Source organism: Rhodococcus sp. IEGM 1379 (assembly GCF_030056815.1).
Classification (GTDB): domain Bacteria; phylum Actinomycetota; class Actinomycetes; order Mycobacteriales; family Mycobacteriaceae; genus Rhodococcus_F.
In genome coordinates, this window is the sequence record NZ_JASHKR010000014.1 from 1 (window position 1) to 111,523 (window position 111,523).

Annotated in this window: 96 protein-coding genes and 1 pseudogene; 52 read left to right on the forward strand and 45 right to left on the reverse strand. The window is 61.8% G+C overall.

What is annotated here, in order from left to right; all coding sequences use genetic code 11:
• The first annotated feature begins 104 nt into the window (after positions 1-104).
• From dapE to QM600_RS10665, 10 genes are all read left to right on the forward strand, one after another.
• On the forward strand, positions 105-1,175 hold the full coding sequence (dapE, locus tag QM600_RS10620) for a succinyl-diaminopimelate desuccinylase (protein WP_283261426.1): 1,071 nt from the start codon (positions 105-107) through the stop codon (positions 1,173-1,175).
• Positions 1,176-1,192: 17 nt separating this feature from the next.
• Positions 1,193-1,996, forward strand: coding sequence for an LOG family protein (locus QM600_RS10625; RefSeq protein ID WP_283261427.1), 804 nt, complete (start codon positions 1,193-1,195; stop codon positions 1,994-1,996).
• Positions 1,990-2,553 (forward strand): LOG family protein, encoded by a 564-nt coding sequence (locus QM600_RS10630; RefSeq protein WP_283261428.1) that lies wholly within the window; start codon positions 1,990-1,992, stop codon positions 2,551-2,553. The genes QM600_RS10625 and QM600_RS10630 overlap by 7 nt, the downstream gene beginning before the upstream one ends.
• A gap of 83 nt (positions 2,554-2,636) precedes the next feature.
• Complete coding sequence (locus QM600_RS10635; protein WP_283261429.1) at positions 2,637-4,409, forward strand: long-chain-acyl-CoA synthetase; 1,773 nt, start codon at positions 2,637-2,639, stop codon at positions 4,407-4,409.
• A gap of 30 nt (positions 4,410-4,439) precedes the next feature.
• Positions 4,440-5,339 (forward strand): dihydropteroate synthase, encoded by a 900-nt coding sequence (folP, locus tag QM600_RS10640; protein WP_283261430.1) that lies wholly within the window; start codon positions 4,440-4,442, stop codon positions 5,337-5,339.
• Positions 5,336-6,289, forward strand: a complete 954-nt coding sequence (locus QM600_RS10645; protein WP_283261431.1) for a glucosyl-3-phosphoglycerate synthase — start codon at positions 5,336-5,338, stop codon at positions 6,287-6,289. Before folP ends, QM600_RS10645 begins: the two co-directional genes overlap by 4 nt.
• A 32-nt stretch (positions 6,290-6,321) precedes the next feature.
• Positions 6,322-6,690, forward strand: coding sequence for a DivIVA domain-containing protein (locus QM600_RS10650; RefSeq protein ID WP_283261432.1), 369 nt, complete (start codon positions 6,322-6,324; stop codon positions 6,688-6,690).
• Positions 6,683-7,258, forward strand: coding sequence for a DNA-3-methyladenine glycosylase I (locus QM600_RS10655; RefSeq protein ID WP_283261433.1), 576 nt, complete (start codon positions 6,683-6,685; stop codon positions 7,256-7,258). The genes QM600_RS10650 and QM600_RS10655 overlap by 8 nt, the downstream gene beginning before the upstream one ends.
• 145 nt (positions 7,259-7,403) lie before the next feature.
• The gene (locus tag QM600_RS10660) at positions 7,404-7,571 is read left to right on the forward strand and encodes a DUF3117 domain-containing protein (protein WP_003945169.1); all 168 of its coding nucleotides are present in this window, start codon (positions 7,404-7,406) and stop codon (positions 7,569-7,571) included.
• Between the two features lie 108 nt (positions 7,572-7,679).
• Entirely contained in the window at positions 7,680-8,531 is an 852-nt protein-coding gene (locus QM600_RS10665; RefSeq protein ID WP_283261434.1) for a putative RNA methyltransferase, read from the forward strand.
• Here the strand turns inward: QM600_RS10665 and glgA are convergent.
• The gene (glgA, locus tag QM600_RS10670) at positions 8,515-9,690 is read right to left on the reverse strand and encodes a glycogen synthase (RefSeq protein ID WP_283261435.1); all 1,176 of its coding nucleotides are present in this window, start codon (positions 9,688-9,690) and stop codon (positions 8,515-8,517) included. The two genes, QM600_RS10665 and glgA, sit on opposite strands and share 17 nt — an antisense overlap.
• A gap of 108 nt (positions 9,691-9,798) precedes the next feature.
• Between glgA and glgC the strand changes: the two genes are divergently transcribed.
• Positions 9,799-11,013: a glucose-1-phosphate adenylyltransferase gene (gene glgC, locus QM600_RS10675; RefSeq protein WP_094274254.1), complete on the forward strand. Its 1,215-nt coding sequence runs from the start codon at positions 9,799-9,801 to the stop codon at positions 11,011-11,013.
• A gap of 17 nt (positions 11,014-11,030) precedes the next feature.
• Here glgC and QM600_RS10680 read toward each other — a convergent pair whose 3' ends face one another.
• Complete coding sequence (locus QM600_RS10680; protein ID WP_283261436.1) at positions 11,031-11,660, reverse strand: O-methyltransferase; 630 nt, start codon at positions 11,658-11,660, stop codon at positions 11,031-11,033.
• Positions 11,661-11,986: 326 nt separating this feature from the next.
• On the opposite strand from QM600_RS10680, the gene sigE reads away from it, so the two are divergent.
• From sigE to tatB, 4 genes are all read left to right on the forward strand, one after another.
• A complete protein-coding gene (sigE, locus tag QM600_RS10685; protein ID WP_094274252.1) occupies positions 11,987-12,583 on the forward strand; it encodes an RNA polymerase sigma factor SigE in 597 nt (198 codons plus the stop codon).
• Between the two features lie 52 nt (positions 12,584-12,635).
• Entirely contained in the window at positions 12,636-12,971 is a 336-nt protein-coding gene (locus QM600_RS10690) for an anti-sigma factor (protein WP_283261437.1), read from the forward strand.
• Positions 12,972-13,074: 103 nt separating this feature from the next.
• Positions 13,075-14,553, forward strand: coding sequence for a S1C family serine protease (locus QM600_RS10695; RefSeq protein ID WP_283261507.1), 1,479 nt, complete (start codon positions 13,075-13,077; stop codon positions 14,551-14,553).
• 73 nt (positions 14,554-14,626) lie between these two features.
• Positions 14,627-15,067: a Sec-independent protein translocase protein TatB gene (gene tatB, locus QM600_RS10700; protein WP_283261438.1), complete on the forward strand. Its 441-nt coding sequence runs from the start codon at positions 14,627-14,629 to the stop codon at positions 15,065-15,067.
• A gap of 67 nt (positions 15,068-15,134) precedes the next feature.
• On the opposite strand, the gene QM600_RS10705 is transcribed toward tatB, so the two are convergent.
• The gene (locus tag QM600_RS10705) at positions 15,135-15,494 is read right to left on the reverse strand and encodes a hypothetical protein (RefSeq protein ID WP_349307256.1); all 360 of its coding nucleotides are present in this window, start codon (positions 15,492-15,494) and stop codon (positions 15,135-15,137) included.
• Between QM600_RS10705 and QM600_RS10710 the strand changes: the two genes are divergently transcribed.
• On the forward strand, positions 15,433-15,906 hold the full coding sequence (locus tag QM600_RS10710) for a hypothetical protein (protein ID WP_283261514.1): 474 nt from the start codon (positions 15,433-15,435) through the stop codon (positions 15,904-15,906). The genes QM600_RS10705 and QM600_RS10710 overlap by 62 nt on opposite strands.
• Positions 15,907-16,171: 265 nt before the next feature.
• On the opposite strand, the gene QM600_RS10715 is transcribed toward QM600_RS10710, so the two are convergent.
• From QM600_RS10715 to QM600_RS10735, 5 genes are all read right to left on the reverse strand, one after another.
• Positions 16,172-17,308, reverse strand: a complete 1,137-nt coding sequence (locus tag QM600_RS10715) for an Mrp/NBP35 family ATP-binding protein (protein ID WP_094274250.1) — start codon at positions 17,306-17,308, stop codon at positions 16,172-16,174.
• A 51-nt stretch (positions 17,309-17,359) separates the two neighbouring features.
• Complete coding sequence (locus QM600_RS10720) at positions 17,360-18,217, reverse strand: lytic transglycosylase domain-containing protein (protein WP_283261439.1); 858 nt, start codon at positions 18,215-18,217, stop codon at positions 17,360-17,362.
• Positions 18,218-18,364: 147 nt separating this feature from the next.
• Positions 18,365-19,762, reverse strand: coding sequence for a lytic transglycosylase domain-containing protein (locus QM600_RS10725; protein WP_502942935.1), 1,398 nt, complete (start codon positions 19,760-19,762; stop codon positions 18,365-18,367).
• A gap of 131 nt (positions 19,763-19,893) precedes the next feature.
• Complete coding sequence (locus tag QM600_RS10730; protein ID WP_283261441.1) at positions 19,894-20,436, reverse strand: DUF1003 domain-containing protein; 543 nt, start codon at positions 20,434-20,436, stop codon at positions 19,894-19,896.
• On the reverse strand, positions 20,433-21,719 hold the full coding sequence (locus tag QM600_RS10735; protein WP_283261442.1) for a magnesium transporter MgtE N-terminal domain-containing protein: 1,287 nt from the start codon (positions 21,717-21,719) through the stop codon (positions 20,433-20,435). The genes QM600_RS10730 and QM600_RS10735 overlap by 4 nt, the downstream gene beginning before the upstream one ends.
• A 97-nt stretch (positions 21,720-21,816) precedes the next feature.
• On the opposite strand from QM600_RS10735, the gene QM600_RS10740 reads away from it, so the two are divergent.
• Both QM600_RS10740 and QM600_RS10745 read left to right on the forward strand, forming a co-directional pair.
• The gene (locus tag QM600_RS10740; protein ID WP_283261443.1) at positions 21,817-22,779 is read left to right on the forward strand and encodes an HpcH/HpaI aldolase/citrate lyase family protein; all 963 of its coding nucleotides are present in this window, start codon (positions 21,817-21,819) and stop codon (positions 22,777-22,779) included.
• A gap of 107 nt (positions 22,780-22,886) precedes the next feature.
• Positions 22,887-23,381, forward strand: a complete 495-nt coding sequence (locus QM600_RS10745; RefSeq protein ID WP_283261444.1) for a YflT domain-containing protein — start codon at positions 22,887-22,889, stop codon at positions 23,379-23,381.
• A 72-nt stretch (positions 23,382-23,453) separates the two neighbouring features.
• Here the strand turns inward: QM600_RS10745 and QM600_RS10750 are convergent, their stop codons facing one another.
• Positions 23,454-23,711, reverse strand: coding sequence for a hypothetical protein (locus tag QM600_RS10750; RefSeq protein WP_283261445.1), 258 nt, complete (start codon positions 23,709-23,711; stop codon positions 23,454-23,456).
• Between the two features lie 98 nt (positions 23,712-23,809).
• On the opposite strand from QM600_RS10750, the gene QM600_RS10755 reads away from it, so the two are divergent.
• Positions 23,810-25,144: a sensor histidine kinase gene (locus tag QM600_RS10755; protein WP_502942933.1), complete on the forward strand. Its 1,335-nt coding sequence runs from the start codon at positions 23,810-23,812 to the stop codon at positions 25,142-25,144.
• A gap of 19 nt (positions 25,145-25,163) precedes the next feature.
• Positions 25,164-26,258: a winged helix DNA-binding domain-containing protein gene (locus tag QM600_RS10760; protein WP_283261510.1), complete on the forward strand. Its 1,095-nt coding sequence runs from the start codon at positions 25,164-25,166 to the stop codon at positions 26,256-26,258.
• Here the strand turns inward: QM600_RS10760 and QM600_RS10765 are convergent.
• A complete protein-coding gene (locus QM600_RS10765) occupies positions 26,251-27,123 on the reverse strand; it encodes a chromosome partitioning protein ParB (protein WP_283261446.1) in 873 nt (290 codons plus the stop codon). The genes QM600_RS10760 and QM600_RS10765 overlap by 8 nt on opposite strands.
• Entirely contained in the window at positions 27,113-27,811 is a 699-nt protein-coding gene (locus QM600_RS10770) for a metallophosphoesterase family protein (RefSeq protein WP_283261447.1), read from the reverse strand. The genes QM600_RS10765 and QM600_RS10770 overlap by 11 nt, the downstream gene beginning before the upstream one ends.
• Positions 27,812-27,909: 98 nt before the next feature.
• Between QM600_RS10770 and QM600_RS10775 the strand changes: the two genes are divergently transcribed.
• Positions 27,910-28,494, forward strand: coding sequence for a suppressor of fused domain protein (locus QM600_RS10775; protein ID WP_169632315.1), 585 nt, complete (start codon positions 27,910-27,912; stop codon positions 28,492-28,494).
• Positions 28,495-28,588: 94 nt separating this feature from the next.
• Here the strand turns inward: QM600_RS10775 and QM600_RS10780 are convergent, their stop codons facing one another.
• Together QM600_RS10780 and QM600_RS10785 are read right to left on the reverse strand one after the other, a co-directional pair.
• Positions 28,589-28,804 carry an SRPBCC family protein gene (locus tag QM600_RS10780; RefSeq protein ID WP_502942934.1) on the reverse strand — a complete coding sequence of 72 codons (216 nt, stop codon included), beginning with the start codon at positions 28,802-28,804 and terminating at the stop codon, positions 28,589-28,591.
• 136 nt (positions 28,805-28,940) lie between these two features.
• Complete coding sequence (locus QM600_RS10785) at positions 28,941-30,011, reverse strand: magnesium and cobalt transport protein CorA (RefSeq protein WP_283261448.1); 1,071 nt, start codon at positions 30,009-30,011, stop codon at positions 28,941-28,943.
• Positions 30,012-30,127: 116 nt separating this feature from the next.
• On the opposite strand from QM600_RS10785, the gene QM600_RS10790 reads away from it, so the two are divergent.
• From QM600_RS10790 to QM600_RS10805, 4 genes are all read left to right on the forward strand, one after another.
• Positions 30,128-30,982: a PHP domain-containing protein gene (locus QM600_RS10790; protein ID WP_283261449.1), complete on the forward strand. Its 855-nt coding sequence runs from the start codon at positions 30,128-30,130 to the stop codon at positions 30,980-30,982.
• Entirely contained in the window at positions 30,979-31,593 is a 615-nt protein-coding gene (locus QM600_RS10795; protein WP_502942936.1) for a MarC family protein, read from the forward strand. Before QM600_RS10790 ends, QM600_RS10795 begins: the two co-directional genes overlap by 4 nt.
• Positions 31,594-31,595: 2 nt before the next feature.
• Positions 31,596-31,979, forward strand: a complete 384-nt coding sequence (locus QM600_RS10800) for a hypothetical protein (protein ID WP_283261451.1) — start codon at positions 31,596-31,598, stop codon at positions 31,977-31,979.
• 344 nt (positions 31,980-32,323) lie between these two features.
• Complete coding sequence (locus QM600_RS10805; protein WP_283261452.1) at positions 32,324-33,517, forward strand: NAD(P)-dependent malic enzyme; 1,194 nt, start codon at positions 32,324-32,326, stop codon at positions 33,515-33,517.
• Positions 33,518-33,606: 89 nt separating this feature from the next.
• Here the strand turns inward: QM600_RS10805 and QM600_RS10810 are convergent, their stop codons facing one another.
• Genes QM600_RS10810 through QM600_RS10825 form a run of 4 tightly spaced genes read right to left on the reverse strand, consistent with a single transcriptional unit; the run spans position 33,607 to position 37,064 of the window.
• The gene (locus tag QM600_RS10810; RefSeq protein WP_283261453.1) at positions 33,607-34,296 is read right to left on the reverse strand and encodes an ABC transporter permease; all 690 of its coding nucleotides are present in this window, start codon (positions 34,294-34,296) and stop codon (positions 33,607-33,609) included.
• Positions 34,293-34,976, reverse strand: a complete 684-nt coding sequence (locus QM600_RS10815; protein WP_283261454.1) for an ABC transporter permease — start codon at positions 34,974-34,976, stop codon at positions 34,293-34,295. Before QM600_RS10815 ends, QM600_RS10810 begins: the two co-directional genes overlap by 4 nt.
• 5 nt (positions 34,977-34,981) lie before the next feature.
• The gene (locus QM600_RS10820; RefSeq protein WP_283261455.1) at positions 34,982-36,127 is read right to left on the reverse strand and encodes an ABC transporter ATP-binding protein; all 1,146 of its coding nucleotides are present in this window, start codon (positions 36,125-36,127) and stop codon (positions 34,982-34,984) included.
• A gap of 4 nt (positions 36,128-36,131) precedes the next feature.
• Positions 36,132-37,064 carry an ABC transporter substrate-binding protein gene (locus QM600_RS10825; RefSeq protein ID WP_283261456.1) on the reverse strand — a complete coding sequence of 311 codons (933 nt, stop codon included), beginning with the start codon at positions 37,062-37,064 and terminating at the stop codon, positions 36,132-36,134.
• 173 nt (positions 37,065-37,237) lie between these two features.
• On the opposite strand from QM600_RS10825, the gene QM600_RS10830 reads away from it, so the two are divergent.
• Complete coding sequence (locus QM600_RS10830) at positions 37,238-38,128, forward strand: ABC transporter substrate-binding protein (protein WP_283261457.1); 891 nt, start codon at positions 37,238-37,240, stop codon at positions 38,126-38,128.
• Here the strand turns inward: QM600_RS10830 and QM600_RS10835 are convergent.
• Genes QM600_RS10835 through QM600_RS10845 form a run of 3 tightly spaced genes read right to left on the reverse strand, consistent with a single transcriptional unit; the run spans position 38,122 to position 41,497 of the window.
• Positions 38,122-39,063, reverse strand: coding sequence for an alpha/beta hydrolase (locus QM600_RS10835; RefSeq protein WP_283261458.1), 942 nt, complete (start codon positions 39,061-39,063; stop codon positions 38,122-38,124). The two genes, QM600_RS10830 and QM600_RS10835, sit on opposite strands and share 7 nt — an antisense overlap.
• A gap of 29 nt (positions 39,064-39,092) precedes the next feature.
• Entirely contained in the window at positions 39,093-39,923 is an 831-nt protein-coding gene (locus tag QM600_RS10840; protein WP_283261459.1) for an SDR family NAD(P)-dependent oxidoreductase, read from the reverse strand.
• Positions 39,920-41,497 carry a flavin-containing monooxygenase gene (locus QM600_RS10845; RefSeq protein WP_283261460.1) on the reverse strand — a complete coding sequence of 526 codons (1,578 nt, stop codon included), beginning with the start codon at positions 41,495-41,497 and terminating at the stop codon, positions 39,920-39,922. Before QM600_RS10845 ends, QM600_RS10840 begins: the two co-directional genes overlap by 4 nt.
• 71 nt (positions 41,498-41,568) lie before the next feature.
• Between QM600_RS10845 and QM600_RS10850 the strand changes: the two genes are divergently transcribed.
• Positions 41,569-42,198, forward strand: coding sequence for a TetR/AcrR family transcriptional regulator (locus QM600_RS10850; protein WP_283261461.1), 630 nt, complete (start codon positions 41,569-41,571; stop codon positions 42,196-42,198).
• A gap of 93 nt (positions 42,199-42,291) precedes the next feature.
• On the opposite strand, the gene QM600_RS10855 is transcribed toward QM600_RS10850, so the two are convergent.
• The 5 genes from QM600_RS10855 to QM600_RS10875 form a co-directional block, all read right to left on the reverse strand.
• Positions 42,292-46,035, reverse strand: coding sequence for a multifunctional oxoglutarate decarboxylase/oxoglutarate dehydrogenase thiamine pyrophosphate-binding subunit/dihydrolipoyllysine-residue succinyltransferase subunit (locus tag QM600_RS10855; RefSeq protein WP_283261462.1), 3,744 nt, complete (start codon positions 46,033-46,035; stop codon positions 42,292-42,294).
• A 176-nt stretch (positions 46,036-46,211) separates the two neighbouring features.
• On the reverse strand, positions 46,212-49,946 hold the full coding sequence (locus QM600_RS10860; protein ID WP_283261463.1) for an ABC transporter ATP-binding protein: 3,735 nt from the start codon (positions 49,944-49,946) through the stop codon (positions 46,212-46,214).
• Between the two features lie 38 nt (positions 49,947-49,984).
• On the reverse strand, positions 49,985-50,758 hold the full coding sequence (locus tag QM600_RS10865) for an ABC transporter permease (RefSeq protein WP_283261464.1): 774 nt from the start codon (positions 50,756-50,758) through the stop codon (positions 49,985-49,987).
• Positions 50,755-51,774: an ATP-binding cassette domain-containing protein gene (locus tag QM600_RS10870; protein ID WP_283261465.1), complete on the reverse strand. Its 1,020-nt coding sequence runs from the start codon at positions 51,772-51,774 to the stop codon at positions 50,755-50,757. Before QM600_RS10870 ends, QM600_RS10865 begins: the two co-directional genes overlap by 4 nt.
• Before the next feature lie 53 nt (positions 51,775-51,827).
• Positions 51,828-52,589, reverse strand: coding sequence for a hypothetical protein (locus QM600_RS10875; RefSeq protein WP_283261466.1), 762 nt, complete (start codon positions 52,587-52,589; stop codon positions 51,828-51,830).
• Between the two features lie 174 nt (positions 52,590-52,763).
• Here QM600_RS10875 and QM600_RS10880 point away from each other — a divergent pair.
• Both QM600_RS10880 and QM600_RS10885 read left to right on the forward strand, forming a co-directional pair.
• A pseudogene (locus tag QM600_RS10880) lies at positions 52,764-52,946 on the forward strand (VOC family protein); the annotation flags it as partial.
• A 54-nt stretch (positions 52,947-53,000) separates the two neighbouring features.
• Positions 53,001-53,456 (forward strand): RNA-guided endonuclease InsQ/TnpB family protein, encoded by a 456-nt coding sequence (locus tag QM600_RS10885; protein WP_283261511.1) that lies wholly within the window; start codon positions 53,001-53,003, stop codon positions 53,454-53,456.
• A gap of 152 nt (positions 53,457-53,608) precedes the next feature.
• On the opposite strand, the gene QM600_RS10890 is transcribed toward QM600_RS10885, so the two are convergent.
• The gene (locus tag QM600_RS10890) at positions 53,609-54,679 is read right to left on the reverse strand and encodes a glutathione S-transferase family protein (protein ID WP_283261467.1); all 1,071 of its coding nucleotides are present in this window, start codon (positions 54,677-54,679) and stop codon (positions 53,609-53,611) included.
• A gap of 40 nt (positions 54,680-54,719) precedes the next feature.
• Positions 54,720-55,415 (reverse strand): GNAT family protein, encoded by a 696-nt coding sequence (locus tag QM600_RS10895; protein WP_283261468.1) that lies wholly within the window; start codon positions 55,413-55,415, stop codon positions 54,720-54,722.
• Positions 55,416-55,525: 110 nt separating this feature from the next.
• Here QM600_RS10895 and QM600_RS10900 point away from each other — a divergent pair, with 110 nt between their 5' ends.
• Entirely contained in the window at positions 55,526-56,149 is a 624-nt protein-coding gene (locus QM600_RS10900) for a PadR family transcriptional regulator (protein ID WP_283261469.1), read from the forward strand.
• Positions 56,150-56,151: 2 nt separating this feature from the next.
• A complete protein-coding gene (locus tag QM600_RS10905) occupies positions 56,152-57,654 on the forward strand; it encodes an MFS transporter (protein ID WP_283261470.1) in 1,503 nt (500 codons plus the stop codon).
• Here QM600_RS10905 and QM600_RS10910 read toward each other — a convergent pair.
• Entirely contained in the window at positions 57,614-58,972 is a 1,359-nt protein-coding gene (locus QM600_RS10910) for an FAD-binding oxidoreductase (protein ID WP_283261471.1), read from the reverse strand. The two genes, QM600_RS10905 and QM600_RS10910, sit on opposite strands and share 41 nt — an antisense overlap.
• Positions 58,973-59,013: 41 nt before the next feature.
• Here QM600_RS10910 and QM600_RS10915 point away from each other — a divergent pair, with 41 nt between their 5' ends.
• The 4 genes from QM600_RS10915 (at position 59,014) to QM600_RS10930 (ending at position 62,871) form a co-directional block, all read left to right on the forward strand.
• The gene (locus QM600_RS10915; RefSeq protein WP_283261472.1) at positions 59,014-59,814 is read left to right on the forward strand and encodes an enoyl-CoA hydratase/isomerase family protein; all 801 of its coding nucleotides are present in this window, start codon (positions 59,014-59,016) and stop codon (positions 59,812-59,814) included.
• Positions 59,815-59,905: 91 nt separating this feature from the next.
• Entirely contained in the window at positions 59,906-61,099 is a 1,194-nt protein-coding gene (locus QM600_RS10920) for a class I adenylate-forming enzyme family protein (RefSeq protein ID WP_283261473.1), read from the forward strand.
• A 38-nt stretch (positions 61,100-61,137) separates the two neighbouring features.
• Positions 61,138-61,899 carry a crotonase/enoyl-CoA hydratase family protein gene (locus QM600_RS10925; RefSeq protein WP_283261474.1) on the forward strand — a complete coding sequence of 254 codons (762 nt, stop codon included), beginning with the start codon at positions 61,138-61,140 and terminating at the stop codon, positions 61,897-61,899.
• Between the two features lie 6 nt (positions 61,900-61,905).
• Complete coding sequence (locus QM600_RS10930; protein WP_094274211.1) at positions 61,906-62,871, forward strand: adenosine deaminase; 966 nt, start codon at positions 61,906-61,908, stop codon at positions 62,869-62,871.
• A gap of 10 nt (positions 62,872-62,881) precedes the next feature.
• On the opposite strand, the gene QM600_RS10935 is transcribed toward QM600_RS10930, so the two are convergent.
• Positions 62,882-64,195 (reverse strand): D-arabinono-1,4-lactone oxidase, encoded by a 1,314-nt coding sequence (locus tag QM600_RS10935; RefSeq protein WP_283261475.1) that lies wholly within the window; start codon positions 64,193-64,195, stop codon positions 62,882-62,884.
• Between the two features lie 78 nt (positions 64,196-64,273).
• On the opposite strand from QM600_RS10935, the gene QM600_RS10940 reads away from it, so the two are divergent.
• Positions 64,274-64,921 carry a TetR/AcrR family transcriptional regulator gene (locus QM600_RS10940; RefSeq protein ID WP_283261476.1) on the forward strand — a complete coding sequence of 216 codons (648 nt, stop codon included), beginning with the start codon at positions 64,274-64,276 and terminating at the stop codon, positions 64,919-64,921.
• 72 nt (positions 64,922-64,993) lie between these two features.
• Entirely contained in the window at positions 64,994-66,169 is a 1,176-nt protein-coding gene (locus QM600_RS10945) for an alanine racemase (RefSeq protein WP_283261477.1), read from the forward strand.
• A gap of 27 nt (positions 66,170-66,196) precedes the next feature.
• On the opposite strand, the gene QM600_RS10950 is transcribed toward QM600_RS10945, so the two are convergent.
• Entirely contained in the window at positions 66,197-69,640 is a 3,444-nt protein-coding gene (locus QM600_RS10950) for a TM0106 family RecB-like putative nuclease (RefSeq protein ID WP_283261478.1), read from the reverse strand.
• A gap of 91 nt (positions 69,641-69,731) precedes the next feature.
• On the opposite strand from QM600_RS10950, the gene QM600_RS10955 reads away from it, so the two are divergent.
• Positions 69,732-70,364, forward strand: coding sequence for an alpha/beta hydrolase (locus QM600_RS10955; RefSeq protein WP_283261479.1), 633 nt, complete (start codon positions 69,732-69,734; stop codon positions 70,362-70,364).
• Between the two features lie 18 nt (positions 70,365-70,382).
• Here the strand turns inward: QM600_RS10955 and QM600_RS10960 are convergent, their stop codons facing one another.
• The gene (locus QM600_RS10960) at positions 70,383-71,000 is read right to left on the reverse strand and encodes a cysteine hydrolase family protein (protein ID WP_283261480.1); all 618 of its coding nucleotides are present in this window, start codon (positions 70,998-71,000) and stop codon (positions 70,383-70,385) included.
• Between the two features lie 123 nt (positions 71,001-71,123).
• Between QM600_RS10960 and QM600_RS10965 the strand changes: the two genes are divergently transcribed.
• Together QM600_RS10965 and QM600_RS10970 are read left to right on the forward strand one after the other, a co-directional pair.
• Positions 71,124-71,825: a FadR/GntR family transcriptional regulator gene (locus QM600_RS10965; protein WP_283261481.1), complete on the forward strand. Its 702-nt coding sequence runs from the start codon at positions 71,124-71,126 to the stop codon at positions 71,823-71,825.
• Positions 71,822-73,192, forward strand: coding sequence for an FAD-binding oxidoreductase (locus tag QM600_RS10970; RefSeq protein ID WP_283261482.1), 1,371 nt, complete (start codon positions 71,822-71,824; stop codon positions 73,190-73,192). Before QM600_RS10965 ends, QM600_RS10970 begins: the two co-directional genes overlap by 4 nt.
• Before the next feature lie 59 nt (positions 73,193-73,251).
• On the opposite strand, the gene QM600_RS10975 is transcribed toward QM600_RS10970, so the two are convergent.
• The 4 genes from QM600_RS10975 to QM600_RS10990 all read right to left on the reverse strand — a co-directional run bounded on the left by QM600_RS10975 (position 73,252) and on the right by QM600_RS10990 (position 77,518).
• The gene (locus QM600_RS10975; protein ID WP_283261483.1) at positions 73,252-75,039 is read right to left on the reverse strand and encodes an AMP-dependent synthetase/ligase; all 1,788 of its coding nucleotides are present in this window, start codon (positions 75,037-75,039) and stop codon (positions 73,252-73,254) included.
• A 138-nt stretch (positions 75,040-75,177) separates the two neighbouring features.
• Positions 75,178-75,876, reverse strand: a complete 699-nt coding sequence (locus QM600_RS10980) for a DUF8548 family protein (RefSeq protein WP_283261484.1) — start codon at positions 75,874-75,876, stop codon at positions 75,178-75,180.
• A 111-nt stretch (positions 75,877-75,987) separates the two neighbouring features.
• The gene (locus QM600_RS10985) at positions 75,988-76,617 is read right to left on the reverse strand and encodes a phosphoribosyltransferase (RefSeq protein ID WP_283261485.1); all 630 of its coding nucleotides are present in this window, start codon (positions 76,615-76,617) and stop codon (positions 75,988-75,990) included.
• Between the two features lie 73 nt (positions 76,618-76,690).
• Positions 76,691-77,518 carry a carbon-nitrogen hydrolase family protein gene (locus QM600_RS10990; RefSeq protein ID WP_283261486.1) on the reverse strand — a complete coding sequence of 276 codons (828 nt, stop codon included), beginning with the start codon at positions 77,516-77,518 and terminating at the stop codon, positions 76,691-76,693.
• A gap of 102 nt (positions 77,519-77,620) precedes the next feature.
• Here QM600_RS10990 and QM600_RS10995 point away from each other — a divergent pair, with 102 nt between their 5' ends.
• Positions 77,621-79,372 carry a DEAD/DEAH box helicase gene (locus QM600_RS10995; RefSeq protein ID WP_283261487.1) on the forward strand — a complete coding sequence of 584 codons (1,752 nt, stop codon included), beginning with the start codon at positions 77,621-77,623 and terminating at the stop codon, positions 79,370-79,372.
• Between the two features lie 83 nt (positions 79,373-79,455).
• Here the strand turns inward: QM600_RS10995 and QM600_RS11000 are convergent, their stop codons facing one another.
• From QM600_RS11000 to QM600_RS11015, 4 genes are all read right to left on the reverse strand, one after another.
• Positions 79,456-81,360, reverse strand: coding sequence for an ABC transporter ATP-binding protein (locus tag QM600_RS11000; protein WP_283261488.1), 1,905 nt, complete (start codon positions 81,358-81,360; stop codon positions 79,456-79,458).
• A gap of 95 nt (positions 81,361-81,455) precedes the next feature.
• Positions 81,456-82,046 carry an AMIN-like domain-containing (lipo)protein gene (locus QM600_RS11005; protein ID WP_283261489.1) on the reverse strand — a complete coding sequence of 197 codons (591 nt, stop codon included), beginning with the start codon at positions 82,044-82,046 and terminating at the stop codon, positions 81,456-81,458.
• A 56-nt stretch (positions 82,047-82,102) separates the two neighbouring features.
• A complete protein-coding gene (locus tag QM600_RS11010; protein ID WP_283261490.1) occupies positions 82,103-82,528 on the reverse strand; it encodes a YchJ family protein in 426 nt (141 codons plus the stop codon).
• Between the two features lie 22 nt (positions 82,529-82,550).
• Positions 82,551-84,113 carry a long-chain-fatty-acid--CoA ligase gene (locus QM600_RS11015; protein WP_283261491.1) on the reverse strand — a complete coding sequence of 521 codons (1,563 nt, stop codon included), beginning with the start codon at positions 84,111-84,113 and terminating at the stop codon, positions 82,551-82,553.
• 247 nt (positions 84,114-84,360) lie between these two features.
• On the opposite strand from QM600_RS11015, the gene QM600_RS11020 reads away from it, so the two are divergent.
• From QM600_RS11020 to QM600_RS11040, 5 genes are all read left to right on the forward strand, one after another.
• The gene (locus tag QM600_RS11020; RefSeq protein ID WP_283261492.1) at positions 84,361-85,134 is read left to right on the forward strand and encodes an ABC transporter ATP-binding protein; all 774 of its coding nucleotides are present in this window, start codon (positions 84,361-84,363) and stop codon (positions 85,132-85,134) included.
• 4 nt (positions 85,135-85,138) lie between these two features.
• A complete protein-coding gene (locus QM600_RS11025; RefSeq protein WP_283261493.1) occupies positions 85,139-87,673 on the forward strand; it encodes an ABC transporter permease in 2,535 nt (844 codons plus the stop codon).
• 91 nt (positions 87,674-87,764) lie between these two features.
• Positions 87,765-88,211, forward strand: coding sequence for a hypothetical protein (locus QM600_RS11030; RefSeq protein ID WP_283261494.1), 447 nt, complete (start codon positions 87,765-87,767; stop codon positions 88,209-88,211).
• Between the two features lie 104 nt (positions 88,212-88,315).
• Complete coding sequence (locus tag QM600_RS11035) at positions 88,316-89,491, forward strand: acyl-CoA dehydrogenase family protein (RefSeq protein ID WP_283261512.1); 1,176 nt, start codon at positions 88,316-88,318, stop codon at positions 89,489-89,491.
• Between the two features lie 8 nt (positions 89,492-89,499).
• The gene (locus QM600_RS11040) at positions 89,500-90,630 is read left to right on the forward strand and encodes an acyl-CoA dehydrogenase family protein (RefSeq protein WP_283261495.1); all 1,131 of its coding nucleotides are present in this window, start codon (positions 89,500-89,502) and stop codon (positions 90,628-90,630) included.
• 61 nt (positions 90,631-90,691) lie between these two features.
• Here the strand turns inward: QM600_RS11040 and QM600_RS11045 are convergent, their stop codons facing one another.
• Positions 90,692-92,002: a DUF5691 domain-containing protein gene (locus QM600_RS11045; protein ID WP_283261496.1), complete on the reverse strand. Its 1,311-nt coding sequence runs from the start codon at positions 92,000-92,002 to the stop codon at positions 90,692-90,694.
• Between the two features lie 100 nt (positions 92,003-92,102).
• Here QM600_RS11045 and QM600_RS11050 point away from each other — a divergent pair, with 100 nt between their 5' ends.
• Both QM600_RS11050 and QM600_RS11055 read left to right on the forward strand, forming a co-directional pair.
• The gene (locus tag QM600_RS11050) at positions 92,103-93,350 is read left to right on the forward strand and encodes a hypothetical protein (RefSeq protein WP_283261497.1); all 1,248 of its coding nucleotides are present in this window, start codon (positions 92,103-92,105) and stop codon (positions 93,348-93,350) included.
• Between the two features lie 150 nt (positions 93,351-93,500).
• A complete protein-coding gene (locus QM600_RS11055) occupies positions 93,501-94,277 on the forward strand; it encodes a hypothetical protein (protein ID WP_283261498.1) in 777 nt (258 codons plus the stop codon).
• 21 nt (positions 94,278-94,298) lie between these two features.
• Here the strand turns inward: QM600_RS11055 and QM600_RS11060 are convergent, their stop codons facing one another.
• Positions 94,299-95,246 carry an aldo/keto reductase gene (locus QM600_RS11060; protein WP_283261499.1) on the reverse strand — a complete coding sequence of 316 codons (948 nt, stop codon included), beginning with the start codon at positions 95,244-95,246 and terminating at the stop codon, positions 94,299-94,301.
• 205 nt (positions 95,247-95,451) lie between these two features.
• Between QM600_RS11060 and QM600_RS11065 the strand changes: the two genes are divergently transcribed.
• The 3 genes from QM600_RS11065 (at position 95,452) to QM600_RS11075 (ending at position 100,142) form a co-directional block, all read left to right on the forward strand.
• Entirely contained in the window at positions 95,452-95,832 is a 381-nt protein-coding gene (locus QM600_RS11065; protein ID WP_283261500.1) for a hypothetical protein, read from the forward strand.
• Positions 95,833-95,848: 16 nt separating this feature from the next.
• Positions 95,849-99,691 carry a cation-translocating P-type ATPase gene (locus QM600_RS11070; protein WP_283261501.1) on the forward strand — a complete coding sequence of 1,281 codons (3,843 nt, stop codon included), beginning with the start codon at positions 95,849-95,851 and terminating at the stop codon, positions 99,689-99,691.
• Positions 99,692-99,869: 178 nt separating this feature from the next.
• Positions 99,870-100,142, forward strand: coding sequence for a hypothetical protein (locus QM600_RS11075; RefSeq protein ID WP_283261502.1), 273 nt, complete (start codon positions 99,870-99,872; stop codon positions 100,140-100,142).
• Between the two features lie 59 nt (positions 100,143-100,201).
• Here QM600_RS11075 and QM600_RS11080 read toward each other — a convergent pair whose 3' ends face one another.
• The 3 genes from QM600_RS11080 to QM600_RS11090 all read right to left on the reverse strand — a co-directional run bounded on the left by QM600_RS11080 (position 100,202) and on the right by QM600_RS11090 (position 109,634).
• Positions 100,202-105,685, reverse strand: a complete 5,484-nt coding sequence (locus tag QM600_RS11080) for an ATP-binding protein (protein WP_283261513.1) — start codon at positions 105,683-105,685, stop codon at positions 100,202-100,204.
• Between the two features lie 556 nt (positions 105,686-106,241).
• Positions 106,242-108,494 (reverse strand): outer membrane protein assembly factor BamB family protein, encoded by a 2,253-nt coding sequence (locus QM600_RS11085; RefSeq protein ID WP_283261503.1) that lies wholly within the window; start codon positions 108,492-108,494, stop codon positions 106,242-106,244.
• 384 nt (positions 108,495-108,878) lie between these two features.
• On the reverse strand, positions 108,879-109,634 hold the full coding sequence (locus QM600_RS11090) for a nucleotidyltransferase family protein (protein WP_283261504.1): 756 nt from the start codon (positions 109,632-109,634) through the stop codon (positions 108,879-108,881).
• A 235-nt stretch (positions 109,635-109,869) separates the two neighbouring features.
• Between QM600_RS11090 and QM600_RS11095 the strand changes: the two genes are divergently transcribed.
• Positions 109,870-110,844, forward strand: coding sequence for a sigma-70 family RNA polymerase sigma factor (locus QM600_RS11095; RefSeq protein WP_283261505.1), 975 nt, complete (start codon positions 109,870-109,872; stop codon positions 110,842-110,844).
• Between the two features lie 58 nt (positions 110,845-110,902).
• Here the strand turns inward: QM600_RS11095 and QM600_RS11100 are convergent, their stop codons facing one another.
• Positions 110,903-111,310, reverse strand: coding sequence for a VOC family protein (locus QM600_RS11100; protein WP_283261506.1), 408 nt, complete (start codon positions 111,308-111,310; stop codon positions 110,903-110,905).
• Positions 111,311-111,523: the final 213 nt, after the last annotated feature.

Genomic DNA, 111,523 nt, shown 5'->3' on the forward strand with positions numbered 1-111,523 from the left:
TTCCGTCCGCGGTCACGTTGGCGATACCTACTGCTGTTGCTCCCTGTGCGCTCACAGAACTAGAGATTACTGGGTGACGTGGCCAGCGGCCTATTCTGGTGCGTGTGAGCATCCTCGATCTTGCCTCGGACCCCATCGACCTGACGGCTGCACTGGTCGACATTCCCAGCGTTTCCCACGACGAATCTGCCATTGCGCAGGCTGTCGAGGATGCGTTGCGTGAGCAGACCACCGGCTTCGAGATCATTCGTAACGGCAATGCGGTGCTGGCTCGGACGTCCCTCGGATTGCCGAGTCGGGTCATGTTGGCGGGGCACCTCGATACGGTTCCGATCGCCGACAACGTTCCTTCGCGTCGGGAGGGCGACATCCTGCACGGCTGCGGCACAGTGGACATGAAGTCCGGCGACGCGGTGTTCCTACACCTAGCCGCCACCATCGAGAACCTGGCACACGACCTGACGTTGGTCTTCTACGACTGCGAAGAAATTGCCGCCACCTTCAACGGACTGGGCCGGATCGAACGTGAGATTCCCGAGTGGCTTGCGGCGGACGTCGCGATCCTGGGCGAGCCGACGGCCGGGTTCATCGAAGCCGGGTGCCAGGGAACCATGCGAGTGCGCTTGAGCGCATCCGGCACCCGGGCGCATTCGGCGAGGTCTTGGCTGGGGGACAACGCCATCCACAAGTTCGGTGCTGCTCTCGAACGCTTGTCCGCGTACCAGCCGCGCTCGGTTGACATCGACGGTTGCGGCTACCGCGAAGGCTTGTCAGCTGTGCGGATCTCGGGGGGCGTCGCCGGAAACGTGGTGCCTGACGAGGCCGAGATGGACGTCAATTTCCGTTTCGCTCCCGACCGTAGTCAGGAACAGGCGGAGGCCCACGTATGGGAAGTATTCGACGGATTGGGTCTCGGTTTCGAGGTCACGGACTCGTCTCCCGGCGCCCTGCCGGGGCTGGCGAACCCGTCGGCTGCTGCACTGATCGAAGCTGCCGGCGGCCAGTTCCGGGCCAAGTACGGCTGGACCGATGTCTCCAGATTCTCGGCACTCGGTATTCCGGCCGTCAACTACGGCCCCGGTGATCCCAACCTCGCGCACAAGCGTGACGAGCACGTCCCGGTCCAGCAGATCACCGACGTCGCGGCCGTATTGAGGAAGTACTTGTCGGCCTAGCCGTTAGCCTTGCGTGCATGGCACCTGAGAAGAGTTCAGCCTCCAAGAAGCAGACCTCGTCGATCAAGCATCGCGGACCGGTTCAGCTGCGTCGTAAACGCAAGGACGAGTCGACCACCACCGACCAGCGGTTGCTGGACTCGCGGGGGCCGACGGACTGGGTGCATACCGATCCGTGGCGGGTTCTGCGCATCCAAAGTGAATTCGTCGAAGGATTCGGTGCGCTCGCCGAGGTGCCTCGTGCGGTGACCGTCTTCGGTTCGGCCCGCACTCCGGTCGACCATCCCGAGTACCTGGCTGGCCGTGAGCTCGGAACTGCCCTGGCAAAGGAGGGCTTTGCGGTTATCACCGGCGGTGGCCCCGGCGTCATGGAAGCTGCCAACCGTGGTTGCAGCGAAGCAGGCGGTTACTCGATCGGACTCGGCATCGAGTTGCCGTTCGAGCAGGGGCTCAACGAGTGGGTCGATCTCGGTATCAACTTCCGGTACTTCTTTGCGCGCAAGACGATGTTCGTGAAGTACTCGCAGGCCTTCATCTGCCTACCGGGCGGGTTCGGAACGCTCGACGAGTTGTTCGAGGCGCTCACTCTGGTCCAGACGCACAAGGTCACGCGCTTTCCGATCATTCTGTTCGGTACCGAGTACTGGTCCGGGCTGGTGGAGTGGATCCAGGGCACCCTCGAGCGTGAAGGAAAGATCTCGGCGGGCGATGCACACTTGCTGCACGTCACCGACAGTGTCGAAGAAGCAGTCCGAATTGTTGTCGACGCGAACAAGGGCGTCGACGAGGCAGCAGATCTGGGGAAAGAAGAAGAATGGTGACCGATAGTCGCGAGGGCAAGAAATTTTCGGTGTGCGTCTACTGCGCGTCGGGTCCGGTGGACGAGTCGTTCCTGGCTCTGGCTACCGAGGTGGGCACCGCGATCGGTCGACGCGGGTGGCAGTTGGTCTCGGGCGGCGGAAACGTCTCGATGATGGGCGCTGTGGCCGAGTCGGCACGGGCGGCGGGGGCGTGGACCATCGGAGTTATTCCGAAGGCCTTGGTGCACAAGGAAGTTGCGGACGTCGATGCCGACGAGCTGATCGTCACCGACACGATGCGTCAACGCAAGCAGTTGATGGAAGATAACGCGGACGCGTTCATCACGTTGCCCGGCGGTATCGGGACATTGGAAGAATTGTTCGAGACGTGGACCGCCGGCTACCTCGGAATGCACAGCAAGCCAGTGGTCCTTCTGGACCCGGTCGGGCATTACACGGGACTGCTCGAGTGGTTGAACAAGTTGGACGGCACGGGCTTTGTCGGCCGTAAGGCTCTGGACACACTGCTGGTCAGGGTCGATGTGGAGGCTGCGCTGGATGCGTGCGTGAGCGCCTGAACAAGTGCGTGACGGGCCACCTTACTGTGAAGTAAGGTGGCCCGAGGCGACGGCGCAGTTGCCGGATACGTGATTGGGGAAACATGAGTTCGGAAGCCCGCACGACTATCGGTTTACTGGATCTCGCGGCAAAACTGCCGGCGATGATCACCGAAGTGCCCATCCTTTTGCAGGGCGCGGCGGGCCTGACCCGCAAGCCCTCCGCCGCAGAATCCATCGGACTGATCTTTCAGAAGAATGCTCAGGCTCATCCGTCGCGGCCATTCATCCGGTTCGAAGGCCGCGCAACCAGTTACGCCGACGCCAACGCAAAGGTCAATCGCTACGCCGACGTCCTGCGCGGCCGGGGAGTCCAGCGCGGTGACGTTGTTGCCATCCTGGGAAAGAACACGCCCGACTCGCTGTTGATCGCTTTGGCTGCAGTCAAACTCGGTGCGGCCGCGGGCATGCTGAATTACAACCAGCGCGATGATGTTCTCGCGCACAGTCTTACGCTGATCGACGCCCGCGTGCTGGTAGTGGCCGACGAGTGTGAAGAGTCGCTCGAAACCCTGCCTGACGGTTATGTCGCGCCGCAGCAACTTCTCTACAGCGAACTCGAAGAACTTGCGAAGACGGCTGATGCGAAAAACCCGGCGGTGACGGCCGAAATCCTCGCGAAGGAAAAGGCGTTCTACATCTTTACCTCCGGCACTACCGGAATGCCCAAGGCCAGCTTGATGACTCACTTCCGCTGGCTCAAGTCGATGTCCGGTCTCGGACTCATGGGCGTTCGTTTGCGCAGTTCGGACACCCTGTACTGCTGCCTGCCGCTCTATCACAACAATGCCTTGACGGTGTCGCTGTCGTCGGTGCTGGCGTCAGGGGCAACGCTCGCCATCGGACGGCAGTTTTCGGCGTCGCGATTCTGGGACGACATCTCCCTGAACAAGGCAACAGCTTTCGCCTACATCGGCGAACTGTGTCGCTACCTGCTCAATCAGCCCGAGAAGCCCACGGACCGCGACAACGCCGTCCGTCTCATGGTCGGAAACGGGTTGCGACCCGAAATCTGGGCAGAATTCACCGAACGCTTCGGCATCAAGCGAGTAGCCGAGTTCTACGGCGCCAGTGAATGCAACATCGCGTTTGTCAACGCACTCAACGTCGACAAGACCGCCGGAATCTGCCCGCTGCCACACGCCGTCGTCGAATTCGACGAAGAAACCGGGAAGGCTCTGCGCGGTCCGGGCGGGCGGTTGCGCAAGGTGCCGACGGGATCCGTCGGCCTGCTGCTCTCCAAGATCACCGATCGTGCGCCTTTCGACGGATACACCGACGAGGCCGCGAGCAACAGCAAGTTGGTCCGGGACGGTTTCACGGACGGCGACACCTGGTTCGACACCGGTGACCTCGTGCGAAAGCAGGGTTGGGGGCACGTGGCCTTCGTCGACCGACTCGGCGACACCTTCCGGTGGAAGGGTGAGAACGTCGCGACCACCGAGGTCGAGGGCGCACTCAGTTCACATCCCGCGATCGAGGAAGCCGTTGTCTACGGCGTCGAAATCCCGGGGACCGACGGCCGCGCCGGTATGGCAGCAGTGAAGTTGCGTGACGGTCACGCCGTCGACGGCAGCAACATCGCGGCTCACCTGTACGGAAAGCTCCCCGGCTACGCCGTTCCGTTGTTCATTCGCATCGTCGACTCTCTCGAACACACCAGCACGTTCAAGTCGCGCAAGGTGGAACTACGCAACGACGGATACGACGTCGGCGTGGACAGCCTGTACGTTCTCACAGGCCGTGCGAATGGCTACGGGGGTTCGTACGACGGTTACGTCGGCGAGGTCGCAGCCGGTGCGATCCCCAAGGGCTAGACGCCTATCTGTCATGCCAGTATGAACGGCATGTCTTCATTCGCCGGTTCACCCGCGCAGCCAGAGCCGGCGCCCACATTGTGTGGGCGCCTCGTCGCGGTCGATCGTGCGTTGGTCATGGCGATCGTCAACCGAACACCCGACTCGTTCTACGACCAGGGCGCAACGTTCTCGGATTCCGCCGCGATGGCGGCGGTGGACCGCGCTGTGGACGAGGGCGCCGACCTGGTGGACATCGGCGGCGTGAAAGCCGGACCGGGTGATCTGGTGGATACGGACGAGGAAATCCGTCGAGTGGTGCCCTTCGTGGCCGCGATCCGCGCCAAGTACCCGGACATGCTGATCAGCATCGACACCTGGCGAAGTGACGTCGCGCTTCTTGCTCGCCAGGAAGGTGCTGATCTGATCAACGACACCTGGGCCGGCGCCGATCCCGAGTTGGTGATGGTCGCCGCCGAAACCGGGGCGGGAATTGTCTGCTCGCATACCGGGGGAGCCGTTCCGCGCACACGTCCGCACCGCGTCCGTTACGCCGATGTTGTCGCCGATGTCGTGAACGAAGTTGTCTCGGCTGCGCAGCGAGCCGTCGCCCTGGGCGTTCCGCGCGACGCAATTCTGATCGATCCCACCCATGATTTCGGCAAGAACACCTTCCACGGGCTCGAGTTGTTGCGAAAAGTGGACGTTCTTGTAAACACCGGGTGGCCAGTGCTGATGGCACTGAGCAATAAGGACTTCATCGGGGAGACTCTTGGTGTGGAGCTTTCCGAGAGGTTGGAGGGAACATTGGCAGCGACAGCAATGGCCGCGGCGGGCGGCGCCCGAGTGTTCCGGGTCCATGAGGTGGCATCTACTCGCCGGGTGGTCGACATGGTGGCGGCGATTCAGGGTCGACGTGCTCCGGTTCGGACTGTTCGGGGGCTGGCATGAGTATCGTCGGCGCTCGCCCCGCAACCGATCCCACTCGCATCTGGTCCGAAGCCAACAGTTGGGATCACCCGACGTGGACGGTCGAGGAACTCGAACAAGCGAAAGCCGGCCGCACCATTTCGGTGGTGCTGCCCGCACTCAACGAAGAGAAGACCGTCGCATCGGTGGTCGACACTATTCATCCGTTGCTCGGCGGTTTGGTGGATGAACTGATCGTGCTCGATTCCGGATCCACCGATCGCACCGCGAAGCGGGCACGCGCTGCCGGCGCGCGCGTGATCAGTCGCGAGAGCGCTGTCCCGTCGCTCCCACCGGCAGCCGGTAAAGGTGAGGTTCTGTGGAGGTCGATCGCGGCGACGACGGGTGATCTGATCGCCTTCGTGGACTCCGATCTGATCAACCCGGATCCGGCGTTTGTTCCGAAGTTGTTGGGTCCCTTGCTGACCGTGGACGGCATTCACCTCGTGAAGGGGTATTACCGCCGCCCGTTGCGTGTCAGTGGGACCGAGGATGCCAATGGCGGTGGACGGGTTACCGAGTTGGTGGCGCGGCCGATGTTGGCGGCACTGCGACCCGAGCTCACGGCAGTACTGCAGCCGCTGGGCGGTGAGTATGCCGGAACCCGGGAACTGTTGTCCGCCGTGCCCTTCGCGGCCGGATACGGCGTCGAGATCGGCCTGCTCCTCGACACCTACGATTCGTTGGGGCTCGGCGCGATCGGTCAGGTCAATCTCGGGGTGCGTAAGCATCGCAACCGGCCGCTCGGCGAGTTGGGCGTGATGAGCCGTCAGATCATCGGGACGATGCTGCGCAGATGTGGCATCGACGATTCCGGTGCCGGGCTGACGCAGTTTCTTGTCGACGGTGATTCGTTCGTGTCGGAGACCACCGAGGTGTCGCTGCTCGATCGGCCGCCGATGAATTCGATTATTCGCAGCGCGGGGGTCTGACCGGTCGGGCATCGGTATGGGAGTATCGGGGCATGCTGACGATCCTCCTGTACCTGATTGTCATGGCGCTTGTCGGTGGGGCGATCTTCCTCGCTGCGAGTGCTGTTTTCGGGCGCTCGGAAGAACTGCCGCCGCTTCCCTCGGGGACCACCGCGACCGTTCTGCCTGCCGAAGGTGTGACGGGTGCAGACGTCGACGCGCTGCGATTCCAGCAGGTTCTGCGTGGCTACAAGGCCAGTGAAGTTGACTGGGCTCTGCATCGACTCGGAATGGAAATCGATTATCTCCGTGCGCAATTGGAGCAGCGGGATTCAGGGCCGGGCGAAGAGGCCCTGACCGAACCCGAGATGCTTGCCGAATCGGAACCGGCCCCGGTGAGTGAGCGTCCAGCAGGTGACTGACGGACTGATTCGATGCGGCTGGGTGACGTCGAGCGCCGACGACACCCTCTATCGGGACTACCACGACCACGAATGGGGACAGCCCCTTCACGGACGTGACGCACTGTTCGAGCGGCTGGCACTCGAAGCTTTCCAATCCGGGCTCTCGTGGATCACGATTTTGCGTAAACGTGAGGCTTTCCGAGCTGCATTCGACGGTTTCGATCCGGAGAAAATTGCAGAGTACGGCGCTGCCGACGTGGATCGGTTACTCGGGGACGCGTCGATCGTCCGCAACAGGTCAAAAATCGAAGCGACGATTTCCAATGCTCGACTACTCGTGAATTCTCCGGAATTGGACCTCGATTCGTCGCTCTGGTCGTTTGCACCGCCGCGACGCACCGCGCGGCTTACATCAATTGCCGACGTCCCGGCAGTAACCCCGGAATCGACTGCGATGGCCAAGGAACTCAAACGTCTCGGGTTCAAGTTTATCGGTCCTACCACGGCTTATGCGCTCATGCAGGCCACCGGCATGGTGGACGATCATGTTGCCGATTGTTGGGTTCCGATACTGCCCGGAAGGTAGCCGGAACACCCGTAAATGCGACTCAAATTCCCGGTTCCCGAGCCGATAGGGAACAATGGAGGCTACGAGCCTCGCTGATCGTTGGCGGGGCACACCGTTTGTCGACGCGCAGTGCAGTGCAGCGCAGATCTGGAGGGAGCAGAGGATGGCGGCCATGAAGCCCCGGACCGGGGACGGTCCCCTCGAAGCAACCAAAGAGGGACGAGGAATCGTCATGCGGGTCCCACTCGAGGGTGGCGGACGCCTTGTCGTCGAGCTGACCCCGGATGAAGCTGCTGCGCTCGGTGTGGAACTCACGAACGTCACCAGCTAGTCGGGTCCAGGTAGAAGAGTGCACCCAGGCTCCGTAACCGATCTTCGGTGCGGGGCCTGAAGTGTGTGTGCCTGCGGTGTGTGTAACGGATATGTGGGACGAGGACCAATGCTTGCCGAAGTGATCGATCTACTGGCGTGTCCGCAATGCCGCTCCGAACTGGATCTGGTTGACGGCGCTGCGGAATGCGCGCGGGGACACCGATTCGATGTCGCCCGACAGGGCTACGTCTCGCTGATCAGTGGTGGGTCCACCAAATTTACCGGCGACAGCGCGGAGATGATTGCCGCGCGGTCCAGACTGCTCGGTAGCGGGCACTTCAAGCCGCTGATGGACGGCGTAGCGTCAGCGTGCGCCGGTGTAGCCGGCAGTGGTCCTGCTCGAATCGTCGAAATTGGTTCCGGTACAGGACAATATCTCGAACACGTGATCAGGGGACTCCCCGAGTCGCGGGGAATCGCCCTCGACGTATCGAAATTCGCGGCACGTCGAGCTGCCAAAGTTCATGATCGCATCGGTTCGATCGTCGCAGATGTGTGGCAGCCGTTGCCGATACGCGACGGGTCGCTCTCTCACGTGCTCTGCGTGTTCGCTCCACGCAACGGCGGTGAATCCCATCGCATCTTGGCTGATGACGGTTCCCTGGTGGTTCTCACGCCCACGGATCGGCATCTGCGCGAGCTGGTGGAGTTGCTCGGCATGGTTCGGGTCGACGACAAGAAGGTAGAACGGCTCGGGTCCTCGATGGCCGGACTGTTCGAGCGTGAACATTCCGAGGACGTCGAGTACGCGTTGAACCTCACCCATTCCGAGGTTCTCGATCTGGTGGGGATGGGTCCGTCGGCGAGACACCTGTCGACAAGTCAGCTTGCGGCCGCGGTGGAACAACTACCCGAGCGCACCCCGATCACCGCGTCGGCAACAATCTCCACGTACCGAAAGATCAACAGCGGCGCTTGATCGCATCGTCGTAGACATCCAAGGTCCGTTTGGCGATTTCGGCCCACGAGAATTCGTTGATCGCTCGGACGCGGCCCGCCCGGCCCATGGCGTCGGCGCCGATTCGATCAGCGACAACAGCGTTTACCGTGGCGGCCAGCGACTCCTCGAAAGCCTTGGGCTCGTAGGAGTTGTAGTGGACGAGGCGCCCGGTCACTCCGTCGTCGACCACCTCGGGGATACCGCCCACATCTGAAGCGACAACTGCGGTTTCGCAGGCCATGGCTTCGAGATTGACGATTCCCAACGGTTCGTAGACGGAAGGGCAGACAAAAACCGTTGCGGCCGACAGTATTTCCCGGATCTGTTCGGTGGGAAGCATTTCGCGGACCCAGAACACGTTGCCGCGATGAGCGGCGAGGTCCGCTACTGCCTGCGCCGTCTCGGCTGCAATCTCCGGAGTATCGGGAGCCCCTGCACACAGGACGAGTTGGATCGACGGATCAAAATCGTGCGCCGCGGCAATCAGATGCCCGACACCCTTCTGTCTCGTGATGCGCCCGACAAACGCGACGATGGGCTGCTCGGTGTCGACGCCGATGGTAGCCAGGGCAGACCGGGAGGCCGCCGCAGCCGGGCCAGGACGCCATACCGTCGTGTCGATTCCGTTGCGGACCACATGAATACGGCTCGGGTCCAGCGACGGATAGGCGTCGAGCACATCGAGGCGCATGCCGGAACTGACCGCGATGACGGCGTCAGCGTTCTCGATTGCCGTGCGTTCGGACCACGACGAGACGCGATACCCGCCGCCCAACTGCTCGGCCTTCCACGGACGTCGCGGTTCGAGGGAGTGTGCGGTCAAGATATGCGGTACGTCGTAGAGCGCCGACGCCAGGTGCCCGGCCAATCCGGTGTACCAGGTGTGCGAGTGAACGATGTCGACTCCGCTTGCCGCAGCGGCCATCCGAAGCTCGGCGGAGAGCGTCGTCAACGTGGGGTTGGCGCCGGCCAACGCGGGATCGGGGGAGTGGACTATCGCATCGTCGCGGGGAATTCCCATGCAGTGGACGTCGACGTCGACGAGTCGCTTCATCTGAGCGACGAGCTCGGTGACGTGTACTCCTGCGCCGCCGTAGATCTCCGGCGGATATTCCTTGGTCATCATCGCGACTCGCACGGGCTAAACCTAACCGCCCGTGGTCGATCCGGCTACCGATCGGCGTTCTTGCGGGTGTCGCGGGTGCCATCGCTAGCGGGAGTTGTGCAGTGCGGATAGGTTAACGGTGTGAGAAGCCAGCCGCATGTGCTTGGAATCGTGCTCGCCGGAGGCGAGGGCAAACGTCTCTATCCGCTGACGGCGGATAGAGCGAAACCCGCGGTGCCGTTCGGCGGCGCCTATCGACTGATCGACTTCGTGCTGAGCAACTTGGTGAACGCAGGCTATCTGCGTCTCTGTGTGCTCACGCAATACAAGTCGCATTCACTCGACCGACATATATCTCAGACCTGGAGGCTGTCCGGATTCGCGGGCGAATACATCACTCCCGTCCCAGCGCAGCAGCGGCTCGGGCCGCGCTGGTACACCGGTAGCGCCGACGCAATTCTGCAGTCGCTCAACCTGGTTTACGACGAGGACCCCGAGTACATCGTGGTGTTCGGTGCCGACCACGTGTACCGCATGGACCCCGAACAGATGGTGCAGCATCACATCGATTCCGGTGCCGGTGTGACGGTCGCCGGTATTCGGGTGCCGCGTAGCGAGGCATTCGCTTTCGGGTGCATCGACAGTGACGAGTCCGGACGCATCACCCAGTTCCTCGAGAAGCCGGCTCATCCGCCCGGCACCCCGGACGACCCCAATTCCACCTTCGCATCCATGGGTAACTATGTGTTCACCACCAAGGTGCTCGTCGACGCTATCCGTGCGGACTCGGAGAACTCCGATTCGGATCACGACATGGGCGGAGACATCATCCCAGCTCTGGTCGCCGCCGGTGAAGCTTCGGTGTACGACTTCAAGGACAACATCGTCCCCGGCGCCACCGACCGTGACCGTGGCTACTGGCGTGACGTCGGTACCCTCGACGCTTTCTACGACGCGCACATGGACCTGGTGTCGGTGCATCCGATCTTCAACCTCTACAACCGGCGCTGGCCTATCCGCGGCGCCACCGAGAACCTGGCACCGGCCAAGTTCGTCAAGGGCGGACTGGCCCAGGAGTCGATCGTCGGCGCCGGATCGATTCTCTCGGCTGCCACCGTGCGTAACTCGGTTCTCAGTTCCAACGTGATGATCGAGGACGGGGCGACTGTCGAGGGCAGTGTTCTGATGCCGGGTGTGCGCATCGGAAAGGGAGCCGTCGTTCGTCGAGCCATCCTCGACAAGAACGTGGTTGTGGGTCCCGGCGAGATCATCGGTGTCGACCTCGAACGAGATCGGGAACGATTCGCGATCAGTCAGGGTGGCGTCGTCGCCATCGGCAAGGGTGTGTGGATCTAGCTAGATCTTGCGTGCACCTAGATCTTGCTTGCACACAGGAGCCCCTCGCCCAACGGCAAGAGAACACGGATGAGACGTGTGTCGTCCGCAACAGCTTTTGCTGCTTCGCGGACGGCCACGGTGGCTGCGTCGCGGGCCGAAGGGTCCGCGACCCGGCCACCGGCCAAGGCGTTGTGGAGAACGATCACTCCGCCGGGACGAAGCAACCGGACACCTTCGCGAACGTAATGCGGGTGGTCAACGGGCTCGCAGTCGACGAAGACCAGGTCGTAGCCGCCGTCGGCCAGACGCGGCAGCACGTCGAGCGCGTCGCCGTTGATCAGGCGAGTGCGGGCCGGTGCAATGCCGCTTTCGCGGAAGGTTGCCTTGGCTGCGCGCTGGTGTTCGGGTTCGCTGTCGATAGTGGTCAGGACCCCGTCGTCGCGCATGCCGTGCAACAGCCACAAACTGCTCACGCCGGCTCCGGTACCTATCTCGACCGCTGTTTTTGCTCCGAGCATGCGTGCGAACATCGCCAGTGCAGCTCCCACCGCAGGCGCTACCGGCGCTGCGCCGAGATCGTTGGCTCGGTTCCGCGCCGCAGTCAAAATCTCGTCCTCGGAAACAACGTCCTCGACGTGGCGGAGTATCTGTTCGGCGTGGGTCACACCATGAGGTTATCGGGCGCCTTCCCTTGTCTGTGCAAGGCGCGCAACTTGTCCGTGCAGGGCGAACGCCGAGGCAGGATTCTCAGCAATCCCTCAGGCTCCTCATAGGGCATGCACACCGCGGTGCGAGAGGGTAGGGACATCGCCGGAAATGAAGATCACCACCGGCGGTGACAGCACGGCTGATTCGGTGTTCCGGGAACAAAACACCACGGTGTTCGGTTGTCCCAGTCATCACGTGAGCTGACAGCGCCGTCCCGAGCGAGCAGGAGGATCAACCTATTTTCCAGATCAACGACGAGCCTCGCCCTCGAGAGTCGGAAGTAATGACGACGGAATCGGCTGTGGATTCCGAATTGATCGGTACTGCTGTTTTCGACGCGACAGGTGAAAAGTCCGCGATGCCGTCGTGGGATGAACTTGTCCGCCAGCACGGTGATCGCGTGTACCGGCTTGCGTATCGGTTGTCCGGTGACGCTCAGGACGCCGAAGATCTGACGCAGGACACCTTCATCCGTGTGTTCCGCTCGCTCTCCGATTACCAGCCCGGCACCTTCGAAGGTTGGTTGCACCGCATCACGACCAATCTGTTCCTCGATATGGTCCGCCGCCGCAACCGCATCCGGATGGAAGCACTTCCGGAGGACTACGACCGCGTACCGTCGGCCGGCCCGAACCCCGAGCAGATCTATCACGACGCACGTCTCGACGCGGATCTCCAGGCTGCTTTGGACTCCTTGGCGCCGGATTTCCGTGCCGCAGTTGTGCTCTGTGACATCGAAGGTCTGTCGTATGAGGAAATCGGTGCCACACTGGGAGTGAAGCTCGGAACGGTACGTAGCCGTATCCACCGTGGACGCCAGGCGATTCGTGATCATCTGGCCGCGCAACGCGCAGCCGAATCCGAATCCGTCGGCGTCTGACGGCCGGGCAGTGAGACGGCAGGGACAGTTGGTCGATCATCTGGAGGGACGAATGACGGAGACGCGGGCACCCCGCCAGTTCGGCTCGACCGAGCACCTGGCAAGTGAGGCAATTGCCGCCTACGTCGACGGAGAACTCCGGATGCAGGCCTACCTCCGGGCCTCCCATCACATTTCCATCTGTCCCGAATGCGCCGGCGCAGTCGATGCGCAGCAGCAGGCGCGCGGAGCACTCCGACGCAGTGGCGAGATGACTATGCCACTCTCGCTTGTCGGATTGTTGAGCCAGATTCCGTCCTGCACCAGCCACACCGCCGAAAGTGCGCCGGGAGCCGACGCCGGGTTCGGTGCTATCGGCAAACGGTTGTCCCGTCGTTGGCGCAAATGAACTCTTCGGGGCGGCTGCATCAGCTTTCAATCGTCGATCAGCGATACTGGACCGCGTGACTGACGGACAGCGTGTGACTGACGGACAGCGGGGGCATTCCGGGGTGGATACCGATTCTTTGGCAAACGGTTCGGTGGATCGCCCGGCAGATGCGCCCGTTCTCGAGCCTCGGCCCGTGTACCGGCCGCAGATCGATCCGGCGTCCCGCCAAGTTTTCGGTCGGCCCAGTGGCGTCGACGGATCATTCTCGCCGACGTCGGTGCGGGGTGTGCCGGCCCCGGATGTGGTGGTCGGATCACCGGACCCAGTCCTTGCCGAGGCCTTCGGACGACCGGACGGCGAGAGCGAATCCATCGGCCGGGATCCCGACGCCGAATCGGCGAGCGAGCCCGAAGACGAACGACCGAGCGACCCGTGGCGTGATCCGGCGTCGTCGGTGGCATTGGGGTCACCCGCAGCTCAGACGCAGCCGGAGATCTTGCCGCCCGCCCCGAAACTCGATGTCAGAGACGTGCTGTTCGGCCGTAAGGTCGCGCCGTCGGCCTTGGCTGCTCTTGCCGGAATGGCGCTGGTGATCGCATTGGTGGGTGGATTGCTGGCGACGGTGATCACCGCTGATCGAGGCGCGTTGACCAGCCAGCGGGTCACCTTGGTGCAATCGGGCAGCGGCGAACAACCTCAGTCACAGGTGGCCAAGGTTGCGGACGCCGTGCTGCCGTCCGTCGTCTCGATTCAAGTTGCCGTGGGCGATCAGGGCAGTACCGGTTCAGGCGTCGTGATTGACGGAGCCGGATACATCGTCACCAACAACCACGTGATTTCGTCAGCTGTCCCCCCGGCCCAGAACGCTCGTATCCGGGTCATCTTCTCGGACGGAACGAAGACCGATGCTCAGATCGTCGGCCGTGACGTGAAAACGGACCTCGCAGTGCTCAAGGTGGCGGCAGACAATCTGACAGTTGCACAACTCGGAAAGTCCGGCGACGTTCAGGTCGGCGACGAGGTCATCGCGGTTGGTTCACCGCTCGGGCTGAGCAAGACGGTAACTTCCGGAATTGTCAGCGCCTTGAACCGTCCGCTCCGCTTGTCAGGGGACGGCACCGACACCAACGCTGTCATCGATGCCGTTCAGACGGACGCGGCCATCAACCACGGCAACTCCGGTGGCGCTCTGGTCGACGACGAGGCTCGGGTGATCGGTATCAACACTGCGATGCTCAGTGAGTCCGGCGGTTCCGTGGGGCTGGGTTTCGCGATTCCCATCGATACCGTCACTACGGTGGCTCAGGCCATCATTCGTGACGGTTCGGTGCATCACCCCGATATCGGCGTCAACGCGCGCACCGCGGTCAACGACGCCACCAGTGGTGCGGCCGTGGCCAACGTTCGTGACGGTAGTCCCGCGCAACGGGCCGGAATTGTCGAAGGCGATGTCATCGTCAAGGTCGGGGATCGCCCGGTGACGAGTGCCGATGAACTGGTGGTGGCGGTCAATGCCACGACCATCGGACAACCCGTCAACGTGCAGTTGATCCGCGAGGGACGCCAGGTAGACATATCGGTCACGCCGGTTTCCGACTGATCGAACCTCCAAGGTCGCTGTGAAGTTGATCCTGACCCGCACGAACCGGGCGAGCACACAGTAGGCTGACCCTGTGTTTGGCAACATCGGTTGGGGCGAGTTCATGATCCTCCTCGTAGCGGCTCTGGTCATCTTGGGACCTGAGCGGCTTCCGGGTGCGGTCTCCTGGGTAACCAAGTCATTGAGGCAGGTGCGTGAATACGCCTCCGGCGCTTCCAACCAACTCAAGGAAGAGTTGGGAACGGACTTCGAGGATCTGCGCAAACCGCTGGCGGATCTGAACAAGCTGCGCGGCATGACACCGCGCGCTGTGATCACCCAGCACCTTCTCGACGGCGACGATTCCATCTTCACCGGAAACTTCGACAAGAAGCCGCACAGCGGGGCACAGGAGCGTATGTCTCAGGGAGCGGACAAGCCGCAAAGCGGGACGCAGCAGCCCCCGATGTCACTCTCCAAGGACAAGCCGCTCACTGCTGGCGAGCGCCCGCCAGTCGACCTCGACGCGACCTAGCGTTTACGTAAATCTCATACTGTCTGCCACTGACGTAGCAACCGTTGGAAATGTACGTACCTCACGGCTACCCGTAACACCGTGCGATGCTGCGGGTTTGACTGTGTCTCACACCGACGCTTGTGGCGCAGGAACAATCTTTTTCTGATTCGCCCCCCGCTGGCGCTGTCGCGGCGGGAACACTACGGCGCACCGGCGCATGCTCGACGGTGCGGATCTCCGGGTTCTGTCCGCGCTTGTGAACAGCTTTGCCGCGCCCCAACAATGCACGTTTCGCCAGGTTCACCCCCGCCACATGATCACGATTACCGCCGACTTTGCAGTGCGTGCACCATGCGTTGTGGTAACCGCCCGGGCAGGAAAGCTTGTCGTTGCAACCCGGACACAACGCCGACGAACCCCGGGTAGGAAGCGACACCACCGTCACACCCGTCCCGGCGGCTGTGTGCGTCAGCGCGTCGACGGCTTTGCGGCGTGCGGACTGCGGCGGCCACGGCAAGCTGCGCCAAGCGCGCGGCTTTGCGGTGCAGGTGTTGGCCTTCGACTTACAGCCGCGCCGGTTTGATGCCGAGGCACCGGTCGTCGTACGTCCACCCGCAGTAGTCCGGACCAATCCGTCCGGGCTTTCGGTTGCGATCGCAGCGGCGCCGAGCGTGGACGGTGCCTTATCCACCCCGCCGTGGTACTTCCCGCAGACCAGAACCGCGATCCGTGTCAACCCGGTACACAGCGGACGGTTGGACTGGCAGGCAACATCTACTCCTCTAGTGGCGAGCGACGATTCCGGGCCTGTCGGACGGAACGTTGTCCGGTGCAGGTCGGCCGAGGTAGGCGCCTGAGGTCTGCGCGCTCGAAGACCCGTTGGCCTGAACTTGTACGCCGAAAGGGATACCGGCCCTCCAACGCAGCTTTCTGGACTCCGGTCACTAAAATGTTCAGGTCTGCCGCGGCCTCACCGATTCGCATGATCCGGAAGTGGCGGGAAGGGTCAGGGAGTACCAGCGTCTACGTCAACAGTGGGGAGCCTCCGACCAGACACCACCGGCTTGTACAGACAAAAGTGCCGCCCACCTTTCGGTGGGCGGCACTTTTGGTACGTTCGTATTACATATTGCGAACGGTGTTGATACCCAGCGACATTCCGGCCAGTCCGCGCTGACGGACGGCCAACTTGTCTGCGATGTCCTTCAGGGCGATTGCCGCTGCACTGTCGGGTGCGCTGAGCACGATCGGTGTTCCGGCGTCACCGGCTTCGCGGACCGCCGGGTCCAACGGGATCTGACCGAGAAGCGGAACCTTGGCGCCGACGGCCTTGGTGAGGCGATCGGAAACCGTCTGGCCTCCGCCCTCGCCGAAGACGTCCATCCGGGTTCCGTCGGGAAGTTCGAGCCAGGACATGTTCTCGACGACGCCGGCGATGCGCTGACGGGTCTGCAGGGCGATGGCGCCGGCGCGCTCGGCGACCTCGGCGGCTGCCTGCTGGGGGGTGGTGACAACCAGGATCTCGGCGCTCGGAATGAGTTGGGCGACAGAGATCGCGATGTCGCCGGTTCCCGGCGGCAGGTCGAGCAGGAGGATGTCGAGGTCGCCCCAGAAGACGTCGGCAAGGAATTGCTGCAGCGCGCGGTGCAGCATCGGTCCACGCCAGACGACGGGGGTGTTGCCCTGCGTGAACTGCGCAATCGAGATCATCTTGATGTCGTGGGCGACGGGCGGCATGATCATGCGCTCGACCTGAGTGGGCTTGGCGTCAGTGCCGAGCATGCGGGGGATGGAGTGCCCGTAGATATCGGCGTCCAAGACTCCGACGGACAGGCCGCGCGCAGCGAGTGCGGCAGCGAGATTGACTGTGACACTGGACTTTCCGACGCCACCCTTGCCGGATGCGACTGCGTACACGCGAGTGAGTGAGCCGGGCTGAGCGAAGGGGATCACCGGTTCGGCGGAGTCGCCGCGAAGGGACTTCCGGAGCTCGGTGCGTTGCGTGTCGTTCATGACGTCGAGTTCGACGCTGATGGCGCCCACACCGGCGACGTCGGCGACAGCCTTGGTGACGCGCTCGGTGATCTCGGTGCGCAGCGGGCAACCGGCCGTCGTGAGGTAGATGTCGACGTGAACACTGTTGGCATCACCGAGTGTGATGCCTTTGACCATCCCCAATTCGGTGATGGGCTTGCGGATTTCCGGATCGAGAACTCGCGCGAGCGCGGAGCGTACGTCGGACTCGGTCAGTACAGACATGGCTCCATGGTAGGTCCAGGACCTCGACGAGGAGGAGGCGAGGGTTGCGGATCAGTGAATGCGAGGCAGGTCTGATGCGGCGGGAACGATGCCAGTGGAGTAGCCCGCGGTCCAGGCCAGGACGTTGGCGACGTATGCCGCGGAGTTGTTGTAGCGGTGGATGGCTTTGGCGGCCTGAGTGATGTCCTGCATGTTCAATCCGCCGTCGCACAGGTATTTTCCGGTGGTCAGCGCGGAGTCGAACAGGTTCTGCGGATCGGAGATGCCGTCACCGTTGCCGTCGCCGGCGTACTGCGTCCAGGTGGACGGGATGAACTGCATGGGGCCCACAGCGCGGTCGTAGACACTGTCGCCGTCGAGTGCGCCGCCGTCGGTATCCATGATCACGGCCTGGCCGGGGAGGCTGCCGTTGAGGGGCAGTCCGATCACGGGGTCGAAGAGATTGCCGTTCGCGTCGGCATCCTTGCCGTCGTGAGCGTGGCCGGATTCGACGCGACCGATACCGGCCATCAATGTCCACTGCATGTTGCAAGTGGGGTTTTCGACAGCGAGGATGCGCTCGGCGTTCTGGTAGGCCGCGACGCTGACGCTCGGGATGCCGAGAGCGCCCTCCGCCATGGATGCAGGCAGTGGCGGAGTTCCCTGGACCGGCGCTAGCGGAGCAGGCTCCGGTGCTGCGACGGGAGTTTCGGCCAAGTCCGCGATCGGGAGGATCTGGGCCTGCGGTTCCTGCGTGGCCGAGGAGGCTGCTTCGGCTGATTTTGCGGCACTGGTGTTGAAGAAGGGGATCTCGGGTGCGGCGCCGGCAGAGTTGGCTGCTGTTACCAATCCGATAGGAATGAGTCCGGTTAGCGCGATGACCGAATTGCGACGGATGTGCGAATCTGTCTTCTTGTTGTGCCGACCCACTGTTTAACGCCTCCTGAACCCCGGATTCGGGGTTTTCCGTTCGTTGACGGAATCGAGGCTACCTGATTTGTTGCAGTTCCGTTACTCAACCGTGATCTTCGAGGTCAGTCCGGTGCCCAATGGTGTGGGTTCGTTACTTTTTGTTACCTAGAAGGCCGGCATGAACGGCAGGCCGGGGAACAGTGGTGCCGGAGGCGCAGGGGGTGCCGGAGGAACCGGTGCGGCTTCGGGAGCGGGCGCGGCGGCCGGAGTCGTGGCGACGGGGGCCTCCGGAGTGGTCGTTTCCGCGGTCCTGCCGGTCGTCTGAGTCAGTCCCGGAGCGTCGGGGGTGGGAACCGCACAGGGAAGCGTGATGCCGACAGGCAAGGCCGCCAGGGCTGCGGGATCCATAATCGTGCACATGTCGTCGGGCCAACGCCAGCCTTCGGCGGTCAGGAAGGGCCAGACGAGGCCGCGTGACGTCATGACCGGGAGCGGGATGACAGGACCTCGGACGGCGGCGTTCGGGACGGTGGTCGGGCCGGGTAGGAGGCCGGGCGGGACGAGTGCCTGAATCTCTGGCGACAGGGCAGGCATGTCCGGAAGTCCAGGAAGAAGAGGCGGCGTCGTCGGCGTCGTAGTGGCGGCCGCGGCTTCCTTCTCTTTGTCCTTGTCTGTTGCGTCCGGTGCGACTGCGGCCGCTGCGGCCAGAATCGCGGAAGTTCCGCCGGCGCTGCCGGTGTTCGCATTACCGGTGTCGTTACCGCCGACGTAGGGAAGGGGTCCGGACGGAACGACGCCACTCTTGTAGGCCGTCGACCACATGATTACGTTCGCGGCGTACGCAGCGGAATTGTTGTATCGAAGAACAGCTTTCGTTTCCTGGTCGAGATTGCGGAGGTCGAGTCCGCCGCTGCAGAGGTACTTCGCTGACGACAATGCAGCGTCGAACACGTTGTTGGGATCAGCTATGCCATCGCCGTTGCCGTCGCTGGCATAGCCCTTCCAGGTCGCTGGAATGAACTGCATCGGACCGACTGCGCGATCGTGCGTCGGGTCGCCGTCGACGGCGCCCTTGTCGGTGTCGGTGATGACCTCGTTGCCGGCGAGACGTCCGTCCAGGACCGGCCCGAGGATCGGGGTCAGGGTTGTGCCGACGGAGTTGGTCCGTCCACCGTTGGCATGGCCGGACTCGATTCGCCCGATGCCGGCGAGGAGGTGCCAGGGGATCCCGCACTTGGGCGCCTCGGTCATCATCACGAGTTCGGCGGAGCGATACGCATTGAGAACGATCTCGGGAATGCCGAGCGATGTCAGCACGATCGCGGCCGCTTCAGGGTTTTGCCCGGGGCTGCCTGTGATCGCTGAACTGGGTGGAGCCGAGCGTTGGGTGCGCACGGTTCGGGGTGTCGGTAGGAAGTCCGGCAGCGGAGCAGGCTTCGTCGATGCAGAGCCGGCCAGGGCGATAGGTATCTGTGAACCTGTTGCGGGCGCGCTACTTGCAGTGAGAGCTGCCGGTCCGGTGACCGCCAACAGTCCCCCTACCAGCGTGGACACTGCAATCATTCCTCGTACGCGCACGATTCCCCTTTGCTGGTTCCCCGGTTCCGGAGTACCCACCGACAAATATATAAACGCCTGTGACTTACGTTACATATCGGTCACGGTGTGCGCACCAAAACTCAGTAAATTCTCAGTTATTGAGACTCGCGTTTCGAGGCACTGGACTCTCGATGCTTCTTCTTGGGTGTCGGTTCGTTATCGGAGCTGAGCAACGACTTGATTTCGTCGAGTTCCCTGCGCAAGTAGTCGCGGGTCGCGACCTCGCCGAGCGCAATACGCAGAGCAGCCAGTTCCCGGGCGAGGAACTCGGTATCGGCCTTGGTCTGTTCGGCGCGCGAGCGGTCCTCCTCCAGTGAAACCTTGTCGCGGTTCTCCTGCCTGTTCTGCGCCAGCAGGATCAACGGTGCCGCGTACGCAGCCTGGGTCGAAAACGCCAGATTGAGAAGGATGAACGGATACGGATCCCATCGCAGGGCCACAGCGAAGATGTTGATCAGAATCCAGACGATCACGATGATGGTCTGAATCGCCAGGTACCGGCCGGTCCCGAGGAATCGCGCAATGCGTTCGCTGACGCGCCCGACCGCTTCGACGTCGAAGTCGAAGTGAAAACGACGGTTCCCGCGAGGGGTTTCCAGGCGTTGGCGGGCCGAGGTGCTCGAGAATCGATCGCTCATCGCAAGAGCCCTTCGTCATCCGAGTAGTCTTCGCGCCAGTCTTCGGGGAGGAGATGATCGAGAACGTCGTCGACGGTTACTGCGCCGATCAGGTGATTCTGGTCGTCCACCACCGGTCCGCAGACAAGGTTGTACGTCGCGAAGTATCGCGTCACCGCAGCCAACGAATCGTCCGCACCGAGTGTGGGCAGGTCGCTGTCCAGAAGTCCGCCGACCAGGCTGGCCGGCGGTTCTCTCAGTAATTTCTGCAGGTGAACACAACCGAGATAGCGTCCGGTGGGTGTTGCGGTCGGCGGCCGCACCACGAAGACCATGCTCGACAGAGCCGGTGTGACGTCATAGTTGCGTGCCCGCGCGAGCGCCTCGGCAACAGTCGTCGACGCCGTCAGCACCACAGGTTCCGGGGTCATCAGACCGCCGGCGGTGTCAGGGGAGTGTTCGAGGAGTCGACGCACCGGTTCCGAATCCTGCGGATCCATCAACTGAAGCAGGGATTCGGCTTCGGTTTCCGGGAGCTCGCCGAGGAGGTCGGCGGCGTCGTCCGGATCCATCGCCTCGAGGACATCCGCTGCCCGCTCCACTTCGAGGTGCATGAGGAGATCGGTCTGATCGTCGGCAGGCAATTCCTGGACGACGTCGGCGAGACGTTCGTCGTCGAGTGCCGCTGCAAGTTCGCGTCGACGCTTCTCCGGGAGTTCGCGCATGGCGTTGGCGACGTCGGCTGGACGCATGCCCTCGTATTGGAGAAGAAGGTGCGCGACTCCCTGGCCGGGCAACGAAAGGTCGCTCTGTGTCAATCCCGCAACGTATTGCCACTCGACGACGTGGATTGCGGCCCGGCGGCCCAGCCGTCCGCGATGGCCACGGACCGCCACTTTCGAGACCACCCAGTCTCGGGTCCGTCTCGATTCGATACCCAGATCGACCACCACCGTGTCGACGCCGTGAAGCTCGGTCAGCTCTGGGTCGTCAACGCGCACATGTGAATCGAGCACCTGGGCGAGCGCCAGCACTTCGCCGGGCCGCTGCGTGAAGCGTCGGATACTGACGTTGCCGGTCGTTAACGTGACCGCGCTCGGCTCGATGGCGGTAACGCGCAGCATCGGTACGAAAATACGTTTGCGCGTGAACATTTCGATCACCAGGCCGAGTACGCGCGGTTGCTGGCGCCCGATGCGAACAGTGATCACGACATCACGCACTCGCCCGATCGACTCACCGTCCGGACCGAGGACAACCAGGCCGGCCAGCCTGGCTGCAAATACCTTGCCTGCTGCTGCCATGATTGCAAGGTTAATTCGTCGAACGTCGAAATCTGCAACAGAGCCGTAGTACACGTCGCCGAAAGCGCGAGACACCGATCACGAAGGGCGCCACGAGATGACTTCACGCAATCGTTCCCGCCGATCAGTCCTGGCCGTGCCGGGCAGCAGTCGCAAGATGATCGACAAGGCGAAAGGACTGCCGGCCGACGAGATCTTCCTCGATCTGGAAGATGCCGTCGCGCCCTTGGCGAAGCAGGCCGCGCGTGAGGCCGTGGGTGACGCGCTGGCCGAAGACGGGTGGGGCAAGCAGGTCAAGGTGGTTCGCGTCAACGACTGGACCACGGAATGGACGTATGCCGACGTCGTGGAGGTTGTCGGACGGGCCGGCGCGCACCTCGACGCGATTCTGCTGCCCAAGGTTCCCGATGCAAGCCATGTGCAGGCACTGGACCTGTTACTGACCCAGGTGGAGAAGGCAAACGGGCTCGAAGTGGGGCGGATCGGCATCGAACCGCAGATCGAGAATGCCATCGGCCTCACCAACATCGATGCGATCGCCTCGGCCAGTCCGCGCGTCGAGGCCTTGGTCTTCGGGCCGGCCGATTTCATGGCGAGCCTGAATATGCGCACCTTGGTGGTCGGCGAGCAGCCCGACGGCTACGACCGCGGTGACGCCTATCACCACATTCTGATGACGATTCTGATGGCTGCACGAGCCCACGGCGTCCAGGCAATCGACGGTCCGTATCTCCAGATTCGTGACGTCGAGGCGTTCACCCGCAGTGCCGCACGCACTGCGGCACTGGGATTCGACGGCAAATGGGTGCTCCACCCGACGCAGATCGAGGCGGCCAACGAGGTGTTCAGTCCGCGTCAATCCGATTACGACAGAGCAGAATTGATCTTGGACGCCTACGCATTTCACACCTCCGCAGCCGGCGGTGGACGAGGCGCGGTCATGCTCGGCGACGAGATGATCGATGAGGCGAGTCGCAAGATGGCACTGGTGATTTCGGCAAAGGGGCGCGCTGCCGGCATGCCACGTACCTCCGAATTCACTTCGCCCGAACACGCCTGAAGGTCGATGTGCCGACCAATTCGAGTCGGCAAAGGGCACAATAGAGACCATAGGTATCGCGTTGTTCAGCCGTGGATTACGCGCCCGAAACGAGGAGCACTGTCGCCATGTCCAATCCGCTCGCACAATCGCCGAATAGGTCGCGCCGCGGCGGGCTACCGACGCCGCCTTCGGGTTGGCCGATCGGCTCCTACCCGACGTATGCAGAAGCGCAGCGTGCCGTCGACTACCTGTCGGATCAGGAATTCTCGGTTCAGGACGTCACCATCGTCGGTGTGAACCTCATGCAGGTCGAGCGCGTTCTGGGACGCCTCACCTGGCCCAAGGTGATCGGTGGTGGGTTGGTGTCCGGAGCGTGGCTGGGTGTCTTCTTCGGATTGGTGCTCGGCATCGTCACCGGCGGATTCCTGGCTCCGTTGATCACGGGCATCATCGGCGGCATCATCTTCGGCGTGATCACCACGACCATCCCGTACGCGGCGACGCGTGGACAGCGTGATTTTGCGTCGACTATGCAGTTGGTTGCCGGTCGCTACGACGTGCTGTGTGAACCCAAAACTGCGGAGGCTGCTCGCGACTTGCTCGCGAAACTCGCTATCTGAGTTCTTCGCCGCGAAGATGATGGCTTTTTCAGAAGCTGCAGCGGCTCAGGATAATTCGTTTGAGGTTTGGCCTTACGGGGCCGAGATGACGGTGAACGAATATGTTGTTCCCACAGCAGCGGGAACCTGCTCCGGGCCCGGCGCGGTGTATGCCGGCTCGGGCAGTGGCGTCAGATCACCGAGATCATCGTGATGGATGGCGGTCGGTGATGCTTGTGCCGTTCCCGTGATCAGAGCGATCGGGGTGGCCGCCAATGCGCCGGCGAGGGCAAAGTGAGTAGCCAAGCGGCGCTTGCCTGTCCGGTTCGAAACTTGTGTGGTGGTGTTCATGGTGTCTCCTCGCCTTGTGATGCTGTGCTGTCGGTCTTCACGGTATTCCGGCACCGGGGAAATATTGTCTGTGCGAAGCTGATTCCCAGGGAACTCGGATGATCGGCACAGGAGGACATATGTTCGGATCCGGGCCGTCGACAAACGATCTGCATGCTGGGCCGGAACTCGAACAGATACTGCGTGAGCACGCGTACCGGGGCGCGTACCTCCAACTCGGGGTGCGCGGTGTGCTGGTGGTGTTCGTAGCGTCGACGCTGATCGTGGTTCCGCCGGCTCACGGTTCCTGGTTGTGCTTTCTCATCCTCGGGTTGTACGTGACCTGGTGTGTAGGCCTTGCCCTGTGGATAGGGCGTACATCTCCCTTCGCTTCGCTCAACCGGTATACATCTCCCTTCGCTTCGCTCAACCGGCATGGTGGTTCTGGTCCTTTGAAAGCGCTGTGGCTCGGTCTTCTCGTCGACCTGGCAGTGCTCGCAACCCTGACCTTGCTGACGGGACTTACCGCGCAGGAAAGCTGGACCGCCGACATCCTTTGTAACGGGCTCTTCGTGATTCCCGTTCTGGCCTGTACTCAACTGCGAACCGACATCTGCGCAGCGATCGTCGCCGCCACGATCGCCGTCTTCTTTGCCGCGAGTTGGGCGACGATGGCTTCCAACGAGGAACCGTGGCCGTCGATTCTGCTCAGCACCACGGCCCTGGCAGCACTCGGTGTAGGTGCCGTCGGGTTGACGCGAATCCAACGATCACGGGTTCTGACCATCGCCGAGTTGGTGGGGCACCGCACAAGCCTTCTCTCGGAGTTGATGAGCCTCGAGCAACGTGAACGTAGAGCGTTGTCGGAACAATTGCACGACGGCGCACTGCAGTACGTTCTTGTCGCGCGGATGGACATCGACGAGCTGGGCCCAAGTGCAGATCCGGTTGTCCGGCAACGTGCACTTCAAGCATTGAGCGAGGCAACCACATTGCTGAGATCCTCGGTTGCAGAGCTACATTCGACGGTTCTAGGTCACGTGGGGCTGGCCCGCGCGATCGGTGACGTGGCGCGATCCATGGAAGGCCGCGGAGGGTTGGCGGTAGCGGTCGACGCGTCCAGATGGAGGGACGACGTGCGTACCTCGGCGGACGACGTCTTGTTCGGTGCGGCCCGGGAGTTGCTGAACAACGTTGTCAAACATGCTGCGGCAGCGAATGTTCGTATCGAGCTTTCGGAGTCGGATCGGGTCGGTATTCTGACGGTGACGGACGACGGTCGAGGCATCAGCACCGACAAGATTGCGGCCAGTCAGGAAAGTGGCCATATCGGTCTTCTGTCCCATCAACTGCGGGTTGTCGCGGCAGGCGGTTCATTCTCGATCGGACCGGGGGAGACAACGGGAACCATTGCGCGCGTGGAGTTACCGTTCGAAATTGTTGACAACCGATGAAAGGTGCACTGTGGCAGTGATGAACGACCGGGCGCTCGCGCGGGCGACTCTTGCTCGCCAGTACCTGATGGAGCGAGCAGATGTCAGTGCGCTCGAAGCGGTCTCGCACCTCGCCGGTTTACAGGCGCAGGCGCCGGTACCTCCGTATCTGGCGCTGTGGGCTCGGCTGAAAAACTTTGCGGCAGAAGATCTGTCAACTCTCATTGACAACCGCCATGTTGTACGTCTGGTTGCCATGCGGGGAACGGTCTTTGCCCTCTCGGTTGCTGATGCCGCGACCTTCCGTGGAACGGTTCAGTCGATCATGGAACGGGACCTCCACACCAACGCGGCACACCGCGCGGCATTGACCGGAATGGATTTCGAGGCGCTGGCGCAGGCCGGGCGTGAACTGGTTTCGGCTGGTCCGCTCACTCAGATGCAGATGAGGCCTCTTCTGGCCGAGTGCTTTCCGGATCGTGCGCCCGAAGGTTTGGCGCATGGGGTTCGTGGATTGTTGCCGATGGTGCAGGTCCCGCCGCGTGGCCTGTGGGGTCGATCCGGCGCGCCCGCGTTGACCACACTGGAGGACTGGCTGGGAACTGAAGTCGATCTGACGCCACGCCCCGACGCGTTGGTACTGCGCTATCTGGCGGCTTTCGGTCCGGCCAGTGTGAAGGATGCGCAGGCCTGGTCGGGATTGACCAGACTCGGCGAGGTTTTCGAGCGACTTCGCTTGAGCCTGATCACTTTCAAGAGCGAGAACGGAACAGAACTGTTTGACTTGCCGGATGCACCGCGTCCGGACTCGGGAACGCCCCCGGTCCGTATCCTGGCTCCGTTCGACAACATCCTGCTATCGCACGCCGATCGCTCTCGAATCCTGGACAAGCAGTACCGATCACAAGTATTTACCGTCAACGGAATCATCAAACCCGCTGTCCTCGTACGAGGAAAAGTCGCTGGATTCGCAGCAGTGTCGACAACTGGCGAATCGGCACGGTTGGCAGCGACTCTCTTTGCGCAGCAACCGAAAACGGTGATCGCGGCGATCGAGAGAGAAGGTCGTTCGTTGCTGAAGTTCCTGCATCCCGCAATTTCGACTCGGGACGTCTCCCTCGACCGGCTCACGTAGTGGGCTTGTACTTTCGGGGCGCACGATCACGTAGTTCGGCCACGATCTCGTCGTTCCACATGTGACGCCGCACCAGACGGTATCGCTCACGTGCGATCCACAGGTAGGCCTCGGCGTCAGTGTGCTCGGGCAGCATGTCTGCGTTTCTCAACATGCGTACGACGGGCAGAAATTCTTCTCCGAACCACCGGCGCGCCACGCTGTCTCGGCCGAGAAACTCGCCCTTCTCTTGCATCAGCCGAAATCCCCACGCCTCCACGCACTCGCTGAGTTCGGCGTACTCCCAGGGATCGGTGACCGTCACCGCTTCGCGTTGGGATTCGGTCAACGGAACTCTGGTCAGGAACAGGCGGCGATGATCCTTGATCAGGAGGTCCGCGCGCTGGGTGATGCCCTCCGGCGAGATGCGAGTGAGGATTTCGGTGACATACGCGTCAATGGTCTTCTGGTGCATGGCACACGCGATCGAGACCCGGTGGTGGCCGTCGATGACGAAGTGCATCGATCCGATGCGATACAACTGGACCGGCGGAACAGATTCTCCACGACGCTGAGCTACGGCCAGGCGTTCCCAGCGTTCCCAGCGTTCGCGGCTGTGCGTCGACGTGGGCCGGAAGTATTTATCGAAATCGTTTGTCCGATCAACACTTCCGACTATCGACTCCACCGTGACAACCTGCAGGCCCAAAGGTCGCTCGCCCACCTTGCCGAGAGCTGCGACGACTTCGTCGAAAGGCAGGATCGCATTGACGTCGTCAGGTTCGCGTCGTAGCCAACTGACCAGACGCGCGACATCAGCGCGTCGCCGCTGCCGCGCGAAGTCGTTCTCCGCGTCCGCCGTGGGAAAACCTGTGTCACGAGCCATGTCGGCGCCTCATGATCGTCGGAGGGATACCTGGTGAAATGTCCATCAGCGTGTAGCCGACCGTGTTGAGAACGAGAGTTCTGCCGATCTCCAGATCAGGTGGTGTCCGACCATGGGGGTGGATATGTCCGTGGATCATGACGGCGGGATCGAGTGAGTTGACGAGTGAATGGAAACACTCGAAGCCTCGATGCGGCTGGTCCTCGGCATCACCGACTCCGCGCGCGGGACTGTGCGTCAGTAGGACGTCGACGGCTCGAGTGCGCCCTGGCAACTGCGACTGCCAGGCGTTGCCCCAGGCCAGGGAGCGTGCCCGTCGGCGCTGCTGACGCTCGGAGAACTGATTCGAGCCGGAGTTGTATCGGATCGAGCCGCCCAGGCCGGCAATCCGCAGACCGGCGACCGAGACTATGCGTCCGTCAGCGTTGACTGCCCCGGTCGGCCCCGGCCATTGGACCGGCATTCCCGCACGAGTCCACCCTGACGAGGATTCCGAATATCCGGACAGGTCGACATCGTGATTTCCGGGAACAAAAACACACGGCGCATTCAATTGGTCGGAGAGATACTCCAGATAGGAAAACGGCAGATCACCGGCACCCAGTACGAGGTCGACACCCAGGTCGCGTACCCGGTTGCTCCACAAGAACTCGACAGTCTCGTCGCTGACGGCGAGTACGGTGACCATGCGGACTGACGCTACCGGTTTGCTCAGGTATCTGCGCCGGGTAGCTGCCCTAGGACTCTGGACTGTGGACCAAGACGCCAGGATGATTAGATGGACGCGTGTCAGCCAGTGTTGTCTCCGCCGTCCGCGCTCATCTCGTTTCCAGCATCGAGGGGCCCGAACCGGCCGCTGCATCGGTGACATTCCTGGGCGTCGAGCCTCTGGATGTACTGCGATTCGAATCGCCGGACGGATTGGTGCGCTATGCGAGCGTCGGATGCTCGCGGCATCCAATGGGGGATCCGGGCGACTTGGTTGCCGATCCCACGCGTGGACCGCGCGCAGAGTTGGTGCTGACGTTGCGCGGCGGCACCGGAATTGCGTCGGGTGTCGCGCGCACACTCGCAGTCCTGGCCGCTGCCCCGTCAGTCGAAGGAGTGGTACTTCTCGAAGATGCACTGCTCGACCTCGGCGAGCCGTTGTGGAAAGACACGGCCTTTACTGCAGTTTTGCTGGGGGACAGCGGGATCGAGGCATTGGAGCTACCGGAACCGATGGATCCGGTTCGGTTCCTTGCGGTTGTCCCGATTACGGGAACCGAGGCTGCCTGGGTTCGGTTGCGCGGTGCGGACGCGCTACGTGACGCCTGGGCAGAGGCCGGCATCGACATCCGGGATCCGCACCGCGCGGCCGCGTCACTTTGATTCTATTGTGACGCTTGGTGATCGAGAAGGTCGGCTAGATTTTCCAAACTTGCCTGTACCGATCGTCCGTAGATATTGGTGACAAGGGGGTCTGTCATCCGTCCGAACACTCCGATGTCCAGTCGATACGCTTGCCGAGGATCCGGGTGACACCGCGCCACTGGGTTCCGACGCCGAGCGGGCCATCGGTTGTCTGACGGCACTCGACCATCGAGTTGTCCCAGTTGGGCCAATGATCGGCGTTGGTGAGGTAGCCCCAGACTTCTGTCGTTGGACGTGAAATTACAGCAGACTGCTCAATTACAGGCATCGTACTTTCTCCGAATTTGCTTGTGGCAAGGTTGATTTCGGGTTTTATCCATCGATGCGAAGGGGATTTCAGGTAGCCGCCAAAAAGGTCGCCACCTAGTGCTATTGTCCGCTGGCGGAGCGCCTGAGTACAGGCTCTAGAGCCAATTGTTGCGGCGGAAGAGGAAGAACAAGCCGGTGCAGACCGAGGCAATGAAGATCAGAACCGACGGATATCCGTACTGGGAACTGAGTTCCGGCATGTTCTCGAAGTTCATGCCGTAGATACCGGCAATTCCGGTCGGCACCGCGGCAATCGCGACCCAAGCCGAAATCTTGCGCATGTCGGTGTTCTGCTGAACTGCGATTTTTGCCAGGGCAGCATCGACCAGAGAACTGAGAACCTCGTCGTACTCCGAGATGCGTTCGGCGACGATGGTGTGGTGATCGCGCACGTCACGGAAGTAGCGTCGGATCTCTTTGGGAACCAACCCGCCAGCAGGCTGAGTGAGTTGCAGCAGTGGCAAACCAAGCGGCGTGACCGACCGTCGAAGCTCCACGATTTCACGTTTGAGCAGGTAGATGTGTTCTACCGCGATCGAGTTGCGGGGGTTGAACACCAACTCTTCCATGCTATCGACGTCCTGTTCCACCATCTGGGTCACCGACAGGTAGCTGTCGACGACGTGGTCGGTGATGGCGTGGAGGACGGACCACGGCCCCATGGCGAGCCGCTCGGGTAACTGTTCGAGCGAGCGCCGGACACTTGCCAGTTCGGAATGGTCACCGTGGCGAACGGTGACCACAAAATCAGGTCCGACAAAAACCATGATCTCGCCGGTCTCGACGATCTCGTTGGCCGTCTCCACCGACTCGTGCGGGACATAGACGACGGTCCGCAGGACCAGGAACATGACGTCGTCGTAGCGTTCGAGTTTCGGTCGCTCGTGAGCATGGACGGCATCCTCGACCATGAGTTCATGGAGGCCGAAAGTTTCTGCCACATCCTGCATTTGGTGCTCGTCGGGCGCATGCATACCTACCCAGGCAAAGCCGGTGCCGCGCTTTCGGACCTCGGTGAGTGCGGCGCTGTGCGTGTATTTTCCGGGAAGCCGAGCGCCGTCGACGTACACCGCGCAGTCCACGATGGCGCGCGCAGCGGGAACCGGGATCTTCGGGGTAGGGGTCTGCAGCGATTTGCCGTTCGGCCAACTCGGTAGTGACGGCATGCGGGGCTCCCTTCGCGACAGGCGAATTGCACTGCTGCTGCGGCGCAATCGTACGTCAGCATCCGCCGGTGCCACCGGACCGTGATGATCACGCGGATTGCTGACAGACTGTAGCGGTGCGAATAGACCTTCACACCCATTCCAATGCATCCGACGGCACGGACACCCCCGCCGCTCTCGTGCACGCCGCCCGCGACGCCGGACTCGACGTCGTCGCCCTCACCGACCATGACACCACTGCCGGCTGGACGGCGGCGGCCGACGCACTGCCAGCCGGGCTCAGTCTGGTTCGCGGCATGGAAATGTCCTGTGAAGGACGCGGCGAAAGCGGCTGGCCGGTAGCCGTCCACCTGTTGTCCTACCTGTTCGACCCAGCGCACCCCGAGTTCGCGAAAGAACGCGAACGGTTACGTGGTGAGCGCGTCGAGCGGATTCGGGTGATGGCCTCCCTCATGGCTCGCGACGGCTTGCCCATCGATCCGGACCAGATTTTGGCGGACGCCGGGCCCTCCGTCGGCCGTCCCCATATTGCTGCGGCGCTGTTGAAAGCCGGAGTGGTGTCCAGCATCGGGGAAGCATTTACCGATCTGCTGTCCACGCGTGGGCGCTACGACGTCCCCAAATACGACACACCGATCGAATATGCCGTCGAATTGGTGGCCGCAGCCGGTGGCGTGACCGTGCTCGCTCACGGACGTGCACGCTCACGCGGCGGTGTCCTCGCACTCGATCACATTCGCGACCTTGCCGGGTTGGGCCTCGGCGGCCTCGAAGTAGACCACCCGGATCATCGCGCGCAGGACCGCGTCGTACTCCGCCGTCTTGCCGACGACCTCGGGCTCGCAGTCACCGGATCGTCCGACTATCACGGAGACAACAAGACGATCGGCCTCGGCGACGAACTCACCGACGAGGCAGAGTTCGACAAACTGATTTCGGTGGCAACTGGCGTTGAGGTGCTTACGCACTGATGCTCGATACCACGCTCTACCTCACCGTATTCATCACATTGTTCGTCATCATGGACCCGCCCGGTGTCATTCCGGTGTTCCTGTCCTTGGTCGGACGCAAGAGCCGGGACGACCGTAACCGCGCGGCCTGGCAAGCTCCGGCGGTGTCACTCGCCGTCATTTCCGTCTTCGCAGTCGGTGGGCAAGCGATCCTCAGCTATCTGCACATCGGCATCCCGGCACTGCAGGGCGCCGGCGGATTGCTGCTTCTGCTGATCGCACTCGAACTACTGACGGGCAAGTCGTCGAATCGCCCGGAGGGTGCCGACGACGTCAACGTGGCGCTGGTTCCGTTGGGGACTCCCATGATGGCGGGCCCCGGCGCGATTGCCGCCGTCATCGTCTTTGTCGCGCAGGCAGACGGGGAGACAGCGTCGTATCTGGCAATCGCCTTGGCGATCCTCTCGATTCACTTCGTACTGTTCATCGTTCTACGATTCTCGACAGTCCTGATTCGTGTTCTCGGTGTCGGCGGAATCTCGTTGCTGGCCCGTATCGCCGGTTTGTTGCTCGCTGCCATTGCCGTTCAACTCATTGCGGAGTCGGTCCGCGGATTCATCGTGGGAGCGTAACGATGACAAACAGCAGCGATGGGTATAGCTCGCACGGCGAGGGTGGGTACGAACCGTACGGTGACGATAAGTACGACGACTACGACAGTTACGACGATTCCGACAAGCAGTGGGCCTTGATTCGTGGTCTCCGCGCACTCAGCGGCACTGTGGCGGCGGGGATCGTGGTCCTCACCATCGTCGTGGCCGCTTCGGCCTATCTGGGAAGTAGTCGAGGATTCCCGGGGCCGGGATCGGCGTCGATCACCGCCCACATTGTTGCGTCAGTGGTGGCCGTGGCTGCGCAGATCATCTGTGACCGTCGGCGCGGGATCAGTGCGGTCGCAACTTCTGTCGTCGTACTGGTGACGGCCGGGGCGCTACTGGTGACGCAGTGGTGGGGCTGAAAAGCGCATCGATCGAAATCGGGATTTGATTGTGTTCCGGAACAAGTGGCAAACTGGAGGGGCTTCGTAGGCGGCGCCACAGCCCGGCCACGAGGTACCGGTTCTCTCGAATCGTTTCGAGGAACCAAGATTGCATGGATCTGCCAGGGCTCACCCGCCCAACACCATGACGCTTCGGATGTAATGCGGCCAACTTCTCACGCACCCCGAATGCTCTGCCTTCTCTGTAGTCGTTTGCGGAAGAAACGTTCTCCGACCTTTGTTAACGTCCCGTTTGCACGGTCGAATCGCTACTTCCCAGTAACCCAGACCCGAATGCGGCTGGACTAATCAGGAGTGTCATTGTGTCCCTTGTGACTGAAGCCATCAACGTACCCAAGGTCGAGCTGACCGACGAAGAAATCTTTGCCGCTCACGTCGGTGGCAAGCTTTCTGTCGAGACCACCGCGCCGCTCGATACGCAGCGCGCACTGTCCATCGCGTACACGCCGGGCGTCGCCCAGGTGAGCCGCGCTATCGCCGCCGACGCGTCCCTCGTGGACAAGTACACCTGGACCAACCGACTCGTCGTGGTTGTCAGTGACGGCACCGCGGTGCTCGGCCTCGGTGACATCGGCCCGCGCGCGTCGCTGCCCGTCATGGAGGGCAAGTCCGCACTGTTCAAGACCTTTGCCGGACTCAACTCCATCCCGCTTGTCCTCGACACCACGGACCCCGACGAGATCGTCGAGACGCTCATCCGTTTGCGTCCGAGCTTTGGCGCCGTCAACCTCGAGGACATCTCGGCACCGCGTTGCTTCGAGATCGAGAAGCGTGTCATCGAGGCTCTCGATTGCCCCGTCATGCATGACGATCAGCACGGCACCGCGATCGTGGTTCTGGCCGCGCTCATGGGCGCTGTCAAGGTCCAGGACCGCGACATCACTGCGCTGAAGATCGTTATCTCCGGCGCTGGTGCAGCCGGCGTTGCCTGCGCGAACATTCTGCTGGCCGCGGGCATCAAGGATGTCATCGTGCTCGATTCCAAGGGAATCATCTCGACCGAGCGTAATGACCTCAACGACGTCAAGGCCGAGTTGGCTGCTCGTACCAACCCCCGCGAGGTGCACGGCGGCGCTGCCGGTGCTCTCGAAGGCGCAGATGTCTTCCTCGGCGTTTCGGCCGGCAAGATCCCCGAAGAGTTCATCGCTTCCATGGCTGCCGATTCGATCGTCTTTGCACTCTCGAACCCGGACCCGGAAATTCACCCGGAGACCGCAGCCAAGTACGCGGCCATCGTCGCAACGGGCCGCAGTGATTTCCCGAACCAGATCAACAATGTCCTTGCCTTCCCCGGCGTGTTCCGTGGCGCGCTCGACGCCGGAGCCCGTCGCATCACCGAAGGTATGAAACTTGCTGCCGCAAAGGCGATCCTGTCGGTGGTTGGCGACGAGTTGGCTGTGGACAAGATCGTCCCCAGCCCACTCGACCCTCGCGTGGCACCCGCAGTGGCGGAAGCCGTCGCGGCCGCAGCGCATGCTGAGGGCGTGACCAGCTAAGAGGGACTACGGAAACCCCGATCGGCAGCCCGCACACTTCGGCTGCCGATCGGGGTTTTTGCGTTGGGGCGCTTGACTTTTGGTATCGTTTACAGGCGGGTGAGATCCGGAGTGCGGCGCAGTCGCCCGGTTCCCGGCACGGACGCCCACACGACAAGTGCAAGAAGGCCGTCGACGACGAGTGCGAGCACGGCGACCAGTAGTGCCCCGACCATGACACGGTCGTATTTGTAGAGCGCGATCCCGTCGAAGATATATCGGCCGAGGCCCCCGAGATTGACGTACGCGGCGACTGTCGCGGTGGCGATGACCTGCAGTGTTGCGTTGCGCAACCCGCCCAGGATCAGCGGCAGGGCATTGGGAATTTCGACGCGGAAGAGCACCTGCAGTTCAGTCATTCCGACTGCACGCGCGGCCGAGGTGACGTCGCTGTCGACGTTCGCAATGCCGGCATAGGTTCCCGCGAGTAGCGGCGGAATGCCGAGAATGACCAGCGCGAGAATCGGCGGCATCACGCCGAGTCCCATCAGGAGGACCAGGAAAGTCAGCAGACCCAACGTGGGGATTGATCGAAGTGCGTTGACCAGGCTGACGACAACGATCTGGCCGCGGCGCCGATGCCCGATGATCAGTCCGATCGGTACCGCGATCACTGCCGACAGGGCAACCGCCAGCACGCTGTACCAAAGGTGCTGCAGTATCCGGGTGCCGATTCCGGTGTCGCCACTCCAATTCGCGGGATCGACTATGTAATCCCAAGCGCCGGTGAAGATACTCATACCGGCTCTCCCTCAGCTGCGATGATCGCGGGAACCTTTGCGGCGGACGTTGTTCTGGTCCACGGAGTCAACAGTCTGCCGACCAGATACAGAATCAGATCGAGGGCTAGAGCCAAGACGACAATCGCGATGATGCCGGCAATGATCTGATCGGGATAATCTCGGTCGTAACCCTGTTTGAACAGAACACCCAGACCGCCGATCCCGATGAGTGACCCCACCGAAACCAGCGAAATATTGGTCACCGCAATCACTCTGATGTTTGCGATCATCACCGGAAGTGCCAGGGGCAGTTCGACGGTCAAGGCTCGTCGCAGCGGTGTGAACCCGACGGCAATGGATGCGTCGATCACACTGTCCGGCACCGAATCCAAGGCCTCCGGGACAGCTCGAATGAGCAGTGCCGTGGAGTACACACTCAGTGCGATCACGACATTGAGCGGATCGAGAGTCTTGAGGCCGAAGACCTGGGGGATCGTGACGAATAGTGCCAGTGAGGGAATCGTGAACGCAATACTCGCCAAAGTCAACGTGATTCGGCGCAGCCACTTGATATTGCGGATCACGGTTCCGACAGGAATTGCGATGATCAAGCCGATCAGCAGGGGGAGCAGCGCCAGATACAGATGAGTTTCGGAGTAGTCGACGACCGTCGAAAAATTGTCGATGAGCCAGCGCATTCCGCCTACGCCCCGAATCCCTCGGTGAACGCGACTCGGTTGCGTTCTTCGTCTTCGCGGCGGCGTTGCTCGGCCAACTTGGCCACCACTTCGGAGCCGAGAATTCCGCCGATGACCGCGCCGTTGACATCAACGGCAACCCCGATCCCGGCCGGGGACGAGATTGCCGCGTCGAGAGCCTGACGCAGATCGCCGCCGGGTGCAAACAGGGAGCCTCCCGCCGACGTCGATTGGGCAAGTGTCCGTCCCGCACGCAGTCCCTCGACACCGGTAACGTCAATCCATCCGTTGGGCACACCGGAATCGGTGACGACGAGCACCCATTCGCCCAATTCGAGTCGCAGAGACTTCAATTCGTTCTCCGTGGCAGTGCGGACGGAATGCACCGGCACTTCGTCGGCCGCCCGGAACGACAATCCGCGGTAGCCGCGATCACGTCCGACAAATCCGGCCACAAAATCCGTGGCCGGAGCGGCCAGAACGTCACGCGGCGCAGCAACCTGTTGGAGGTGCCCACCGGGACCGAACACTGCGATGTGGTCGCCGAGTTTGACGGCCTCGTCGATGTCGTGGGTGACAAAGACGATGGTCTTCTTCAATTCGCTCTGCAACCTGAGCATCTCGGTTTGCAGATCCTCACGGACCACCGGATCGACTGCGCTGAATGGTTCGTCCATCAACAGAATCGGGGGATCGGCAGCAAGAGCACGAGCCACCCCCACCCGTTGCTGCTGCCCGCCGGACAACTGGCCCGGATAGCGCGTGGCGAGTGAAAGATCCAGCCCCACCCGTTCCAGGACACCAAGCGCGGCTTTGCGTGCGGCGCGACGAGATTCGCCCTGAAGCACTGGAACCGTCGCGACATTGTCGATGACCGTGCGATGCGGAAGTAACCCGGCATTCTGAATGACGTACCCGATGCCGAGTCTCAGTTTCACCGCATCGGTCTGCGTGATGTCACGGCCGTCGACAATGATCTTTCCCGCTGTGGGCGTGATCATGCGATTGATCATGCGCATGGACGTCGTCTTGCCGCATCCGGACGGGCCGACAAAAACCGTGAACGATTCCGCCTCGATGGTGAGATTGAGTCGATCCACGGCAATGGTGCCGTCCGGATACTGCTTCGTGACACCCTCGAAGTTGATCACGTGGCTACGCGACCGGCTTGTCGAGGCCCTGTGCCGCTATCCAGGCCTTGGCTGCTGCAGCAGGTTCCGTCTTGGAATCACCCGATACCGACACGTTGAGAGCTAGCAGTTCCTCGGTGGTCAGTTTCGCCGAGACTGCGTCGAGAACCGCCGCGAGCTTGTCCGACGACGCCGAGGCCCGCAGGACCGGCACTACATTCTGAGCCGGAAAGTTGTTCTTAGGATCTTCGAGAACAACAAAATTGTTGGCCGGAATGGATGCCGACGTGGTGAAGATGTTTGCAGCAGTGACGTCTCCCGACGCCAGAGCCTTGACCGTTGTCGGGCCGCCGCCGTCGGCGATCGGAACAAAATTGGACGCCGAAATGTCGAGGCCGTAATTGGCCTTCAATCCGGGCAACCCGACAGGCCTCTCCTGGAACTCCGCGGGAGCGCCGAACTTGACCTCCGCAGAGTGCGGCGCAAGATCGGCGATCGTCTTCAGATTCCACTTGTCCGCGGTTTCCTTGGTCACGACGACGGCATCCTTGTCCTGCGCTGAGGCGGGTGTCGTGATGACCAGTTCGCTGCCCAGAGCAGCCGGGAGAGCCGCCAGGACATCCTCGGAACTGGTTGCGGTCGCAGCGGGATCGAGATACTGCAGAAGATTGCCCGTGTAATCGGGGATGAGAGTGATCGACCCGTCCTTCAATGCCGGAATGTACGCCTCACGACTACCGATGTTGAAGGAAGTAGAAACGTCGAAACCGTTGACTCGCAGCGCCTCGGCATAGATATTGGCGATGGTTTCCGACTCCGTGAAGTTTGCCGAACCCACAACAATGGTGTTGGGATCGGGATTGCTGTCGCTACTGCCGCACGCGGTGAGAGCAGCGAGTGACAGAACTGTGGCCGCTGCTACGAGCAGACGGTTGGAACGAAATCGTGAGGTGCGCATGTGCGTCCTTCCGTGTTTCGGGCGTCGACAACCACTCCCGTCGCGACGCAGCCAACCGAGTGGCCACATCAGGACTGGTTACCGCGCATCGCCTGGCAAGTGTAACGATAGGTACCGACACGGCACGGGTTTCGATCAGTGAGATAGGAAATGTGAGGTATTCGGTGGCGAGCATGTGCACGAAGTTTTCGACTGTTGTTGCAGCAGTGCTGGTCCTGCCGATTCTGAGCGGGTGTACCGACAGCAGTTCGGTGACGGAGAGCGCGGAAAGTACCGCTTCGCAGACGATTGTGGTCGCGGCGGGGTCGTCGCCGGAGAGTTCTGTGCTCGCGGAAGTATATGCAACCGTGCTCGCGTCGTCGGGGGTGCCCAGCCGCATCGAGATGCTCGGGGGCGATCGAAACGAATCACTTGCAGCCCTCGATGCTGCCCGCGTGACGTTGGTGCCCGAGTTCACAGGTTCGCTGCTCGCTCACTACGATCCCGCGAATACCGCTCGAGCCGCCGACGACGTCTTCGAGGCGCTGAGTCGTTCTCTGCCCGAGGGTCTTTCGGTATCCGACTACGCGAGCGCGGAAGACAGAGCTGTCGTGGCGCTCGAACGCGATTCGGCTGCGGCCACCGGAGTGAGAACTCTCGAGGCATTCGCACCGTCCTGCGCCGAAACCGTTGCCGTCGTATCGCCGCGATTTGTGGAAGACCGTGCGCCTGAACAATTGGCAGAAGGTGTGGACTGCACTTTTGCGCGCGTCGACGTCTCTGAATCTGCCGATGCGCAGGGAACTGCAGAATTGGGAACCACAGCGTTCGGAACCACAACGCTGTCGGCGCTCGCGCAGTCCCACTCCGTCACAGTTCTGGCCGATACCGATCACGTTCTGGCAGCACAGAATGTCGTTCCGCTCTTTCGCACCGGTGCCTTGGATGACACTGCCGTCAAGGCGTTGAGTGTTGTCGCGGGCGAGCTGTCCACAACCGACCTGGCCGCAATGATCGAGCAGGTCAGAAGTGGTCAGGCTACGGCTAGCGCCGTTGCGCGAACGTGGTGGGATACACGTCAGTGAGGCGTAGCGTCAGCTGGCGCGGTTGAACTTCCTTCGGAGTGACCAAGTTTCGATTCCAGGAACTGCCCGAGGTCGGCCACGGCATCTGCGGCTTCTTTGACGAGCGACGCCTGTGCGTGCGCGACGTGCCACAGTTTTGCGTATTCGACCAGTGAAACGTCGACGCCCGCGGCGACAAGTTTGTTGGTGAAAGCCACTACCTGCGGATACAGGACTTCTTCGCAACCGATGTGAATTCTTGTGGGCGGAAGTATTTCGAGGTTGCCGTGCAGGGGTGCGTATCCCGGATCGGTGCGCTCGCCTGTTCCGAGGTAGGCGTCGGCGGCATCGAACGACCAGGCGGTGTTGACCACCAGGTCGGCCTTCTTGCCGGCACTGCGATCGCCGGGGTCGACCCACGGTGAGATCAGGGCGAGTGCACCGGGGTGTACGCCGTGTCGTTCGATCAATCGAAGCGCGGTGGCCACAGCCAAACCGCCGCCGGCGCTGTCGCCGGCGATGGCCACACGCTGCGGTTCGTAGTCGAATTCGGTGACCAGTTGCATATAGGCGGAGACTGCGTCGTCGAGAGCCGCGGGATACGGATTCTCCGGCGCAAGCCGGTAGTCCACTGTGTAGACAGCACTGGAAGATTCGCGAGCGAGATGAGCAGCAAGAGATCGATGGGTGTTGGGAGAACCCAACGTGTACGCGCCGCCGTGCAGGTAGAGCACGGCCGTCGGGCGTTCGGTGGCACCCACCGTGATCTTCTCGGCGGGTCGGCAAGCCAGTTCCAACGGGCGCACTACCGCGCCCGCCGGAACCTGTTGCAGCGGAGCACCGGCCTCGAGCAAGGTTCTCTGAATCCGGTACGGCAGCCGCGAATTGAAAGCGAGGCGAAAATACGGCTTCAGCAAGAATGCGACTACGGGCAGCGGAAGAGTGAACGTGCTCACCGGCAAGGCTCCTGATTTCTGTGAAAGATCTAGCTGGACTTGGGCATCACGCGGCCGGCCACAAGGGCGACGATGCGCTGGTAACCCGAACCCACGAGCCGTACCCAGGCATCGAGAGCAATTGCGTCCATGCCGATCAAGACTCGCGCCTTGCTCTTGCGCACGCCATTGACGATGGTTTTGGCAGCGTCTTCCGGAGTGGTTCGCGCGAGCTTACGGTCGAAGAGCTCGGAGAACGCAGCGAGATCTTCGCCGGGTCCGGCAGTGGCGTTGCGGGCAATAGCGGTTTTGATTCCGCCGGGATGTACACACGTCACCTTGACCGGATGCTTCGCGATCAGCATTTCCTGACGCAGTGACTCGGTGAAGCCGCGTACCGCGAACTTGGCTGCATTGTAGGCACTTTGGCCCGGCATCGACAGGATTCCGAACAAGCTGGACACGTTGACGATATGACCGTCGCCCGAAGCGATGATGTGCGGCAGGAATGCTTTGGTGCCGTTGACAACTCCCCAGAAATCGACGTCGATGACACGCTCGAAGTCCTTGAACTCCGACTTCTCGAAGGTGCCGTGGTAAGCGATGCCCGCGTTGTTGTAGATCTGGTTGACCTTGCCGTAATGAGCGACAACCGCGTCGGCATAGGCCAGGACCGCTTCGCGCTGCGTGACATCAAGGTGATCGGACTTGACCTCTGCGCCAATGGCTTCCGCCAGGCGGGCAGTCTCGGCGAGGCCGACGACGTCGACGTCGGAGATCGCCAATTTGGCACCTTGGCCGGCCAGATTGAGTGCGAGTGCGCGGCCGATTCCCGAGCCTGCTCCGGTGATGACTACAACCTTGCCAACAAATTCGCTCACTGTACTACTGCCTTCTCGTCGTCGAGGTCGATCGTGGAGGTGATGGTGGTTCCGGTGACCGCCGGAAGGTCCGAGATGCTGACACTACGGTACGCCGACAGGTCGAAATATTGTGTGGCCTTGCGGAACTGGAAGGTGAAGCCTGGCCACAGTGTGGTGTTGTTGCCATGCTTGTCCATGTACCAGCTGGCGCAGCCGCCGTTACTCCAGACGCTCTTGGACATCGCGGCCTGCAGGTCCTTGTTGTACTTGTCCTGCTTGTCCTTGCGAACCTCGACGGTGCCGATGTCGTACTTGTCGATGGTGGCGATGGCGTCGACGAGGTAGTTGATCTGCGACTCGATCATGAAGACCATGGACGAATGGCCGAGGCCGGTGTTGGGGCCCACGAGGAAGAACATGTTGGGGAAGTTTGCAACCGCGGCACCCTTGTAGCCCTGCATACCGGTCTCGTCGAAGACCTCGGCGAGCGAGCGGCCGTCCTTGCCGAAGATTCCGGCAAAGGTGGGGGAGTCGGTGACATGGAAGCCGGTGGCCACGACGATCGCATCGATCTCACGGGTGGTGCCAGTTTTGGACACGATGCCGTTGGCGGTGACTTCCTCGATGCCTTCCGTCACCAGATCGACGTTGTCCTGAGCGAGGGTCGGGAAGTAGTTGTTGGAGATCAGCATGCGCTTGCAGCCGATCTGGAAGTTGGGCGTGACCTTCTTGCGAAGCGCCTTGTCCTTGATCTGGGCCTTGAGATGACGCTCGGCAGCAAACTGCAGAGGCTTCATGAAAACCGGCGCTTTGGCGAGCCCGACAACCTGCGTCTCACGCATCCAGTAGATGCCCGTGCGGCACAGCTTCTGGAATCCGGGGACGTACTTGAACGCGAGGTGCTCGAGCTTGGTGTACTCGCGGTCTGCGCGAGGCAGGATCCACGGCGCGGTGCGCTGGTACACGTCGAGATGGGCGACCTTCTTACCGATTGCCGGCACGATCTGGATTGCCGACGCGCCCGTGCCGATGACGGCGACGCGCTTGCCGGCCAGATCGGCGTCGTGGTTCCACCGCGAGGAATGGAAGATCTCTCCCTTGAATCCTTCGATGCCCTTGATGTCCGGCAAGGACGGCTCGCACAGTGCGCCGACGGCCGAGACGACGATCTTGGCGACGAACTCACCCTTGGTGGTGCTGACGTGCCATTGCGACGATGCTTCGTCCCAACGCGCCGAGACGACGTCGCAGTCGAAAATGTGCTTGTCCAATACCTTGTAGCGGTTGGCTACGGATTGGATGTACTTGTAGATCTCGGGCTGGGTGGAGAAGGAGCGCGTCCACTCGGGATTGAGCGCAAACGAGTAGGAGTACAGATGCGAGGGCACATCGCAGGCTGCTCCGGGATAGCTGTTGTCGCGCCAGGTACCGCCGACATCGCTGCCGCGCTCGACGACGACGTAATCGGTGATGCCGGCCTGGGCCAGTTTGATCGCCGCACCGAGGCCTGCGAAACCGCTGCCGATGATCAGTGTGTTGACGTAGCGCGTGTCCGCGGCAGATGCTGAAGTATCTGTAACTGGGAGACTCATGTAGGGAACGATAGGCCCTTATTGAGGAACGGTCAATAGCTTATTGACCAGTATTCAGTAGTCTGTCAATCATGGACGCAGCCAAGCGCACGCGACTGAGCCCTGATGAGCGCCGAGCTCAACTGATCGACCTCGGCGCTCGTATGTTGGCACAGCGACCACTCGAACAGATATCCGTCGAAGATATTGCCGATCAGGCCGGTGTCTCCCGGGGCCTGCTGTTCCACTACTTCGCGTCGAAAAGCGAGTTTCATCTGGCGATCGTTCGGCACACCAGTGGGCAGATGCTCGGCCGAACCGAACCCACTGCGTCCGACAATCCGATTACGACGCTGAGATCAGTCCTGGCGTCGTACGTCGATTACGTGAGCGAGAACCGAAACACCTACGTCTCGTTGCTGCGAGGGACTGCCAGCGGTGACCCCCAGATGCGTGAGGTGTTCGAGCAGACCCGCGATGTCATGGCGGCGCGCACACTCGAACAGTTGCCCAAGATCGGACTGACCCGCACCCCACAAGTGGAGCTTGCCGTGCGCGGTTGGATCGCCTTCGTGGAGGAGGCGACCATCAGTTGGCTGCGGGCGCCCGCCATCACCCGTGAAGAACTCATCGAACTCACAGTTCAAGCGCTACCCGCACTCGCCGGGGCTGCCCTTGGCTTCACTGCCGTGGCGGATCATCTTCCCCTCAGCACAACCTGACGTCGTGACAGAAAAAGCCGGGCCCCACACTCCTCGCGGAATGTGGGGCCCGGCCCTTGTACAGATTTGGCTGGTCGGCAGAAACGCCTCAGCTCAATTGGTCGGCAGGAACGCCTCGTCGAGGATTTCCTGCTGCTCAACGGCGTGAACCTTGCTCGAACCCGAGGAAGGCGCCGACATCGAACGACGCGAAATGCGCTTGATACCGCTCAAAGTGTCAGGCAGCATTTCCGGCAGCGCCAAGCCGAGGAACGGCCAGGCGCCCTGGTTGGCCGGCTCTTCCTGGACCCAGCGGAACTCTGTCGCGTTCGGGTAGCGGTCCAGAGTTTCCTTCAGACGACGCTTCGGCACCGGGTACAGCTGCTCGACGCGCACGATCGCGACGTCGTTGCGGTTGTCCTTGTGCTTCTTGGCCAGCAGTTCCCAGTACAGCTTGCCGCTGACCATCAGAACGCGCCTGACCGGATCGCGTGACTCTTCGCCGCTCTCGATGTTGGGCTCTTCGAAGACCGAACGGAACTTGCCCGTGGTGAAGTCTTCGATGTTGCTGACTGCAGCCTTGTTGCGCAGCATCGACTTGGGGGTGAAGACCACCAGCGGACGACGGATGCCGTCCAGGTGATGGCGACGCAGCAAGTGGAAGTAGCTTGCCGGCGTGGACGGAACGGCAACCGTCATCGAGCCCTCGGCGCACAGCTGGAGGAAACGCTCGATACGACCGGACGTGTGGTCCGGGCCCTGGCCTTCGTGGCCGTGCGGCAGCAGCAGCACGACGTCGGAGAGCTGGCCCCACTTGGCTTCACCCGAGCTGATGAACTCGTCGATGATGGTCTGCGCGCCGTTGACGAAGTCACCGAACTGCGCTTCCCAGAGCACGAGTGCATCCGGATTTCCGACGGAGTAGCCGTACTCGAAGCCCAGGCCTGCGTACTCGGTGAGAGCGGAGTCGTAGACCATGAACTTGCCGCCGTTGTCGGCGTTGGCTGCGATCTCCGCGATCGGGCTGTACTCGTTGCCGTTCTTACGGTCGATGAGCACGGCGTGACGCTGCGTGAAGGTGCCACGCTTGGAGTCCTGACCCGCGAGGCGGATCAGTGCGCCCTGTTCGGCCAACGAGCCGAATGCGAGCAGTTCGGCGAACGCCCAGTCGACATGACCCTCGCGGGACATCTCGCGACGCTTTTCTGCGACAGGCTTGACACGCGGGTGGGTAGTGAAGCCCTCCGGAACGTTGACAAACGCGTCGCCGATGCGTGCGAGAACCTCGGGAGAGACAGCCGTGGTCAGGCGAGCCGGGGGAGTCTGGTCGAGTTCGACGGACTCCGACGGTTCGGGCTGGAACTTCTCGAGCTCACGGACCTCGTTGAAGACCCGTTCGAGCTGGCCTTGGTAGTCGCGAAGTGCGTCTTCGGCTTCCTTGAGGGAGATGTCACCGCGGCCGATGAGGGACTCGGTGTAGCTCTTACGAACGCTGCGCTTGGTGTCGATGACGTCGTACATCGCCGGCTGGGTCATCGAGGGGTCGTCGCCCTCGTTGTGTCCACGACGGCGGTAGCAGATGAGGTCGATGACAACGTCCTTGCCGAACTTCTCACGGAAGTCGACAGCCATCTGAGCAACCCAGACACACGCTTCGGGGTCGTCGCCGTTGACGTGGAAGATCGGCGAAGCGATCATCTTCGCGACGTCCGTGCAGTACTCGGACGAACGTGAATGTTCAGGCGCGGTGGTGAAGCCGACCTGGTTGTTCACAACGATGTGGACAGTGCCGCCTGTGCGGTATCCGCGCAACAGCGACAGGTTGAGAGTCTCGGCAACAACACCCTGACCGGCGAATGCCGCGTCACCGTGAAGCATGAGCGGGAGAACGGTGAAGCCCTCTTCGCCCTTGTCGAGGATGTCTTGCTTGGCGCGAACCAGGCCTTCGAGAACCGGGTCGACGGCCTCGAGGTGCGACGGGTTGGCCGTCAACGACACAGCAATGTCGTTGTCGCCGAACATCTGGATGTACGTTCCGCGTGCACCGAGGTGGTACTTCACGTCGCCGGAGCCGTGTGCGGCCGCCGGGTTCATGTTGCCCTCGAACTCGGTGAAGATCTTCGAGTACGGCTTGCCGACGATGTTCGCCAGAACGTTCAGGCGGCCGCGGTGCGGCATGCCGATGACGACCTCGTCGAGCTGATGCTCGGCAGCCTGGTCGATCACGGCGTCCATCATCGGAATGACGGTCTCGGCGCCCTCGAGAGAGAAGCGCTTCTGGCCGACGTACTTGGTCTGAAGGAACGTCTCGAAAGCCTCGGCGGCGTTGAGCTTGCTCAGGATGTACTTCTGCTGAGCAACGGTCGGCTTGGGGTGACGAGCCTCGACGCGGTCCTGGATCCACTGGCGCTGATCCGTCTCGAGAATGTGTGTGTACTCGACACCGATGTGGCGGCAATACGCGTCGCGCAGCACGCTGAGCACGTCGCGAAGCTTCATCTTGTCTTTGCCGTGGAAGCCGCCGACCTTGAACTCACGATCAAGATCCCAGAGCGTCAGGCCGTGGCTGATGACGTCGAGGTCGGGGTGGCTGCGGAACTTGTCCTTGACGAACTGCAAGGGGTCCGTATCCGCCATGAGGTGACCACGGTCGCGGTAGGCAGCGATCAGTTCGAGAACACGGGTGTTCTTGTCGACTGCGCCTTCCGGTACGTCCTTGCGCCAACGAACCGGCTCGTACGGGTTGTTCAACGCGTGGAAGATCTTGTCGTAGAACTCGTCGCTGATCAGCAGGTTGTGGATCGTGCGAAGGAAATCGCCCGACTCGGCACCCTGGATGATGCGGTGATCGTAGGTCGACGTGAGCGTCATCAGCTTGCCGACGCCCATCTCGGCGAGCTTCTCGTCGCTCGAACCCTGGAATTCTGCGGGGTACTCCATCGCGCCGGCACCGATGATGGCGCCCTGACCCTTCATCAGACGCGGCACGGAGTGAACCGTTCCGATTCCGCCTGGGTTGGTCAGTGAGATAGTGACACCGGCGAAGTCTTCGCCGGTGAGCTTGCCTTCACGTGCACGGCGGACGACGTCCTCGTACGCAGCGTGGAACTGCACGAAGTTCATCGACTCGGTGTTGCGGATGGCAGCGACTACGAGTGAGCGGCTGCCGTCCTTGCCGGGAAGGTCGATTGCGAGCCCGAGATTGGTGTGCTCGGGTGTGACCGCGTTCGGCTTGCCGTTGATCTCGGCGAAGTGCCGGTTCATGTTCGGGAAGGCGTTGACGGCCTGGATGATCGCGTAACCCAGCAGGTGGGTGAACGAGATCTTGCCGCCGCGGGTGCGCGCGAGGTGGTTGTTGATGACGATGCGGTTGTCGAACATCAGCTTCGCGGGGATGGCGCGAACGCTGGTCGCCGTCGGAATCTCGAGCGACGCCGACATGTTCTTGACGACGGCTGCTGCTGCGCCACGAAGAACCTTGGACTCTTCGCCACTAGTTGGTGCAGCCTTGACCGGGGCGGCTGGTGCAGCCTGGGCCGGTGCTGCGGGTGCGGCAGCCTTGGGGGCAGGAGCCACGGGTGCCGCGGCCTTCGGCGGAGCCGGGGGGACGGGCGGGGCGGATTTCGGAGCAGCCGGCGGAGCGAGCGTAGCTGCGGGTGCAGCCGCGTTGCCGTTTGTGGCAGTCCCGTTTCCACCTCCAGCCGTTCCACTACCCGGATTCGCCGACTCCGGCGAGTAATCGGTCAAGAATTCGTGCCAACTGGGATCCACGGACGACGGGTCGTCCTGGAAGCGTTGGTACATCTCGTCAACCAGCCACTGGTTCTGTCCGAATTGGGATGTAGAACTGCTGCTCACGGCAGGTGTTCGCCTCGTTTCTATTTCGGTACCCGATCAGAGCGCCTATATACATGAGATTAGCCCGAGCGTGTGACAAGGAAATATCCGGCACACGATTTGTGATCTGACTCACGGTGTTGCGCAATCTTGTGATCACACATCACCTCTCGGCGGTACAAATCTGCTCTTCACTGTCACCTGACGGGGTTTCCTTCGATGACAGTTCTCGATGACAGATTATTCCCTTCGCGCGCCTGCGATGCATCCCAGAGTCGCGAGTAGTGACCACCGGCATACCGCAGGTGCGCGTGCGGGCCGCACTCAACGATACGTCCCCGGTCAACTACGACAATCAGGTCGGCGCGGGCAGCCGTCGCCAGGCGATGTGCAACGACGACCGAGGTCCGTTGTCGGGTGACCGACCGGCTTGCCTCGAGAACCATCCGTTCGGTTGCAGGATCGAGTGTGGCCGTCGCTTCATCGAGCAGCAGAATGTCTGGATCGACCAACTCGGCGCGTGCCAGCGCGATGAGTTGACGCTGCCCCGCGGACAGTCCTTGCCCGCGTTCGCCGACCGGATGGTTCATGCCGCCGCGCATCTCCGCGATCGATTGCAACGCGCCGACAGACCGGGCGGCTTGCTCGATGAGCTCGTGGGAGGCATCCGGCTTTCCGAACGCGATGTTTTCCGCAACGGTCCCGGTGAACAGATGAGCTTCCTGCGGTACGACGCCCAGTCGGCCGCGGTACTGCGAGAGGTGGAAGTTGCGGATGTCGGTTCCGTCGACTCGGACGCAGCCGCTGCTCGGATCGTAGAACCGGGCCAGCAGTTTGACGACGGTGGACTTTCCGGCGCCGGTTCGCCCGACGAGCGCGACGCTCGTGCCGGCGGGGATATGCAGTTCGATATCGGTGAGTGCGTCGACGTCGGCGCCGGAGTACCGGAAGCCCACCTCGCGCAGATGGACGTCACCGTCGAGGCGTCCCTCCAGCGGGATGAGGGTGTTGCTGTCGGCGGTTTCGATGGAACTCCGGGTGCGGAGCAGATCGCCGATTCGCTTCAGTCCGACGTTTGCCTGCTGGTAACCGTCGAATACCTGTGAAAGTTGCTGGATGGGTCCGAACAGCAAACCCAGATACAGAACGAACGCGATCAGTACACCGACTGACGTCGAACCGTCGGCTACCTGCCGGGCTCCGACGAAGACGACTCCGGCAAGCGCGAGGTCCGATAGGAAGGCGATGAACGGGAAGTACAACGAGATCGCACGTTGCGAGCGCATTCGTGATCGGCGATAGCTTTCGGACCGTTCCGCGAATCGTCGTGCCGCTCCCTCTTCACGTCGATAAGCCTGGGATGCCCGCAAACCCGTGATGTTCTCCTGGAAATCCGCATTGACGACGGAGATTCGCTCACGAGATTGGGTGTACGCCACCGAGGAGATTTTGCGGAAGATCACTGTCGAGAGGATCAGCGGCGGAATCACGGCCAGCGCGACCAACGCCAGGGTCACATCGGTGACCAGGAGCGCGATCGAGATACCGCCGACCGTCAGGACGCTCACGATTGCCGTCGACATTCCGGTTTGGATGAACGAAGACAGTGCGTCGACGTCGGTGGTCATCCGCGTCATGATGCGGCCGGAGAGTTCACGTTCGTAGTAGTCGAGTCCGAGTCTCTGAAGGTGTGCGTAGCTGCGGACGCGAAGTCCGAACAGGACGCGTTCACCGGCACGAGCGGTCAGAACTGTCATCGCTGCGACAATTGCCCAGTCCGCAGCCACCAACAGGGCGCCGAGTACTGCTGCGATGGTCAGTGTCGAGGGGTTTTCGGTGACCACTCCGTGGTCGATTGCGTATCGGACCAGTGACGGGAACGCGATGGTTGCAGCAGAGTCGAGTGCCAGAGCAGCGACTACTGCCAGCAGGATCCAGCGAATGGGCCGGAGTATACGTAGGAGGGAGAACTCCGAATCGGACTCGCGCAGGCTCTCGGTTGCAACTGCGGGAACTTCCCGAGCGGGCGGTAATGCGTCTACCGCGGCTTGCAACGCCGGCGTGATTGCGAGACCGGATTGGACGCTCGAATTCGCGGAGTCCGATACCGTCGGCCACAACTGCTCGGCAGTGGGTTCGTGGTGGTTCTTCTCAGGCTCGGCACCGTTGTCGTCGATGTCCACGGGTGTGTCGCCGAGGGTCGAGAACAGCGTCCGAAAGAGTGCGCAGCGGGATTCCAGTTCGTTGACAGTGCCCGAATCGATGATCCGTCCGCCGTCCAGTACAGCAACCCGATCGGCGAGAGTGAGGGTTGATCGTCGATGCGCGAGGATCAGCGTCGTCTGTCGGCGACGGGCTCGGAAGGCGTCGAAGATCGCGGCCTCGGTTGCGGCGTCCACGGCGGAGGTGGCGTCGTCGAGGACCAGAATCCGGGGGTTCACCAGCAGGGCTCGGGCAAGCGCGATGCGCTGGCGTTGGCCGCCGGAGAGCGTCAGACCACGTTCACCGACGACGGTGTCGTACCCGTCGGGAAGCGCTTCGATGAAGTCGTCGGCATGCGCCATCGCTGCCGCTGCCCGGATGTCGTCGTCGGACGCGTCGCTGCGACCCAACGCGATGTTGGACGCGATGGTGTCCGAGAACAGGAACGGTTCGTCGAAAGCGAGGCTGATCGCGGAGCGCAGTTGATCGCTTCGAAGGTCACTGATCGGTAGTGATTCCGTTGCTGCGTCCAGCCGGATCGAGCCTGATTCGGGCGCGTAGAACCGGGGGAGAAGGAGCGCAAGTGCAGTCTTTCCGGAACCCGAGGGGCCGACGACGGCGACGGTTTCGCCGGGTTCGATACGGAGGTTGAATCCGGACAGGACTTGGCGGTCGGAATCGAATCCGAAGGTGACATTCTCGAACGTGACGCCGAGGGGACCGTCGGGAAGGTCGAGGGGATGTGGCGGGTCGGCGATGTCGGGCTGCGCGCCGATGACGTCGTAGACCCGTTCGACGGCGGCGCGCGCGAGCTGGGCCATCACGACCACCGAGGACAGCGTGCGGGTCACCCCGGTCATGGTCACGATGTAGGTCGCGAAGGCGAGGAAGGTTCCGACGGTGATCCGGTCGTGGAGTGCGAGATAGCCGCCGACCGCGATGACGGCGACTTGCCCAAGTTGCGGCAGTGCCGCCATCGTCGGAGTGAATTTTGCGTTGAGTCGTGCGACACGCATCCGTTCGCGGTAGAGCGTGCGGCTGTGCTTCTCGAGCTGATCGATTGCCCGCTCTTCTTGACCGAACCCTTTGACGACGCGGACTCCGGTGACGGTTTCCTCGACGTGCTGGGCGAGATCGGCAGCGCGTTGCTGGGCCGACCAGGTGGCGGCGTAGAGCGTCGGGCGCATCAGGAAGACGACCAGGCCGACGGCCGGAATAATCGCCAGCGCGATGAGCGTCAGCAGCGGAGAGAGCCAGGCCATGATGCCGATGGCCAGCACGAATTGCAGCAATGCCCCTGCCGACATCGGGACCATTGCGAGCAGACCCTGCACGAGTTGGAGATCGGAAATCGAGCGCGAGACAACCTGGCCGGTGCGTATTTCGTCCTGCCCGCGGCCGTCGAGGCGCTGAAGCGAGCCGAGTAATGCGAGCCGTAAGTCATGTTGAACATTGAGGGAGAGCCGACCGGCAAGCATGCGGCGGCCGTACTGACAGGCGAAGCGCACGATCGCCAACGCGGCGATCGCCAGGGCGGCGAGCGTGATGACTTTTCCGGCGTTCTGTTCCTCCGCCGCATCGAGTGCGTAGCGAGTGAGCAGTGGGAAGGAAATGTCGATGGTTGCTGCCACCACTGTCACGGCGAGCGCGCCGATCGCTGTCCGGCGGTGAAGCCAGCAAGCGTGTACCAGTCGGCGTATCCAACCGGGGTGTGGTGTGGTCGTGTTCATCGCGATCCACGGTAGACCCGGGTGCAGACAGGTTCCGCTCAGGTGATGTCGCGGGTCCTCGTGCGCAACCAGCCGGCGCCGGCGAAGACGACAACCCAGGCGACCAGGACCATCGGCGCATTCGGCCAAGACGTAAACCAATCGAGCTCAACCGACGGTCCCGAATTCACGATGGTGCCGACGGCCGCTGATCCCGGCAATGCGGTTCCGATTCCGTCGGCACCGACAACACCCAGCAGTGCTCGGAGAATCCACTCGCCGAACAGGAACCACAATGTCACCGACAGCACGCCGGCCATCGAGGAACCGGTGAGCAGCGTGAAGCCGGCTCCGATCAGTGCACATAAGGCGCAGGCGAGAATTCCCGCACCGCAGATGGCGAACAGGTCGGTTGTGAAACCGAAGTCGCGATTGAACAAGAACATCGCGCCGATACCCACGACTTGCACGGCAAGCGCGTAGCCGACAGCGAACGCGGCGATGACACCCAGCTTGGCGGCAATCACGCCGTCGCGCCCGTGCGCGGTGAGGAAAGTGGTGGTGAGAGTTTTGTGCGTGAATTCGTTTGCAACAGTGACCGCGCCGAAGATTGTCGCGAAGACGAGAGCAACGACCGAGGACCCGCCGAGCACGATTGCCGTCGATGCGAGATTGACGTCGAACGAAGTGTCAGCTGAATCCGCAATGGACTGGACCAGCGGCCGGGTGATCGAACCGGACAGGAAGGCGATGCCGACCGGTGCCAGCGCGAGCGCCCACCAGGTGCGCAGGGTCAGGACTTTCTTCATTTCGGCCTGAACGAGAGTTGTCACCGTTGCCCTCCTGCGGGTCCGTATCCAGTTGGCCCGAAGTATCCGGACGGCGGACCGTACTGCCCCGACGGTGGGCCGTATCCGACAGGGGCGACGGCAAATTGTGGTGTGGTCATCGAAATGAACAGTTGCTCGAGATCGCCGTGATCGGTAAAGACATCGAAGATGGTCACGCCGGAGGCAGCTGAAACCGGCACCAGCGCGGAACTGTCGGTGCCGCTCACCGCCAGTCTTCCGTCCTGCATGATCTGTACGTCGGTGATTCCGCGAGCAGCCAGGGCCGTCGCGAACAGCGGCGGGTTGGAGCAGGCGACGACGAGTCGGCTTCGACGCGATGCGCGGAGGCTGTCGATACTTCCTTCGTAGACCAGGGAACCGGTGCTCACGATGACCACGTGGTCGATCATCGCCTCCACTGCGCTCAGCGTCTCGCTCGACATCAACACTGTTCGCCCGGATGCAGCGAACGTCTGTAAGAACTGACGCAGCCAGGCACTGCCTTCGAGGTCGAGTCCGTGGACGGGTTCGTCGAGTACCAGAATTTCCGGATCACCGAGCATTGCGGTGGCAAGTGCCAGTCGTTGCTTCATGCCCAGCGAGAAGAATGCGGTTTTGCGATCGGCGGACGACTCGAGTCCGACCAACGACACAACCTGCGCGACGCGCTTTGCAGACATTCCGATAGCCGCGGCGTAGATCTCGAGATGTGCCCGCGCAGTCCGGGCGGGATGGATGCCACGAGTGTCGAGAACTGCTCCGACGGTGCGGGCCGGCGACGGTAGTCGCGACATGGGTAGGCCGTTGACGGTCGCGGAGCCTTCGGTGGGTGACACCAGGCCGAGCAGTATGCGCAGGGTGATGGTTTTTCCGGCACCGATATGCCCGAGGAAACCGGTGACGGAGCCTGCCGGGGCATCGAAGCTGAGGTCGTTGACTGCCCTCACCGTCTTGAACGTCTTGGTCAACCCTCGAATTTCGATGGGCGCGGAGACTCGCCCCGATGCAGTTCTGGTCAAAGCTGCTCCTGCGTCGACGGCTGTTATCTGTTCTGAGCGTACGGCCCGCGAGGTTATCTACGGAGTACCCGTGCGGTGTCGGTGCCGTCGGAGATAAAGGGATCGTCGGCAGGCATGACGATCAGGTGATCGGTCCACCTCGTGGGTGCCGGACCGAATGCTTCGCGCGCATTCTTGACGACACCCTTGCCGATTACGCGATTGCCGGCGCCGCCGATGACGGCGCCGATGCCGGCGGGGATCAACTTCCCGAGGATGAGGGCGCTGCGTTTGGCAGCGTATTTTGTCACGAACTTGCGCACCAGCGTGCTGTTCATTCCGCGCATCGTGGGGCCGGGGATCTTGCTGGTGATGGCCGTGCCCCAGTTCTTGGCAGTCACACCGGTTACTTTCTGGACGATTTCCATGCCCGATTCACCGAGCGCGACGGCCAGCACCAGGGCCCGTCGTTGCTGGTGATTTTCGACCGAGATGCCGTGGACCGAGGCAACCGCGAGAGTGAGGAGCGCCGAAGCTTCGAGGAAGAACGCGGACTCGGCTCCGACGGCGGCGATGGACGCAACTGTGCCGACTCCGGGAACGGCCGCGGTTGCTCCGACGGCGCTGCCACTGCCGGTTACGGCAAGGAGGAACATCTTTTCCATTCGGGTGACGATCTGAGCCGGGGTTTCGTCAGGATGTGACCTACGGACGTGATTCACGTACTTTGCGACGGCCGGAGCTTGGAGTCGGCTGCCGTTGTCGAGAACCGCGACGAGGATCTTTTCGATCCGTCCGGCGTCGTTGGTGATCACGGTGTTCGTCGACTTGGCCATCGCACTGCCCCTCCGCAGGTGTCCCCCTCGGAATCGAGTGGGACTTCGCTTTCGAGAATAGGGGAAGTTTCCGTAGCGGAGCAGGTGGTACCTGTCATACACCCGGATCCGAGACAACCCGGAGAGCATCATGAGTGAGACGTCGAATGGGTCGAGTGCAAAAATTGGCCGACATTGCTGTACCCCGATGCCCGTGAAGCCATTCGATTTCTCGTGAGCGCCTTCGGTTTCGTGGAGAAGGCCGTGTACGGCGACGGTGATGTTCTTGACCACGCGCAGCTCGATTGGCCTGGCGGCGCCACGATCACGCAGGGGCTTCGCGACGAGGACTACGGCTCACGCGGTTTCACGTGTCGGCTTGTCGGCGCAACCAGCGGTGCAGAAGGTCGGCACCAGTCCGCGAAACGGAAGTTGAAGACTCGGCGACGGAAGGAACAACGGTTCGCCACCGACATCAACCATCAACTGTCGAAAACAATTGTTGCTCAGGCACAACGCACCGACCGGGCTATCGCGAAAGACCTATCGGGGATCCGCGATCAGGTACGGCTGGCCAAGAAACAACGAGCACAAGTGCACTCGTGGGCGTACGCCCAACTGCGCAACTTCGTCACCTACAAAGCGGAGATGGCGGGAGTGCCGGCGGCGGTGATCAACCCGCGCAACACGTCCCGCACCTGCTCGCGGTGCAGGTTCTGTGATGCGAAGAATCGCCGCAGTCAAGCAGTGTTCGAGTGCCAAGAATGTGGGTGGACCGCGCATGCGGACCATAATGCTGCCCGCAACATCGCTGCGCTCGGGCATGAAAATTATTGGGCCGCTCAGTCAACCGTGCCTATAGCAGCCACCGCTCTAGCAGCCAGTTAGATCGGTGAGCAGCCAACCTGGTCCTTCAGGGCCGGGTAGTTGATGTGTCGTGATCCGGAGGGCGTGTATTGGAGTTTCGGAACGTACGCGGGGGAGTAGATCTCGACATCGCTTGACGTGTCGCGCTGTCGAGTTGTCGAGTTGTCCAGTGTTTATCGCGTTGCCCAGTGCTCCGGCGGCACTACTTCCGATGGAATGGGCGGATGCGGCGCGGTCCCGTTCCCGAACGGGCGGCCGCCCAGTTGTTCGCGGCCGTGCGGTTCGAGCCAGTGCGTCAATTCCGGTCCCTTGGGCACGATCTGGGTGGGATTGATGTCGGAATGAACGATGTAGTAGTGCGCCTTGATCTGGGTGAAGTCGATGGTGTCGCCGAAGCCAGGGGTTTGAAAGAGATCACGGGCGTAGTCCCACAGCACCGGCATTTCGGTGAGTTTGCTTCTGTTGCACTTGAAGTGGCCGTGGTAGACGGGGTCGAACCGTACGAGTGTGGTGAACAGCCTGACATCAGCTTCGGTGATGGTGTCACCAACCAGAAAGCGTTGCTGTGCAAGACGTTCCGTTAGCCAGTCCAGTCGGTTGAACAGCTGGTCGTAGGCCTTGTCGTAGGCTTCCTGTGACCCGGCGAAGCCGCAGCGATAGACACCGTTGTTGACATCGCGGAATATGAGGTCGGCTACTTCATCGATCTCGGTGCGCAGGGCCACCGGATACAGGTCGGGTGCTCCCTCACGGTGGTATTTCTTCCATTCGGTGGACAGATCCAGAGTGATCTGCGGATAGTCGTTGGTCACCACTTTGCCGGTGGAGATATCCACCATGGCGGGCACCGTGATGCCGCGGGGGTACTCGGGATCGCGTGCCAAATAGGCGTCTTGCAGTCGGGGGATTTTCAGGACCGGATCGATACCGCCGGGGTCTAGATCGAAAGTCCAACTGCGCTTGTCGTGGACGGGTCCACAAATCCCCATCGACAGAACATCTTCCAGGCCGAGGAGTCGGCGGACGATGATCGCGCGGTTGGCCCAGGGGCACGCGCGTGCGACGACCAGGCGGTAGCGCCCCGGTTCTACGGGGTACCCGTCGCGGCCGTCCTCGGTGATGCGCGTCGGGATGTAGTTGGTGTCGCGCTTGAATTCGCGGCCACCCTCGACGAAGGTCGCAGCGGAAGAGTCGTGGGTCGCACTGGAAGAGTCGTACGTGGCACCGGAAGATTCGGATTCCATGAAAGTCTCTTTTCTCTAGAGTGCCTGCGTGTTCTACACGCTACGCGGAAAGAATCGCCACTGTTGTGTGTATTCCGAGGAAGGTGAAGCCGAGTTTCCGGGCGATTGTCGCGCCGCCGCGGTGTCCGGCGGGGATTCGGAGTTGAGGTACGAGGCCCGCATCGAGGGCGTCTTCGGCGGCGAGAAAAGTTGTGCCGCAAGCTAATTTGCGTCGTCGATGTGCTGGAGTTGTGAGCATCGTGAGGTCTGCGACAAACCCTTGGAACTCTCGGTAGGCGGCGCAGGAGAGGGGTTGGTGGTCATCGTTTAGTGCGGTGAACCAGCGTTCGCGGGCATCCAGATCGGCAACAACAGCGTCGTCCGGTGGGCAGGCCTGCGCGACGGTGAGTGCGTCGGCACGCTCGTGGGAGATCAGAAGTTGTTCTGTGGGAACGGTGTCCGTGTAGTCGGAGAGGAAGGCGAGGTCGGTGTGCGATGCGATCCGCCCGCCGTGATCCTTGGTCAGTTCGAGCAGTAGTGGCGGTTCCAACAACGCGCGGATGTCCTCGTCGGCGGTGCGTTCCATGAACCATCGCGGCCCGACGACGGCGTCGGCATCGGCAAGTCGAAGTACGTGGATCACTTCGGTGGTGCCTTCGATGACCCTGGCGGTATGCGCCGCTCGCAAGGCCGAATCGCCTAGTCCGAGGTGCCGAGCCCACGCGAGTCGAATGATGTCGAGGTGATGTTCGTCCACGACGGAGAACGCTATCGCATTCTTCGGGTTGATTCAGATGGTGTACGGCCGTATATTCCGTACCGACTATTTGGCGTGGAATAGTTGGGGATCAACCCGGGAAGGTAATCATGGACGATATTTCTCTGACCCCTCTGGGCATCGTCATTCTCGGTTTGCTGGCTGAACGGCCGATGCACCCCTACGAGATGTACCAACTGGCCTCGGTACGACGTGGTGATCAGTTGGTCAAGATCAAGCCCGGGTCGCTCTATCACACGGTTGGTCGACTCGAGCAGCAGAAGTTGCTCGCTTCCATCGGTACGGACCGGGAAGGGAATCGGCCGGAGCGAACGACGTACGAGATCACAGCCTGGGGTCGGGCAGCGCTCGAGCATCAGTTGCGTGAGATGTTGGCCGTTCCGGTTCGTGAGTATCCACGCCTGCCGATCGCGTTGGCGGAGATGCACAATCTGTCGGCCGACGCAGTATGCGAGTTGTTGCGAACACGAATTGCACACCTTGATGCATCGATCGCAGAATTCGATACGCGGGACCGCCCGATGCAGGCAGAGCAGAAGCCGCGGATATTCACCGTCGGCGTCGACTACGTCCGCGCCATGACCGTGGCCGAACGAGAGTGGCTGAGTGCTCTCGTGGAAGACATTGAGTCCGGTGAACTGCCGTGGCTCTCACCGGAACTCCTCGACCGCCTTGCCGGCACTGCGGGCTCGGGCACACCTACTAAGGACTGAAGATGGAAAAGCAGGTCAATCCCTGGCACGCGCTCTGGGCGCTGTGCATCGGATTCTTCATGATTCTCGTGGACAGCACGATCGTCGCGGTCGCAAACCCCGCAATCATGGAGGATCTCGGATCCGACATCAACAAGGTCGTCTGGGTAACCAGTGCGTACCTCTTGGCGTATGCGGTCCCTCTATTGGTGACCGGCAGGCTCGGTGACCGGTTCGGCCCCAAGAACGTCTACATGATCGGCCTCGTGCTGTTCACCGGTGCTTCGCTGTGGTGCGGATTGTCCGGAAGCATCGAAATGCTGATCGTCGCCAGGACCTTCCAGGGTCTGGGCGCGGCGATGATGACACCGCAGACGATGGCTGTCATCACCCGCACCTTTGCGCCCAACAAGCGCGGCGCGGCCATGGGTCTGTGGGGCGCGGTTGCCGGTGTAGCGACGTTGGTCGGACCCCTCGCCGGTGGCATCCTGGTCGATACTCTCGGCTGGCAGTGGATCTTCATTGTCAACGTTCCTGTTGGAGTGATCGCTTTCGCGCTCGCGTGGAAGCTGGTTCCGTCGTTGCCGACGAGCCAGCACAAGTTCGATATCCCCGGCGTGATCCTCAGCGCGGCCGGCATGTTCCTGCTGGTATTCGGCATTCAGGAAGGCAGTTCCTACGACTGGAACAGCTTTGTCTGGAGTCTCATCGGTGCCGGCATATTGCTCCTGGTCGTGTTCGTTTTCTACCAGTCGCGCAACAAGAACGAACCGTTGCTGCCGCTCGGGCTCTTCAAGGACCGCAACTTCTCGCTTGCCAACATTGCCATCACCGCGATGGGTTTCGCCATTACGGCAATGGTGCTGCCGCTGATGTTCTATGCGCAGGCCGTGCGCGGACTCTCTCCGACCCAGTCGGCGCTGTTGATGGTGCCGATGGCCGTGCTCACCGGCATTTTTGCACCGATCGTCGGCAAGCAGGTGGACAAGACCCATCCGCGCTACATCGCGGGCTCCGGTTTCCTCTTGTTCGCTATCGCTCTGGGCTGGCTGGCGCTGGTCATGTCGCCGCACGTCGCGATCTGGGAACTGCTGCTGCCGATCGGTCTGATCGGCTTCGCCAATGCATGCATCTGGTCGCCCCTGGCCGCTACAGCGACTCACAATCTCCCGCCCATGCAGGCGGGCGCCGGAGCCGGGGTCTACAACACCACACGTCAGGTCGGCGCCGTACTCGGCAGTGCGGCTATCGGTGCGCTGATCACCGCACGGTTGTCAGCTCAGGGACTCAGCGGTGGCAGTTCCGAAGGCGCCGTGGGAGACCTTCCCGAATTCGTTCGCGAACCGTTCAGCACCGCCATGTCTCAGTCGATCTGGCTGCCGGCCGGTGTGCTCCTCGTCGGGTTCGTGGCATCGGTGTGCTTCGCACGTCCGCAGCGCGGCGACGCCCACGACGAAGCTATGGCAGGCGCTGGAGCCGGGTCGCTCAGCGGCGAAGAGAATCGGGAAACATCACGCCGCGATTGAGATAGTCGCCGGGGTCGAAGGCTCGTTTGATCGCCCACATCGCATGTATGTCCTCCGATGAGAGGGCCATGTCGAGGTAGTTGCGTTTGAGCGAGCCGACCCCGTGCTCGGAACTGATATTTCCGCCGCGGCGAAAAACCAGTTCGAGTACACGGCGGTACACACCGTCGGCATCCGGGCAGTTCAGCACATTGAGATGGATGTTTCCTTCGGCTACATGTCCGAACAGGACAGGTATCGCGGCTGGTGCGGCGTCCGCGATGACGGCAACCGCGTCCTCCGCAAAACCGGCAAGTTCATCGAGGGGGAGGGCCGCGTCGAACTTGAGCGGCGGCCCGAACAGGCCCACCACTTCTGCGAAACATTCACGCGCGGACCATAATCGGGCAGAACCGGCCGCGTCGATGGCAACCGCAGGCGCTTCGGGCGGAGCGATCCGATCCAGGACGGAAGCCAGTTCCTCGAGCGGGTCATGTGCACCCGATACTTCCGCCAAGAGGTACCACCGTCGCCCCGTCGGAACCGCGGCACCCAGCTTGCCCGCTGCCAGTTCCAGCCCACGCCCGTCGAGTAACTCGAGCGCGTCGACGCCCTCCAACGCGCGCAATGCCCGTCCGGCGTCGACGACGGACGCGAGTGAATCGAAACCGGTCAGAGTAGTGACGCGATGTTTCGGTATCGCCCGAAGTGTCAGATCGACGCGTGTGATCACGCCGAGCGTTCCTTCGCTGCCCACCCACAGTGAAGGGAGGTTGTATCCCGAGTTGTCGGAGCGGACCTTCGGAGACCGATGCACGGTGGAACCGTCGGGCAGAACCACCTCGAGTCCGGTGACCTGTTCGGCCATGTTTCCGTAGCGAACCGTGTGCAGCCCACCGGCGTTGGTGGCAGCCATCCCGCCGATGGTTGCCGAATCCCGGGATGCGATATCGACGCCGAACTTCAACCCGGCATGCACCGCCGCTGAATGCACTCGAGCGAGTGTGACTCCCGCGTCGACGCTGATGCGCATCGAATCTCTGTCGACGGCTCCGATGGTCGTCAGGCGCTCGGTCGAGAGCAGAACGTCGTCGTTCTCGGGCACTGTGCCGGCCACTAGACCGGTACGGCCACCTTGCACGGTAACGGGCGCTCCGCGGGTTCGGCAGACATCCAGTGCGGCTGCTAGTTCTGCTGTATCGGCCGGCCGGACAAGTGCGCTTGCCTGCCCACGGTAGCGGCCGGTGTGATCGGTTGACCGGGCGGCGAGAACATCGGGATCTTCGGTGACGAACCGTTGTCCCACAACGTCGGTTAGCGCTCTTCTCAGTCCGTCCACCTTCCGATCGTATGTCGATTCGGTGTGGCAAGGTGACGGTCATGACAGCTTCCGAATCGCGTCCCACTCGTCTCGAACGGTTCCCGACAGCGGCAGGAGCCGAGGTGGCTGTGCTGACATTCGCGCATGGACCGCTGAATTTGTTCGATCAGGCCATGTTCGATGCGGTGATCGCAGACATTGCGGCGCTGACCGCCGCGCCGCCGCGCGCAGTCCTGCTGCGGGCAGAGGGCAAGGTCAATTCCGCCGGCGTCGACGTACATCTGTTCGACGGTCTCGATCCGGAACAAGCGGCCGACTTGTGGCGTGATCTGTTCGCACAGATCTGTCATCCACTCGAGGCGCTGCCCTGCCCGGTGGTCTATGCGGCCCACGGACTGACATTGACGGCGGCGTTCGAAATCTCGTTGGCCTGCGACATCATTCTGGCGTCACCCAAGGCCAAGTTCGGACTGGTGGAGACAGTAGTCGGGCTGACGCCGTCGATGGGTGGGCCGCAGCGGTTGGCGGAACGTGCGGGTTCCGGCCGGGCGCGCGAGCTCGTGATGACGGGCGATGTCTACGACGCGTCGACGTTGGCTTCGTGGGGCGTGATCAATGCGGTCCACGACGACGTGGATACTGCCGCGCGGGCGCTGGTGAACCGGCTGGCCGAGGGACCGACCCGCGCCCATGACGCGACCAAGCAGATTGTGGCGGCGTGGCGTTCCGGCGGCATTGCGCACGCGGATGCCGTGACGCCGGAAGTGTCCGGGGCCTTGTTCGATACCGACGATCTCTGTGGTGCCGTGCGCAGTTTCCTCGACGTGGGACCTGGCAAAGCTGTCTATGCCGGTAAATAAGTAGGCGTTATCGGCAGAGTGCTCCACTAAGTGTGATCTGCATCATATAGTCGAATGACCGGTGTGGGTTGTCAGTTCAGTGGAGGTACCAATGCGGTCGACGCTTGTCGAGTATCCCTGTTCCAATCAGTTGCTCACGGATGGGCGGGTAAGTCGAGCGACGGACGGTTTGCTGCGCTACCGCCAATTGGATCCATCGCTCTCGGAGTTGCTCGACGTCGCAGTGCACCGCTTTTCGGTGCGCGTTGCCGTGGAGGAAGTCGACGGCAATCACGTCACGTTCGCAGAGTTGTGGGCGGACGCCTCGCGTGTGGCCGGTGGGCTGAAATCTCGAGGCATCGAGATCGGTGACCGCGTTGCCATCCGGTTCGCTGCCGGTATCCGGTGGATGGAAGCGTGCCTCGGGGTGATCCTGGCGGGCGGCGTTCCGGTCTCGCTCGGTGCGGCGTGGGCCGATACCGACGTGGATTGGGTGATCGCGGACAGTGGTTCGGTGCTGGTGCTGGATGGGGAACTGCCCGCGGGCCTTCCCTTCATCGACGACGGCGCTGCCCCGGACGAGTTGGCAGTTCTTGCATACACAACAGATTCTTCGGGCGTGATGCTCGGTGTCGAGTTGACCAATGAAAATTTGCTCTCGGCAATCGAGGCGCTGCTGCATTCGCGGGACTACGGCGTTGAAGGCGTTCGAAATCTTTTGGTGGACAGTGATTTCAGGTCTATCCGGCAGTTGGTTCATGTTCTGGCGACGCTGGTGGTGGGCGGTACCGTCGTAGTGGCGGGTGATTTTTGGCGCGAGAGCGCTCATACCGTCGACATCATCACAGGGCGTCCCGAAGACCTTCTCGAACCTCGCCTTCTGGCGGCGGGGCCGGCAGCGCGGGCCGGTTCGAGGTCGGTCCGGTGGATCGACTGCAGCGGATCGCCGATCACGGCGGAACAGGAAGCGAAGCTGTTGTCTGCGTTTCCGTCGGCGCAGCACGTGATCGGATGGGGGAAGACCGAGACGTGTGGTGCGGGCCTGATTCTGCCGATGGAATCGGCGTCCACTCATTTCGGAAGTGTGGGAATCGCTTTCGGCGGAATGGAAGTCGCATTGTTCGGTCCGGACGCGCCCGACGGATACGGTGAACTGTTGTGCCGTGGGCCGAGCGTCGCACGCCGCTACTGGAACTCGCCGGAACTGACATCGACGCGATTCACTCGCGGCTGGTTCTGCACTCACGACACCGCGCAGATCGATGCGGAAGGCTTCGTCCGTATTGTCGAGCGAAACGTCGCGTAATCCTCCGGCGGCGTCGAAAGACTATGAGAGGGACATTCATGGCAGACGAGGTTCTCACCGAACGTCGCGGGCGGACAATGATCATCACGATCAACCGGCCCGAGGCACGCAACGCGATCAATGCTGCGGTCAGTCACGGATTGGCAGCCGCTGTCGAGGAACTCGATGCCGACGACGAGTTGTCATTGGCTGTCTTGACCGGTGCCGGCGGAAATTTCTGTGCCGGAATGGATCTGAAGGCATTTGTGGCCGGAGAGAACGTGTTGGTTCCGGGCCGCGGTCTCGGCTTCACCGAAGGGCCGCCGCGCAAGCCGATCATTTCGGCAGTCGAAGGTTATGCACTTGCCGGCGGTACGGAGTTGGTATTGGCCACAGATCTCGTGGTCGCATCCCGCGAAGCCAAGTTTGGTATTCCCGAGGTCAAGCGGGGTCTGGCGGCAGGTGCCGGTGGACTGTTTCGTCTGCCCAAGCGAATTCCCTATCAGAAAGCCTTGGAATTTGCCTTGACCGGCGATAATTTCACCGCCGAGGAAGCGCATACCTACGGTTTCGTGAACACGCTCACCGAACCGGGTAAGGCATTGGAGGGTGCATTGGACCTCGCAGACCGCATCACTCGTAACGGTCCGCTGGCCGTCGCCGTCACCAAGGAAATCATGGTCAAGGCTGGGAGTTGGTCGGACGACGAGGCTTTCGCGAATCAGTTGCAGTTGTTGGCGCCGGTATTCGTGTCCGAAGATGCGCGTGAAGGTGCGACAGCATTTGCCGAGAAGCGGGCTCCCGTCTGGAAGGGTCGGTAATACGACATGGCTACACCAGTTGCCGAATTGCACATGCACATCGAGGGTTCGCTCGAGCCCGAACAGATCTATCGGTTGGCTGAGCGCAATCGAATGGACTTGCCCTACAAGGACATCGATGATTTGAAGTCGCGGTACGAGTTTTCCGACCTGCAGTCGTTTCTCGACCTGTACTTTGCCAACATGGCTGTGTTGCGCACAGCCGAGGACTTCGCGGACCTGACGCGTGCCTACTTTCGCCGGGCTGCAGCCGCCGGTGTCGCGCACGCCGAGTTCTTCTTCAACCCGCAGGCTCACGTAGTTCGTGGAGTTCCGTTGACCGAGGTGCTCGACGGCATCATGGACGCGGTGGCGTCGAGTGAGCGTGAATTCGGGATCAGCAGTGCTGCGATTGCCGCGATTCTTCGCGATCAACCGGTCAAGGACGCCGAAGAGATGCTCTCGGAGATCATCAGGTTGCAGGCGCCGATCGTCGGCTTGGGCTTGGATTCGGCGGAGGTAGGTAATCCGCCGTCACTCTTCGAGGATGTCTTCGCGCGTGCTCGCGCCGAAGGACTACACGTGGTTGCGCATGCCGGCGAAGAAGGTCCGCCCGAGTACATCTGGCAGGCCCTCGACATCCTCGGTGCAGAACGCATCGACCACGGAGTTCGTGCGCTCGAAGATCCGGCACTCGTGGAACGGTTGGTGGACGAGGAAATTCCGTTGACGGTCTGCCCGCTGTCGAATGTCCGTCTGCGCGTGTTCGACAAGCTCGAGGATCACCCGCTGCGGGCAATGCTCGAGATGGGGTTGATCGTGACGGTCAACTCCGACGACCCGGCATATTTCGGTGGGTACGTCGACGACAACTTCGCGGAGTTGGGTCGAGCAATCGGGTTGACCGAGTCCGAACGTGAGACTCTTGCCCGCAATTCGATCAAGGCATCGTTTGCGAGCGATTCGCGGAAAGCGGAGTTGCTACGTCAGTAGCGCGCGGTAGTCAGTCTCCGAGGACTTGATCGAGATAGGCGTTCCGGAAGACGCGATCCGAGTCGTACTCGTCCCGGATCGCGATGAAATCGTCGAGTCGTTTGTAGGTGGGACGGAGGTCGTCGACGGTTCGGTTGTGCATTTTTCCCCAGTGCGGCCGGCCGTCGACGGCGCGGGCGATAGCTTCGACAGCGGCAAAATACTCGGCTTCGTTGCGGCGGTGATATTGATGCACGGCAATGTAGGCGGTGTCGCGGCCGTTTGCTGTCGAGAGCCAGACATCGTCGGCTGCGGCAAAACGAACCTCGACCGGGAATGCGATCCTTATTTCCGACTTGTTCAACCATTTATCGATTTCGCGGAGTACGTCTTTGACGTGTTCCACCGGAACGGCGTATTCCATTTCTTTGAACTTCACGCGGCGCGCCGATGCGAATACCTCGTAGCTGCGGTTGGTGAATTCACGAGCACCGAGAAGTCGCGACGACATTTGATTGATGCGGGGGATAGTCGCCGGCACGAGCGCCGCGATGCGATTGACCCCTTCGAAAAGGGTGTTCGACATGAACTCGTCTTCGATGAACGTACGGACCGGACTCACCGGATCCAGGGGTGCGTCACCGGGGAGTCGGGTGTTGCGTTTGGTGAGTACTCGGTCGGTGTGGGGGAACCAGTAGAACTCGAAGTGGTCGACGTTGCAGCACTCATCTTCCAGAGTGTCCAGAATGTGGGATAGCGTGTCGGGTTTTTCGACAGCGCGCAACGTGAATCGAGGTGAGCAGGCGAGCGTGATCTTGGTGATGATGCCGACCGCGCCTAGACCGATTCGCGCCGCTTCGTACAGTTCCGAATTTTGATCCGCGTCGCACGTGACGATCGACCCGTCGGCCGTCACGATTTCGGCGCCGCGGATCTGAGTTGCAAGTCCGCCGAAGCGTGCGCCGGTTCCGTGGGTTCCGGTGCCGAGTGCACCGGCAATCGATTGGACGTCGATGTCGCCGAGGTTCGTCATGGCGTACCCGCGATCCCATAACGCCTCGTTGAGGGCACGTAGGCGGGTCCCGGCAAGAACTGTGACAAGGGCACCGTCGTCGGTCGGGACTATCGATTCGATCCCGGCGAGGTTGTCGAGGCTGACCATAATACCGTCGGTAACAGCCACTCCGGTGAATGAATGTCCGGCACCGATCGCCTTGACGTGAAGCCCGCGAGACGCGGCATCCACGACGAGAGCGGCGAGCTCGCGAGGGTTTCTCGGGGTTGCGAATTGTCGCGGTGTGGCGCTTTGAGTGCCAGCCCAGTTCTGCCAAGTATCCGAAACCATCGCTCAATAATGCACTTGGACGCTCGTCCAGGCAAGCATTGCGCGTGGATTCGTGTCGCTCCGTTCTACGATCATTGGATGCTGAACAGGCTTCCGGCGGACGAACGCCGCACACAATTGGTTGAATCTGCGATGTCCATAGCTGAGCAAAGGGGCGTCAGTTCGGTGACTGTGAGAGCGGTTGCCGAAGAGGCTGGTGTATCCCTCGGCGTTGTTCATTACTGCTTCGAGAGTAAAGAAGCGTTGATTGCGGCGATGGGTGAAACCCTTATCCTCCAGCTCAGCGAATCGATGCAGCATGCATTCGGGCAGGTTCGGCATGCTCCGGATCTCAGTGGAATTCAAGGGCTCAAGGAGTTGCTGCATATCGGGTTGACCGGAATGTGGCCACTTATCGAGGCGACGCCGGATCGGCAATTGCTGACCTATGAGATCACCGCTCAGGCGTTGCGTAGTCGTAATCTCGGCGCAGAACGCGCCGGTGCTGTGGCAAGTGATCAGTATCGAATTATGGACGAGCATGCCATTTCATTTCTCGAGGAATGTGCCACGATTTCCGGCACGATGTGGACCGAGCCGCTGCCGTCGCTGGCACGCTTGAGTCTCGCGCTCATCGACGGCCTGGTGCTGAGATGGCTCGTCGATCGAGATTCGGACGCCACCATCGCGGAATTCGGTGAAATGGTTCAGGTAATCGCCAACAAGGCGATCGAAGCGCCGAAGTAGCCGACCAATTCCTGGACATTCGTCCAAGTCGAGTGGTTGACTTGACCGCAACGCCGCGACGATTGGACACACGTGACTACAACTCTGGATCGACTTACTGCAGCTACCCGCGAACTCGACCCGCCACTTGCGGCTCTCGACCTGACGACTCTGCGCAGCAATGCCGCAGATCTGGTTCGACGGGCCGGCGGAACTCCCGTGCGGGTGGCCAGTAAGTCGGTTCGCTGCCGCGCAGTGCTCGAAGAGACGCTCGGAAGTGGGCTGACGGCAGCAGGCGGATTCCGCGGAATCATGGCCTACTCATTGCGCGAAGCTCTGTGGCTGGTCGGTCTCGGTGCCCGCGACGTCCTGATGGGATATCCCACGGTCGATCGTGGCGCCTTGGCTGATCTTGCTGCCAACCCTGTTGCGATCCAATCGATCACACTCATGATCGACGACGCCGCTCAACTCGACGTCATCCGTTCGTCGTCCTCGGGCATACCGCCGATCCGTGTGTGTCTCGATGTGGACGCCTCACTGCGTATCGGGCCGATCCACCTCGGGGTACGACGCTCACCGCTGCGCGAACCCAGTGCTGTCGCCGCTCTGGCGTCCGTTGCACAGGCACGCGGATTTGCCGTCATAGGAGTCATGTTCTACGAGGCGCAGATCGCCGGCCTGCCGGACTCGAGTCCGGCGATTCGTTTGGTCAAGAAGGCGTCGGCGCGCGAGTTGTCCGAGCGACGAGGCGCTGTTGTCGCAGCCGTCACCGATGCTGTGGGCACTCTCGAAATCGTGAACAGCGGCGGTACTGGATCCCTCGAAGTAAGTGCCGCAGATTCGGTAGTCACCGAAGTGACCGCTGGTTCGGGCCTGTACGTACCGACATTGTTCGACAAGTACCGAGCCTTCCGGCCCGACCCGGCGCTGTTCTTCGCGCTCTCAGCGGTCCGCAAGCCAACGCCCAAGGTCACCACGCTGTTCGGCGGCGGGTACATCGCCTCCGGCCCGGCTGGTCCCGCCCGCGTTCCGACGCCGATGAGCCCGCGCGGATTGAAACTGCTTCGAAACGAAGGTGCCGGAGAAGTTCAGACACCTGTCACCGGACGGGTTGCCGGTGACATCGCGGTCGGTGATCGGGTGTGGTTCCGTCACGCGAAGGCTGGTGAGCTGTGTGAGCGGTTCGACATGGTGAATGTCGTCGAGGCAGACGGCACCGTCACCGCGGTACCCACCTATCGCGGTGAAGGGCAGTGCTTCGGCTGAACCAGTCCAGTCGGCGCCTGGCCGGTCCTAGCTGGTCAGCCGCATGAACGCACCGAGTTCCATCAGCCCGGCCGGGGTGCTCGGCATGTACTGCGTCAACGCGTGTGACCGAACGATGATCGCGCACCACTTGCCGCGGGAGACTGCGACATTGAGGCGGTTACGGGAGAGCAGGAACGACATTCCTCGCGGAACGTCCTCGATCGCGGAGGCCGCCATCGACACTATGGCAACAGCGGCTTCGCGCCCCTGGAACTTGTCGACGGTGCCCACCTCGACGTCGGTCAACCCGGCTGCGGCAAGATCGTGCTCGATGGTGCCGACCTGCGCATTGTAGGGCGCGACGACCAGGATGTCGGACTGATCGAGGGGACGGGTGCCGTCGAATTCGCTGGGGTCGGTCCACGGGGTGCCCAGGAGTTCGCGGATCTGTATGACAATCTGCTGTGACTCTTCGGGTGAGTAGGTTGAGTTGCCGCGATGTTCGACGAAGACGGTGTGAACTCCGGCCGCGAGACCGTCGAGTTTCCTTGCGCCAGTGACGGATTCCTGTGAATGTAATTTTCCGTCGTAGGACAGTGCGGAGACCGGCGCACACAGGTCGGGATGCATGCGCCAGGTCTTCTCGAGGAAGTATCCCAGTTCCGGGGGCAGTGCACCGTGTCCTTCGGCCAGCCAGCCGAGTGCGGATTCGTCGACTGGTTCGGGGTGGGTGCCCTGACTGACCTGGGGCAGCTGCTGTGGATCGCCGAGCAGGAGTAGATTGCGGGCGGCGATTGAGACGGCGATCGTGTTCGCCAGTGCAAACTGGCCGGCCTCGTCCACCACGAGGAGATCCAGGCTGCCGGCCGGTACACGATCCGTGTTCGCGAAATCCCAAGCGGTACCGCCGATCACGCATCCGGTGCCTTCGGCTTCTGCGATAAAACCAGGATACTGCTCGGATGGGATATCCATCCACTCTGCAGTCCGGCTGCGCTTCCCTTTCTTTGCCACCAGCGCCGGGTCCACGCCGGCCTTGACGATGCCGCCCAGCATGTTCTCGACCACCGAATGTGATTGTGCGACAACACCGATTCGCCAATGATGTTGTTCCACCAAGGCTTTGACCACTCGGGCACCGGTATATGTCTTGCCGGTACCGGGAGGTCCCTGCACGGCAACGTACGAGTCGTCGAGGTCCAGTAGGGCAGCGGTGATCGCCGAGGCGTAGTCGTTGCCCGCGTCGACAGCGGGAAGCGCAGCACCGGACAGAGTTCGGGGAGTATGGCGTCGCAGAATGTCGACCGCGGCGTTTCGCGGCAACTCAGGCAGGATTCCACAGGCCTCGGACGCAGCGGCAGCGATGGACTTCTCCATCCGGCCTGTCGGGATCGGGCGTCCGGGAGCCAAAGCGACCGGGGCATCGGTGTATTCGTCACCGCCCAGCAGTTCTTCGATGGTCACGACGTCGTAGCCGTCGACTTTGGTTACAGCGGTCACCTTTGCGTTGCTGGTGCCGCGCTGTCCGGAGGTCTCGCTCGCTACTGCGCTCGGTGCCGGTGTCTCGTACAAGGCAAACAGGTCGGTCCCCGGGTTGACTGTGCTTCCCGTTCCGAAGTTTCCGGTCAACTGGATATGCCGACGCCGTTTCTTCTGTCGGGGAGTGCTTGTATGCCAGTCTGTTTCGACGTTCGAGACATCGACGATCATGACGTCGCGAACGTCGACGAGATCTTCGATCGGTACCGTCAGGCGGTCGAAATGCGCCCACCAGTAAGGCTTTCGTTCCCGATTGTGATAACTGACGGCCGCTGCGAGGAGGGCTGCCGCCTGTTGCTCGGGAGTGCGTGTCGAACCCGCTTTGTGTCCGGCGAATTCGCGCAGAACAATTTCGGTTTCGGTGAGTTCTTCTACCGGCATGGAGATTTGGCCGGTGGGCTGGCGAAGCGTGACGCCATGCTCTGCGGCGCGCTCGGCCAGCCAATTACGCAGTCGGAGAGTAGATTCGCAGTCATACTCGTTGTAGTCGGAGATACCTTGAAGGAGTTCGCGAGCCTCGTCGGCTTTTCCGGCGTCGCGTAGTGCGCAGTAGTCGGCGTACGCCACCACCGACGCTGCCGCGTTGGTGACGTCGCCGCCGCGGCCGTGCTCTCCCATGTACAGCGGTTCGAGTTTCTTGATGCTGTACGAGCGTGCGCCGATCTGAACCGACTGACGAACCAGTGGGTAGAGGTCCACCAGAACGTTTTCTCGGAGCAAGGTGTCGACTACCTGCTCGCCGACACCATGACGGGCGGCTAGACGAAGCAGTGCGGACTTCTCGTAGGCCGCGTAGTGATAGATGTGCATCCCGGGGTACGCATCGCGGCGTGCTGTCGCGTAGTCGAGGAAATCGATCAGGGCTTGGCGTTCACCGGCCCGGTCGTGTGCCCAGAACGGTGTGAACACGTACGTCTCGGCCGGACCTTCGACCACACCGAACAGGTATTCCAGGCCCCACTCCGACGAGCCGTCTTCGGCCCACAACGGATCACCTTCGAAGTCGAAGAAGATGTCGCCCTCGTTCTGAACCGGGAGTCCGGCGAGCACATCTTTGTTGAACACCGTGAACTCAGCGTTGCCGGATTGTTCCTGGCGCAGTTGAAGTGCAGCCTGAGCGCGCAACTTTTCGAGAGTTTGGGTGCGGATGCCGTCGACGGGGCCTTCGCTGACGGCAAGTTCGTCGATCGAGGTGATGTCCGCGGCGATCAACTGAGCCCGTTGATTGCCACGAACTCCGGCCACCAAAAGCAGGTCACGATGATTTTCCACTTCGACACTGCACGTATCGCAACGGCCGCACCGTAGGTAGCGATCATCGAGCCACTCTGCGGGCTTGCCCTCCGCCCGGTGTTCGTCGAGGACCAGCTCGAGTGCCGCCCGGCGGGCGGTAAACACCGGTGCGATGTCTCCGATGTCGTGCGACGACGTGCTGCCGTCGCCGAGCAACAGGTGCACCTGATCCGAAGCTGCGATGGCATTGCGGTCCAGTGCGTCGGCATAGGCCGCCAACTGAAGGAGGGCAGAAACCTTGGCATGCCGCGAAAGCTTGCTGTCGTAGACCGCGTACCGATCGCCCTCTCGGACCAGGAAATCGCAGAACCCCAGGAATCTGCCGTCGAAGAAAGTCCCCTGATAGATGACGGGCGCCCCGGCGCGTGCCGCTTCGACGGTGGCAAGTGTGGCCGCAGTCAATCCGGCACGGGTGTGCTCCGGTCGCTCCATGACAACAACGGCGTCGCCGTGTTCCGCGATGAAACGCTCCAACTGCTCGCGCTCGTGGGTATCGCCCAGCGCGGATGTCCGTTCGAGCATCGGATCTGCGTCGACACCGTCGGCCGTGATCAGCCCCGTCCTCGTGTCGAGTCGTCTCAGGAGACCGAACTCGCACGTTGCGGCTGCCGAGAGGTCACTGGCGCTGTAGACGATCTCATCGTCGAGGAGGAACACCTACGTGATTGTGCCAGTGCGGTCCGACAAAAGCGGGCTTCAGACATGCCGGGCACTTCGGATGGGAGGTGAGCGGTGCAGAATAACGGCTATGCCCTTTTTCGACGGTCGAACCGGTCAGGTGCACTTTCGACGCTGGTCGGTGTCCGGCGATGCGACGCCGCGGGTGTCCTTGGTGTTCTTGCACGGGCTAGGGCAACACAGCGGTCAGTACCACCGTTTTGCGGGCGCGCTCACATCCGTCGGTATCGAGGTCTGGGCGGTCGACCACACCGGGCACGGATTGTCGGAGGGCGAGCCGGGGGCTTCGGTGCCGTTGTCCGATCTGGTTGCGGACGCCGCTACGTTGGCAGACATCGCACGGGCCGCGTTGCCCGGTGTCGCGCAGGCAGTCATGGGACATTCCCTGGGCGCCGTAACCGCATTGACGATGCTGGCACACCGGGACCACGATTTTACGTCGGCGGTGCTGTGCGGAATTCCGCGAAGCGCTGTTGCACAAGCAGGTTGGGGCGAGCTGGCAGATTCTCGGATTCCGGTTCTGGTAGTTCACGGCGTCGACGATCGGATAGCGCCGATCGACCCGGTGCGTAAGTGGGCGGCGACTCTTCCGAATGTGGAAATGCGTGAGTTCGAAGACGCCGGGCATGATCTGTTGCACGAGAAGGTTCACGCCAGCGTGAGCGTCATGAGCCGTGAATTCCTTCTCGCGCACAGTCGTTGATCTAGAACAGGCGGCGAGCTAGGCGAGCGCGTCCAGTATGTCCTGTGATGTCACGGGGTGGGAGAACATCGGGTAGTCGTAGGTGATGGCGTTCTCATGTTCCGCGACCGAAGTTCCGGCGACGCAGTCGGTGAGAGTGATGACGCGGTAGCCGTTTTCGTATCCGGTGCGCATGGTCGATTCGACACAGCAGTTGGTCAGGAAACCGCCGAGGATGATCGTGCGAATTCCTTTGCTGCGCAGAATGAAATCAAGGTTGGTACTGGCGAAGGTATCGAGTCCGCGCTTGCCCTCGATGAGGATGTCGCCGTCTTGTGGGGTCAATTCGTCGACAATCGCAGCTCCCCAGGATCCCTTCACGAACGCCTTGCCGTCGACAACGCCTTTGAGGATTCCGTAGGGATGCGAGGTTATTTCGTTGTACCCCTCGGCGAAGGTAATGGGTGCGTGCATCACTGTGACGCCGGCCGTGCGGGCGGCGTCGACCAGTGTGGTGGTGTTCGCGAGCAGCCCGGTCGATTCCATGACGGGGGCGACGGCGTCGTGGAGGACACCGCCTGCGGTGGTGAAGTCGTTCTGATACTCGATGAGTACAACTGCGGTGGTTGCGGGATCCAACTCGAGCTTTTCGGTCATGTTCGACACCTGTCTACGTGGTTCTAGGTGACGCTCACGCGCACCTGTGGGTGGTCCACTTCACAAATCATCTCCATTAAACAGTTTGTCAGACAAGCAGGCAAGGGGTGGTAGCGTCTCGGTATGGACACAACCCCGTTGTCTCGAATGCCGTTGGCCCTTGCAGTCTCAGGAAGGATTCGCGCCGCGATTCTCGACGGAACATTGCCGGTGGGTGAGTCATTGCCTACGGAAGCGGAACTGGCACAGACATTCTCGGTAGGGCGATCCACCGTCCGGGAAGCTCTCCGCGTGTTGCAAGCTCAGGGCTTGGTGACCGGCGCAGATACCGTGTCGACGGCCCGGCCGCGGGTCACACACGAGAATACTGCCGATTCCGCAGCGATTGCGTTGAGTGCGGCCGTTCAGGTCGGTGCTGTCCCGCTTCGCGATCTCGTCGAATTGCGGGTACTTCTCGAGGCCGCTGCGCTGCGCGGTGTTTCCGTTGTTCCGGAGGCTGCGCATGTTGCCGTCGAACGCATGCGCCAGGCTGTGGCCACTGGCAGTGCTGCCGAGTTTCACGACGCCGACGTCGATTTCCATGTCGCACTCGCCGGTGCCGGGGGGAACAAGGCGTTCGGGTTGGTGATGACAGTGCTGCGCGACGGTATTGCGAGCTATCTGATGCGTGAACTTGACGCTCTCGATGATTCGACCGCCACATTGGGTGTTCTGCTCGCGGAGCATGAAGCTATCGTCGACGCGATCGTACGTGGTGAATCCGACTATGCGGCAAAGCTTGTCGAGAATCATGTGCGTGGTTTCTACGAAGGTCGAACGCAATGACTACATCTGTGAATGTACTGGCCATTCGGTTGCGAGAAGCGTTGGGGGAGAAGGCTACTACCGATCCTGACCGAATGGGAACCTACATTCGTGATCAATCGATACTGACTGAGGCGGGTGTCCCGGCAGCCCTGGTCAAGGCCACGTCCGCCGTCGACGTCGTGGCAACGATGAAGATTGCTCACGAGTTGTCCGTCCCGGTTGTGACTCGCGGCGCCGGAACCGGTTTGGCGGGCGCAGCCAACGCGATCGACGGTTGCATCATTCTCGGTGTCGCGGGCATGAATCGCATTCTGGAGATCGACGCGGCTGCCCGCACGGCGACGGTGGAACCGGGTGTGATCAACGGTGACCTGGCAGATGCAGCTCGTGCGCAAGGGCTTTGGTACGTTCCGGATCCCGGTAGCCGTGCCATCTCCAGTATCGGAGGCAACTTGGCCACCAATGCCGGTGGAATCTGTTGCGCCAAATACGGAGTCACGGGCGACCATGTCGCGGAGCTGACTGCAGTTCTTGCCGACGGACGGGTGATTCGCACCGGGGCGAAGACGCGGAAGAACGTGGCGGGTCTCGACCTCACACGCCTGCTTGTCGGTTCCGAAGGAACTCTTGCGGTCATTGTCGAAGCAACGATGCGGTTGCGCACCGCGCCTACTGCGGCAACCACTGTCGTGGCTTTCTTCGCCTCGGCGGAGCTGGCGATCGACGCAGTCCTGGCGGTGGCTGCGGTTGCAGAGCCGTGTCTGATGGAGCTGATGGACGACGTCACCATCGCGGCCGTAAACCGTTTCACGAGAATGGGTCTCGACGAAAGCGCGGGAGCAATGCTCCTCATTCAATGTGACGGTCGGTCGGCGGCGGAAGAGGCGGCGGACTGTGCGACCGCTTGTGAGTGTGCCGGAGCGAGTGAAGTGTTCCATACCGACGATCCTGAAGAAGGGGAAGCCTTCACGGCGGCGAGGAGGATGGCATTGCCGGCGCTCGAAGCAATGGGAACTGTTCTGCTCGACGACGTTGCTGTGCCCGTACCGGCGCTACCGCGCATGCTCGATTTCATCCGAACTGCAGCCGAGATGCACGGCGTCACCATTGGTACCTTCGGTCATGCTGCCGACGGAAATCTTCACCCCACCATCGTTTTCGACGCAACGGAGGCTGGAGCGCAGGGTCGTGCGAGGAGTGCGTTCGACGACATCGTCTCGGGGGCATTGGAATTGGGCGGCACGATCAGCGGTGAGCATGGCATCGGTGTTCTCAAAGCGCCGTACATGGAGGACATGGTGGGTTCTGTCGAGCGGGAGTTGATGCTGTCGGTGAAGGCCGCATTCGATCCGAAGAACATCCTTAACCCGGGTCGCGGAATCTGACGCGAACGACTGTGGCCCGGTTCTCGTTCGAACCGGGCCACAGTCGCAGTGCTGATCGGTCAGGAATACAGACCCGTGATCGCACCCTTGTGAGCTTCGTGAATGATGTTGCGCTTGAGCTTGAGCGTCGGCGTCAACTCGCCGGTCTCCTGCGTGAAGTCGACCTCGAGGATCTTGTACTTCTTGATCTGCTCGGGGTTGGAGACCTTCTTGTTGGCATCGGCGACGGCCGAATCGATTTCGGCGATGAGATCGGGGTTCTTGATCAGGTCGGCGATAGGAGTTCCGGCTGCGAGACCACTGCGTGCCACCCAGCCGGGCAGGGTTTCCAGATCGAGTGTGATCAGTGCACCGATGAACGGTTGACCGTCACCGACTACGAGGCACTGGCTGATCAGGACATGCGCGCGAAGTGAATCTTCGAGACCGGCCGGAGCGACGTTCTTGCCGCCGGCCGTGACGATGATTTCCTTCTTGCGGCCGGTGATCGAGACAAAACCTTCGTTGTCGATCGAGCCGAGGTCGCCAGTGTGGAACCAGCCGTCGATGATGGACTCTTCGGTGGCCTTGTCGTTGTGCCAGTAGCCGCTGAATACCACGGGGCCTTGGACCAGGAGTTCGCCGTCTTCGGCGATGCGTGCGGCATGGCCGTTGATGGGCTTGCCGACGGAGCCGACGCGTTGTGCGGCCGAGGTGTTCACCGTGAGGGCGGCGCTGGTCTCGGTGAGGCCGTAGCCCTCGTAGATCGGGATTCCGACACCACGGAAGAAGTGACCCAGGCGTGCCCCGAGGGCTGCGCCACCGGATACCGCACGTTCGCAGTCGCCGCCGAGGGCCGCACGCAACTTCGAGTACACCAGCTTGTCGAAAACGGCGTGCTTGAGCTTGAGCGCCAATCCGGGGCCGTTCTTTTCGAGCGACTCGCTGTATTCGATGGCTGTCGCGGCAGCCTTGTCGAAGATGCCGCCTTTGCCTCCGTCGACGGCCTTCTGGCGTGCCGAGTTGAAGACCTTCTCGAAGACTCGGGGAACCGACAGGATGAAGGTCGGTTTGAACACGGCGAACTGTTCGAGCAGTGTCGTGAGATCAGAGGTGTGTGCGACGGTCACCTTGGAGTCGAATGCGCCGAAGGAGATTGCCCGAGCGAAGACGTGGGCGAGCGGCAGGAACATCAGGGTCTTCTTGCCGGGGACCATGGATTCGGGCATAGCCATGCGGCAGGCCGCAGATTCGGCGTAGAAGTTGGAGTGTGTCAGCTGGACGCCCTTGGGTCGCCCGGTGGTTCCGGAGGTGTAGATCAACGTTGCCGCCGAAGCGGCTGTGACCTGGTGGCGACGGGTGTCGAGTTCTTCGTCGGTGATCGCGGCGCCGCGGCTCGACAGTTCTTCGAGAGCACCCGATTCGATGACCAGGACCTCGCGTAGAGCCTCGGCAGCTTCGGTGACGTCCTTGATCTTCGTCGCCTGATCGGAGGTCTCGATGAGAAGTATCGTAGTAGCGGAGTCCTCGAGGATCCACTGTGCCTGATGCGGGGACGACGTCTCGTAGATAGCAACGGTGCAGCCGCCGGCAGTCCAGATTGCGTAGTCGATAACGACCCATTCGTACCGTGTTGCCGAGAGGATAGCGACGCGGTCGCCGAGCTCCACTCCGGACGCGATCAGACCCTTGGCTACAGCGGAGACCTGCTTGGCGAATTCGACAGCTGTGACGTCGACCCAGGAGCCGTTGACGTTGCGCTTGAACGGAACAAATGTCGGGTCTTCCTCGGCATGGCGGAACACTGAATCGGCCATGGAAGCATTCTCCGGAATTGAGAATGACTGTGGAACTGAAAACTCACGCACTTTGACCCCTCCAGTGACAACTGACATTTCTGATGTGCATTGCATCACATTAGTCGGTATTTTGCACTGTCGTTACTATTCGGTAGACCAATCTGCGTGTCGACCTGGGTTTTGATGTTACGAAGCGTTCACAGTTACTTAGGCTGCGTGGTCCAGTGACCGTCCGTGGACCGACAGCCAGCGCCTGATTGCGTAGTCCAACCGGTCAGGCTTGACACCGAGTTGCGCAGCGGTTGCTGCGAGGATCTCCGCCGTGTTCGACGGGCGCTCGTCGGTGCCCAACGTCGTGCCGATGAATGTGTCGGCTGCTGAGCCGAGATCGATGTGGGGGATGCCCGCCAGCATCAGCAGGTGTGCCCAGGTCACATCTGCGTCGGAACCGCAGGCTTCTGTCCACGCCCGGCGAACCGCGTCGAGGGAGTGATCGGAATCGGCGGCCGAGAGAAGGTCTTCGACGGAGTCGATGTGGAGGTAGTGAAGTTTCTCGGCAACCTGCTGGATGTGCCGCGCCTCGATCGGGACGCCGGTCGCGCTGTAGCGCCGCTTGTAGGAGCCGATCTTGCCGGCCCACTGATCCGAGCTGCCGGCCTCCTCGAATGTTCGCAGGAGTTCGCGGGCACCGTCGGTGACGGGGTTCTTGTCTCGGGCTTGTCGGTAGGCCAGATAACGATCGACGACAGCAACTTCGCTGTGTCCGCTGCTCGACTGCACCGATTCGATGATGCACAGCGCGAGACTCGCTCGGTATGCATCCGAAGCCACCCACGCGGATGGGTCGCCCAGTCGGTCGCGGCACGCTGCTGCGACTGCGTCGACGGTATCTGTCGGGATGCTCACGATGTCCTCCAGAAAAAGCTTGCCGGTGTTATTTCTTGCTCCACACGGGCTATCGACACCTGGGGTCAAAATGTTGCACACATCACATAAACGTTCCGAATTGCCTGAAAACTACTGTTCGAGGAGGTTGACGACCTCGGTATCGGTCAACTGGTGGAAATCTTCGAAAGCCGCGCCGACGCCGCCGAGCAGTGGCGGGACGTACGGACAGATAACGGCATCGGTCAAGTTTTCGAGCAGGCGCATCGCCTCGGGCGAAGCGATCGGTACAGCCACGATGACGCCGTCAGCACCTTGTTCACGAGCGCATTGCGCCGCGACGGCAGCGCTCGCTCCCGTTGCCATTCCGTCGTCGACGATGACGGCGGTTCTGCCGACGAGCGAGACCGGGGTGCGACGGTTTCGGAGAACATTCGCTCGTCGCTGCAGTTCGGCGCGTTCGGTGCGCTCGATCCGTCGTAACGCTTCGGGCGAGACTTGCTCCGCTGCAATCACGTCGTGGTTGAGTACGCGGACGTCACCTTCGCCGATCGCGCCGAGAGCGAGTTCAGGATTTCGGGGAGACCCGAGTTTGCGCACGACGATGATGTCGAGCGGTGCGTGCAGGGCGGTCGCGACCTCGGCCGCGACGGGAACCCCTCCACGAGGGAGTCCGAGGATGACCGGGTCGTGAAGTTGTGCAGGGTCCAGCCAGCCGGAGAGTGTTCGTCCGGCGGCAAATCGATCTCGATAATGTGCCATCGCTGTCCTGGTGGAGAACGACCCTTGGGGATTTACCGGTGAAGCGCCACTTTCGACGCTACTCGTATTTCCGTCACCGTTCGATAATTGTGAACCGCCGCAACGCGAGAGCCGGATTCTTCTGACGAACCTCGTGGATTCGCGAGCTCGAGACGGGTGTCGACGCGACGCCGACCTGCTCGCCGAGTGAGCAGAGCACAACACCCATGGGGTCGACGATCATGCTTGCGCCGGCGCCGCCGCGCGCACTCTGGTCCGCGGCTGCGATGTACATGGTGTTCTCGATAGCCCGGGCACGAATAAGGGTCGTCCAGTGATCTTCTTTCAACGGGCCCGGAACCCACTGGGCCGGAAGTAGGAGAACGTCGGCGCCGGCATCGACGATGCGACGAGTCACCTCGGGGAAGCGGAGGTCGTAGCAGGTCTGCAGTCCGAAAGTCAGACCTTCGCACAGGAAGGTCTGCGGCTCGTCGATCTCGCCTGGTGCGATTACTGCCGATTCCAGATATCCGAATGCGTCGTAGAGATGAAGCTTCCGGTAGGTGGCGGCAAGTTCGCCTCCCGGGCCCATTGCGACAAGGGTGTTGGAGATTCTGCTCACGTTGCGCAGTCGCTCGTTCATTCCGGCTACGAGGAAGATTCCGAGGTCCGCGGCGATGGCAGCCAGACCCGAACCGAACGTGCCGTCAAGGTCTTCGGCGGTGTCGATCAGGCGCTCGTCGGTACGGGGCGCGGTATACATGGAGTACTCCGGTGCGACTACCACTTTTGCGCCCTGAACAGCGGCTTCGGTGGCAAGTGAACGTAGTGCGTCGAGGTTCGCCGCCTTGTCCATGCCGGGAGCGAACTGCGCAACGGCAACGACGGTCCGTGAGGGGGGCGTGGGGGTGTCCTCGGTCATGGTTCTTACGCTAGGCGAAACCGCCGGTGAACGTGGATGTGTCGTAGTCGATCACCAGGTATGTAGTCGTGGCTATACTCCTTCGGCTAAACTGCTGGTCAAATGAGTGATATTGAGCGTGACCCCGAACCCCCAACATTTGCCGACCTCGACATCGATGATCGGGTACTGAAGGCACTGTCTGACGTGGGCTACGAGTCGCCCTCGCCGATCCAGGCTGCCACCATTCCTCCGCTGCTCGAAGGCAAGGATGTTGTCGGACTTGCCCAGACCGGCACCGGCAAGACAGCGGCATTCGCCATTCCTGTCCTGTCGCGTATCGATACGTCGGTCAAGCAGACTCAGGCGCTGGTGCTTGCTCCTACCCGTGAGCTCGCACTGCAGGTAGCCGAGGCTTTCGGCAAGTACTCCGCCCACATCCCCGGGCTGAATGTCCTGCCGATCTACGGTGGCCAGAGCTACGGCGTTCAGCTGTCCGGCTTGCGCCGCGGCGCGCACGTCGTCGTCGGTACGCCGGGCCGTGTCATCGACCACCTCGAGAAGGGCACTCTCGACCTGACCAATCTCGCCTACCTCGTTCTCGACGAGGCCGACGAGATGCTGAAGATGGGTTTCCAGGAGGACGTCGAACGCATCCTCCGTGACACTCCCAGCCAGAAGCAGGTCGCACTGTTCTCCGCGACGATGCCCGGATCCATCCGCCGCATCTCGAAGCAGTACCTGAACAACCCGGTCGAGATCACCGTCAAGTCCAAGACGTCGACGGCTTCGAACATCAATCAGCGCTACATCCAGGTTGCGCATCAGCGCAAGCTCGACGCCCTGACTCGTGTTCTCGAGGTCGAAACCTTCGAAGCGATGATCATCTTCGTTCGCACCAAGCAGGCAACCGAAGAGTTGGCCGAGAAGCTTCGCGCTCGCGGGCATTCTGCTGCTGCCATCAACGGCGACATCGTCCAGACGCAGCGCGAGCGGACCATCGGTCAGCTCAAGAACGGTGCCCTCGACATCCTCGTGGCCACCGACGTTGCCGCCCGCGGTCTCGACGTCGAGCGCATCTCGCACGTCGTCAACTACGACATCCCGCACGACACCGAGTCCTACGTGCACCGCATCGGCCGTACCGGTCGCGCGGGCCGTCAGGGTGACGCGTTGCTGTTCGTCGCTCCGCGTGAGCGTCATCTGCTCAAGTCCATCGAGAAGGCGACGCGTCAGCCGCTTGCCGAGATGCAGCTGCCCAGCGTCGACGACGTCAACGCTCAGCGTGTCTCCAAGTTCGGCGATTCCATCACCGAGAGCCTGGCGTCCGAGAATCTGGCGTTGTTCCGCAAGATGATCGAAGATTACGACCAGGAACATGACGTTCCGCTCATCGACATCGCGGCAGCACTCGCAGTGCAGTCGCGTGACGGCGACGCATTCCTTCTTGCTCCCGAGCCGCCGGCACCGCCGCGTCGTGAGCGTGAGCCTCGCGAGCCGCGACCGCCGCGCAAGTTCGACGACCGTGAGGCGCCGCGTTCGCGCGGACCCGAGGGCCAGGAATTGGCGACGTACCGCATTGCGGTCGGTAAGCGTCACCGTGTTGTTCCGGGTGCCATTGTCGGCGCTATCGCCAACGAGGGTGGCCTGCGTCGAAGCGACTTCGGGCACATCAGCATTCGTCCCGATCACAGCATCGTCGAGTTGCCTGCAGATCTGTCCAACGAGACCCTCGAGGCTCTTCGTCGGACTCGTATCTCCGGTGTCCTGATCCAGCTGCAGCCTGATTTCGGACCGCCGCAGGGCCGTCCGGCCGGCGGCCGTGGTGGTCGTGATGACCGTCGCGGTGGCGGACGCGATCGCTTCGAAGACTGATCTTTTTCGCTGAACAGGCGCTGCTCTCCAATCGGAGGGCAGCGCCTGTTTTGTTTGTCAGCGCTTGTTTGTCAGCATGAATGTCAGAGGACGCTCGGTTCGAGATCGTCGGGAGCGGGTTGCTCACTGCCGGTATCGAATTGAGTGCGGTACAGCTCGGCGTACCGGCCGCTGTGGGCGAGCAGTTCGGTGTGAGTGCCGCGCTCGATGATCCGTCCGGCTTCGACGACCAGAATCAGGTCGGCGGCGCGGATGGTGGAGAGTCGGTGCGCGATCACGACTGCAGTGCGCCCGGCTAGAGCTTCGCCCAGGGCTTCCTGAACTGCAGCCTCGGATGTCGAGTCAAGGTGGGCGGTGGCTTCGTCGAGGATCACGACTCTCGGCTGAGCCAAGAGCAACCGAGCAATGGTCAGACGTTGACGCTCACCGCCGGACAACCGGTATCCGCGTTCTCCGACAACGGTTTCGAGTCCGTCGGGCAAGGACGCAACGAGGCTGGTGAGCCTCGACCGCTCCAACACCTCACGCAACTCTTCCTCCGTGGCACCGGGCCGCGCGAGTAGCAGATTGGATCGCAAACTTTCGTGGAACAGGTGCCCGTCCTGGGTGACCATGCCGACGGTTTCCCGAATGGAGTCGGTGGTCAGATCTCGGACGTCGACCCCGCCGAGTTCGACAGAACCAGAATCGACGTCGTAGAGGCGCGGAATCATCTGAGCGATAGTCGACTTTCCGGCGCCGGATGTGCCGACGAGTGCCACCATCTGGCCGGCTTCGGTGCGGAATGACAACTCGTGCAGGACGTCCTCGCCGCCACGGTTGTCGAGGATCGCTACCTCCTCGAGTGAGGCGAGAGAGACCTTGTCCGCGGACGGGTAGGCAAATTTCACGTTCTTGAATTCGACGGATACCGGTCCGTCGGGAACTACACCCGCATCAGGCTTTTCGGTGATGAGCGGGGCCAGGTCGAGAACTTCGAAGACACGCTCGAAACTGACGAGGGCGCTCATGACGTCCATGCGCGCACTGGCGAGTGCGGTCAAGGGTGAGTACAGCCGAGTGAGTAGCAATGCCATCGAGACAACGGCGCCGGCATCCAACTGCCCGCGCAATGCGTAGTAGCCGCCGAGGCCGTAGACCAGTGCAAGGGCCAGAGCCGAGACAAGCGTCAGCGCGGTCACAAAGATGGACTGCAGCATGGCGGTACGGACGCCGATGTTACGGACCCGTCGGGCTCGGACCGCGAACTCGGTGGATTCCTGTGCGGGGCGGCCGAAGAGTTTGACCAGCGTTGCTCCCGGTGCCGAGAAGCGTTCGGTCATCTGAGTGCTCATAGCCGAATTGTGATTGGCGGCTTCACGACTGAGAGCGGCGAGTCTCGCGCCCATACGCCTGGCCGGGATCACGAATATCGGTAGCAGCAGCAGTGCAAGCAGGGTGATCTGCCACGAAATTCCGAGCATGACAACAAGCGTGATCACCAAGGTGACCAAGTTACTGACCACCCCGGACAGTGTATTGCTGAACGCGCGCTGCGCACCGATCACGTCGTTGTTGAGTCGGCTGACGAGTGCGCCCGTACGAGTCCTGGTGAAGAATGCGATGGGCATCTTCTGGACGTGGTCGAACACTGCGGTCCGCAGGTGCAGGATCAGGTCTTCACCGATACTTGCGGAGAGCCATCGCGTCAGCAGTCCGAGAGCTGCTTCGAGCAGAGCCACCAGTGCGATCAGCCCGGCCAGGATCACGACCACGCTGACGGCGTCGCCACCCACTATCGCGTTGACCACGTCGCCGGCCAGCACCGGAGTGGCGACGGCCAGTGCGGCGGTAACCACGCTGAGTACGAGAAACCAACTCAGATTGCGCTTCTGGGGGACCGCGAATGTCGCGATACGCTTGAGCGCCTTCTTCGAGAACGGCCGTCTGTCTTCTTGCCCGTGCATCGCGTTGTACATCGCGTTCCGCGCGGTTAATTCCATACTCATGTCGGCGTCCTTCGTGTCGTACCGGCACCGAACGTTACGTTGTCGGTACGACACGAAGGTAGAACCTCAAGCGCGCTAGAGGTCAAGTGGGTGGGTTATCGGGCTACGTCCACCACAACACGGATTGGATCGCTGAGCGTGGTCACCGAGAAGGGGCGCTTCTCGGTGACGCCGATGAACGACTGGGTCACGCCTTCGAATACCGAGGACCCGTTGACCTCGGTGACCACGCCACCGGCAACTCCGGGAACGGGATTGGGTCCGGAGTACTGCTCCACGCCGCTGTCGAACGGGTAGGCGGATCCGTCGATCAGCACCTGGATAATTGCGCCGCCCGCGACATTCATGGGCTTGCCGCTACCTTCCTGAACTGCTGCGTCGACGTACTTGACGCGCCATCCGGGCGTTCCCGTGCCGCCCATTTCGTACACGACGCGATCGAAGTTCTCGTGTGCGCCGATCCGGACATCAGTGACAGTCAGCCTTGATTCGGACACTGCTGCCGAGGTTTTGTCCGAGCTGTCCGTCGGAGCGGGTTCAGGCGCGGCGCCCGAACTGGTAGTCGGGGACGCCGAGGATATCGCTGCGGTCGGTGTCGCGACGGTTTCCTGCGAGCAAGCGGTGAGGCTTACACCTACTGCGATGGCAGCGATGGCGGCAAATGATCTCGTCCGGTTCGTTGTCATGCATCGATCGTAGGGCTCGCGACAGGCGACGCGGCGAGCGCGGTGCTCAGAGTTGTCTAATCGATATCGCCGTCGACGTAGAGCCACTGCCCGTCGATCCGTTCGAACCTGCTGCGCTCGTGGAGAATTCCGTGTTCCCGTCCGAAAGAGTAGTGGGCGCTGAACTCCACGATGCCTTCGGAATCGAACAGGCTGCCGCGTTCGGTGTCCAAGATTTCGAGCCGAGTCCATTGCTGGTCGGTGTCCAGATCCAACGTCGACGGGCGGTGGTCGGAATGCCAAGTCCTCAGCAGATATTCGGTATCGAGTACGGCGAAAGCCGTGTACCGCGAACGCATCAGTGTTTCGGCTGTGGGTGCGGTGGCCTGTCCGGAGAGGTATCGGCCGCAGCACTCGCCCAACGGATTCCCGCTCCCGCAGGGGCAGGGAGAAGTCGGGGTGAGGGCAGACGGGTCGAATCGAGTGGGGCGGCGCGAAGTCACCGCCCCATTACAGCACGAGAACTCAGACCAGCTTGTTTTCGCGGTTGTCCCAGTAGGGCTTACGGAGGTCCCGTTTGAGTATCTTTCCGGTTGGGTTACGGGGAAGGATTTCGACGACGTCGATGCTGGTCGGGCACTTGAACTTTGCGAGCCGTCCGTGTGTGTAGGTAATCAGTTCGGTGTCGGTGATCTGTGCGTCCGCGGTGAGAACTACGACGGCCTTGACTGTTTCACCCCATCGGTCGTCGGGGACGCCGATGACTGCGACTTCGGCAATTGCCGGATGTTCGACGAGGACTCGTTCGATTTCAGGTGAGTAGACGTTTTCGCCGCCGGTGATGATCATGTCCTTGAGCCGGTCCTCGATGAAGACGAACCCTTCTGAATCTGCTCGACCCATGTCCCCGCTGCGCAGCCAGCCGTCGGGCGTGATTGCTTCGGCAGTGGCCTCGGGCTTGTTCAGGTATCCCGGTGTGCACTGCTCCGACCGCCACCAGAGTTCTCCGGTAGTCCCAGCTTCGACGTCTTCGAGGGTGACGGGATCGACGACGCGCAGTTCGACGCCGGGAATGGGAGTTCCGGCCGAGGCCATGCGTTCGACTTGCGATTCGTCGCGGTGCACGTCGGGCATGAGGGCGGTGACGACGCCGGCCAGTTCGGTCATGCCGTAGACCTGGACGAATTCGGTGTCGGGCCAGGCGGCGAGTGCTGCGCGCAACAACGGAAGCGGCATGGGCGCAGCGCCGTAAGTGATGCGTTTCAACGCATGGAATGCGCCGACGGCTTGATCGCCGGCCGCCAGGACACCGGCGATGACGGGGGGAACCAGGAATGCAATGTTGGCGCCGGCTGCGAGGCCTGCGAATATCGAGGGGCCGTCGGCTTCGCGGGTGAAGTAGCAGCGTCCGCCGGTGTGAATTCCCATGATGGCGTAGCAACTTCCGCCGACGTGAAACAGTGGCATCGCGATCAGGAAGTGATCGCCTGGTCGCGCCGGCAGGATTTCGAGGACGTCGTTGCTGTGTGCGAACAGGTTTCTGTGGGTGAGCTGAACTCCCTTGGGGCGTCCGGTGGTTCCGGAGCTGTAGAGAATGAGAGCAGTGCTGTCGGTGCTGACCACCGGCCGGGCTACCAATGGAATGGCGTCGTCGACCCAGGGTTCGAACTCGTCGTTCTCGCTTCCGACGGTGATGATTAATTCGACGGCCGTCAAGCGGTCGCGCATCGCGACGACCTGGGGGAGTAGTTCGCTGCCGACGAAGAGAATTCGGGCGCCGCAGTCTGCGAGCACGTAGTCGAGTTCTTCGCCGGAGAGTCGCCAGTTGGGGACGGCGTTGGCGGCGCCGAGCAGGGAAGCTGCGTAGGTGATTTCGAGGCAGGAGAGATGATTTTTGTCGACAAACGCGACGGTGTCTCCGGCGCCGATACCGACTTCTTCGAGTGCGCCGGCGATGCGCAGGATTCGGTCATGCCACTGGGTCCACGTGTATTCGGTTCCTTGGAAGGCCATCGCCGGTTCTTCGGGTTTGACGCCGGCCCAGTGCTCGAGTCGATCGAAGATGATTGCAGTGGCGGCGTGGGACATTCGACCACCTTTCAGTGCGTGACGGGTGTCACAAGGCTAGTGGTCGTGGCCGGGTTGTATACGTGTTTCCGGGGAAGGTGCCCGTCGACTCGGACTGTCCGGACAAAGCCGCCCTGAGTTTCTGCTTCTGAATATCAGGGTCGTCCCCGATGGCGGCGAGGACTTGCAGACGACAAGATGGGAACAGTGTCAGTAGGCGCCCGCATACTGGACGCCGGATCAATCCGAAGTGAAGAGGAAGGCGATCATGAGTTCGCACGCCCAATATATTGCGGCCCGCGCCGTAGGCCTGTCCAAGACGTACGGCACCGGAGACACCCAAGTACATGCACTCAGTGCTGTGTCCGCAGATTTTGCGCGTGGTGAGTTCACGGCCATCATGGGCCCGTCGGGTTCGGGAAAGTCGACGCTGATGCATTGCCTGGCCGGTCTGGACTCAGCCAGTTCCGGGTCCGTTCTCATCGGCGACACCGAGTTGACGGGGTTGTCGGACAAGCAGATGACGGCGCTACGACGCGATCGCATCGGGTTCGTTTTTCAGGCGTTCAACCTGGTACCGACATTGACGGCCCTCGAGAACATCACGTTGCCGCTCGATATCGCCGGCCGAAAGGCCGATCCGGCCTGGCTGGACAATGTGCTCACGAAGCTCGGATTGAAGGATCGGCTGGACCACCGACCGGGCGAGTTGTCGGGTGGACAGCAGCAACGCGTGGCGTGCGCGAGAGCATTGGCAGGCCAGCCCGAGATCATCTTCGGGGATGAGCCGACGGGCAACCTTGATTCGCGTTCGTCGGGTGAGGTGTTGTCGATTCTTCGGTCAGCGGTCGACGAGTTCGGTCAGACCGTGGTCATCGTGACGCACGATCCGCGGGCGGCGGCCTATGCGGATCGTGTCGTTTTCCTGGCGGACGGCAAGATCGTCGACGAACTACGTGAGCCGACGGCCGATTCCGTTCTCGATCGGATGAAGCGTCTGGATGCTCCGCAGGTTGCAGTCACAGTAGAAGCCGGAGCTTGACGATATGGCTTCGGTAACCAATTCACCGATGCGCAAGGTGTCGATGCGCAACTTGGCGGCACACAAGGTGCGATTGGCGCTCACCGTGTTGTCAGTGGTGCTGGGTACGGCTTTTGTCGCCGGATCATTCGTATTCACAGATACATTGCAGAAGACTTTCGATTCGATTTTCGAGAACACTGCTCAGGGCGTCGACGTTCGGGTGTCGACGCAAGAACGAAATACCGGCGGTGTTCCGATCGAGGACGTCGACAAGATTGCGGCGATCGACGGCGTTCGAGCGGTTGCGCCGGCGGTCAGTGGTCAGATCGTCCTGATCAATGCCGATGGTGGCGCCGTTCAGACGGGTGGCGCTCCGAGTATCGGGCAGTCGTACCTGCCGGCCGACAAGGCGATCACGGAACCGGATCCGTACGAGGCCGGTGGGCCGCCGACGGCTACCGGGGACATCGCGTTGAACGCGAGTGCGGCGGAGCGGGCGAGTTTGACCGTGGGGGACCAAGCGCGGGTCCTGGTTCCGTCGCGGGGAATCATCGACGTAACGCTCTCCGGTATCTACACGAGTTCTAGTAGTGACACCGGTGGTTACATCGGTGCGTTGTTCACGGACGAGCAGGCGCGGGGACTGTTCACCGACGGTCAGCATGTCGACTATATCGACGTCGCCGGCAACGGAGTTTCGCAGACCGACCTTGCTCAGCGGGTCGAACAGGTTTTTCCGGATCTGAAGGTGCAGACCGGTGATCAGGTTCGAGAAGAGACAAAAGCCCAGGTTGATACAGCGCTCAGTTTCATCAACTATTTCCTGCTGGCGTTCGGTGCCATCGCATTGTTGGTCGGCACATTCATCATCTACAACACCTTCTCGATGATCGTCGCTCAGCGGTTGCGTGAACTTGCTCTGCTCCGCGCCGTGGGTGCGAGCCGGGCCCAGGTCGGGCGATCGGTGGTCACGGAGGCGCTCATCGTCGGGCTGATCGGCAGTGCCATCGGTCTGCTTGCCGGTATCGCCCTGGCCTACGGTTTGCGCGGGTTGCTCAACGCCTTCGACGTGGGATTGCCGGAGGGCTCGTTGCAGGTCAGCCCGCGGACCGTCGTCGTCGCGTTGGTTGTCGGAGTGGTGGTGACGACCCTGAGTGCCTATGCGCCGGCGCGTCGGGCATCCAAGATTCCGCCGGTCGCGGCGATGCGCGAGGAGTTCGCGTCCACCGGAGACTCCCTACATGTGCGCACGATCAGCGGCGCCGTTCTCGGCGTCATCGGTGCGGTCCTGTTGGTTCTCGGTTCACGGGGAACCGGCGAGGGCGCCGCATTGACCGTCGGCGGTGGCGCTTTTGCGCTGATCATTGCCGTCCTGCTCGGCGCTCCGGCGCTGTCGCAACCCATTGTGGGTGTACTCGGCGCGGTATTCGCAAAACCGTTCGGCGCGGTCGGCCGGTTGGCGCGTACCAATGCTGTCCGCAATCCGCGTCGTACCGCCGCTACCGCATTTGCGCTGACGTTGGGCCTGATGCTGGTCACGGTCATCGGTGTGTTCGGTTCGTCAGCCAAGGCCAGTATCAATGCGCTTGTCGACGTGGGTGTCTCGGCGGATTACATTCTGTCCGGCCCCAATGCGATCGGTGTTCCACGCGGCGCGGCCGACGCGGTCCGGGCTCTCCCGGATGTGCAGAGTGCGACCTCCCTCCACGGAGTTCGGGCCAAGGTGAATGGTGAGGACGAGCAGGGTGCGTCGTTGGACGGCCCGATCGACGGAGTGCTCGACTACCAAATCGTGGAGGGCACCGCTGATCTGTCCGGAAACAACATGATGGTTTCCCAGACCACATCCAAGGACAACGGATGGACAGTCGGCTCGACCCAGACCTTGACGGGATCGAACGGCAAGCAATACCCGGCTGTTGTTGCGGGAGTGTTCGAGGACAACCAACTGATCGGCTCATGGATCGTCTCGGATGAGGCGTACCGGACATTGATGCCGGCCGACAGTTTGCCGGACTTCGCTGTTCTCGTGAAGGCGAAGCCTGGTACGGATTTGACGGCGCTGCGCGGCGAACTCGAGACGGCCACCGAAAAGTATGTGGTCATTCAGGTTCAGGACCGTGAGGAGTTCAAGGGAACCCAAGGACAGCAGATCAATACGCTGCTGGCCATTCTGTACGGGCTACTTGCACTGGCAGTGGTCATCGCAATCCTGGGCATCATCAACACGCTGGCGCTCTCGGTTGTCGAACGACGTCGAGAAATCGGAATGCTCCGTGCTGTGGGTATGCAGCGCGGGCAGATGCGACGGACGATCTACCTCGAATCCGTTCTCATTGCGGTCTACGGTGCGGCGGTCGGTGTGCTTCTCGGTATCGCCTTCGGCTGGGCGTTCGTGAGCACGCTCAAGGATCAGGGGTTGGGTGAGGTCACCATTCCGTGGGGTCAGGTTGTCGGGATGCTGATCGGTTCCGGTGTTGTCGGCGTGCTGGCGGCATTGTGGCCGGCAAACCGAGCGGCCAAGACAAAGCCGCTGGAGGCGATCGCAGACTTGTAGGGGGCAAGCGCTGTCACATCGGCGCGACCCGCGCGTGCGCACTTTTGGTTGTGTGAACAGCCAAAAGTGCGCACGGGTAGCGTTGCTTCCTATGATTACCCTTCAAGAAGTCGGCGAACGTGAGTCTTGGCGTTGCTGGCTGTGTGACGAGCCCGTCGATCCCGATATGTCGGTCAACGATCCCCGCGGCCCGAGTATCGACAGCATCAATACCGTCAAAAAGGGCGGAAAATCCAAGGGCGGGGTCGAGCGCCTGGCTCATCGCGCCTGCAATACCAAGAAGGGCGCCGTCAAACCTGTTGTGGCGTGGCCGGATCGGTTGTTCGTCGTGGATCCCGCGCCGATCATCGGAGTGGTGGAGCAGCTCGAACGTAAGGGTGGTCGGGTTGCGGTCGCTCGCTGCCCCGGCAAGGACGATGCCGAGGATGCGTCGGAGTGGTTGATTGATCGGCTTTCTCGATTGGCTCCGAATCTCAATGTCGAAACGAGTATTGATCCCGCCGGCGGAGGATTCCTTTTGGTTCTCAAGACGCTGTGATCGGATCGGGTCCGCCTTCTTACCAGGTTTCCTAACCTTGTCGTGTGCGATCGGAGTACGGTCGAACCGAACATGAATCCGGTTTCGAGTACGAAGGAATCCCGATGAACCTGGCATTGACCGACGAGGAACTGGCGTTCCGGGACGAGATGCGGACGTTCTTCCGCACACAAATCCCCGAAGCGACTAGGACTGCGTACGCCCACGGCGAGGAGTTGGGCCGCGACCGGATGGTCGAGGCCCAGCAGATCCTGAACGCTCACGGTCTGGCTGTGCCGCACTGGCCGGTCGAGTGGGGCGGCAAGGACTGGACTCCGGTTCAGCACAACATCTGGCTCGACGAGTTGCAGTTGGCGTCGGTCCCGGAGCCGCTGGCGTTTAACGCCAACATGGTCGGACCGGTCATCGCGGCCTTCGGTTCGCAGGAACAGAAGGAGAAGTTCCTTCCGGCGACGGCGAACCTCGATATCTGGTGGTGCCAGGGCTTCTCCGAACCAGAAGCAGGGTCCGACCTCGCGTCGCTCAAGACTCGCGCAGTTCGCGACGGCAACGACTGGGTACTCAACGGCCAGAAGACGTGGACGACGCTCGGTCAGTATGCCGATTGGATTTTCTGTCTCGTACGGACCAACCCTGACGCACCTAAGCGTCAGGCCGGTATTTCGTTCATCCTCGTAGACCTGAAGACGCCGGGCGTGACGGTCCGCCCGATCAAGCTGATCGACGGTGGCTACGAGGTCAACGAGGTCTTCTTCGACGACGTGCGTGTTCCCGGTGAGAACTTGGTGGGTGAAGAGAATCAGGGTTGGGGCTACGCCAAGTTCTTGCTCGGCAACGAGCGCACCGGTGTCACCCGCGTCGGTTTCTCGAAAGTTCGTTTGGCTCAAGCGAAAGCCCGTGCTGCCGAGGTTAAGGTCGGCAACGGCACGCTTCTGGAAGATTCCCTGTTCGCAGCCCGTTTGGCGGAGCTCGAGAATGAACTGCTCGCGCTTGAACTCACACAATTGCGGGTAGTAGCGGGATCCTCGGACGGCAAGCCGAACCCGGCCTCCTCGTTGCTGAAGTTGCGGGGATCGGAGTTGCAGCAGGCAGCGGTCGAGATCCTCATGGATGTTGCCGGGCTCGATTCGTTGCCGTTCGACGCCGGCACCGATATCGCCTCGCCGGTGTGGGCGCAACACAGCGCACCGACGTATCTGAATTACCGGAAGGTATCCATCTACAGCGGATCGAGCGAAGTGCAGCGCAGCATCATCGCTTCCTCGATCCTCGGATTGTGAGGCGTGGCATGGACTTCGAACTCAATGACGAGCAGAAGCTTCTTCGTGACACCACCAAGGACCTGCTTTCTCGTAGTTACGACGCCGAAAAGCGAAATGCCGTCACGGATTCGGATCCCGGGTGGAGTCCGCAGGTGTGGAAGCAGCTGGCCGAGGTCGGGCTGCTGGGTCTGACATTTTCCGAGGAAGACGGTGGCATGGACGCCGGGCCCGTCGAACTTGGTGCTGTCATGACCGAGATCGGCCGACGCCTCGCTCCCGAGCCGGTGCTCGACGCCGTCGTCACGCCGGGTGGGCTGATCTCGGACGGCGGTAGCGCGCAACAACGTTCGTCGATCCTGCCCGCAGTGGCCGAGGGCGTGACCTTCCTGGCTTTTGCGGACCAAGAGCCCGGAATCCGTTGGCCCGCAACGCAGCGAACAACTTCTGCGAAGCCGGCGGGTGATGGTTGGAGTATCACCGGTGTCAAAAATCCGGTGGGACACGGAGCCACTGCAGACATTCTGGTAGTGAGCGCCACGTTGCCCGATGGGGGAGTCGGGCTCTTCCTGGTCAAGAGTGACGCGTCGGGCCTGGTGCGAAAGTCGTACGCAACGCACGACGGATTGCGCGGCGCGCAGATCGAGTTCACCGACACGCCGGCCGAGGCTCTGGGTGCCGGAGGTGACGCGTCAGCGCTCGTCGCAGCATCCCAGATCCGCGAGCAGGCGGCTCTGTGCGCCGAGGCTGTCGGCGCCATGGAAGAGGCACTGAGACTCACCACGGAATACCTCAAGACCCGCAAGCAATTCGGGGTCCCGTTGGCCAAGTTCCAGACACTGACGCACCGGGCGGCAGATCTGTACGTGTCACTCGAGTTGGCGCGCAGCATGAGCCTGTACGCGACGATGTCACTGGCCGACGGCGTTGTCGATCCGGTGATTGCGTCTCGTGCCAAGTTGCAGATCGGGCGCTCGGCGCGGCTCATCGGGCAGGAAGCTATCCAGATGCACGGTGGCATCGGCATGACGGCGGAGTATCCGGTGGGGCATTACGTGAGCCGTTTGGTGGCTATCGAGCACACTCTCGGAAGTACCGAGGATCACCTGCGTGTGTTGGCTGCCGGAGTGGCTGACCACGAAATGGTGACTGTGGTCTGATCTTTCGCGGGTAGTCGGGGCCGTATCCTGTTGTTGCAGGGTGCGGCCCCGTCGCTACTTGTCAGCCGTTGCGAAGCACATCTAACCGGATTCGACGGTCCTCGATGTGGGCGGCAGTCTCGGTGAATGCGCGTTGCCAGTCGGTGGTGGATGCGCGGTTGGCGGCGCCCGAGAGTAGTGCGACGGCTTCGAGCGGGAACCGTGCCTGCGCGCTCCGCAGAGTTGAATAGTGGCTGTGCCGTGAGTGAATACCCAACTCGTCACCCGAGGCAGCGTGTTCGGCCGCTTCCGCTTCGAGTGCGCTCACGAGTTTCTGCGCCACGGCCAGGGGCCAGGGGTGGCCGATTCCGTCGAGCAGGGCGCTGCCGTCAACTCCGAGGAGGTAGTCGTCGGCGTGGCCGTCCAGGATATACGCGATACGTTCCCGCGGATTCGCAATCGAGACGATGCGTCGATCGGTGTTCCTGCCGTCTCGTTCGAGTAATGCAGACGCCCACGCGGAGTTCTTCTGGAGAACTGTTGCAGCAGTCCAGGATTCGGTCATCACGTCGTGCCACTGCTGTTCGATCGGGATGCGGAACGCTTCGCGAGGTGATCCGATCATCGAGTCCCACAAAGCAAGTGGTGTTGCGGTGACCACCTGTCGGAGCCACCACTTCCCGATCCCTTTGTACTTGTTGTGGACGTCCTCGATGCCGTCCCGTGGTGCTTGGCTGTCGAGTGAACCGGGGAGGCGGATGACGAGGCGAGGGCGCAATGGTTTGGTTTCGAGTCGTACCCAGGCCTTGGCGCGGGCGGTCATCCGTTCGGCGAACGGCGAGCCGGGGAGCTGGCGAAGCAATTGAATGGAACGCTCGCGCACGTCGATCGACGAGTCGTCGAGGCCGCGTTCGAGTACGTCGTAGTCGTGCTCACCCAGTCCGACGCGCAATCGGCCCAGGAAATCGCGTCGTAGCGACGGAGCTTCGGTGTCCCAGGCAATCTCGAGTTCTTCGGTTGCCAAGGCGGGATCAAGTGTCCGGATGTAGTCGAACCAGGCCATCCGGTCGTCGGTGTCGGTGGAGAGCCACAGTTCGTCACGGCGGGATCCGACGCGACGCAATTGTGCCCAGTCCGGGTTGTGGTCCGCAAGGTATTGACCTCGGGGGCCGGCGAGGAGGAGTAACCGTTCGCGATGTTCGGGATGGCTCAGGGCGGCTGTCATGAGTGCCGGAACTGTCGACGCGGGTGCCACGTAGTTGTGGCGCTCGGCTACGTCGAACCACTCCGGCAGTGACGGCGACCGAGCCTCGAGCAGTGACGTCAGATGCGTGACCGCCGCCGTCGGGAGCGTTGGGCGCCCTGACGGTTTGTCGGTTCGCGGCGAGGTCATTTGCTTACGGTAAGGCAGAGGCGCGTCAACTTTTGGTTGGGGTCTGCGCGCGCCGCCCGAGATTCTGGAACAGTGGATATCGGCACCTGGGAGGGATGACATGGCAGAAGTTCACGGCGTCGACTCGGGTGATGTAACCCCTGGGGCAGATGTTAACGGTGGGGCTGATGGGTTGGTTACCGAGCGACGAGCGCTGATCTCCAACCAAGTTCGGGCTTGGTGCGCCGCCGGGCTGATCGAATGGAATCGACCGGAACTGTCCGCTGAAGTCGCGCTCCTCCTGGCCGGTGGGTACGTCGACGACGACACTCGATCGGTCATGGCCAATCGCCGCGCAGTCGGTCGTTCCTTCCCGGATATCGGCGGTTGGTCCGAACTCCGGCAGCTCACCGATGAATACGCGCGAACCTGTGGGCGGCTCAGCACCAACCGGATCGGACCCGTCCACGTCGTGCTCGAACGTAGAGTCCAAGTTTTGGAAAAACGCGTCCAAACCGCTCGGGCAGCGGTCGTACGATCCAATCGCCATTTCGCGAGTAGCGTCCGCGCTATCCGCAAGGATCGACGTGACGGTCTGCATCTCGACGTCGACCAACGTGAGGCGCTGTTCGTGGGGCTCAGTCGCACGCCCGTGCCGACGAAGCCGGTAACTGGTCTGGGAGTTGTGGCGGGTACCGGCAGCGCCGCCCTCGACAAGCTTGCGGGGCGATTGGCACGTTTCGAGGGTTCGGGGGTCATCGCCGATACGGGTCGGCGGATAGCCGAAGCTCTCGACGGATTGGTCGACCACGACCATTCGGTTGCCGCCGGAAGATACGATGCACTGCGCTACCTGGCGGGCAATGTGTACGACCGCATCGAATCGTCCGTCGCTTGGCATTCGGATCATTTTGTCATTCAACGAAATCAGCTGGATCTCGCCGACGAGGTCACCCAGATCTCCGTGGACACTGTCGCGCTTCGGTCGATTCTTGCCGAACTCGACGAGGCTGCAAATTTTGCACGCGACGAGGGCACCCGCGCATCGATCGACTCACGTACCGAGGCTCTCGGGGCGGTCTGGGACCAGTTGGTCGAGCGGGTGGCGGCGTTGGCGCGGATCGGTGACCTGGTCTCACGCGCCGAAGATCAGCTCAGTTCCCAACGCGCTGCCCTGCATGCGGCGAGTTTGGACAGCCGTATCGACGACCTGTTGGCGCGCTCGGGTTCGCGGGAACTCTCAGCGGCCAATACGCATCATGTGGGCGACCAATTCGACGGTGTAGACGAGTTGATGTTTGCCCATCGCGCAGCGTTGTACGGCGACATTGCACTCCTGACCTCTGGGAATGAGCGTCGGGCACCTTAGGCTCTCCGGTCGCGGCGATGTAAGGTCGAGGTAAGTAAACCGGCCGTGAGCCGGATTCGCCGGGCGTTGGCCGCGACAACTGTCCGCTTCCGCCCCACCCGCAGGCCGATCTGGCGATACCGGGCGTAACAGCTTCAAGACAGGCCAACCATGGAAGACACCGCGAGCCGCGGCATCAATGCGTTCATTTCCGAAGTGACCCAGCGTGGTGGCAAAGCCGTGCGGTTGACGCATTCGCGCCGCAACCCGGTGGAAGTGAAGGGCGGCGACGGCAGTACGCGCATCGTTCGGGTTCGCTCCAAACTCGACGGTGACTGGCAGGCGCGACGCCAGGACGAGGACATCGAGAGTGATGACACTCGCTCCGAGTTCTGGGTGTTCGTTGATCTGGCGGTAGATCCCCACCAGTTCTTCATGCTGCCGTCGGTGGAGGTCGCAGACGATATCCGCTCCGAGGTCGATCTGTGGATCATGGACAGCCCGGGACGCACACGCACCGGTCATCATGCGATTCCGCGGGGGCGCGTTGTGCACGGCCACGATCGTTGGGATGCTCTCGGACTGGCCGCGGTCAAGGACACGAGCATCCACGTCGAGGCACCCGTGGCCGCCAAGCGCACGGCAACTCCGGTTGTCGCCAAGAAGCGTCGGGCCAGTGCTGCCGTCGAAGAGATCGAGGTCATCGACTTACGCCTCGAGGTGACTGCCGATTGCCACGGCTACCGCTGGGTCGGTCGATTCGACGAGACAACGGAGATTCTCGAGATCATGCGGGGCCCGATGGAAGGGCGCCGATTCCCCAACCCGACTGCCGCAGCCAACGCTGTTACCGGACATATTTCCGGTGACATCGAGAGCTACGACGGTTGGGCGTTCTGGACTATCGGAAACTCCACTTTGGGTACTCGCCGCCGCAAGTCCGCCTGACCGATCGGCGGCCGTACGACCCTAGGCTCCGACCGCGGTGGACAGGCGTTCGAGTTCATCGAGTTCATCCGAGGACAACACCAGATTGGGTGCGTCCAGTAGCGCGGGGAGTTGTTCGACGCGGCTGACACTTGCGATCGGAGCGGTGATGCCTGGGCGTGTCAGCAACCAGGCCAAGGCGACGGTCGACATTTCGCAGTCGTGGTTGCCCGCAATGTCGGCAAGTGCATCGACGACGGTCAGACCGGCGTCGCTGAAGTAGCTCGCGGTGATTCGTTCGCGCGGGCTGCCTTCGATGTCTGCGCGAGTTCGGTATTTTCCGGTCAGGAAACCTGATGCGAGGGCGAAGTACGGAAAGACGCTGATGTTGTGGTCGGTGGCGATTTTCGCGAGTTCGGGTTCGTACGATTTCCGGTGCACCAGGTTGTAGTGGGGTTGCATGGCGATCGGCTGGGCGTACCCGTTCTCTGCGGCGATACGAAGCCATTCGCGAACACGGTCGGGACTGTAATTGGAGATTCCGAGGTAACGAACCTTCCCGGCCTCGACGAGCGCGTTGAATGCCTCGAGAGTTTCTTCGAGCGGTGTGTCGGGATCGTCGAAGTGGGCGTAGTACAGGTCGATGCAGTCGGTCTGTAGCCGCGCCAGCGACGCGTCTGCGGCAGCAGCGATGGTTGTTGCCTTCAGTCCCTTGAAGTCAGGGTGGCTGCCTACCTTGGTGGCGACGATGACGTCGTCGTGCAATCCGCGGTCGGTGAGCCAGTTTCCGATGATGGTCTCGGATTCTCCACCCGAGTTTCCGGCGACGGACGCGGTGTACGAGTCGGACGTGTCGATGAAGTTCGCGCCGGCTTCGGCAAAGGCGTCGAGTATCTCGAACGATGTCGGTTCGTCGGCTGTCCATCCGAAGGGATTACCGCCCAAAGACAAACGAAAGACGTCGAGTTCGGAGTTGCCGATAATCGCCACAGTGCAGGATTCCTGTCGATGAATTGCGGACGTTCTTCGTCGACGTCCGAGCCGCCTCTCGCACCGTACCCGCTACTGCGCCCGAAATGAGCGCAGGGCCGTCGGTTGGGGCGAGAACGTGTGCTGATTGTGATTGCCGTCGGCGCTGGTGGGTATGGCACCTGGTACCGAATCAATTCGATGGACTCCTGATAGGAGCGTGGCGATGTCGATCGTGAATGAAGCCACCCGCGTTGTCACAGGCGCTGCTCGCATGACAACCAGCGCTGTGGGCGCAGTCGGCGGAGGCGTTGTCGGTGGGGTGAGCGGCGGAATCCGGGGCGCAGCCGGTGGCGTGCGTGACGGTATTCGGGCCGGAGCGAAATCGACGCCGACGGCGGTCCTCACGCTGGCGGCGGTCGGGGCTGCGGGGTTGGTGGAATGGCCGGTCCTGGTAGCAGTGGGTGGTACGGCGGTGGTACTACGCGAATTGGACCGTAAGGATCACGCCGCCGTCGGTGCGGGGAACAACGAACATGAGCAGCATCCCCGGAAGTCCGAGAAACCTGTCGCACGAACATCACACAAGAGCCAGTCGGCGTCCTGAGAGAATGTTTCCTCCATTGCTTCCCTCTCTCGTTTCGAACGTCGTTCGAGCTGCACCTGCCGGGGATCTGATCGCCCGGCTGTTCACCACGTCAGTCGCAGCTGCGGGAATCGTTCCGGCACTGGCCGGTTCGTTGGCGCGAGTACCGCTGATACCGGGATCGTCGTTGCTCGCAGCCGGGGTGGCAGCGATGAATTACCAACCGCGTCTGCGAAAACGGATTGAGCAGGTCATCGGTCGTTCGTTGACCGACGTCGTTCTCGAGTCCGCCACCTCTGTCGCTGATGTGCTGACGCAGGCTCCAGCGGCACTGCTCGTGGACGTGGGAGTGCGGTCGCTACGACTCGACGAGGCGTGGAATCTGGGGAGGGCGTCATCCGAGTGGGGTGTCGCGCAGTGTCCGGCCTCGTCCGATTCGGAGGAGTTGGAGGTCAAGGGACTCGGTGAACGTCATGCGGATCGGGTGGCTCTCGGCCAACTGACAGCGGCAGGAGTGATCGCTTGCGTGACCGGTAGTTCGGAGACGGCAGCGACTGCAGTTCGGGTCGCGTCTCCGCGGGCGTTGCGTGTTTCTCGGGAATCTTTCTCCGCGACGCTGACGCGGGAACTGTGGCGGCGGGAGGGATCGTTGGTCGTGAATCCGGGTGCCGTGAGGAAACTCGACCGAGTCGACACGGTACTGATCGATCCGCGGGTACTCCTGGCCGAGAAACTCCGGGTGGCTGATATTCGCGGCGTGGCAGATGCAGATCGTGTGGAAGTGTGGAATCGCGCTCGGCAAAAGTTGGGAGACGGCAATCTCGCTGCGGGCCGGCACAGTATCGACGGGGCCGAGGTGCTGGTAATTCCGGAGCGAAAAGCTTTGGCGGAAGCGGTAGTTGTCCAGTTGCATACGGCCGGTGTGCAGGCGGTCGGAATCGATGTGGACAGTCTCGGGTCACTTCGTGGGGGATTCGATCAATTGTTTCCAGTATCTGCAGATATCGACGACGCACTCGAGTCAGCGTTGACGAGCTTGGCTTCCACCGGTGCGAACGTCGCCGTAGTCACCGCGTCCGATCTGGACGGACCGGCCGTCGTACGTATCGGAGTCGCCGAACCCGGCCGCGCGCCGCCGACCGCGGATATTCTCGATCACGGACTTGCCGGTGTGTGGCGGGTGCTGCGCGCCCTACCCGCGGCGCGGACCGCGACGAGGCGCGGCGTCGAATTATCCAGTGGCGCTTCATTGCTGGGTGCTTTGGTGATGCTTCCCGGTGTGCGCGGTCGGGGGCCGGGTCCGGTCACCGTCGGGGCCGGAGCGGCGCTGTGGACGGGCTATCGTTTGGCTCGATCTGCGCTGAGAGTCGATGTTCCGGCCGGAAGTTCGCGCAACGACTGGCACGAACTGGGCGTCGAAGAAGTGTTGAGCGAGTTGCCTTCGAACGAGGCCACCGTCCGATCGTCGCGCAGCATGGAGGCGGTTTCGTTTGTCCTGGCACCGGTTCGGCTCGCTCGGGAAGCGTTGGGCGCGGTGCGATCCGAGTTGGCGGATCCGTTGACGCCGGTGCTGGCGACAGGATCCGCGGCCAGTGCGATCTTGGGCTCGCCGATCGATGCCGTCCTGGTCGGTTCGGTTCTGGCTGGCAATGCAACACTGTCCGCGATGCAAAGGCTGCATTCGGAACGTGTTGTTCGCGAGTTACTTCGAGTTCAAGAGCCGTTGGCTCGCCGAGTGCCGCCACGTTCGGATGCCGCGGAGCGAGTTCCCGCTGAAGAGTTGGCGGTCGGAGACATCGTCGACATCGAACCTGGCGATGTAGTTCCGGTCGATTGTCGACTCGTTCGCTGTGAGTCACTCGAGATCGACGAGTCCTCGCTGACAGGTGAATCCATGCCTGTCGAGAAGCACACCCGCGCTACTCCTGGCGTTCCGGTGGCTGAGCGTAGTTGCATGGTCTACGCCGGTACCACCGTTGTCGCTGGGGCAGGCCAGGGAAAAGTGACCGCCGTCGGGTCGTTGACCGAGGCGCGCAAGGTCGACGTCCGTGAACCGAGAGTTGGACCCGACGTCGGATTGTCGAGTCGCTTGCGTGAGCTGACCAAGAAGACACTTCCCGTCAGTATCGGCGGCGGCGCGTTGGTCACCGCGATGGGCTTGCTCCGCGGTACTGCGCTGCGTCAAGCAGTTACCGGCGGAGTAGCAGTCGCGGTTGCGGCGGTGCCGGAAGGCTTGCCGCTGGTCGCGACCCTCGCGCAGCAGGCCGCTGCTCGGAGGCTGACTTCGGTGGGCGCACTGGTTCGATCACCGCGTTCGATCGAGGCATTGGGGCGCGTCGATTGCGTCTGTTTCGACAAGACCGGGACGTTGAGCGAGAACCATCTTCGCGTCGCGGCGGTCGAACGCGTCGACGGTTGGAACGGTGATCGAATTCTGGAAGTTGCCGCACGAAGCGCGTTGGCCAGCACGGGCGACCAGGTATTCCACTCGACTGATTCGGCTGTCGTGAGCGCGGCCGAGGAAGTGTTGAAGCATCCGCTGGTGTTCGAGGGTGCTCAGGCATCGGCGCTGGTGCCGTTTCGGTCGGGCCGACCGTATTCGGCGGCGTTGATCGGTCGTCGAATAGCGCTCAAGGGTTCACCGGAGTTCGTATCGGCGAGTGCTGCGCCGAAAAGTGTTTCTGCACAGCATGTTCGGAGTATGGCTGAGCGCGGACTCAGAGTAATAGCAGTGGCTCACCGCGAACTTTCCGAGTCGGATGCCCAGCGGGCAGCGCAGGATTCGGACTTTCTCGAGCAATGCTGTGCTTCGGGCTTGGAGCCGGTGGGATTGCTCGGTCTCTCGGACACTTTGAGATCGGACGCCCGAAAACTTGTAGAGGACCTTCGAGGCCGCGATCTCGGAATCCGGTTGCTCACCGGCGATCACCCACTCACCGCGGCGGCGGTCGCGTCGGAGCTGGGTATGTCCATGCAACCGAGTGATGTTGTCACAGGCCCGGAGTGGGAGAGCCTCTCGCGTAGTGAGCGGGAGTCGATAGTCACGGAGCGAACTGTGTTCGCCCGGATGACACCGGAGCACAAGGTGCAGGTCGTTCATGCGCTGGAGGCAGGCGGGTCGGTATGCGCGATGGTCGGCGACGGTGCCAACGACGCGGCCGCGATCCGCGCTGCCAGTGTGGGTATCGGGGTGGCGGCGTCGGATAGCGATCCGGCTCGTGGCGCTGCGGATATCGTTCTGCTGGATGGCCGTGTGAGCGGCTTGATCGATGCGCTCGACGAAGGCGCGCAGCTCTGGCGACGCGTACGTTCGGCGGTGGGCGTCCTCCTCGGTGGTAATGCCGGGGAGGTGGCGTTTGCGCTGACGGGCAGCGCGCTGTCGGGGGAGTCTCCACTCAATGCGCGGCAAATGTTGTTGGTCAACCTGATGACGGATGCATTGCCCGCAGCGGCCCTTGCAGTGAGCACACCGACGGCCGAGCGCCAGATGGATTCTCGCGGGTCAGACACCGACGACCTGTGGCGCACCATCACGATTCGTGGGGGCGCTACGGCACTCGGTGCATTGTCGGCCTGGATTCTTGCCCGGGGCACCGGCCGCCGGCGCCGAGCGTCGACTGTGGCATTGGTTGCGTTGGTGGGGACTCAGCTCGGGCAGACGCTGATCGAATCGCGAAGTCCGCTGGTTGTTGTGACGGCCGTGGGATCCGTCGCCGTGCTCGGTGCACTTGTCAGCACGCCGGTGGTCAGTCAGTTCCTGGGCTGCACTCCGCTGGGACCGCTTGCCTGGTTCCAGGCTGTCGGGTGCGCGTCCGCCGCGACGGCTCTTGCCGCCGTGATGCCTCGAGTGGTCGAGAAGTTGGTGGCCGCCGAAGGTTAATCGACGATTCGGAGAACACCGATTCGGATCAGTACCGCGTAGACCTCGCGGATTGGTGGGGTCAGGACCTGGGACAAGGAGTGAATCAAGGATTCGGACACGACGTACAGCGTGCTCGGCCAAGGTGTCGGCCCGTTGAACGCGGATGCACGTACAAGAAAACGTAAGGAATCGGACAATGTCTCAGCAGGTCGCCGACGTTCTCGACCAACGTTCCGCAGTCGAAGCGGTCCGTTCGGCTCATCGATTCGAACTGAATCTTCCGGTCCTCGGGGCGGTGCCGGTGCCGCCGCCGGAGCAGCTTGCCTACTTTGCCGCAATGGGATTGATGGTGGCCTTCGAGATCATCGAGTGGCCGATAGCACTCACCATCGCTGCCGGTCACTTGTTGGCGACGGACCAGCACAACCGAATTCTCGAGGAAGTCGGCGAGGCTCTCGAAGGAGTCTGAAATACAGCGTGGCCCCAGCCGAATGTCCGGCGGGGGCCACGTCTGTCAGTGCAGGGTAACTACTGCGCAGTCGCTCGCTTCATACCGCGCTCGACTGCCGCGATGATCTGCGGACGCAATTCCGCTGCCGGCACGATCGCATCCACCGAACCGACCTCGCGGGCACGCTGAATGTTGTGGATCGCCTCGAACTCCGAGGCCACCTCGCCGAGCTTGTCGGAGCGGACTGCGATGCGCTGGGCATTCAGTTCCACACGCAGACGGGCCTTCTCGGTGTCGTCTTTGGTTCCGGCCAGGTCAGACTCGAGTTGCTGCACCTTGGGATCGTTGTTGGTGCGGGTGTTCACCTCGCGGGTGAACACGACGGCTGCGGCGGGAGCGCCACCGAGGACGGATGCAAACGATCCCTCGACGGCCAGAACTTCCATGTTGTCGTTGAGTGCTCCGGAGAACACCACGAAGGCACCGCCGTGGTAGCGCGAGACCACGCAGAACACGATCGGACCGTCGAAGTTGACGATGGCCCGGCCGATTTCGGCGCCGTACTCGAGCTGGATGTTGCGCAGTGATTCCGGGGATCCGTCGAAGCCGGACAGGTTGGCCAACACCACGATCGGACGGTTGCCGCTCGCCGCGTTGATTGCGCGTGCCGTCTTCTTCGACGAGTTCGGGAACAGCGTTCCCGAGGTCCACGTATCCGGGCCGTCGGCGGGGAAGCGACCCTTGCGCGGAATTGCGCGAGATTCGATGCCCACCACGGTAACCGGGTATCCGGCGAGGTGTGCGTCGATCACCACTGAGGTGTCGGCGCCCGCCATGTCGGCCCAGCGTTCGAGTACGGAGTGGTCCTGGTCGACTACCGAACGCATGACCGTGCGGATGTCGAAGGGCTTCTTACGATCCGGGTTCTTGACGGACGAGAAGACGTCGCCGACGGTTTCGAAATCGCTCGACGGATGCGTGTGCGGGAAACTGCGCACGTCGCGGTCAATCGGGTCGGAGGTGGCCGCACGACGCGGGAAGCGTTCTCCGGGAGCGAGGTACGAGTGCGCGTAGTGACGGAACAGGATCTCGCACGCGGCGGTGAGGTCGGGTGCCCAGTACTGTGCCTGGCCGTTGGGGCCCATGACGCGGTCGTAACCACCGATGCCGAAGTTGTCTTCGGCGGAGACGCCACCGGAGTAGTCGAGTGACTGCTTGCCGGTCAGTACCATCGCGCTGTCCGGGGTCATCACCAGAATTCCCTTGGTGTGCATCAACATTGTGGCTTCGGCGTTCCAGTAAGGCTGGGCGCCGACATTGATGCCGGTGACGACGATGTTGATCTCGCCGCCGTTCTGGGTGAACGTGATGATCCGGCGTAGGCCGCGCGAGACCCAGTCCATGTTCTCGGTGCCGCTGTCCATCGAGATGGTGGCACCGGAGGACAGTGCAAACCATTCGACGGGAACATTCAGCTTCTCGGCGAGATCGATGGCTGCGACGACGCGGGAGCACTCGGCTTCCGCGACGGTGCCGAGAGCCTTGGTGGGATCACCGAACAGTGCGACGCGTGTCATGCCTTCGGGGTAACGCGGGGTCGGCGTATTGACCAGACCCACAACGATTCCGGCCTTGTTGAGCCCGAACGGACGATCGACGGGAGCAAGGATTCCGGCTTCGTCGAAATCGTGCTCGACAAATGTTCCCTTGTTTCCGGTCAGCAAAGGAACCATCTCGTACGGGTACACGGTGCCGCGGGCCCGCGAGCTCTGGACCTTCTGGGCGTACGAGTCGAGGGGGAGCAGCGGTTCGGTGGGCGGTTCGGTCTTGTTGATGACAACCCCGGCGCCGGCGCGGTACGAGAAGCGCAGCGCAACTTCCTTGGGCGCCCCGCCCTTCGGATCCTTGAGGCGGGTGATCAGGGTGATCTCTTCGATTCCGGCACCCACGGTGAGGCGGGCAGCGTTTTGCGCGATCACGGAGTACCGATCAGCCGGTACATCCGCCACCGGCCACACGTAGAGCACGACGCGGTTGGCGGCGAGTCGACGCTTGTCGCCACGCTGGCTCTGGGCACGGCGGATACCGTCCAGGCAGGCGGCGAGTGTGCGTTCGATGGCAGGCAGCGCGACCATACGACCTTCGTCGTCGAGTTGTGGTGTCACGTCTCGAATTTCGGCAAGCGCGATGAGGCGCTCGTCGGACGGGTTTTCTTTGGCGGAGAGGTGGAACAGGTAGGTGTTCTCCGGTGCGGGGAGACGCTTGCCGTTGAAGTTCTTCAGACGCCACATGTCCAGACGCTGACCGGTCAACGGGTGCATGTCGCGAATGATCTGGTCTTCGACCAGTTCTCCGGCTACCGGGCGGAAGGTTACCCAGCGAATTCGTTCGCCGTTGGGGTTGCAGACGATGACGGTAACTCGGCGCGCGCTCGCGATGGTCCCGTTGCGGGACAATGTGTTACGCAGCTTCTCGACCAGTTCTTCGCCGTCGGCGGGATGCTCCGGCCAGTCGAGGTAGATGTCGACGACGAGTCCGCGGCCGGCGGGTGTTTCTTGAGCGACGGTCGAGATGTCGTCGAGAGCTGTAGCCAGCGAATCGAATTCGGCGACTGCCGAGACGAGGTGTAGTTGTGCGCCGCGCAGATCGAAGTTACCCGTGACAAAGCGACGGTCTACGTGTTCGAAGGCGCGGACGTCCTCGAACGAGTGAATCTTGTAGTAGCGCCGGGTAATCACTTCGAGGAGCGGTCCGCCGTCACGGTTGCCGAGACCGATGCGTCGACCCAGCAGGTCGAGGAGAGGCTCCGGTGTTGCTACCAGATTGGCGACACGCTGGTCGTAATCCGCTGCGTCGGGCTGCTCTTCGAGGTAGGCGAGGTTTCCGCGGATACCGTCGTAGACGTCTTCGCGAACCTTGCGGATGCGAGGCTCGTCGAAGAAGCGGAAACGAAGGTTCCGGGCGACGTCACCGATGAGGGGGAAACGAACCTGAGTGGCGACGATGAGTCGATCGAGTACCTCGTTCAGTTCCTGCGCCGAGCAACCGGGAGCCCTGTCTCCGGCCAGCCAGCCTTCGAGAAGTGCTGCGATGACGGGGATCTGGGCTTCCATGCGCTGCAGTGCGAGGAACAGGCGGTACACCGCTTCCTCGACGGCCGAGCGATCTTCGAGATCGGTGACGTCGTAGTGGCGCAGGGCCCGCTCGAGGCGTGTTCGGAACGACGCCGGCACACCTTCACGCTCGACATCGAGTGAATGCAGGAAAGTGTGGAAATGCTCGCGCGGGCTGTGAACGGATTCGTCCTTCGCGGACTCACCGGAGGTGGGCTTGTTGCGTGAGAGTTCGCAAATGTCGGCAAACGTGGTCAGTACGGCGAGTTCTGCGTGAACCAGTGCAGGATCCTGCGGTTCCAGTGCGCCGCGCAGTACGTCGTACTCGGCGAGAACTGCGTTGGCCTGCTTGCCGCTGACGTCGTAGCCACTGATCATGGCGGTCAGTGCTTCGAGCTGTGCCAGCGCGTCGTCACGGACATCGGATCCGGAAGTCGAAGCGGGAAGATCGAATTCGACGCGGGGCGCCTTCTCGACGACGGCTTCGTCGCTGACCTGATCAACACGAAGGAGCGGTGCTCCCGCATCGACCTGGGAGTTGACGGTAGCCAGTACCTCACGGACCTTGCCGGCGTACGGCGCTCGGACGGCGGTCTCCATCTTCATGCTCTCGAGCACAACGAGGGTGGAGCCGGCTTCGACGTCGTCACCGACGGCAACGGGAACAGCGACAACGACGGCCGGGGCGGGAGCGCGGATAACACCGGCGTCGTCCTGGCTGATCTGGTGGCTGATGCCGTCGACCTCGACGAGGTAACGCGCGGGGCTGGAGACGGAGACGACGTGGAAGCGCCGGTCACCGATGACGAGACGCGACTCGAAATCGCCGAGACGATCGACGTCCACTTCGATCGAACCGGCATCGCCGTCGACGAGGTAGCGGTGGGGGCCGATGCGCCCGACCGTCAGCTTGTAGGCCTGGCCCTGGTAGTTCAGTTCGACGGTTCGGCCGATTGCGTGGTTGGCGCGGGGGCGGCCACCACGCGCGGAGGCGAGGAATGCCGCGCGTTCGAGGGATTCCTCGGCGTCGTAGGCGTCGATCGCGGTGGCGATCAGCGCGACGTCGGCGCGGCGCGTCGTCGTATCCAGAGCGCCGGTGCGGTCCAGCCAGCCGGTATCGGCAGAGGCTGAGATGACCTCGTCGCGATCGAGAAGGTCGAGGAGGAACGACTTCGTGGTGGTGCCGCCGTCGAGGACGACGGTGGTTTCACGCAACGCGGTGCGCAGACGCGCGAGTGCTTCGGCGCGCGTGCGGCCCCAGGCGATGACCTTGGCAACCATGGAGTCGTAGTCGGGCGGAATGACATCGCCGGCCGCGATACCGGTGTCGACGCGGATGCCCGAGCCGAGGGGGAACTTCAGGAGCTGAACTGTGCCGGGTGCCGGCGCGAAGTCGTTGTCGGCATCTTCGGCGTTGAGACGGGCCTCGACGGCGTGGCCGAATGCAGGCGGGCAGTCGCCGACCAGTTCGTCGCCGTTGGCGACAAGAATCTGCAGTTTAACCAGGTCGATGCCGGTGGTGACCTCGGTGATGGGGTGTTCCACCTGGAGACGAGTATTGACCTCGAGGAACGTGAACAGCTTGTTCTCAGGCTGGTAGAGGTACTCGACGGTGCCTGCGCCCTGATATCCCGCAGCCTTCACGAGTTCGGCGGACACCTTCTTGAGGTGATCCGACTGCTCGTCGGTCAGGACGGGGGAAGAAGACTCTTCGATGACCTTCTGGTTGCGACGCTGGATCGAGCAGTCGCGAACGCCCGGAGCCCAGACATTGCCGTGGTTGTCGGCGATGATCTGTACTTCGACGTGGCGTGCGTCGGTGACCAGGCGTTCGAGGAAGACAACGGGGTCACCGAAGGAACGCTCGGCTTCACCCTGGGTGCGTTCGAGGGCAACTTCGAGTTCGTCTTCAGCCCACACCTTGCGGATTCCGCGCCCCCCGCCGCCGCTGCGAGCCTTGATGATCAGCGGATAGCCGATGGCCTGTGCGTGACGACGTGCGTCGGCGCGGGTCTCGACGGGTCCGCCGCTCCAGGGCGCGACGGGGACGCCGACCTTCTCGGCAAGAATCTTCGCGGCAACCTTGTCTCCGAGGAGGCGCATGGCGTCGGCGCTGGGGCCGATGAAGGTGATGCCCAACTTTGCGACGATCTCGGCGAAGGTCGGGTCCTCGGCAACAAAGCCCCAGCCGACCCACACTGCGTCGGCCTTGGCAGCGAGCAATGCACGCTCGAGTTCGACGTAATCGAGGTAGGGGCTTCCGGTGCCGGTGCTGCGAAGGGTTACTCCTTCGTCGGCCTGGCGGACGAACATTGCTCGACGCTCGGCGTCGGTATGGAGCGCAATGACGCGAATGCCGTAGTCGTGCTCGGCGTTCAGTTCGCGTACTGCCCTGATCAGGCGGACCGCGGCCTCACCTCGATTGACCACTGCGATTCGTTTGAACATTGTCACTGCCACCGTCCTTGATGAGATTCTTGCGTCACGTACGTTGTCATCGTTGCGATATGGGCTGATCGTGCGTCACATGCCCCCGAGTGCGCATCGACAGATGAATGTCAGTTCGGTCTGTTGAGTCCGGTGATGTCGTGTTGTGGCATCACACAAATTGCATGGACTCAGAACCGCTCCAATCATTAATGAGCAACATCGTATGTCGGCTCCCAGGCAATGCCTGGTTGATTCAAGGATGCAGTATGTCGCCGCCAGTGTCACCTCGGCGAATTGAAGTGTATTAGTCAACGTGAATCATGGTTACGCCTACCGGTTAATCTGTTTAGCTCCAATAGATTTCGAGCTTGTGATGCGTATCACGGTCGGTGTAAATGTGGATGAATTTGAATACTCACTGGTAACAAATTGGATTCCGTCCTCGAATTCTTGGATTGCGCGAATATTACCGACCGGTACTACCGGTGAGTATTTTCCCATGGAGCTATCCGCCCATTTATGGACACGGAGTCTGCAGCGTCAGGTTGTATGAATGTCCGGAGAGCGGAAGGAATCAGCGAGTTTTGGTGCTGCCTTCGATCGGATGGGTCTTGCTCACCAACTTCGCGTAACAGTGGTCACGGTCGAGGCCGTTGCCGACGCACCAGCCGAGTGCCCCGTCGGGATCGGGAAAGGTAACGCCGGCGATCGTTATCCAGAAGTCGGGAGCACTGAACACGCTCCAGTCGCCCGACCACAGCAGTCGAACTTGGGGATACTTCAGTCGTAAGGCGAGGTGCTCCTCGAGTGTCGCCGAGTTGTTCCACGTCTTACCGTCGGCCACCATTCCCGGTCGCTTCGAACTGAGTTGCGGTACCCAGCGGTCGGCGAGTTCGGAGCTGACGGACGGCGCATCCGCATTCGCCAGGGCGCGCAGTGCATCGAAGGCAGCCGATTCGGCGTCTCCGGTTTGCGGTGCGGCGGGGCCCGTCGCCTCCATCTTGGCGTTCGGAAGCTGCTGTCCCACAACACCAGTTGTTGCACTGGCATTTCCGGACTCGACGCATTCAACTAGGAACTTGTTCCAGCTGTCCCCGGATTTACCGGACAACGTATCGGGAGTTCTCCAGAATGTACCGATCGGAAACCTGAATGTGCGCTGTATTGATTCGTCTGCAGACGCAGATGAGTTGGAGGAACCGCTTGTGTTGTGCGGCAACACGAGTGGAGAATCGGAGAAGTCGAATACCGCAGCCGCGACGTTGGCGGCGCCGTCGGAAATCGAGATGCTTGTGGTGTCGGATGCGAGTATGTCTCCGCCCGGGCAGGTCGCGGTGATGCGCATCGTGACTATCAGCCCGCCGGTATCGGTGATGATGTCGGTTGGCGTGAACGTCGGTGCCGATCCAAATTTGGTCACGTACTGATCGCCACCGGAATCCGTATTCGCTCCGGATGGGGCAGCCACGCTGTCGGGGACCTGCGACGACGGACCAGTCGGTTCGAACATCGAGATGGACTTGTTCGACGCGTAGACGAATCCATTCCCGGCGGTACCGAACACTCGACGGTCGCTGTCCGGGCCGTCGCTCGTGGAAACGGACCAGGAAGTGGAGCCGTCGGACGCGCTGATGGCGGCAATCTCACCGTCGCCCGTCAATCCGATCAGGTTCTGTCCGTCGGTGATCATTTCGGTTGAACTTGTCAGTAGATTTTCTGACGTCTCCCATAGCGTGGAGCCGCTCTCCAAATCGAGTGCCGTAGTCGAACTTCTGCCGTGCCGGAACACCGCATCGCCGAGGACCGCTGCAGATCCGAAGTATTTTGAATCACCCTGGGGTATAGACCATTTAACTGATCCATCGTGGATGCGGGCAGTGCCGTCGGACATGATCAGAGGGATATCGGATCGCGCTGACGCGACGAAGTCCATAGGCGAGACAGACCCGGCCGACGTGAACACCACCGCGCCGGAACTATCGAAGTACGTCGGAGTGAAGGTGAGTTCGTTCGTGTTTCCATCGCACCTTCCCGCAACGGCCCCGAATCCTGGGACCGGTCTCGCCCACGCAGTATCTTCCGCGACGACCGACCCGTCGGATGTATGCGCAATTACTCCACCGACGCCTGACAACGATACGAGTCCGTCGGAAACCTTCAGTGCGTAGTGGTCACCACTACCGACTCCGCAAGTCTTGATCGAATAGGCTCGAGACCAGTCCGACGCTGGATTGTCGAGAGTGCCTTTGGTCAGCGTGTATTCGCCTTCGCTGGGGCCGTACGCGGCTGTGAAGACAGATCCTTCGCCAACCGAAATTGCCAAAGTGTTTGGGCTGAGAGCGGATTCGCTTCGAACGCTGCCATCGTGGACGTTGAAGGACTTCATTTTCGGATTACGCCCGAAGTCTGATTCGATGCACGGGAGGGCGCCCTCGACAACGTCGTTCGCGCAGCCGCCGCCAAATGTGCTCGGCGCGGACCATTCCAACGGGCCTGTTCGTGAATTCAGGGCGATAAGACGCGATTCGTTGGAATCCGTCTGCGTTTTGGCGACAGCAGCAATGATCTTGTCGCCGATGTCGAGGAACCCGGTTCCAAGATATCGGCGACCGTCGAACTCAGGATTGATAAATGACGCTGTTGGTCCCGACATGTAGTCGTGCGGGTCGGCCGTCCAGGCAACTTCTGGCGCAGTCGGAAAGGTGCCCTTTGTCATGCCGGGCGGAAGTGCGACGGTCTCGTCCGAGTTTCGGAAATGCTGAAATGCGACGACGGACCCTGCTGCGAGCGCCAGTACCGCCGATAAGGAGACCAGTGCGATCCACACGCCCTTTCCCCGCTTCGGCGCGGGAGCGGCCGGGCTGCTGGGTGGTCCGAACTGTTGCGCGCCGGATGCCCATCCCGGACCTGGTTGCTGCGGGTATCCGTAGGGGAGTGGCGCTTGCTGCGGTGAGTAACCGTAGGGCCCCGGAGTGCGTTGCTGCGTTTGGTCGATGGGGCCTTGATTGTAGGGAGACTGGTCAGACGGAGGCTGGGGTGGCTGGGCCTGGGGCGGTTGAGCCTGCGGTGGTGGCGGTGGTGCTGACCTGTCGTCGCTCACGTCGGGGCCTTTCGTTGGAACGCCTCATCCGGAAACCTGCAGGCTATCGCCGCGTTTGGGTGGTTGGGTGCTTTCTACGCCACATTCATCCGAACGGACGACACGAGACCTCTAGGTGGATGCGCGCAATCGCGCGAAGTCCGATTCGATTGTGGCGATGTGGTCTGAAATTCCGTCAAGGCCGGCCTGCGGCAGATTCAATGCGCTGCCGAGGGACCGTGCAGCGTCTTTGAAGGGTTCGACGAGGGGTTCGTACTTGGCGGCCAGTTTCAGCCTCTGAGTCTCCGCCAGGTATTTGACGCTGCCGGCATTGTCGACGAAGTCGCTGAACTTCACCAGAAACACCGAAGGATCCGAAATAGCGTCGACGACGTGATCCCGATATCCAGATGCGTTGCCGTCCTCTCCGTAGGTGATTGGATTAGTCACTGCTGCAACGATTTCAGCGATTCTGGGGCTGAAGTGCGCCGCGATGCGCGTAAAGGCGCGCTTCCTCATCTCATGAGGTTCCTCGTTTTCAATGGGAGTTCCGCCGAGCAGGGGTATGAGTTTCTGTGGTTGGTCTTCGACTGTGTCGTGGAGGGCAGTCGCGGCCAGGACGTCGGCGTCGAAGCATCCGTACCGAATTAATCGCAGCACATTCCGCAACGGATGAACGATGTAGGGATCTATGTCGGCCTTGATCCCGTTCTTTCGGGACTGCTCGAGATGCGCGAGTGTGGCGACCTCCATCGCGAGCCGCAGGGGGCCGTCTTGTATCGACATCTCGTCGACTGCGTTCTCGATCGCGAAGACGAGCGTCGCGGCATCCATCTCCTTCAGCGTGAGATCGTTGAACGCGGATGTGATCGGATCCGATGTGCTCATGGGGGAGTACCTTTCGTTGAATTGACGTCGCGGCTTTGCCGTGCGGATCTTGCGCGGTATCAAATTCGGATACCGTTTCTTATTGCCGTGCAATCGAATACACATCGTTCCAGCTCTGCGACCGTTCGGCGTTCTGCTTCGAAGTGGAACTGGTGTCGCCAGGGATGAGGTCGACGGCTTGATCAAAATGTTGTCAACTCCTGCCAATCTCGCTGCGCGCATTTAGGCTGAACAAATGACAGTCGATCAGGCGTTGGACAGTGACTTCCTGACCCTTGCCGATCCGTACCGCCGTGAGCTTCAGGCGCATTGCTATCGCATGATGGGTTCTATCCATGACGCGGAAGACCAGGTCCAGGAGACTTTCATCCGAGCGTGGCGGGGGTATGCGGGTTTCCGCGGTCAGTCATCGTTTCGGACTTGGCTCTACCGTATCGCGACCAACACGTGTTTGACGGCATTGGAGGGACGTGCACGGCGTCCGCTTCCTGTTGGTTTGGGTGCGCCCAGTTCAGATCCTTCGGATGACCTGGTCGAACGCCATGAGATTGCCTGGCTCGAACCCATTGCAGACTCGTCGTTGAGCGATGTGAATGACCCAGCAGTAATGGTCGTGCGTCGGGATTCCGTCCGCCTTGCCCTGATCGCTGCTTTGCAGCATTTGTCGCCGAGGCAGCGAGCCGTATTGGTGTTGCGCGACGTTCTGCAATGGAAGGCCTCAGAGGTGGCTACGGCACTGGACACCACAACCACTGCCGTCAACAGTGTTCTACAGCGCGCTCGCGCACAGCTCAACGCAATCGGGCCCACCGAAGACGACCTGGTGGAACCCTCCAGTGACGAGGCCAGGACGATGCTTCGCGAGTATGTCCGCAGCTTCGAAAATTACGACGTCGACGCCATCGTTGCGATGTTCACGCGAGAAGCGATCTGGGAGATGCCGCCCTTCGAAGGTTGGTACCGGGGTCCCGAGGCGATCGGGCAACTCATCGGGAACAAGTGCCCGGCCGACGGACCGGGTGCGATGCGACTGCTGCCGACCGCGGCCAACGGGCAACCGGCATTCGGGCTCTACATGCGAGAGCCGGACGGTGTTCACCGCGCCTTCCAGTTGCATGTACTCGACGTGACGGAATCAGGGATCTCACATGTGACCTGCTTCTTTGATCTGACCCTGTTTGCACGGTTCGGTCTGCCAGCGGAACTGTAGGAGAAGGGGATGTGCGAGTGCATTGACTCGCACATCCCTCCGGTAGCCGACTCTCGATTTACTGGGGAACTGTCGCGGTGGGATCCATCCACATGACCTCCCAGACGTGATTGTCCAGGTCGCGGAATGCGCGGCCGTACATGAAGCCCTGATCCTGGGGCTCCATCCACTTGGTACCGCCGGCTGCGATTGCGGCATCGACAAAGCTGTCCACTTCTTCTCGGCTCCCTGCCGAGACACACATCAGGGCCTCGCGGGCCTTGGACGTGTCACAGATGTCATCTGCGATGAAGTCACCGAAACGGGGCTCGTTCAGAAACATCACCGTCGCAGAGTCGCTGACGATCATCGAGACGGTGTTCTCGTCACTGAACATGTCGTTGAACTCGAAGCCGAGTCCGCCGAAGAAGGTGCGTGTGGCCGAAACGTCCTTGACAGGCATGTTGACGAAGAGCAGACGGGACATGAGATAGGTACTCCTTAAACGGTTGGTTGATGCGTTCTCCTACATACAGACCGCAGTGGAGGCAAAAACTCATCGAATTCGGGTTGTTCTTCTCTGAAATTACCGAAATTCGGATTCCGTATCCCTGTGACCAGGCGATTTGGTATTTGGTTGAACACTCGCGTAACTTATTCCAAGTCAGAGCGACACGGACACCGACTCCCACCTGCAAGG

Coding starts and splice junctions, on each gene's coding strand:
- QM600_RS10745 (WP_283261444.1), top strand. CDS start 22,887: ATGTCCAATCCGCTCGCACAATCGCCGAATAGGTCGCGCCGCGGCGGG.
- QM600_RS10915 (WP_283261472.1), top strand. CDS start 59,014: ATGACAGCTTCCGAATCGCGTCCCACTCGTCTCGAACGGTTCCCGACA.
- QM600_RS10735 (WP_283261442.1), bottom strand. CDS start 21,719: ATGGCAGCAGCAGGCAAGGTATTTGCAGCCAGGCTGGCCGGCCTGGTT.
- QM600_RS11000 (WP_283261488.1), bottom strand. CDS start 81,360: ATGAGTATGGAATTAACCGCGCGGAACGCGATGTACAACGCGATGCAC.
- QM600_RS10920 (WP_283261473.1), top strand. CDS start 59,906: ATGCGGTCGACGCTTGTCGAGTATCCCTGTTCCAATCAGTTGCTCACG.
- QM600_RS10730 (WP_283261441.1), bottom strand. CDS start 20,436: ATGAGCGATCGATTCTCGAGCACCTCGGCCCGCCAACGCCTGGAAACC.
- QM600_RS10960 (WP_283261480.1), bottom strand. CDS start 71,000: ATGACCGAAAAGCTCGAGTTGGATCCCGCAACCACCGCAGTTGTACTC.
- QM600_RS10830 (WP_283261457.1), top strand. CDS start 37,238: ATGTGCACGAAGTTTTCGACTGTTGTTGCAGCAGTGCTGGTCCTGCCG.
- QM600_RS10825 (WP_283261456.1), bottom strand. CDS start 37,064: ATGCGCACCTCACGATTTCGTTCCAACCGTCTGCTCGTAGCAGCGGCC.
- QM600_RS10780 (WP_502942934.1), bottom strand. CDS start 28,804: ATGCCTGTAATTGAGCAGTCTGCTGTAATTTCACGTCCAACGACAGAA.
- folP (WP_283261430.1), top strand. CDS start 4,440: ATGTCTTCATTCGCCGGTTCACCCGCGCAGCCAGAGCCGGCGCCCACA.
- QM600_RS10860 (WP_283261463.1), bottom strand. CDS start 49,946: ATGAACACGACCACACCACACCCCGGTTGGATACGCCGACTGGTACAC.
- QM600_RS10995 (WP_283261487.1), top strand. CDS start 77,621: ATGAGTGATATTGAGCGTGACCCCGAACCCCCAACATTTGCCGACCTC.
- QM600_RS11055 (WP_283261498.1), top strand. CDS start 93,501: ATGGAAGACACCGCGAGCCGCGGCATCAATGCGTTCATTTCCGAAGTG.
- QM600_RS11005 (WP_283261489.1), bottom strand. CDS start 82,046: ATGACAACGAACCGGACGAGATCATTTGCCGCCATCGCTGCCATCGCA.
- QM600_RS10815 (WP_283261454.1), bottom strand. CDS start 34,976: ATGCGCTGGCTCATCGACAATTTTTCGACGGTCGTCGACTACTCCGAA.
- QM600_RS10725 (WP_502942935.1), bottom strand. CDS start 19,762: ATGATTGCAGTGTCCACGCTGGTAGGGGGACTGTTGGCGGTCACCGGA.
- QM600_RS10715 (WP_094274250.1), bottom strand. CDS start 17,308: ATGTCTGTACTGACCGAGTCCGACGTACGCTCCGCGCTCGCGCGAGTT.
- QM600_RS11025 (WP_283261493.1), top strand. CDS start 85,139: ATGGCTTCGGTAACCAATTCACCGATGCGCAAGGTGTCGATGCGCAAC.
- QM600_RS10875 (WP_283261466.1), bottom strand. CDS start 52,589: ATGGCCAAGTCGACGAACACCGTGATCACCAACGACGCCGGACGGATC.
- QM600_RS11015 (WP_283261491.1), bottom strand. CDS start 84,113: ATGTCCCACGCCGCCACTGCAATCATCTTCGATCGACTCGAGCACTGG.
- QM600_RS10970 (WP_283261482.1), top strand. CDS start 71,822: ATGACTACATCTGTGAATGTACTGGCCATTCGGTTGCGAGAAGCGTTG.
- QM600_RS10760 (WP_283261510.1), top strand. CDS start 25,164: ATGAACGACCGGGCGCTCGCGCGGGCGACTCTTGCTCGCCAGTACCTG.
- QM600_RS10755 (WP_502942933.1), top strand. CDS start 23,810: ATGATCGGCACAGGAGGACATATGTTCGGATCCGGGCCGTCGACAAAC.
- QM600_RS10660 (WP_003945169.1), top strand. CDS start 7,404: ATGGCGGCCATGAAGCCCCGGACCGGGGACGGTCCCCTCGAAGCAACC.
- QM600_RS10645 (WP_283261431.1), top strand. CDS start 5,336: ATGAGTATCGTCGGCGCTCGCCCCGCAACCGATCCCACTCGCATCTGG.
- QM600_RS11095 (WP_283261505.1), top strand. CDS start 109,870: ATGACAGTCGATCAGGCGTTGGACAGTGACTTCCTGACCCTTGCCGAT.
- QM600_RS10925 (WP_283261474.1), top strand. CDS start 61,138: ATGGCAGACGAGGTTCTCACCGAACGTCGCGGGCGGACAATGATCATC.
- QM600_RS10635 (WP_283261429.1), top strand. CDS start 2,637: ATGAGTTCGGAAGCCCGCACGACTATCGGTTTACTGGATCTCGCGGCA.
- QM600_RS10800 (WP_283261451.1), top strand. CDS start 31,596: ATGACAAACAGCAGCGATGGGTATAGCTCGCACGGCGAGGGTGGGTAC.
- QM600_RS10765 (WP_283261446.1), bottom strand. CDS start 27,123: ATGGCTCGTGACACAGGTTTTCCCACGGCGGACGCGGAGAACGACTTC.
- QM600_RS10985 (WP_283261485.1), bottom strand. CDS start 76,617: ATGGCACATTATCGAGATCGATTTGCCGCCGGACGAACACTCTCCGGC.
- QM600_RS11090 (WP_283261504.1), bottom strand. CDS start 109,634: ATGAGCACATCGGATCCGATCACATCCGCGTTCAACGATCTCACGCTG.
- sigE (WP_094274252.1), top strand. CDS start 11,987: ATGACGACGGAATCGGCTGTGGATTCCGAATTGATCGGTACTGCTGTT.
- QM600_RS11100 (WP_283261506.1), bottom strand. CDS start 111,310: ATGTCCCGTCTGCTCTTCGTCAACATGCCTGTCAAGGACGTTTCGGCC.
- QM600_RS11065 (WP_283261500.1), top strand. CDS start 95,452: ATGTCGATCGTGAATGAAGCCACCCGCGTTGTCACAGGCGCTGCTCGC.
- QM600_RS10625 (WP_283261427.1), top strand. CDS start 1,193: ATGGCACCTGAGAAGAGTTCAGCCTCCAAGAAGCAGACCTCGTCGATC.
- QM600_RS10785 (WP_283261448.1), bottom strand. CDS start 30,011: ATGCCGTCACTACCGAGTTGGCCGAACGGCAAATCGCTGCAGACCCCT.
- QM600_RS10740 (WP_283261443.1), top strand. CDS start 21,817: ATGACTTCACGCAATCGTTCCCGCCGATCAGTCCTGGCCGTGCCGGGC.
- QM600_RS10845 (WP_283261460.1), bottom strand. CDS start 41,497: ATGAGTCTCCCAGTTACAGATACTTCAGCATCTGCCGCGGACACGCGC.
- QM600_RS11020 (WP_283261492.1), top strand. CDS start 84,361: ATGAGTTCGCACGCCCAATATATTGCGGCCCGCGCCGTAGGCCTGTCC.
- QM600_RS10770 (WP_283261447.1), bottom strand. CDS start 27,811: ATGGTCACCGTACTCGCCGTCAGCGACGAGACTGTCGAGTTCTTGTGG.
- QM600_RS11050 (WP_283261497.1), top strand. CDS start 92,103: ATGGCAGAAGTTCACGGCGTCGACTCGGGTGATGTAACCCCTGGGGCA.
- QM600_RS11035 (WP_283261512.1), top strand. CDS start 88,316: ATGAACCTGGCATTGACCGACGAGGAACTGGCGTTCCGGGACGAGATG.
- QM600_RS10905 (WP_283261470.1), top strand. CDS start 56,152: ATGGAAAAGCAGGTCAATCCCTGGCACGCGCTCTGGGCGCTGTGCATC.
- QM600_RS11040 (WP_283261495.1), top strand. CDS start 89,500: ATGGACTTCGAACTCAATGACGAGCAGAAGCTTCTTCGTGACACCACC.
- QM600_RS10965 (WP_283261481.1), top strand. CDS start 71,124: ATGGACACAACCCCGTTGTCTCGAATGCCGTTGGCCCTTGCAGTCTCA.
- QM600_RS10690 (WP_283261437.1), top strand. CDS start 12,636: ATGACGGAGACGCGGGCACCCCGCCAGTTCGGCTCGACCGAGCACCTG.
- QM600_RS10935 (WP_283261475.1), bottom strand. CDS start 64,195: ATGGTTTCGGATACTTGGCAGAACTGGGCTGGCACTCAAAGCGCCACA.
- QM600_RS11045 (WP_283261496.1), bottom strand. CDS start 92,002: ATGACCTCGCCGCGAACCGACAAACCGTCAGGGCGCCCAACGCTCCCG.
- QM600_RS10665 (WP_283261434.1), top strand. CDS start 7,680: ATGCTTGCCGAAGTGATCGATCTACTGGCGTGTCCGCAATGCCGCTCC.
- QM600_RS10650 (WP_283261432.1), top strand. CDS start 6,322: ATGCTGACGATCCTCCTGTACCTGATTGTCATGGCGCTTGTCGGTGGG.
- QM600_RS10930 (WP_094274211.1), top strand. CDS start 61,906: ATGGCTACACCAGTTGCCGAATTGCACATGCACATCGAGGGTTCGCTC.
- QM600_RS10630 (WP_283261428.1), top strand. CDS start 1,990: ATGGTGACCGATAGTCGCGAGGGCAAGAAATTTTCGGTGTGCGTCTAC.
- QM600_RS10955 (WP_283261479.1), top strand. CDS start 69,732: ATGCCCTTTTTCGACGGTCGAACCGGTCAGGTGCACTTTCGACGCTGG.
- QM600_RS10900 (WP_283261469.1), top strand. CDS start 55,526: ATGGACGATATTTCTCTGACCCCTCTGGGCATCGTCATTCTCGGTTTG.
- QM600_RS10850 (WP_283261461.1), top strand. CDS start 41,569: ATGGACGCAGCCAAGCGCACGCGACTGAGCCCTGATGAGCGCCGAGCT.
- QM600_RS10810 (WP_283261453.1), bottom strand. CDS start 34,296: ATGAGTATCTTCACCGGCGCTTGGGATTACATAGTCGATCCCGCGAAT.
- QM600_RS11080 (WP_283261513.1), bottom strand. CDS start 105,685: ATGTTCAAACGAATCGCAGTGGTCAATCGAGGTGAGGCCGCGGTCCGC.
- QM600_RS10990 (WP_283261486.1), bottom strand. CDS start 77,518: ATGACCGAGGACACCCCCACGCCCCCCTCACGGACCGTCGTTGCCGTT.
- QM600_RS10890 (WP_283261467.1), bottom strand. CDS start 54,679: ATGGAATCCGAATCTTCCGGTGCCACGTACGACTCTTCCAGTGCGACC.
- QM600_RS11030 (WP_283261494.1), top strand. CDS start 87,765: ATGATTACCCTTCAAGAAGTCGGCGAACGTGAGTCTTGGCGTTGCTGG.
- QM600_RS11075 (WP_283261502.1), top strand. CDS start 99,870: ATGTCTCAGCAGGTCGCCGACGTTCTCGACCAACGTTCCGCAGTCGAA.
- QM600_RS10940 (WP_283261476.1), top strand. CDS start 64,274: ATGCTGAACAGGCTTCCGGCGGACGAACGCCGCACACAATTGGTTGAA.
- QM600_RS10750 (WP_283261445.1), bottom strand. CDS start 23,711: ATGAACACCACCACACAAGTTTCGAACCGGACAGGCAAGCGCCGCTTG.